Here is a 104,786-nt window from a genome sequence, read left to right as displayed (position 1 = left end):
CTGGGGCGCTGGAGCGGGCAGCACGACGTGGTGGTGGGCACGCCGATCGCGAACCGCACGCAGGCGCGCACGGAGGAGCTGATCGGGTTCTTCGTGAACACGCTGGCGCTGCGTGCGCAGCTGGATGTGAGGCAGAGCTTCCGGGCACTGCTGGGGCAGGTGCGGGAGCGCACGCTGGGGGCGTATGCGCATCAGGACCTGCCGTTCGAGCAGGTGGTGGAGCTGCTGCAGCCGGAGCGTGACCTGAGCCGTCAGCCGGTGTTCCAGACGATGTTCGTACTGCAGAACACGCCGCGTGCAGCACTGGAGTTGCCGGGGCTGCGGTTGAGCCCGGTGGGGTCGGGGGGGAGCACGGCGAAGTTCGACTTGACGCTGTTGCTGACGGAGACGGATCAGGGTCTGAGAGGGACCCTGGAGTACGCGATGGACCTGTTCGAGGCGTCGAGCATGGAGCGGTTTGCGGCGCAGTACGGGCGGCTGCTGGAGGCGGTGGTGGCCGATGCGGATCAGCCGGTGTGGGGCATCGACATTCTGTCGGCGCGGGAGCGCGAGCAGGTGCTCAGGGGCTGGAACGAGACGGCGGACGAGGTAGCGGAGCAGACGCTGGTGGAGCTGTTCGAGGCGCAGGTGGAGAGGGCGCCGGAAGCGGTGGCGGTGGTGTACGAGGGCGAGTCGCTGAGCTACGGCGAGCTTAACGAGAGATCGAACCGGCTGGCGCGGGAGCTGAGGGCGCGAGGGGTGGGCGCGGAGACGCTGGTGGGGATCTGCGTGGAGCGCTCGCTGGAGATGGTGGTGGGGCTGCTGGGGATCCTGAAGGCGGGCGGGGCGTATGTGCCGCTGGATCCGGGCTACCCGGCCGAGCGGCTGGCGTACATGCTGGAGGATGCGCAGCCGGTGTGCGTGGTGAGCGACGGGTCGGCGGCGCAGGTGCTGCCGGCGGGCACGGCGTTGCTGAGGCTGGACGAGGCGATGACGCAGGCGTTGCTGCACACGCGTGATGCGCACAACTTGACGCGAGAGGAAGTGGGCCTGAACGCGCTGCACCCGGCCTATGTGATCTACACCTCGGGTTCGACCGGACGGCCCAAGGGGGTGATCGTTCCGAACATCGGCCTCGCCAATCTGATCCGCTGGCACATTAATGCTTTCCATCTGCGCGCGGAGCACGCGACATCGAGTCTGGCCGGACTCGGCTTCGACGCAGCCACGTGGGAAATCTGGCCAACGCTTTGTGTCGGTGCTTCCCTGCACCTGTTGCCGTCGCAGCATCGAGGCAATGCAGACGCACTTGTCGAGTGGTGGGCGAAGCAAGACATCGCAATCACCTTCCTACCGACACCGATTGCGGAACTCGCGCTTGCGAGCCGGTCCGCTCCGGCCGGGTTGCAGACGTTGTTGACCGGCGGGGACACACTCAGACATATACCGTCGAACGCAACCACATTCGACCTGGTCAACAACTACGGTCTGACGGAAACATCGGTTGTCGCGACCTCAGGTCGAATCGACGCGTCGAACCACGCTGCTTCGATTGGGCGGCCGATCAGCAACATGCAGGTGTATGTGCTTGACGAGCGGCTGGAGCCGGTGCCGGTGGGTGTGGCGGGCGAGCTGTATATCGCGGGGGCGGGGCTCGCGCGCGGCTATCTGGGCCGGGCGGAGCTGACGGCCGAGCGCTTCGTGGCGAACCCGTTCGGCGCGCCGGGCAGCCGGATGTACCGCACGGGGGACGTGGCGAAGTGGCGCCCGGAAGGCGTGCTGGATTTCCTGGGCCGGGCCGACGATCAGGTCAAGCTGCGGGGGTTCCGCATCGAGCTGGGCGAGATCGAGACGGCGCTCACGCGTCAGCCCGGCATCGCGCAGGCGGTGGTGCTGGTGCGCGAGGACCAGCCGGGCGAGCGTCGCCTTGTGGGTTACGTGGTGGGTCAGGAAGGCACGTTGCTGGATCCGCAGGCGCTGCGCCACGAGCTGGGCCGGGAGTTGCCGGAGTACATGGTGCCGGCGGCGATCGTGGAGCTGGCGGCGTTGCCGCTGACGCCCAACGGCAAGCTGGACCGACAGGCGCTGCCGGCACCCGAGTGGAAGAGCCGTGCTGACGAGGCGCCGCATGGGGAGACGGAGACGCTGATCGCGCAGATCTGGGAGCAGGTGCTGGGCGTGGAGCGCGTGGGTCGCGAGGACAACTTCTTCGACCTGGGCGGGCATTCGCTCTTGGCGACGCGCGTGATCAGTCAGCTGCGGAAGCACCTGTCGATCGAGTTGCCGCTGTTGGCGCTGTTCGAGGCGCCGACGCTCGCGCAAATGGCCGCACTGCTCCAGCAGCAAAAGGCGACACACACGTTGCCCGAGCACGAGCACGAGCACGCCGCGAAGCTCGTCGCTTTGCGACAAGAGGGGCGTCAGGCTCCCCTTTTCTGCGTGCCGCCAAACGCAGGTATGACCGGGTGCTACGCGGATCTGCTGGCGCACGTTCCTTCTGGCCATCCCGTGTATGCCCTGCCGTCACTGGACTATACGAATCCGGAAGCTGCCTCGGCTTCTTTGTCCGACATGGCGGAGGTCAATTGGGCTTTGATGCGTGAAATCCAGCCGATCGGCCCCTACTTCATCCTCGGATGGTCGTTCGGAGGCATCGTCGCATTCGAGACCGCAGCGCAAGTCGAAGCGGCCGGCGAAACCGTGGGACTGGTGGCAATCCTCGACGCGTATCCCGGATCCTCGTCGGCGATCCACCGCAAGCAGCGCGGAAAGCTCGAGTACTTCCTCTCGACGATGGGTTGCGAAGACAGCGAAATCGAATCGCTTGGAGAGCATCTCGACTACCCGGCCGTGGCCCAGTTTCTCAAGAAGCGCGGCTTATTGGGCGATGACGATCAGTCTGCTGTCGAAAAGTTTCTGCCGACCTATATCGATATGAGGATCCATATGTTTGACATCGCGAAGGATTTCAAACCTTCGGCAAGCCTGCACGGCGAAATGACACTTTTCGTTGCTGGGCTCAACAACAAAAGCTCGAACGCGGGGGACCGCTGGACGCCTTATCTGGCCGGAAAATTAGATGCGCACGTGATATCGACAAGACACGCTGAAATGGTCGAGCGCGACGCCATGTTGCATATCGGCCCAGTCGTCGCCACAAAGATGCGGGCCGATCTGTCGGACGAGCGCATGCTGAATCCGAATCGTTCTGAACTCAACAAGCACCATTCCGCGAAGTGAACACATGCAAGGACGTTTAGTTTGGTCGACGCAAAACGCTGATACGCGGAATGCGCTGCGCCTGTTTTGTTTCCCGTACGCGGGCGGAAGCTCGATCATCTATCGCAACTGGTCGCAGCATGCGCCCGGTTGGCTGCACATGTGTGCGATCGAGCTGCCCGGCCGCGGCCGGCTTCGCAATGAGCCGGCGCCCAGCTCCCTGCCGGCGCTCGCCGACGAACTGGCATCGGCTTTGTACCCATATACCGATCATCCGTTCGCGCTGTTCGGACATAGCATGGGAGCCCTCATCGCGTACGAAGTCGCATGCAGGCTCGAGGCGTTTGGAAGAAAGCAACTGCAGATGCTGTTCGTATCCGGCGCCCGCGCGCCTTATCTGCCGCCGAACCGGCCGCCCATGAGCGACCTTCCGGACGACGCGTTTATCGACCGCTTGCGGGAGCTCGACGGCACGCCGGTCGAGGTGCTCGAAAACCGGGAACTGATGGATTACATGATGCCCGTGCTCAGGGCAGACTTTGCGATGTGCGAAAGATATCGCCTGCAGCGACCCAATTTGCTGCGCGTTCCTGTCTCCGTGTTGTACGGAAGTGAAGACGACCGCACTCCGAAGCAAGAGGTGGACGCGTGGCGCCTACTGACCACGGGCTCGTTTTCGAGTACGGTGTTTTCGGGAGGGCACTTTTTCATCAACTCAAACGAAAGAGCCATTGTCGATTCGGTAGTCGGCGAATTGAAGTCGCTTGCTTTTAACGAGAATCTCGAGCGGAGCCAGACGAACTGAAGCAGTTTGCATGAAGTGACACGTCAACTACCTTGACAACCGCAGGCTCCCCCTTAATTCTTCGGGATTGGGGGCAGTCCAAACGAAAATGGTGACATTTATGGCTCTTCCGAGAAAGTACCTGAGATCTAACGTCCTCTGCGAGCCGCTATTCAATAGCTGGTACGTATGGACGCACCTGATATCACCGCACACGGCTTCGCAGCATGTGGTGAGCTCCCAGATTCCTTTAATGGAGTCGTTCATCGATTCACCGGAGCTCCACGCTGATGCGGCGAGAAACCCGGCGTTACGCGGTGGCCCCTTCATGGACCTCGATCCAACCTACGTGCCGGCCATCGAACGGCTGTTGGCCGACACCAATGCCGGTCTCAGCAAGTACATCGAGCTCGGTCGGTCCATTCGAGAAGCGAATCGTCTCATCGACGCGAATGCGGTCGGCTATTCGGTCGAAAATCTCTACAAGGAATTGCCCGCCCCGTTGCGCGGGCGGGTGGAAATCGTTTACGACGATAACAATCACCCCTTCCTTCGCTTTGTCGAGTCGCTTTTGTACGGACCGTACGGGCATTACGACGAACGGCATCAGAGTCTCCTGCTGTCAACGGTGGTTTCCGATAACCGAGGGTTCATTCTCTCGACACCCCGGCTAGAAGAGGAGCAGCATGTCGGGCTTAACGTCCCGTTCAGTTCCACACTGATTGACAGGCTTTTCGGCGCTCGCACCGAACCGGTTATCGCCGAGGATCTTGCCGCCGACTTTAGTCTGCAGGGAGCGAAAAGGTCACGCTTTCTAGAACTGTTCACCGAGACGCCGCCAGTTGGAGACGCCACGGAAATGCAGGGCACCGGGGTGCGTATTCGTTACTTCGGTCACGCGTGCGTGCTGATTCAGACAGCTGACGTGTCTATCTTGATCGATCCCACGATGAGCTATCGGTACGAGGGTGTTGGGATGGGTGATCGGTTCACTATCGATGATCTGCCGCAGCACATCGACTATGTGCTGCTTACGCACGACCATCAGGACCACACCTGCCTGGAATTTCTCCTGCAGTTGCGCCAACGTATCGGAACGATCGTTGTTCCACGAGCGTCCGGCGGTACGCTGCTCAATCCGTCGACAAAGCGCCTGCTAGGTGCGGTCGGTTTCGCAAAAGTGGTTGAGCTCGATGAGTTGGAATCGATCGGCTCCGGGAGTCATTGCATCACCGGGCTGCCGTTCTTTGGTGAGCATGGCGACCTTGGAATTTCTGCCAAGCTGGGTTATCACGTGCGGGTGGCTGGGCGCTCGGCCTTGTTTCTCGCTGACTCGAAGAATTTGGACACGGAGCTTTATCGTCTGCTGCACGCTCAACTGGGTGATGTGGACATCGCTTTCATCGGCATGGAGTGTGATGGGGCGCCGGTATCGTGGCTATACGGACCGCTGCTTCGCCAGTCTTTACCCCGGAAAATGGACCAGACACGGCGTCTCAGCGGCAGCAACAGCAAGGAGGCGTTTGATATCACGACTGTTTTTCGCTGCAAGAAGGCGTACGTATATGCCATGGGACAAGAACCGTGGTTGGGTTTCCTAACTACAGTTTTGTATACCGAGGAGTCGTCGCCTATCATCGAATCGAACCGCTTCGTGGCTGCCTGCCGGGATGTCGGAATCGAATCGGAACGCCTGTACGGGAAGAAGGAAATATTCCTGTGAGCACTCTCAACACCATGCGACCGTAATATCGCTTTGGCGGGGGCGGCTTTCGCGCATATCGGCTTTGCCGTTGTGCCGAATCTTCCGTCAATGCTGGATGCCGGCCAGCGGCGCCGGAGCTAACGTCAATCTCGATCCGGGACAGGATGATGCGCGCGCAGCGGAAATGCTTGCTAACCGGGCGTTTGCGTTTGCGAAACGCTTTTTCGAACAGCGGCACGAGTTTGATCACCCGGCGATGCACACTCGAATGATCCGCCTCTACAGCAAGCCAAAGACAAACATTTCTTGGCACTGCAAACCGGTACTGCTCGATGTCCGATAGGGATCGCATCGAGTGCCGCCTTGTAGTGGCGGCGCGGTTCGCCTATCAACCATCATTCTTCGCTTTCGTTATCGCCTTTTCGCGTTTAATAATTTCCTCGCGGCCGACACTCCCACCATAGCGAGACGCTGCAATTGCACCGCGTAAAAAACGTAAAAAGCAAATGAGGGTTGTTGAATTGCAAGCTCGAGACATTTCAATTGCGGTGTCGGCAGTTCCCAACATGAGTCCGCCCCTAACACCTCGGCCTGGGCCATGTAACAGCGAAAGCTACCTAGCGTAAATTTAGGCCTCCGGACGGAGAGCGCGCGAACTGTTCTGCGCATCCTCAGCGTGATCTTGAAGCGTATAACCGATCCTCCTCAATACCGCTTTTTAAACCACGCCTCCATGAGATCAAAGCCCGACGAACCACCAAACGTGACAATACCTATAGCAGATGCTGCTTTAACGTAAATCGACACAAGCGTGACAGAAAGGTAAGGCGGTACGCATGTTCTCTATCATCTACTTTCCACTTGCTTCTGCACTAGCCTTGCCGTCGTTACCGAATGGGCTCTGGGATATTCTGAGGGAGGGACATGTTTCCTCATTTGCATATCAGATGAGCCGAATCGCCGAGAGCCTCGACGACGAACTGCACGCAGCGTCCTGGTGGCAGCTCCGGGCCGATCTCCAGGTTGCACTGGGTTGTCATGCAAACGCAGAGGAATCCTATCGTACGTCGCAAAAGATGATCCGAACCGGAAAACACGACGTGCACGTGGCGTCAACGCGAAACACCGGTTGGCAAGCCTTCTTCCGCTATCGTTTCGCGACGGCGATGGCATGCTTTTCCCGGTTGACGGACGAGCATGGCATCGACCCTCGGCGTCGTCTGGAAGCGATGTTTGGCGTCATGTGTGTGCAGTTTCAACTCGGAAACTTGCGTGCTTCCGAACATGCGCTTCAGATGATGCTCTCCACGCTAGAAACGTCGATTGCTGAGATTGAATCTACGGACGACTGGTTCGAGATCGTTCACACGCTGCAAGCGGATATTGCTGTGCAGCGGGCATTGCGCTCTAGGCCGCAGTTGTCAGACCACGTCTACTGGAGGTCTGAAATCTCGAGAGAGCTAGGACTGTCGAACGGAACCGACGTGGGTGACGGAAGGCTATTGACCGCTTTGCTGGCGACAGTCAAATCCCCCATTCTGCGTTCGCGTATCCACTACTTGACTGCACTACACAAACTTGCCGGTGGCGAGCACAAGGCGATGAACGACCTGACGGCACACCTGCGTTGGGCGACGGTCAACGGATTGGTTCCCTATCAGAAGTTTGCGCGCGAGGAAATAGCACTCGCGAGCATTGCTGGCGGAGCGCCGCACATCGCCGAAATCGTGCTGTCTGCGCTTTCGGCGGAGAATCGCCATGCACCCGACCATGGTCAGCTCGAGTATTTGTATTGCCTTGCGAAGACTCGCCAAGCGGAGGGCAGACACTACGACGCGATGCTGCTTTACAGCCGCTACGCGTTATCGGCTATGCAATGCCTTCGCGAGTCATCGAGGGCCGTCTCATATCTTTACCGTACCGGTCAGCGAGAGGAAGTGCTTGACGACGTAGCAGCGAGATTGCCTGCAAAATATCGGCGAGCATATCGCTACATACTTGAAAATCTCGAGCGAAGCGATTTGTCTGTCAAAGAAATTGCAATAGAGATCGGCGTGACTATTCGAGCGTTGCAGAACGTATTCAAGAGTTGCCTTGGTGCAACGCCAAGGGATGTGATTCGGCAGCGTCGGATGGAACGCATTCGTGCGGAACTCCAAGGCGAGGAAAAGCATTCGGAGGAAGGGGTGCAACAAGCCGCAAGCAGATGGGGAGTGCGGCACCGGTCCTCCCTGGCGATGGACTATAAAAACCAATACAACGAGGTTCCTTCGGAAACGCTCAAACGCTCAGGCCGTTGATCCTCCATGCACATGATGACGGGGTTTTTGCGAAGAATTGATGGAAAACCATTGGGCCGTATTACTGAGCTCTACGTAATTAAATGACATCAGTTCGGCAACTCAACCTGTTTCCAAAACGCAGTGATGAGCTTGGGTCTGCGCTGCATTGCGGACACTGACATCGGTGGATTGAGCGACGAATGCAACGCATTTACAAAACATGGTAAGCGGCACGAATGCCGGTGACAACCGGGTGAGGTTCTGTTAGTTTTCTGAACGGACCATATTGTCTGAGGAGTCGCGCATCACTCCCTCAGTCCCTTGAGGGCCGGGCCGGGCTCAAGGCTCAGTAGACGACGGGGCGCAGACCAAACACGCAACAAGGGGTTAATAATGACAGTCAAACAGAAGCTTCGGGCATTAATGGTCGTAACGTTTATCGCGATCTCCGGCGGGATCATCACGACGTTTCTGGGATTCAGCGTAGTCAGCCACGCAGAGCACGACGTACAAAGACGTGACGTCGAGCTGCGAGGCCTGACCGAAATTAAGGCCAGCCTCCTGGCGACGCTGGAGCTCGATCCGACCTCAGCCGACACCCAAAAGGTATTTGCGGATTCGGAGCAGAACGTCGGCAAATGGCGGAATACCATCGGCCCGATTTTCGCGAGTCAGGCACACCGTGATCACTTCAACCAGGTGGTCACCGGATGGGAGGCATACGAGCAACAATCGCAGCAAATCATCAGGCTGTCCGCAACCGATCCGAAGGCCGCCAACGACCAGGTGACGGCGCTGTATCACTCGCAATTCCAGCCGCTGCAGGCTTCACTACAGTCGCTGATCAACGATGTCAGCACGCTCAGCGAGCAGAGCAACGAACGGGCCGAAAGCGCTAGTCAGCGCTCGGTTTTCACCGTGATCGCGATTCTGGTTGCCGTGCTTGTGATTGTGCTGGGCTGGGTCATCGTGCTGTCTCGCTCGATTCAGCGGGCGCTCGGCGGTGAGCCCGACTATGCCGCGCATCTGTGCAAGCAGATCGCGCGCGGTGACCTGACCATCACAGTCGAAACGCCGGCAGGCAATGAGGAAAACCTGCTGTCCGCGATGCGCGACATGAAGCAGCATCTGACCACGATCATCCACCGCATCAAGCATTCGGCGGAAGCGATCAGCACCGGCACGCACGAGATCGCGGCGGGAAACAGTGATCTGTCACAGCGCACCGAGGAACAGGCGGCCTCGCTTGAGGAAACCGCGTCGAGCATGGAACAGCTGGCCGGAACGGTGCGCCAGAACGCGGAAAACGCGCGGCAAGCCGCGTCGCTGGCCGAGCGCGCGTCGGGCATCGCTCAGCGCGGCGGCGCGGAGGTCAGTCAGGTGGTCGAGACGATGCAGGGAATTTCTGAAAGCTCGTCCAAGGTCGCGGAAATTATCAGCGTGATCGAAGGGATTGCGTTCCAGACCAACATTCTCGCGCTCAATGCGGCGGTCGAAGCCGCGCGCGCAGGCGAACAGGGGCGAGGGTTCGCGGTGGTCGCAGCCGAGGTGCGCTCGCTCGCGCAACGCAGTGGCACCGCGGCGAAGGAAATCAAGGCGCTGATCGACGAGTCGGTGTCGCGCGTGGACATCGGCTCGCAACTGGTTGCCGACGCGGGCAGCACGATCGGCGAAGTCGTGGAAGCGGTGACGCGCGTCACGGGCATCGTGAAGGAAATCTCGGCTGCGTCGGAAGAGCAAAGCGCGGGGATCGACCAGGTCAACCGCGCGGTGAGTCAGTTGGACGACGTCACGCAACAGAACGCGGCGCTGGTCGAACAGGCATCGGCTGCGGCGCAGTCGATGAATCAGCAGGCGCAGTGGTTGCAGGAAGCGGTGTCGGTGTTCCGGGTAATCGAGGGTGCAGTGACGCACCCGGCCCATGCGCTGATGACGAAGGCATTGCCGGCGCAGCGCCGTCATGCTTCGGGCGCGTCGCACCAAGCAGCGAAGTCGACCGCGAAACACGCCGCATTCCTGCAGTAAAACGGGAATCCGGACACCCGTTTTCTCCGTAGGAGCACGCAAATGGATGCGCCTGACACCGCCCTTCACGGGCAGGATGCGTCACGTTGCTGACGCCGGGGTGCGTTTTCGAGCGCGCTCAGACAGCTGAGGCCGCGAAGTCGCAGATGATCGGCCTTTCCAAAGGTGACGTATTGGCGTGCTCACAAAGGGCGAGCAGTGCGCCTATGCTGTCGTATCAGCAAATGATTTCGCTTTATAAGTTTCTTGAGCGTAGTCAGCCGAACGATGCGCGCAATTATCTTAACGCTGGCGTCAAGTGATGTGAGCGCAAAGCTATCCTGTGCGCGAACCGTGAGGCTGTCGCGCAAGGAGGCGCCGTCCTACTCTCGCATCGGAACGGACTCCTCGATCGCGTGCATTTGAGGTTCGCCATTTAGCGTGTGCGCTTGTCTTATGTGGCTTCCGGGGGGCACGTCATGCATGAGCCATACGTTGCCTGCGATCACGGAGCCTCTTCCGACCGTTACACGCCCGAGCACGGTCGAACCCGCATAAATGACGACATCGTCCTCGACGATCGGGTGACGTGGCAGCCCTTTTTTCAGAGCGCCCGATGCATCGCGAGGAAACTGCTTTGCCCCAAGCGTCACGCCCTGATAAATGCGCACGCCGTCGCCGATCACAGTCGTCTCGCCGATGACGACGCCGGTGCCGTGGTCGATAAAGAATCCTGCGCCGATGCGCGCTCCAGGATGAATGTCGATTCCGGTCTGTGCGTGCGCTAGCTCGGCGGTGATTCGCGCAATCAGGGGCAGCTCAAGACGGTGCCACTCATGAGCCATACGATGATGAATCATCGCGCGGATGCCGGGATAGCAGAGTAATACCTCGTCCACGCTTCTTGCGGCGGGGTCGCCATGAAATGCCGCCAAGATATCCCTGTCAAGGAACTTGCGGATGTCCGGCAATCGTGCAGCAAATTCGCGTACGGCCGAGACGGCCCGCTGATCGACGTCCTCAAGTTCGAGTCCGCGGTCGCGTGCCCAATACTTGTATTCCAGTCGCACCTGATCGCGCAAGGATTGAAGTGCACATTGCAGTGCGTGCCCGACATACAAGTCCTCACGCTCGTCGCACAGGTCCGCAGGACCGAGCAGCATTGGGAAAAGCGCGCCCCGAAGCTTTTCGACGATATCCGCTACCGTTTCCCAGGCCGGTACGCCTCGGACCTCAGAGCGTATGGAGCTCCCGTGTCGGTCGCGCCACGTTTGGCGCACGGTTCTAAGAGATTCGACAATACCGTCAGTCCCGAACATTGACACCGATAACACCGTTTCAATTAAATTCAATTCGAGTAAATGCGGCGATATGAACGGGAAATCCGACTGTTGCGGAGGCCAACGCCATTTGCATCCTTTGGCAAAATGGACGTTTCCTGTTCTTGCCCTGAAGGCGACGCTTGAGGCCATGCAGTCGCACGGCCACAATACTCCAACAAGTACAACCGTGGTACGGCGTCGAAGCGAAACCCCGCTAGTGAAGGCGAAGCGTTTCCGCGCAGCACGCTGCGTCCCAAGACCCGGCGTCAGCGACGCGACTTCGAGCGCTTGGCAGACCCGTGGCATTAATCCGCTGGGCAAATGAGGTCGAAGGGCTTCGGGTTGATCTAGCCAGGCCCAGCCGAACCATCAACGTCGACGACATGGTTGGATGGGACCGTTGGTGTGGTGCATGGTCGTGCGGCCGAGGGGTCGTTCAATGGTGGACGCCCGTAGACACGCATTACTTCGTAGACGAAAAGTTGCGCAGTATCGTCGAAGAGGAAACGACCGTGGGATGGACCTGCGACATCAGCGACATAGCCGGCTTTGCAGCCTCGCAATCCGAGTTGTCCGACTTTTCCAGTACCGACGCGCTGGTGACCATCAATCGCCGCCCCCTGATCGAGCCGTGCACTGAAGAGAAGCTTGCGGAGAAATAAGGGTTCTCCACTCACAACACCAATCAAGCCGCAAAGCCTTGCGCAGCACGGCCCCTCGGATTGTTCAGGTCCGACTATTTGGGCAAAGGCAGAGTAGGGTTGACGCCCACAAACGATTCATCGGGGCGCTCACCCTGGCGCGCCTAGCTTAATGGTTTTCTATCGTTTCCGAGGGTGTCTCGTTAAATTGACGGCGATATCCGACGGAAAGCGTGGAACGCTTTTCTACTCCCCATTTTTGAGCGACATCAAGAATCTTACGCTCCGGCAGCGCATCGCTTTCCCGTAACTCCTCATTTATTCGCGTAAGGCGTTGCTGTCGAATGATTTCCGTTGGTGTGGCGCCGAGTCGGCTTTTGAAAACGATCTGCAACGCCCGGGCGGTAACTCCAATCTCCCGCGCAATTTCATGGACGGACAAATCGCTGCGCCCTAAATGGTGTATAAGGTATCGATAGGCTCGTCGATATTTGGCAGGGAGTCTTGCGGCGACGTCATCGAGTGTCCCGCTCGGCTTGCATTTGCGATTTCGATAAGCCAATTTGGAAATTCTCGACATATCACGCAGGCAATGCATCGCCGATAGTGCATAGCGTCTGTAGCATTGCAGCGAGTTGTCGCTGCGGCCCGTCGACTCATATATTTTCGCCATGCAATATAAATATTCAATTTGGCAAGTGTCCGGTGCGGCGCGGAATGTCGCCGGCAGTTGTCCAAGTGCAGCCTCTGCCAATTGTGGGGCTCCCCCTGCCAGGCTCGCGAGCGCGATTTCATGGTATGTCGCACGCTCATACAGCATGGATCCACTGCCGGAAGCCCACTTCGAGTGAGTCAGCAGATTCTGAACGACGTTCCGCTGGCCATCAGCAAGGCTCACCAACCCCGTAAGAAACGCGCATCGCTTGCGAAAGATTCCCGGGGACAAGCTCGAGACGGCAGTCTGAAGACGACCGGCAACAGGAGCAACCTCTGAAGCAATCGGGCCGCGCCAGGCCGAAAGACCCGAGCGCCAATATACATGATCGGAAAAGCTCGAGGCCGAGCGCAACTCACGCTGGACCATCAAGTCGACGGCCAGGGTTTGAAGCAGGTTTCTCCAATCGTCCGGCTCATCCGCCTCTAGTTCCGAAAAATCAAGCGCGGCCTCGAATTCCTCTAATAGATTAATTGCTTCGTTAAAATGAGCCAGTTCAAAAAGCGTACATACCGTACCGAGAGAGGCTTCGGCTCGACGTAACGGAGAAACGGTCGGCTCGTCGAAGAGTCGGCGAAAGCAATCCATTGCCACATTGAGTCGCCGTTGAAATAAGGCTTGCCACCCAGTATTCCTCAGTGACATCTGCAGTATCGCGTCCTTACTCTCGAACATCATTTTCTGGGATCGACGATATGACTTCTCCGCTTCCATTTCCAGTCCGGCCAGCAATTGAAAGTCGGCCTGCAATTTAATCCAATGTGCCGAACTTATTTCTTCTTCCAGGCAATCCACCTGTCGATCGACAAACGAGGCCGCAGACATATGCTCAGCGTCACTCAGCAATCGCCATACCGTTCGCGTCGACGGATGGGAAGTAAGCGAAGAAATCAAGGGGAAATAAAATGCTGATAACATAAGTACTCCAATGATGACGTACCTCGAGATCGATCGGAAAAGCGATAATTGACACGCTTCACGATGACCGCGCCGCGCGATATTCGTCGGCAATCACATCGACGGAAAAAACTCCCCTAATTACCGTTTGAGCGTCTGCGAGGGGACTTCGTTATACTGAGTTTTGTAGCCTGTCGCTAAGGAAGACCGGTGACGCACCCCCCATTTACTTGCGACTTGCTGCACCCCCTGCTCTGAATGTCTTTCCTCCGCTTGAAGTTCTGCGCGAATGCGTTCCATCCGACGTTGCCGAATGACATCCCTTGGCGTTGCGCCAAGGCAACTCTTGAATACGTTCTGCAATGTCCGAATCGTCACACCGATCTCTATCGCAATTTCCTTGACAGATAAATCGCTTCGATCGAGATTTTCGAGGATGTAGCGATACGCTCGCCGATACTTGGCAGGTAACCTCGCTGCTACATCATCGAATACTTCGCTGCGCCGATTGGTACGAGAAGGATGTGTGAGGGCCCTCGATGATTCGCGAAGGCATTGCATAGCCGATAACGCGTAGCGGCTGTAAAGCAGCATCGCGTCGTAGTTTCTGCCCTCCGCTTGGCGAGTCTTCGCAAGGCAATACAAATAATCAAGTTGACTATGATCGGGAGCGTGGCGGTTCTCCGCCGAAAGCGCAGATAGCACCATTTTGGCAATGTGCGGTGCCCCGCCGGCGATGCTCGCGAGCGCTATTTCCTCGCGTGCAAACTTTTGATAGGGAACGAGCCCTCTGTCCGCCGCCCAGTGCAAGTGCGCTGTGAGATCGTCCGTCGCCTCGAGTCTGCCCTTGGAAAGTTCATGTTGCGCAGCCAGGTAGCGGAGGCGCGAACTCAGGATTGGGGATTCGACTGACGTCAGCAAAGAGGCAAGTCGCGCTCCAACGCCCGTGCCAATTTGATTCGACGGCCCCAGCTCCTTGGAGATTTCAGATCTCCAAAAAACATGGTCTGACAGCTGAGGCATGGAGCGCAATGCCCGATTTGCGGCGATATCGGCGTTTAGTGTGTGAACGATCTCGAACCAGTCAGCCGTGGAGTCAATCTCTGTAGTCGAATTTTCGAACGCGCCGAGTAGTGTCTGAAGGGAGTCTTCGCACGCGCGCAAATTGCCGAGTTGGAATTGCACACATACGACACCAAACATCCCTTCGAGACGGCGCCGCGGGTCGATGCCGTGTTCGTCCGTCAAACGCGTAAAGCATGCCATCGCCGTCGCGAAGCGGTAGCGGAAGAAAGCTTGCCAACCGGCGTTTCTGGCTGACGCCACATGCACGTCGCGGTTTCCGGTCCGGATCATCTTTTGTGACTTCCGGTAAGAGTCCTCCGCGTCCGCGTGACGGCCCAGTGCGATCTGGAGATCCGCCTGGAGCTGCCACCAGGACGCTGCGTGCAGTCCGTCTTCCTCGCTCTCGGCGATTCGGCTTACGTGAGACGCCGCTGAGGACACGTGTCCTTTCCTTAGAATTTCCCAGAGCTCACTCGATAACGATGAGGAGGCTAGTGAAGCAACGAGTGGAAAGTAGAAAATGGAGAACATGAATACCGCCCTACGTTTAAGTAATTCTGATGTCCATCGACTTTCAAATCGAGGTCCGTCAAGTGCACTGTCACGTCCGGTGGCTCGCGATGCAGCAGCCGAATTGAAAGGTGTGGCTTAGAGGAAAGTAAAATTCAGAGGAAGCTCCATCAAGGCGTGCCGAGATCAGACGATCTGTGCGTGTGCACAGATCGCGTAGGGTGCTCAGTTCCAAAGGCAAGCACGCTCACAAGATTTGCCATGGGAGACGCGCCTGTCTAACTTTCGCGTCTTCCGAGCGGATCCTTATACGCTTGGTGGCTTTGGCGAGTGGATCGTCCTGGGTCGCGTGTGCGCCCGAGGGGATGCGGAACGTCGATTGCAGGTTGCGAGAGTGTTTCCGGGTCGACTTTTTTCGTGCGATCACTTCAACTTTCCCCTCCGTCATTTCGCGCCGCGCGTCGCAGCACGTCGCCATGATGGGGTTGTCGTTCGCGTATGACGTAGTGAATGCGAAAAGGCGATAACGAATGCGAAAGTGTGGGCGGTGGTTGGGAGCGCTGGTCATCTACATCTCCAGTGCAGTGAAACACGATTTGCCCTGTACGCACGAGGGCGCTGACGATACTGAAAGGTGAGGCAAGGCAGTCGGCCCGGTTCGTGTCATGTCGCTGCTTCCAATTCTGCTCAAAACCCATTGCCACGAAATGCTTTATCGGAAGGTCAATGAAGGTTCTCACCTATGCAGCAACGAACCTTTCGATTCGCGTAAACCACATTGATGGTTGGCCGAGGCAAGTCCCGTGCGTCCGGTACAGCCACAAGACGTGCGCTGACGTTCGCGTCGTAGACGACGTGCTTTCGTTGCGCCGGATGCCTGATCGTTACGTTGGGGTCGTCCTCGTATTCGCGTATCCGGACGGCGACATCTCGCGGATTTGTGTTTTGAACGTACACATCGGCTTCGACGCGCGCATTCGGAAAGCTCGCCAACATTCAAGTAACGGCGGGCCGATATGCTTCATCACGAAGGAGGCGGGCGAGGGGATCAGATAACGGCTGGCCGAGGATAGGGCCAGGTCGCGTTTTTCAGCGGCCTTGGTCGCGCGTCCCAGCTCCGCTGCGGGCACGGAAAGTCCGATGGGAGTCAGGCGGTCCATGGCCTCATAAACTTTAGCGCAACTCGTTTGGCGAATGCGCCGCCCGATATGCAAGCAGACGGGATCACAGGTGTGCGGGCGCTTGGGCACAACGCCGAACGTTGGATCAAGTCGAATATTGCAGTATTAGGCACGAGCGCCTCCGACCAGAAGACGCTGCGCAGGAATATGTCTTATTCCAGACAGGCATACCGCCCCCGTGTCAGATTTGGCTATGTCCCTTGCTATCACGTGAGCCGCCGATGACGATCATGAAGGTAATGTAAAATATTCTTCGTAGTCCGAAAGTAATGCATCGAGGGTTGTTTCTATGTACCTGTCGCTTCGCGCAAATCTTATTGTCGGGCGAGTATCGATGGGTGATGGCTAAGGATTCACTGATCAATTGACTGCTGCTACACGATGCATGCATGCATGCTGAAGGCAACGCGGCCATGACTCTACGGACATGAACCAACGCAGCTTCGCGAGCGTCGAGTATATGAAGAAGAAGCAAACGTGGCGCGAGAAGTTTCTCGGCGAGATGCAGCGCATCGTGTCGTGGCCATGCCTGATTGCGGTGATCGAGCCGCTGTACCCAAAGAGTGGGCGAGTGGGCCGACAGTCCGTCGGGGTGCCGAGGATGCTGCGCATGTACTGTCTGCAGCAGTGATACGGCTTGGCCGACGAGGCGCTGGAGGACGCGCTGTATGACAGCCAGGCGTTGCGCGACTTCGTGAGCATCGACCTTTCGCACGAGTCGGTGCCCGATGCCACGGCGCTGCGAAATTTCCGCCGTCTGCTGCAGGACAACGACCTGACGCGGGATATTGTTTTAAGGCCTCCAATACTACGCCCGAAGAAGCTGTCGATCAGCCTTCACCCAAGCCGTCGCCGGCGAACCTGCCATTTGCCAATCTCAGCAGCGATAGCGATCAGGATTTCTTCGCGGACGGGCTGGCGGACGAGATCACGACTCTCAAAGCGAGCCCGTTGCCATCCGTAAGCGGGTAGGGGCGCTCGCGCGCCTTGGAACGGACTCGACATCAACGCCGGACTATTCACGGGGAGCAGGTCACAGTTCACGAATCGGGCATTTTGCCGGACAAGCGCGACCGGTAATTTACAAAGGCTTCGTCATAAAGGCTTCGACGCAGCCCTCGTTTCGTCGTATACTCCTCGTTTGCTCGAGCGGGTGCCCTGAATCAAAAAAGCTAGGCGCGAATCGCCCACGTTGCACCGCGGCGCGCAGGTTCAAGGAGTGGTAGTTCAGTCGGTTAGAATACCGGCCTGTCACGCCGGGGGTCGCGGGTTCGAGTCCCGTCCACTCCGCCAAACAGTTCAAAAGGCGAACTTCGGTTCGCCTTTTTTTCTGCCCGCTGTTGTAATATCGGGCGTTTTGTCAATCGCGTTCCTTCCCGTATGCTCGATTTCTTCCGCAATCACAAGCGCCTGATGATGTTCATGCTCATCCTCGTCATCGTGCCGGGGCTGGGTTTCGTGGGCATCCAAGGTTTCCATGGGTTCTTCGACGAAAGCGCGAATGTCGCGAGTGTCAACGGACGCGCGATCACGCGGGTCGAGTACGACAACACGTTCCACCAGCAGATCGATCAGGCGCGGCAGATTCTCGGCGCGCAGTTCGACATGAAGATGATCGATACGCCCGAGCGCCGGCAGGAGATTCTGGATAGCCTGATTCAGCAGCGCGCGCTCGCCGACGAGGCGCAGCGCGAGCATCTGACTGCGTCCGACGATGCCGTGCGCCGCGCGCTGCTCGCCGATCCGGTTGTTTCGTCGCTGCGTAAGCCGGACGGTTCGATCGACGTCGACCGTTACAAGCAATTGCTCGCGACGCAAGGCATGACGCCGGAGCAATACGACGAGCAGGTGCGCTACGGTCTGTCGATGGAGCAGATTCCGGACAGCATTCAAGCGAGCGCATTCACGCCGAAGCGCCTCGCTCAGCATCTGGCGGATATCGCTTCGCAGCAGCGCGCCGTACAGGGCCTGATGCTGCGCGCGAGCGATTATGCGTCGAAGGTGCAGCCGACCGACGCTCAACTCGCGTCGTACTACGACAGCCACCGCAACGACTTCGCGACGCCGGAAGCGGCGACGATTCAGTATCTCGTGCTGTCGCCGTCGACCCTCGCTGCGTCCGTTCAGCCGACCGATGCCGACTTGAAGAAGTATTACGACGACAACATTGCCCATTACCAGACTCAGCCGCAGATGCGCGCGAGCCTGATCCTGATCTCGGCGCCGCAAAGCGCGAGCGCGGATGAAAAGGCAAAGGCCAAGCAAAAGGCCGATGCGTTGCTCGCGGAAGTCAAGGCGCATCCCGACCAGTTCGCGAACATCGCCGAACAGAATTCGCAAGATCCGCTGTCGGCCGCGAAGGGCGGCGATCTCGGTTATTTCGGGCCGAAGATGATGGCGGGCGGCGCCGCGTTCGACGATGCCGCATTCAAGCTGAAGAAGGATGAAGTCAGCGATGTGGTGACGACCGACGTCGGTTACCTCATCTTGAAGGCGACGGACGTCAAGCCGTCCGTAACGAAGCCGTTCGACGCCGTGAAGGACGACATCGCGAAGGATTTGAAGACGCAGCTCGCTACCAAGGCGTTCGCGGACAACTCGGACGGTTTCACGTCGACCGTCTACGAGCAGGCAAAAAGCCTGCAGCCCGCCGCGGACAAGTACAAGCTGACGATCCAGACGGCGACCGTCACGCCGAAGCCGAACGCCACGTTGCCGCCGGATAGCCCGCTGAACAACGCGAAGTTCCTCGCCGCCGTGTTCGCGAGCGATTCGGTCAAGGAAAAGAACAACACGCAAGCGATCGACGTCGGCAACGGCACGTTGATCGCCGCGCGCGTGATCGATTACAAGCCGGCCGCGGTGCCCGCGCTCGATACGATCAAGGACGCGGTGCGGCAGAAGTACGTCGCGGAACAGTCGGCGGAAATGGCGCGCAAGGACGGCGCGGCGAAGCTCGCCGACTTGCAGAAGTCGAAATCGACCGGCGGTTTCTCGCCCGAGTTGAAGGTGTCGCGCACTGACGCGCAAGGCGTGCCGCCTGCTGTGCTGGGCGCCGTGTTCAAGGCCGACGCGCAGAAGCTGCCGACCTATGTCGGCGTCGATCTCGGCGCTGATGGCTATGCGATCTATCGCGTGAACGCGGTGCTGCCGGGTCCTGCGACCGATGCGCAAAAGCTCGCGGCTGCCCAGCAGCAGATTGCGCAGTCAAACGCGCAATGGGAGATGCAGGCGTATGTCGATTCGCTGCGCGCGCGCTCGAAGGTCAAGTTATACGGCAATCTCGGCTCTTCGCAGAACACCGGCGAATAATGTCCCGCTCCGAGCGCTTCGCTAGAGGCGCTTGCGAATGCGACACGATATGAAAAAAAGGTTCTTCACGTTAGATCGTGAAGAACCTTTTTTATTGCCGGTTAAAGAATCGGATCAGGCTTTACAGGCACGCGCTGATGGCATTTGTTGCGTCGCCGCCAGCGGCGCCGCCGGAGCGAAAGCCAACCCACGTGCCCTTGCCGCTATTTGAAGGACGAACCACGGCCGCTGCGCCCGACGGCGGTTGCTGACCCGGAACGTACACGTCCATTGCCATGTTGTTGGCGAGCATGGCTTGCGAAGTCACTTGTTGCTGCGAATTGTCGGCCCATTTCTTCGCGATGCATTGCGCGACGGCCTGCGGGGCTTGCTGACTTTGTCCGACAGATTGAATGCCGGACGGCGACTGAGCATAGGCGGACGCTGCGGCGACTAGTGCGATGAGGGGGAGGTATTTCTTCACGCTTTCTCCTTTCTAAAACATGCTCGTTCGAGCAGGAAACAAGTCACACGAAAGTGTGAGAGCGTCGAATGAAAAACGATGTTCCCTCCGATTTGGAAACAAAGTGTTAGCGTCTCGTAATTTTTTTCAATGAGACGCCGGGCGCAACAGTGGCTTGAGTGTCGGCCATACGTTATTCAGCAACGCGGTTTGGGCTTGTTGCGCCGGGTGAATCTGGTCGGCTTGGAACATTTCGGGTTTGTTCTCGATGCCGGCGAGCAGAAACGGTACAAGCGGTACGTGCATTTCTTTCGATAGCGTGCCGTAGAGGCCGTGGAACTTCTGCGTATAGTCCGGTCCGTAATTCGGTGGGACGTACATCCCGATCAACACGACTTTCGCATGCCCTTGCCGTGCCTGTTCGATGATCGTGCGCAAATTGTCTTCGGTCGTCGAAAGCGGAACACCGCGCAGTGCGTCATTGGCGCCGAGCTCGACGATCACGATCGAAGGCTTCAGGCGCTCCATCAATTCGGGCATGCGGGCGCGTCCGCCGCTCGTGGTGTCGCCGCTGATGCTCGCGTTCGCAACGCTATAATCGATTCGCTCATCCGCAAGACGCTGGCGCATCAGCGCCACCCAGCCGGTGTCGCGCGGCAGCCCGTATTCGGCCGAGATGCTGTCGCCGAGCACGACGATCACAGGCCTTGCGGGCGCGGCATGGGCGGCGAGCGCGGCATGCACCGCTGCCGGGCCGAATGCGATGCCGGCGAAAACGGCGCTCAACGCGCGGCACGCGGAACGCCGCTTGCTCGATGAGCGGGGATGCAAATTCAATCGACGCTTCTTCATGCTAAAAAATACCGATCCGATCATTGAAGTGCGGGGTCTGTCCAAGAGGGTCAAGGAGGCCACCGGCGAGCTGACGATTCTCGATGATATCGACTTGTCGATCATGCCGGGTAGCAGCGTGGCGATCGTCGGCGCGTCGGGCTCGGGGAAGTCGACGTTGCTCGGCTTGCTCGCGGGGTTGGACAGTGCAACGTCGGGCTCGGTTCGGCTGCTCGGCCATGAACTGGCGACACTGTCGGAAGACGAGCGGGCGGCCTTGAGAAACGGCTCGGTCGGCTTCGTGTTTCAGTCGTTCCAGCTGATGCCGCATCTCACGGCGCTCGAGAATGTGATGTTGCCGCTCGAATTGCAAAGCGGGATGTCGGCGCGCGATGCGTCGTTGCAGGCGCGCGCGTTGCTCGAGCAAGTCGGCCTTGGGAAGCGGACGACGCACTATCCGAAGCTGTTGTCGGGGGGAGAGCAGCAACGCGTGGCGCTCGCGCGCGCGTTCGTCACGCATCCGGCGATTCTCTTTGCCGACGAGCCGACGGGCAGTCTCGATGCCGCGACCGGCCACGCCGTCATCGACTTGATGTTCAAGATGAACCGGGCGAACGGTGCGACGCTCGTGCTGGTGACGCACGATGTCGAACTGGCGCGTCGCTGCGATACGACGGTGACGATCGACGCCGGGCGCATTGTTTGATCGTTCGACTCAAGACGATGCGCTCGGCGAGCGCGGACGCGAAACGGGCGACGCGCTGTCGACCCGAGTCAGCGCTTGAGCGCCGCGCGAGCGCGCGCGATCAGCGCCGAAGTCGACGAATCGTGTTTCTTCTCGTCGACCGATGCGGCAGTCAGATCCGCTTCGACGACCTTGCCGAGAATCTTCCCGAGCTCCACGCCCCATTGATCGAACGGGTTGATGTTCCAGACCGACGCCTGCACGAGCACCTTGTGCTCGTAGAGCGCGATCAGCGCGCCGAGCGAGCGGGCGGTAAGGGCTTCGAGAAGCAGCGTCGTCGTCGGACGGTTGCCGGGGAAGACGAGGTGGGGCACGAGTTCGGGCTTGTCCGCGTCTGCAACCTGCTGCGCTTCCTCGATCGTGCGCCCGAGCATCAGCGCTTCGCTTTGCGCAAAGCAGTTCGCGAGCAGCTTCGGATGATGGCTTGCGAGCGGATGTTCGGGCGTGAGCACGGCGATGAAGTCGATCGGCACGATCGTCGGGCCCTGGTGCAGCATCTGGAAGAACGCATGCTGGCCGTTCGTGCCGGGCTCGCCCCACGTGACGGCTGACGTCGGATAGTCGACGAACGCACCGTCGAGCCGTGCGGACTTGCCGTTGCTCTCCATCTCGAGCTGCTGCAAATACGACGGCAGGAAGTGCAGCGCTTCCGAGTACGGCGCGACCAGATAGCTCTGCGAACCGAAGAAGTTTCGATACCAGATGCCGACCAGGCCCATCAGCACCGGCAGGTTGCGCTCGAGCGGCGCGCTCTTGAAGTGCTCGTCCATGGCGTTGGCGCCGGCCAGCAGCGCGTCGAACTGATCGGGGCCGATCGCGATCATGATCGACAGGCCAACCGCCGACCACAGCGAATAGCGTCCGCCGACCCAGTCCCACATTTCGAACACGTTTTCTCTCGCGATGCCGAACTTGACGACCTCGGCGGGGTTCGCCGATACGCCGACGAAGTGCTTCGCGAGCGCGCTTTCCGGGCAGCCTTTGGCGATGAACCAGTCGCGCAGCGAGCGCGCGTTGGTCATCGTTTCGAGCGTCGTGAAGGTCTTCGAGACGATGATCGCGAGCGTCTCTTCCGGATCGACCTGTTCGAGCACGCGTGCGAGATCGGCGCCGTCGACGTTCGAGACGAAGTGCGTGGTGATCTCGGGCGTCGCGAGGTGATGCAGTGCGTGCACGACCATCTTCGGCCCGAGGTCCGAGCCGCCGATGCCGATGTTGACGACGTGCCGAATGCGCTTGCCGGTGTAGCCGGTCCAGCGGCCGTCGCGCACCGGGTTCGCGAACGCGGCCATCTTCGCGCGCTCGGCGGCGACTTCCGCGTGGAACGGCGCGCTCGCGCTCGTCGCGCGCAGCGCGGTGTGGAGCGCCGCGCGGCCTTCGGTCGGGTTGACGATTTCGCCGGCGAACATCGCGTCCCGGCGCGCCTCGACGCCTGCTTCGCGCGCGAGCGCCACGAGCAGGCGGAGGGTTTCGTCGGTGATGCGGTTCTTCGAAAAGTCGGCGGCAAGGCCCGCGCCTTCGAACGTGAACCGTTCGGAGCGCGTCGGGGAGACATCCTGGCCGGTCGCGAACCAGTCGCGCAGGCGCGCGTCGCGGATCTGTTCGTAGTGTGCTTGCAGCGAGGACCAGGAGGGAAGCGTATTCAGCGTCATAAACTGTCCGTCTTACGAAGGGGCTCGAAGGGAGGGCCGCGCATCAGGCTCGGCACGCGGTCCGTCGTCGTGAAGCAGCGCTGCGCCGCGCACGGTCGCGCCACGCACGTGCCCGTGCTTGGATTGATCGTGCGGCCGAAGCTCGGGCTCGGGACGCGGTCGATGTACGGCGCAGGCGGTCAGTATAGCGGCGTCGCATGTCAGCGCGTATGCCTGGATCGTGAACGGCGCGGGCTTCGCGTGTGCGGCATGCGCTGTGCCGCTGCATGCAAGGCGATCGTCACGCGCGCGGCGGGTAGATCAGTCGATTGAGCAATGCGCGCACGACCGGCGCCAGTTCGCCCGCGGTCAGGCCCGCCGGGCCGTGGCCGCGTTCGGTCAGGGTCTCGGCGGCAAGGCCGTGCAGATAGACGCCGGCGAGCGCCGCCTCGTAGCGCGGCAGCCGTTGCGCGAGCAGCGCGCCGATGATGCCGCCGAGCACGTCGCCCGTCCCCCCCGTGGCCAGCGCCGCGCTGCCGGTCGGATTGATCGCCACGCGGCCGTCCGGCGCGGCGATCACCGTGCCCGCGCCTTTGAGCACGATCACGCTCGAAAGGCGCGCGGCGAGCGTGCGCGCGGCAGCGAGCCGGTCTTTTTGGATCGTCGCGGCATCGCAGCCGAGCAAGCGCGCCGCTTCGAGCGGATGCGGCGTCAGCACGCAGATGTCGCCGGCAATGCCGCGCGCGGCGACTTCAGCCGCCAGCGCCGGGTCGCAGGCGATGAGGTTCAATGCGTCGGCATCGATGAGCTTCGGTACGCCGACCCGCAGCGCACGGCGCAGCGTGCCGGCCGCGAGCGGCGTGCCGCCCATGCCGCAGCCGATCGCGAGGGCGTCCATGGCGTCGAGCGGCAGGTCGTCGGCCGCGTGCAGCATCAGCTCCGGATGCGGCGGATCGTATGCCGGGCCGCCGGCGCCGATGAACGCGACATGCACCTTGCCCGCGCCGGCATGGAGCGCGGCGCGCGCGGCGAGGATCGGCGCGCCGCACATGCCGGTGTCGCCGCCGACAACCGCCAGGCTGCCGAACGTGCCCTTGTGGGTGGCGTGCGAGCGGGCGGGGAAGCAGGGGGCGAAGAGCGCTGGCGCATTCAGGCGAATCGGGCCGCGCGCGGCCGTGTTCATGTCGACAGCGATGCCGATCGGCGCCACCGTCACGGCGCCCGCGAGATCACGGCCTGACGCCGTGTAGAGCCCGGGCTTCGCGCCGATGAAGGTGATGGTTTCGGTGGCCGTTACGACCGCGCCTGGGCCGACTGCGTTGCCGGTGTCGCTGTCGAGGCCGCTCGGCACGTCGAGTGCGAGCACGCGTCCGGAATTGCGCGAACGTTCGCTCAGCCGGGCGGCGACTTCCGCGAACACGCCTTCGAGCGGCCGCGCCAGGCCGATGCCGAACATCCCGTCGACGAGCCAGCCATAAGCGTCGAAAGACGCCGGCGGCACCGCCGAAATCGTCACGCCTGCCGCGCGCGCAACGCCGAGCGCCCAGCGCGCGTCGTCCGGTTTGACTTCGACGGGCATGCACACTTCGACGGCGATGCCCGCGCGATGCAGTTCGGCCGCGGCGACGAGCGCGTCGCCGCCGTTGTTGCCCGGCCCGGCGACGATCCAGATGGGGCGGTTTTCTGCCGACGAACCGTCGTGCGTGGCGCGATCGGCGAGAAAGCGCGCCGCGGCCGCGCCGGCGCGCGCCATCAGCGTGTGCGCGGGAAGCGCCGCTTCGGCTTCATTTTCGAGCGCGCGCAGTTCGGCGACGGTATGGAGCGGCAGCGGCCGGTCGTGAGGGGAGAGGAGGAGCGGCGGTGAAGCCGATTCAAGCGGAGCGGTAGCGGTCATGTCGGGCGGCGCCAAGCGGGTGCACATGCGAAGAATGCCGCCGGCTCTGCGCAGATGGCGCAAGGCCCCCAGACCCGGTTGATGCTTGAGGTCCGCGAGCCGTGCCGCCGCCGAAACCGCGCTGTCAGCTCGCGAAGCGATCGGGGCGGAGCGCCGCGAGCGTATCGGGCGGCACGCTCGGCGCGTTGCCGGAGACAAGATCTGCCACCACTTTAGCAGACCCGCACGCGAGCCCCCAGCCGGCCGGCCCGTGGCCGAAATTGACGAAAAGCCGCGGATGCAGGGCCTGTCCGACCACCGGCAGGCCGTCCGGCGAGAGCAGCTTCACGCCTTCCCAGGCCAGCGCCGCCGAGATTTTCGCGGCGCCGGGAATCCAGTCGTGGGTAGCCTGGCCGAGCAGCGTCAATGCCGCTTTCTTCAGCGGTTCGGCAAGCGGTTTGGCGCTCTCGCGCACGCCTTGCAGCACGGCGCCGCCCGCGATGCGCATGCGCTGATTCATGCGCGACATCGTGATGCGCTTGATCGCGTCGACAACCGCCAGATGCGGCGCGCGTTCTTCGTAGGCGATCGGCGCGGTCAGCGCGTGCAGCCGCAACGGATGGAGCGGCAGATCGAGGCCGAGCCGCTCGACGAGCGGCAGGCTGCCCGCGCCGGCGGCGACGACGATCGCGTCCGCCGCGATCACGTCGACTTCGCGGGAGCGCGGCGAGTCGCCTTCGCGCGGCGCGAGCTCGACGGCCGCGCGCTGATTGTCGACGCGGATCGCCGCGACGCCGCGGCCGAACTTGAATTCGACGCCGCCGTTCTCGTCGAGGACCTGCTTGACGAGCTTCGCGAAGAGCGGGCAGTTCGCTGTGCGCTCGGTCTCGAACAGCACGCCGCCCGCGAATTCGGGCTCGGTCGGCACCGAGTGCTCGACGGCCGCGCACTCGGCGGGCGTCAGCACGTGGTGCTGCATTTCGAATTCGCGCAGGAGGTCGAGCGCGCTTTGCAACTGCTCCCATTCGCGCTGATGGCGGACCACGTGCAGCACGCCGCTTTGCTGTTCGAATTCGAGCTTGAAACGGCTTTCGATGTCGGCGATCGCCTCGCGCGACGCGTCGATGAGCGGCTTCAAGCGCAGGCAGTGCTCGCGAAACGCGTCGGGCGCTTGCAGTCGATCGAGCCGGCGCACGAAGCGGCGCGCGCCCGAGTTGAGACCAGGCTTGAACACGATGCCGCTTTTCGGTGCACGCCGGCTTTGCATGAAGGTCGGACCGAACCAGACGTCAAGCGGCGTCGGCAGCATCGCGCCGCCGTGACCGTAAGTCGCGCCTTGCGCAACGGTCGCGTGGCGCTCGACGACGCACACGCGGTGGCCGGCCGCGCGCAGCTGATATGCGGTGGCGACCCCGACGATCCCGCCGCCTATGACAATGACATCCATGATTGATTCGATGCGAAGAAGCGCGAGGAGCGCTTCCTGATTCCCGTGTTCGCGTGACGTGCGGCGCAGTGCGAGGTTGCGCGCCGACGGATGAAGCCGTGCATGATACCGCCAAACGCGGCCGGCCGGTCGCGCGGACGGCGCCGGGCGTGGCGCGCAAGCGTCGCCCGGCCTGGGGCGATTGCGTTGAAATTTTGGGGCCGGCATGCGGTGCCGGCGTGCCGCCAGCATGCTCGAAACCACCCGGGGAAACCGCGCCGCGGCGCGCTCGCCAGGCCATTCGGCCGGCTTTTCGGGGGCCGCTTCCAGGTATAATCTCGGTCTTCCTTTCGCCTCACGTCGCCCCACGCGCGACTCATCGACGTCACGTCTTGTCCATGGCCCACTTCTCGTGTTTCCCCGGCGCTTCGGCCCTTTCCGATTTCCGTCAAACCCGTCTTCTCGACACGCTTGCGAAAATCGACAGCAACATCGTCGGCATTCGCGGCCAGTATCTGCACTTCGTCAATTCGTCCGAGACGCTCACGAGCGAAGACAGCGCGAAGATCGAAGCGCTGATGCACTACAGCGCGCCGTTCGAGGCGGGCAGCGAGCGCGGCACAGGTGAAACCTTCCTGGTGGTGCCGCGCTTCGGCACGGTGTCGCCGTGGGCGAGCAAGGCGACCGATATCGCCCGTCACTGCGGTCTTCTCCACGTGCGCCGCATCGAGCGCGGCGTCGAGTACACGGTCACGCTGAAAAGCGGGCTGCTCGGCGGCAAGAAGGCCCTCACCGACGAAGCGCGCGCGGCAGTGTCGGCAGCGCTGCACGACCGCATGACCGAAAGCGTGGCGCGTTCGCGCGACGATGCCCAGCACTTGTTCGACGAACTGCCCGCCAAGCCGCTTTCGACCGTCGATATCCTCGCGCACGGCCGCGGCGCGCTCGAAGCGGCGAATACCGGCCTCGGCCTCGCGCTTGCGGACGACGAGATCGACTACCTGGTCGACGCGTTCGGCAAGCTCGGCCGCAATCCGACCGACGTCGAACTGATGATGTTCGCGCAGGCCAACAGCGAGCATTGCCGCCACAAGATCTTCAACGCGCAATGGACGATCGATGGCGAGCCGCAGGGCATCTCACTGTTCCAAATGATCAAGAACACCGAGAAGCTGAACCCGCATGGCACGATCGTCGCCTATTCGGACAACTCGGCGATCATGGCGGGCGGCATGGCGGAGCGGTGGTTCCCGCGCCGTGAGGGGGCGGCGGGCGAGCCCGGCGAGCGCTATGGCCGTCACGTCGAGCTCACCCACACGTTGATGAAGGTCGAGACGCACAATCACCCGACCGCGATTTCGCCGTTCCCGGGCGCTGCAACGGGCGCGGGCGGCGAGATCCGCGACGAGGGCGCGACGGGCCGCGGTGCGCGTCCCAAGGCGGGTCTGACGGGCTTCTCCGTGTCAAACCTCGAACTGCCCGACGCGCGCGAAGCGTGGGAAAACGCGCGCGACGCGGCGGTCCCGCCGGCGCAGCGCAATCCTTCGGACCAGCACGACGCGTATGGCCGCCCGGATCGCATCGCATCGCCGCTGCAAATCATGATCGACGGCCCGCTCGGCGGCGCCGCGTTCAACAACGAATTCGGCCGGCCGAATCTCGGCGGCTATTTCCGCGTCTACGAACAGAACGTCGGCGGCCAGGTGCGCGGCTATCACAAGCCGATCATGATCGCGGGCGGCATCGGCAATATCTCCGACCAGCACACGCACAAGCACGACCTGCCGGCCGGCTCGCTCTTGATCCAGATCGGCGGCCCCGGAATGCGCATCGGCATGGGCGGCGGCGCCGCGAGCTCGATGGCGACCGGCGCGAACACCGCCGAACTCGACTTCGATTCGGTCCAGCGCGGCAACCCGGAAATCGAGCGGCGCGCGCAGGAGGTGATCAACTCGTGCTGGCAACTCGGCGACAAGAATCCGATTCTGAGCATCCACGACGTCGGCGCGGGCGGCCTGTCGAACGCGTTCCCGGAACTCGTCGACGGGGCCAACAAGGGCGCGCGCTTCGAGTTGCGCAAGGTTCAGTTGGAAGAGAGCGGTTTGTCGCCGCGCGAGATCTGGTCGAACGAAGCGCAAGAGCGCTACGTGCTCGCGATTGCGCCCGCCGATCTGCCGATGTTCGAAGCGATTTGCGAGCGCGAGCGCTGCCCGCTGGCGGTCGTGGGCGTCGCGACCGACGCGCAGCGGTTGCAATTGATCGATGCCGGCGCCGAGGGCAAGCAGGAACCCGTCGACATGCCGATGGACGTGCTGCTCGGCAAGCCGCCGCGTATGCATCGCGATGTGACGCGCGTCGTGGCCGAGCGTGAGCCGGTTGACGTGACGGGCCTCGCGCTGGCGGAACTCGCGGTTTCTGTGTTGAAGCACCCGACCGTCGCGAGCAAGTCGTTCCTGATCACGATCGGCGACCGTTCGGTCGGCGGCACGACCGCACGCGACCAGATGGTCGGCCCGTGGCAGGTGCCGGTTGCGGATTGCGCGATCACGGCCGCCGACTATGCCGGTTTCCGCGGCGAAGCGATGACGATGGCCGAGCGCACGCCGCTCGCGGTCATCGACGCGCCGGCGTCGGGCCGCATGGCGATCGGCGAGGCGGTGACGAACATCGCGTCGGCGCCGATCGCTTCGCTCGACAAGCTGAAGCTGTCGGCGAACTGGATGGCCGCGTGCGGCAGCGCCGGCGAAGACGCCGCGCTCTTCGACACAGTCAAGGCGATCGGCATGGAGCTGTGCCCGGCGCTCGGCATCAGCATTCCGGTCGGCAAGGATTCGCTGTCGATGAAGACGAAGTGGGACGATCGCGGCGTCGCGAAAGAGGTCGTCGCGCCCGTGTCGCTGATCATCTCCGCGTTCGCGCCGGTGGAGGACGTCCGCCGTCATTTGACGCCGCAATTGCAGCGCGCGAGCGAAGCAGGCGATACGACGCTGATCGCGATCGACCTCGGCCGCGGCAAGCATCGCTTGGGCGGCAGCATTCTCGCGCAGGTGACGCAGCAGGTCGGCGACAGCGTGCCGGATGTCGACGATCCCGAGGACCTCAAGCGCTTCTTTGCCGCGATCCAGGCGCTCAACGCGGATGGCAAGCTGCTCGCCTATCACGACCGTTCGGACGGCGGCCTGTGGGCGACGGTCTGCGAGATGGCGTTTGCGGGGCACGTCGGCGTGTCGCTCAACGTCGACATGCTCACGCTCGATTCGCAGCACGAGTTCGACTACGGCGACGCGAAAGACTGGGCTAAGCAGACGAGCGGCCGCCGTGAAGACCTGACGATCCGCGCGCTCTTCTGCGAGGAGCTGGGGGCAGTCGTCCAGGTGCGCGCAGCGGACCGCGACGCGGTGCTCGGTGTGCTGCGCAAGCACGGCTTGGGCGCCTGCTCGCACGTGATCGGCAAGCTGAACGAGCGTGATGCGATCGAAATCTACCGCGACGCAAAGAAGATCTACGAAGCGCCGCGCACGGAACTACATCGCGCGTGGAGCGAGGTGAGCTGGCGCATTGCACGCCTGCGCGACAACCCCGCATGCGCCGACTCGGAATACGACGCGTTGCTCGAAGCGGACGACCCCGGCATTTCGCCGCATCTCACGTTCGACGTGAGCGACGACGTCGCGGCGCCGTATGTCCCCCAAGGGGACTTCCTTCGGGGCGTCAGCAAGGGCGCACGCCCCCGCGTGGCGATCCTGCGTGAGCAAGGCGTGAACTCGCACCTGGAGGCGGCGTACGCGTTCGACCGCGCCGGCTTCGACGCGCACGACGTGCACATGAGCGACCTGCTGTCGGGCCGCGCGACGCTCGCCGACTTCGCTGGCGCGGTTGCGTGCGGCGGCTTCTCGTACGGCGACGTGCTGGGTGCGGGCGAGGGCTGGGCGAAGACGATCCGCTTCAACCCGATGCTCGCGGACATGTTCGCCGCCTTCTTCGACCGCAAGGACACGTTCGCGCTCGGCATCTGCAACGGCTGCCAGATGATGAGCAGCCTCGCGTCGATCATCCCGGGCGCAGAAGCGTGGCCGAAGTTCACGCGCAACAAATCCGAGCAGTTCGAGGCGCGCTTCTCGTTCGTCGAAGTCCAGAAATCGCCGTCGATTTTCTTTGCCGGAATGGAAGGCTCGCGCATACCGGTCGCGATCGCGCACGGCGAAGGCTTCGCCGACTTCTCGCAGCAGGGCGATGCGGCGCGCGTCGACGTCGCGATGCGCTTTATCGACCATCGCGGCCAAGCGACCGAACGCTATCCGTTCAATCCGAATGGGTCGCCGGCAGGCATTACGTCGGTAACGACGCCGGACGGCCGCTTCAGCGTGCTGATGCCGCATATGGAGCGCGTGCATCGCACGCTGCAGATGAGCTGGCATCCGGAAGGCTGGGGCGATGCGAGCCCGTGGATGCGAGCGTTCCAGAACGCGCGCCGCTGGATCGGATGAGGGGTGTAGGGCCCGAGTAAGTGCTGAAGCACTTACGCCGGCCGACATAAAAAATGCCACCCTCGGGTGGCATTTTTTTAATCCAAGCAACGTGCGCTACTGAATCTTCGCCTGCTTGCGCAGGCCTTCTTCGAACGCTTGCAGCTTTTCCTGCTGAATCTGCTGGACGATTTGTGTCTTGACCGAATCGAGCGGCGGCGGAGCGATGTCGCGAATGTCGTCGACTCGGATGATGTGCCAGCCGAACTGCGTGTGCACCGGCTGGTCGGTCATCTGGCCTTTTTGCAGCTTTTCCGCCGCGGCCGCGAATTCCGGCACGTAGGAATTCGGGTTCGCCCAGTCGAGGTCGCCGCCGTTCTTGCCCGAGCCCGGGTCCTTCGAATATTGCTTCGCGAGGTCCTCGAAGCTCGCGCCGGCCTTGATCTTCGCGATCAGGTCCTGCGCTTGCTGCTCGTTGTCGACGAGGATGTGGTGCAGATGATATTCGCGGCCCCCGGCTTGCTTCACGAGATCGTCATAGCGTGTTTTGACTTCCGCGTCGCTTGGCTGGTTGTCCTTCACGAATTTCTCGATCAGCGCGCGCAGCACGACCGTCTGCTGGGCAACCGCCACTTGCGCCTTGACGTCCGGTTGTGCCGGAACGCCTTCGCGGATCGCTTCCTGCATCAGGATTTCGCGGTTGACCAGTTCCTCGCGCACGGCCTGCTGCAGCTGCGGCGAGTCTTGCTGGCCCTGCTTCACGAGCTGGCTGACGAGCGCATCGGCGCGCGATTTGGGGATCGGCGTGCCGTTTACGACGGCGATATTCTGTGCGAAAGCTGGTGCAGCCGCGAAGGCGGCAAGCAGTACCCAGAGCTGGGATTTCTTCAAGGTCATCGGAAGTTCCTAACGTTCCTAATGGGGCGACTGAGCGAGCAATATCGGGGACGGCATCTACGGCGTCGAGGACCGCGTTGCAAATTCCTCGGGCGTGTAAGCCATGATGGCAAGCGCATGGATGCCGCGCTGCATGGCATCGGCCAGCGCATCATACACCATGCGGTGCCGCGCCACGCGGGCTTTGCCGGCAAACGCCGCCGCGACGATCGTCACCGTGTAGTGGCCGCCGGCCGAGGCTCCCGCGTGGCCGGCGTGCTGCGCGCTGTCATCGCGCACGCTGATGGAATCCGGCGCGAGGGCGGCCGTCAATGTCGTTTCGATTAGCGCGATGCGCTCGGCGGGCGTCGCGTTCAGAAAGTCGCTCATCGGTCACTCTTCCTTCAAATACTTCGCGAGCCACAGGCTCTGCGCGACGATGAACACGACCATCGCGCCCGTCGTGCCGAACAGCTTGAAGTTGACCCACTGCGATTCGGTGAAATTGGCGACGACATACAGGTTCGCCACGCCGAGCGCGACGAAGAAGAGCGCCCACGCAACGTTAAGCTTGTCCCAGACCTCGCCGGGCAGCTTGAGCTGCTTGCCCATCATCTTCTCGATCAGGTTCTTCTGGAACGCGAAGCGCGCGACGATCAAGCCGGCCGCGAAGAGCCAATAGAGCGCGGTCGGCTTCCATTGGATGAATTTCTGGTTGTGAAGCACGAGCGTCGCGCCGCCGAACACGACGATCACGCCCAGGCTCACCCAAAGCATCGTGTCCACCTTGCGGTGCCGGAACGCGACCCACGCCACCTGGAGCAACGTGGCGACGATCGCCACGGCGGTGGCGGTGAAGATCCCCCACAGCTTGAACGCGACGAAAAACAGGATGATCGGGAACAGATCGAACAGAAATTTCATTGATAGTCGGAACGTCGATGAGCGGCGCTTGCTTCCAAGCAAGCACCGCGGAGGACCTTGGGGCGTAGCCTCGGCAAAGGCGGCAGCGTTCGTGCCGGCATCCGCTGCCGCGTGTCTTTCGAACGGCGGGATCGAGCGGCGCGGGGCCCTCTGTCCGCCGGCCGCCGAACCGGGCGCGCTACGTTACTTGGGGTCGAATTGTAGCGCAGCCGAGTTGATGCAGTACCGAAGGCCGGTCGGGGCGGGACCGTCCTCGAAAACATGGCCGAGATGCGCGCCGCAGTGCTTGCAGCGGACTTCGATGCGCAGCATGCCGTGCGAGCGGTCGGTGAGTTCTTCGATCACTTCGCCGTTGATCGGCTTGAAGTAGCTTGGCCAGCCGCAGCCGGCGTCGAACTTGGTGTCCGATTCGAAGAGCGGCGTGCCGCAGCAGACGCAGTCGTAGATGCCGCGGTCCCAGTGGTCCCAGTAGCGGCCGGTAAACGGATGTTCGGTGTGGGCGTGGCGGGTCACCTGGTATTCGATGTCGGAGAGCTGGCTGCGGTATTCGGCGTCGGTTTTTTGCGCCTGATGCGGTTGCTTGGCCTGATCGTCGTCGAGGGGGCGGTTCATGGTCGGGTTGTCTCCGTGGGATGAGGCGTCGCGGTGGGGCGTCAGGAAACGGCCCTGCGATGCGGCGCCAAGTCAAGTTCGTATGTACGTGTCAGCTGGAAATTCGGTTTCGATTCCGGTTGCGGGGGCGCGTCGCTTGGGGCTGTCCGGCGCCCCGAAGGAAGTCCCCCGTCCCGCGGCCCAAGGCCACTTCCTTCGGGGCGCAGGAAGTCCCCCGCCCCGCAGGAAGTCCCCTTGGGGGATTGGGGACAAGAGGCATCATGACGAGCAACTGACCTCGAGCGAGCCGGCCCAGTCGGGTGGCAACGCGGCGTAGGCCTCGTTGTCCGGTTGTTCGTCGAACGGATGGCGCAGCACGGCCGCGAGCCGCTCGACCTCCGAAAAGTCCTTTTCCTTCGCGCGTCGGATCGCCGTCTCGGCAAGGTGATTGCGCAGCACGTACTTCGGATTCACGCGGTTCATTGCTTCGCGCCGCGCGGCGTCGCCGCGTGTTTCGCCGGACAGCCGCGCGCGATAGTCGTTCGCCCAGAGATCGAATGCGGCGCGGTCGAGGAACAGGTCGCGCGCCGCCGCGTCGCCGCTCGCATCGTGTTTCGACATGCGCGACAGATGGCGGAACGTCAGTGTGAAGTCCGCGCGGTTCGCGTGCATGATTTCGAGCAGCTTGTTGGCGAGCGCATCGTCACCGGGCCGCTCGGTCTCGAGGCCGAGCTTGGCGCGCAAGCGCTGCTCGAGCGCCGGGGCGAAGCGATCCTTGTACCCTTCGAGCACGCGCTGCGCGTCTTCGACCGAGCGCTCGCCGCGCGCCGCTTCGTCGTAGCGCGCGCCGAAGAGCGGCAGCAGCGCCTGCGCGAGGCAGAAGCAGTTCCAATACGCGATCTGCGGCTGCATCCGGTACGCGTAACGGCCGGAGGTGTCGGAGTGATTGCAGATGTGGTTCGCGTCGAACCCGTCGATGAAGCCGAACGGACCGTAGTCGATCGTGACGCCGAGAATCGACATGTTGTCCGTGTTCATCACGCCGTGACAAAAGCCGACCGCCTGCCATTGCGCGATCAGATCTGCGGTACGCAAAACGCTTTCGCTCAGGAGCGCGAGGTAGGGGTCGTCCGCCTCGCGGCATTGCGGAAAGAAGCGGTCGATCACGTGATCGGCGAGCGCCTGCAGCGCATCGGCGCGATCGTTCGAATAGAAGTGCTCGAAATGGCCGAAGCGAACGAAGCTCGGCGCGACGCGCGTGACGACCGCCGCCGTCTCGATCTCCTCGCGGCGCACCGGCTGGTCGGAGCCGATCACGCAGAGTGCGCGCGTCGTCGGTATGCCGAGATGGTGCATCGCCTCCGAGCAGAGGAATTCGCGAATCGACGAGCGCAATACCGCGCGCCCGTCGCCCATGCGCGAATAGGGCGTGCGTCCGCTGCCTTTCAACTGCAGTTCGTAGCGCTCGCCGCCGCGCTCGACTTCGCCGAGCCCGAGCGCGCGTCCGTCGCCGAGCTGGCCGGCCCAGACGCCGAACTGGTGCCCTGAATAGACGGAGGCGTAAGGCAGCGCCTGCGACGGCCACTCGCGCGTGGTGTTGCCGCAGAAGAAATCGGCGAACGCGGGGTCGTTGGCGACCGACGGATCGAAGCCGAGCATGCGCGCGGCGTCGGCCGAGAAGCCGACCACATAGGGCGCGGTGAGCGGTGCCGCCGGCAGGCGGGTCAGGAAGGCGGTGCCGAGCTGGGCGAACGAGCCGTCGCGCGTGTTGCCGATCGCGTCCGCGACCGACGACATCCGCTCCGACAGCTCGGTACTGCTTGGGGAAAACGACATGTTGAGCGCCTCGGAATTAGCCGATATTGTAAGTCCGCGCCCGCCGGCGCGCTGGAGGCGGCCGCCAGCACGCCGGCGGGCGATCTGCAGGCGGCGGGCTTCCAGCGCCGCCGCCTTCGGCGCATGTGCCGTGCCCGGTGTCCGCAGCAGGGCCTCTCATTGCATCGAGCGGCCGTGGCCCGATCAATAACGAGGAGACGAACGGATATGACAACGCCGTTGCTGGGTCAGATGATGGACGTGCCGCTCAACGTGTCGTCGCTAGTGAGGCATGCTGCAAGATACGCGGGCGATACGGAGATCGTGTCGCGGCGCGTCGAGGGCGACATCCATCGCTACACGTACCGCGATTGCGAAAAGCGCGCGAAGCAGCTTGCGCAAGCGCTGATCCGGCTCGGCGTGAGCCCGGGCGAGCGCATCGGCACGCTGGCCTGGAACGGCTACCGCCATCTCGAGGCGTACTACGGCGTGACCGGCTTCGGTGCGGTGTGCCACACGATCAATCCACGTCTTTTTCCCGAGCAGATCGCCTTCATCATCAATCACGCCGACGACAGCTATGTCCTGTTCGACACGACGTTCGCGGCGCTCGTCGACGTCGTCGCGCCGCAATGCCCGAAGGTGAAGGGCTGGATCGCGCTGGCCGACGAGGCGCACATCCCGGCGCTTGCCACACCCGTTCTCAGCTACGAAACGCTGCTCGCGGCCGAAGACGGCGATTTCGAATGGCCCGTGCTCGACGAACGCTGCGCATCGAATCTTTGCTACACGTCGGGCACTACCGGCAATCCGAAGGGCGCGCTGTATTCGCATCGCTCGTCGGTGCTGCACGCGTACGGCGCGTCGCTGCCCGATGCGCTGGGGCTGTCCGCGCGCGATGCCGTGCTGCCCGTCGTGCCGATGTTCCATGTGAACGCGTGGGGCATCCCGCACGCGGTGGCGCTGACCGGCGCGAAGCTCGTCTTGCCGGGCAAGGATCTCGACGGCAAATCGCTCCACGACCTGATGGAAACCGAGCGCGTCACGTTTTCGGCGGGCGTGCCGACCGTCTGGATGTGCCTGCTGCAGTACGTGCGCGAGACCGGTAAGCGTTTTTCGACGCTCGAGCGCACGGTGATCGGCGGCTCCGCCTGTCCGCCCGCGATGCTGCGCGAGTTCGAGGACGTCTACGGCGTGCGCGTGATACACGCATGGGGCATGACCGAGATGTCGCCGCTCGGCACGCTCGTGCGGTTGAATTGGGAGCAGTCGCAGCGGCCGCTCGAGGAGCGGCGGCAACTGATGGAAAAGCAGGGCGCGGTGATTTGCGGCGTCGATATGAAAATCGTCGGCGCTGACGGGCAGGAACTGCCGCGTGACGGGGTCGCCTTCGGCGACCTCCACGTGCGCGGCCCGTGGGTGATCGATCGTTATTTCCGCAGCGAAGCGTCGCCGCTCGTCGACGGCTGGTTCCCGACCGGCGATGTCGCGACCATCGACCGCGACGGCTTTCTCCACATCACCGACCGCAGCAAGGACGTCATCAAATCCGGCGGCGAGTGGATCAGCTCGATCGACGTGGAGAACGTTGCGATCGCGCATCCGGCCGTGGCCGAGGCGGCCTGCATTGCGTGCGCGCATCCGAAGTGGACCGAGCGGCCGCTGCTCGTCGTGGTGAAGCGCGAGGGCGAGAACGTGACGCGGGAGGCACTGCTCGCCTTCTACGAAGGCAAGGTCGCGAAATGGTGGATTCCGGACGACGTCGTGTTCGTCGAGCAACTGCCGCACACGGCGACGGGCAAGCTGCAGAAGCTCAAGCTGCGTGAGATGTTCCGCGATCACGTGCTGCCGGCTGAGATTGCTGGCGCGGCCTAGGCGCGCTTGCGACAGGTGTTCGCCGCGCCCGCAAACACCATGCGCTCGATGCAAGGACCGCATGCAATCTCTGCAACGAGCCGATGTTGACACAAATTGAACGATCGTTCGTTTTTGTGTATTCTAGCTTCCACTCGCCGGTACGCGGACAATGATCCGCGCGCCCGGTCCCATGCAACGCTGGAGGCAGACAGATGGCAGTGGACTACACGACACGCGACGGCGTTGCCGTCATCACGCTGAACAATCCCCCTGTAAACGCACTCGGCCTCGCCACGCGCACCGGCATCATGGATGGCCTCGCGCGCGCCGAGCGCGATCCCGCCGTCGTCGCAATCGTGCTGACGGGCGCCGGCAAGGCGTTTTCGGGCGGCGCGGACATCACCGAATTCAACACCCCGAAAGCGATTCAGGAGCCGACCCTCGCGACGGTGATCCGCGCCCTCGAAGCGAGCGCCAAACCGGTGGTCGCGGCGATTCACAGCGTGGCGATGGGCGGCGGGCTCGAGCTGGCGCTCGGTGCGCATTACCGCGTGGCCGTGCCGGGCGCGCAAATCGCGCTGCCCGAAGTGAAGCTGGGTCTCTTGCCCGGCGCGGGCGGCACGCAGCGCCTGCCGCGCGCGATCGGGCTCGAGGCCGCGCTGAACATGATCGTGTCGGGCACGCCGGTGATGTCGGAGAAGCTCGCGCAAAGCGGTCTGTTCGACGAAATGGCCGACGGCGGCGTGCTCGAAGCCGCGCTCGCGTTTGCGCGCCGCGCGGCGGAAAAGGGCATGGGCGCCGGCGGCACGCATCCGCGTCTCTCCGATCGCAAGATTGCCCATGAGAATGCCGCAGGCTTCATCCAGTACGCGCGCAACAGCGTCGCGGCGCTCACCGAGCATTTCCCCGCGCCGGGCAAATGCATCGACGCCATCGAGGCGGGCGTGCTCAAGGGCTTCGATCACGGCCTCGCATTCGAGCGCGAATGCTTCCTTGCGCTCGTGCAGACGCCTGAAAGCCGCGCCTTGCGTCACGCGTTCTTCGGCGAGCGGGCCGCGAGCAAGATTCCCGACGTTCCTGCGGACACCGCCGTGCGCGCGATCAGGCAGGTCGCCGTGATCGGTGCGGGCACGATGGGCGGCGGCATCGCGATGAACTTCGTGAACGCGGGGCTGCCGGTCACGCTGTTGGAGACGAAGCAGGAAGCGCTCGAGCGCGGCCTCGCGACGATTCGCAAGAACTACGAAACGACCGTCAAGAAGGGCAAGCTGACCCAGGAAGCGCTCGAGACGCGCATGTCGCTGATCAAGCCGACGCTCGCCTACGACGATCTCGCCAGTGCCGATCTGATCGTCGAAGCGGTGTTCGAGGAGCTTGGCGTGAAAGAGCAGGTGTTCCGGCGTCTCGACGGCGTCGCGAAGCCCGGCGCGATCCTCGCGTCGAACACGTCTACGCTCGATTTGAACAGGATCGCGGCGTTCACTCGGCGTCCCGGCGATGTCGTCGGCATGCACTTCTTCAGCCCGGCCAATGTCATGAAGCTGCTCGAAGTCGTGCGCGGCAAAGAGACTGCGAAGGACGTCCTCGCCACCGTCATGCAGGTCGCCAAGCAGATCAAGAAGACGGCGGTCGTGTCGGGCGTTTGCGACGGCTTCATCGGCAACCGGATGATCGAGCAGTACTTGCGTCAGGCGCTCTTCATGCTCGAAGAAGGCGCGCTGCCCGCGCAGATCGACGGCGCGATCGAGCGCTTCGGCTTCGCGATGGGACCGTTCCGGATGAGCGACCTCGCGGGCAACGACATCGGCTGGGCGATCCGCAAGCGCCGCTATCAGGAACAGCCGGACCTGCACTATTCGAAGATCGCCGACCGTCTCTGCGAAACCGGCCGCTTCGGGCAGAAGACGGGCGGCGGCTGGTACGACTATGTGACGGGCGAGCGCAAGGCGCGCCCGTCGGCGCTCGTCGACGAGATGGTCGTCGCGTATTCGAACGAGATCGGCAGTGCGCGGCGCAAGATCGGCGACGACGAGATCGTCGAGCGGCTCGTGTTCGCGCTCGTCAACGAAGGCGCGAAGATTCTGGCAGAAGGGATCGCGTCGAAAGCGTCCGACATCGACATGGTCTATCTGACCGGCTATGGCTTTCCGCTTTGGCGCGGCGGCCCGATGCTGTATGCGGACACGGTCGGCCTCTATAACGTCGAGCGCGCGATGGCCCGCTACGCGTCGCAACAGAACGGCGACGCGTGGCAGATCGCGCCGCTTGTCGCCGAGCTGGCGAAAGCGGGCCGGGGCTTCAACGGTTGAACGGCCGCTCGGTGGCCGGCGCGACCCGATGCGGGATTCGACGCACAACCCGATCGGCAATGTTTAGCGAGGTGACACGATGAAAAGCGCAGACGAGGTGCTGCTCGTGGTCGACGTGCAGAACGATTTCATGCCGGGCGGCGCCTTGGCCGTCGCCGATGGCGAGCAGGTCGTGCCGGTCATCAACCGGCTGGCGAAGGGCTTCGAACACGTGGTGCTGACGCAGGATTGGCACCCGGCCGAGCATATCTCGTTCGCCGTGCATCACCCGCCGCATCAGCCGTTCGAGACGATCGCGCTGCCGTACGGGCAGCAAGTGCTGTGGCCCGTTCATTGCGTGCAGGGCACGCCGGGCGCCGCGCTGCATCGCGACCTCGACGTTGCGCACGCGCGTCTCGTGATCCGCAAGGGCCATCACCGCGACATCGACAGCTATTCGGCGTTTCTCGAAGCCGACGGCACGACGCGCACCGGCCTTGCCGGCTATCTGCGCGATCTCGGCGTGACGCGCGTCGTTTGCTGCGGGCTTGCCACCGACTACTGCGTCGCGTGGACCGCGCTCGATGCGCGTCTGGCCGGATTCGAAGTCGCCGTGATCGACGACGCGTGCCGCGCGATCGATCTCGACGGCTCGCTCGACAAGGCATGGCAAGAGATGCGCGCGGCAGGCATCGCAAGGGTGAGCGCCGCCGACGTGCTCTCGTGAGCGGCACGCGCAGGCTTCAATCAGATACAGATCAATTTTCGACAGTTGTGCATGGGACATGGGACCCGAGTAGGCGCTAAAGCGCCAACTCTGGTCGACCGCTTTGCATGGGACCAGAGTAAGCGCTAAAGCGCCAACTCTGGTCGACCGCTTTGCATGGGACCAGAGTAAGCGCTAAAGCGCCAACTCTGGTCGACAGAGGAGAGACAGATGACAGACGCCGTAATCGTATCGACCGCACGCACCGGTCTTGCAAAATCGTGGCGCGGTGCCTTCAACATGACACATGGCGCGACGATGGGCGGCCATGTCACGCAGGCCGCGATCGCGCGCGCCGGGATCGATCCGGCGCGCGTCGAGGACGTCGTGATGGGCTGTGCGAATCCCGAAGGCGCGACGGGCGCCAACATCGCACGGCAGATCGCGTTGCGCGCCGGGCTGCCGGTCAGCGTGCCGGGCATGACGGTCAACCGCTTCTGCTCGTCGGGCTTGCAGACGATCGCGCTGGCCGCGCAGCGCGTGATCGCGGGGGAAGGGGACGTGTATGTGGCGGGCGGCGTCGAGTCGATTTCGTGCGTCCAGAACGAGATGAACCGCCACATGATCGCCGAAGGCTGGCTGCAGAAGAACAAGCCCGAGATCTATTGGTCGATGTTGCAGACGGCGGAGAACGTCGCGCAGCGCTACGGCATCTCGAAGGAACGGCAGGACGAGTACGGCGTGCAATCCCAACAGCGCGCCGCTGCTGGGCAAGCGGCAGGCAAGTTCGACGACGAGATCGTGCCGATGACGGTCCTGGCGGGCGTCGCGGACAACGCGACGGGGCGCCTCTATACGAAGGAAGTGACGCTCGCCGCCGACGAAGGCATCCGCGCCGGTACGACGCTCGAAGGCGTCTCGAAGATCCGCACTGCGCTGCCGGGCGGTGTGATCACCGCAGGTAACGCGAGCCAGTTTTCTGACGGCGCGTCGGCATGCGTCGTGATGAACGCGAAGGTCGCCGAACGCGAGGGCTTGCAGCCGCTCGGCGTGTTCCGCGGCTTTGCCGTGGCAGGCTGCGAGCCGGACGAAATGGGCATCGGGCCGGTGTTCGCGGTGCCGAAGCTGCTGAAGCAGGCAGGCTTGAAAGTCGAGGACATCGACTTGTGGGAGCTCAACGAAGCCTTTGCTGTGCAGGTGCTTTACTGCCGCGACACGCTCGGGATTCCGAACGAGCGCCTGAACGTGAACGGCGGTGCGATCGCGGTCGGGCATCCGTACGGCGTGTCGGGCGCGCGGCTTACCGGTCATGCGCTGATCGAAGGACGCCGGCGCGGCGCGAAGCATGTGGTCGTGACGATGTGCATCGGCGGCGGGCAGGGCGCGGCGGGGCTGTTCGAGATCGTGTAGGGGGCGGGCTTCGCGGCGCTTTACCCGACATTCATCGGCAACAACACCATCTGCTTGCCCTGCAGATGCAGGCGCGTCTGAATCTCGACCGGCGTTTGGTTATGCAGCCACGCAGTGAGGAAGTTGACGCGCTTGAAGATCAGCTTGCTCGCGAAGCAGACGCTGTTCGGAAACTCGTCCATCGTGGTCTCGGCGAGCTTCATGAATTCGCCGATCGGATGCGTGCCGAACGCGATTCGATAATCCGACGCCATGCCGTTGCGGCGGCAGTGCGCCACGTAGTATTCGAGCGCGGTCGAAATGGTCCTTTGCAGGCGGTCCAGATGCTCCGCGCCTTCGTAGGCCTTCGCATCGACTTCGCCGACCGCAAGAAAGATCACGTTCTTGAAGTGCCCCGGAAAGAGCCGGTTCACCCATAGGAGCGCGTGCATGCTTGCGCCCCGATGCTTGCCGACGAGCAAGATCGCAGTGGGCAGCGACGGGTCCGGCTTGCCTGGGCGCGGTTCGCCGACCGTGGGCGCGGCGCCGGCAAAGAGGGCGTCTTCCTTCGCGAGTTGCGCGCGCGTATCCGTGTAATGGCGCTTGATGAGAAAGCACAGCGCGATCACCGCGCTCGTGACCAGCACCGTCAGCCAGCCGCCCGCCGTGAATTTCTCGATCAGCGTGATGACGAGCACCGTGGCCGTGACCGAAAGTCCGAGCGCCGACAGCACGAAGCGGGTGAGCCAGTGATGGCTCTCGCGGCGGTGCTGCCACCAATAAGTGCACAAGCCGAGGAGGGACAGGCTGAACGTGAGGAACACGTTGATGCTGTAGAGCACGACGAGCACATCGACGTTGCCGTGAGTCCAGCCGAGAATCAGGAGGCTCGCGACGCCCATCACGACGATGCCGTTCTGCCGCACGAGCCGCGTCGACAGATCGCGGAAATGGCGCGGCACCCAGGAATCCGATGCCATGTTCGACAGCACCGCGGGCCCGTCGAGGAACCCCGTCTGCGCACCGACGAGCAGCAAGCCCGCCTCGAACGCGAGGACCGCGGCGAGCAGCCCATGCCGCACGAACGAGGAACCGAGCCCCATATGGTCGATCACGCTGCCGAAGACGACCGCATTGAGCGTCTGGCCTTCGACCGGCTGCGCATTCCACAGCATGTAAAGCAGGATGATGCCGCCCGCGGTGAACGCGAGCGACGTCGCCATGTAGAACATCGTCCACTTGCCGTTCGGCACGCGCGGCTCGGCGAGCATGTTGACGTTGTTCGACACGGCTTCGAGACCGGTGTACGTCCCGCCGCCGAGCGAGAACGCGCGCATCAGGAGCGCCAAGACCACGACCGGCCCGAACGCATGCGACATCGTGTGCGCTTCGCTGAACGCGCCCGGCACGACGCCCGCCAGACGATTGCCGTGGACCGCCACGCCATAGACGATCAGCCCGAGATGCAGCACCACGAAGCCCATGAAGATCGGCAGCAAGACGAGGATCGATTCCTTCATGCCGCGGAAGTTGAGCCCCGTCATGAGCACGATGAGGATCAATTCGGTGGCGAGCTTGAACTCCTGAGCGCTGACCGGCAAAAGGCTGAAGAATGCGTCGACGCCGCTCGCGAGGGACGTCGCCACGGTGAGCACATAGTCGACGAGGAGCGCCGCGCCCGACACCAGCCCGGGGCGCGGGCCCAGCAACGCCGTGGCGACGCGATAGCCGCCGCCTCCGGTCGGGAACAGCTCGATGACCTGGTTGTAGCCGAGCGCGATGATGAAGACGGTCGCGGCCGTGGCGACCGCGAGAAAGACCGCGAGCGGCGTGTGATGGCCGAGCGCGAGGAACGCCTCCTCGGGGCCGTAGCACGACGACGAGAGACCGTCGGCGCCGAGCCCGACCCAGGCGAGGATCGGCGTCACGGCGATGGCATGGCGTGTGCGGGGATCGAGCGGATCGAGTGGTTCGCCGACGATCAACTTCCACATCTTGCTGAAGGTGGCCATGGAGTCTCCCGGTCGATTCAGACTGCAGACTGCGGCGACAAGCGTATCGTGAGGGTCGGCGTGAGGACGGCAAGCATCCGCAAAGCGGCGGCTTCGCAGCATTGATAGACTGGCCGTCGGCATAATTCGCCTCGAATGTAGGGCAGTTCGGTAACGCATGCCAGTCGGCGATACCCAGGCCTTGCGAGGCTGACGGTTTGAAAGCCGCGAGCCGTCGTCACGCACGCGTCGAGGCACGTCGTATGTGCGGCAGGCAGCGCATCGCCGTCACGAGCGGCGGCACGCGTCGACATGAAGCGTCACAATACGGATACAAGGATGAGTTTGAGCCTGCCATGCGTTTCTTTTCCCGACTTGGGGCTGATGAGCAGACGGGGGGGCGCGGCATGAAACGTCTGACCCGCGAGCCCCGCATCGGACTCGTCTTGGGCGGCGGCGCCGCGCGAGGCTGGGCCCATATCGGCGCGATACGCGCGCTTCTCGAAGCCGGCATCCGCCCGAACGTCGTGTGCGGCACGTCGATCGGCGCGCTCGTCGGCGCGGTGTACGCGAACGGCGACCTCGACTGGCTCGAGCAATGGGTGTCGCGCCTCACCTGGCAGACTGTCGTGCGGCTTCTGGATCTGCAGATCTCGGGGGGGCTGCTCGGCGGCAAGAAGGTGATCCAGATCTTCGCGAATCAATTCAACGGATGCGAGATCGGCGAACTGAAGCTGCCGTTTGCGGCGGTCGCGACCGAGCTCGATACCGGGCGCGAGATCTGGCTGCAGGATGGCAGCGTCGTGGAAGCCGTGCGCGCGTCGATCGCGATTCCGGGGCTCTTTACGCCGGTGTGGCACGAGGGCGCGTGGCTCGTGGACGGCGGCTTGTCCAATCCGGTGCCGGTTTCCGCCGCGCGCGCGATGCGCGCCGATTTCGTCATCGCGATCGACCTGAACAACGATCTCTTGAACGGACGCGATCTGGGCGGCTCCGTGGCCGAGCTGCCAGTGCATGATCCCGGCGCGCCGCCGCCCGGCAGCGTGCGGCGCAACGGCAAGCCGTGGCCGAAGTGGCTGCAGCCCAATCCGGACTTCGCCGACGGCGACGCGGGGATATCGGCCGAGCCGAGTGCGCGGGCGCCGTCGATGCTGAGCTCGATGGCGCAGAGCATCGACATCATGCAAGTGCGCATCACGCGCAGCCGCCTCGCGGGCGAGCCTGCCGACATCCTGATTCAACCGCGCCTGGGCGGGATGAGCATCTTCGATTTTCATCGCGCGGCGCCGGCCATCGCCGAGGGCCGGGCCGCCGTCGAGCGGATGATGCCGGCGATTCGGGCGCATCTGGGCATGGACTGAACGCGCCTTCGCTCGCCGCTTGGGGGATGCGGTTATCATTCCGGCCTTAGCGCCTGATCAGCGGGGCTTCCGTATCGGCCGTTGAAATCGTACGAAAGAAGGTGAACAGAGTGATCCGACACATCGTGATGTGGAAGCTGAAAGAACACGCCGAGGGCGCCACGCGCGCCGAGAACGCGCACAAGCTCAAAACCAAGCTCGAAGCATGCCGCGGCATCGTGCCGGGCATCCTGCGTCTCGAAGCCGGCGTCGCCACGCCCGGCCTCGAATCGACCTACGACGTCGTGCTCGATTCCGATTTCGCCGACAAGGCCGCGCTCGACGCCTATCAGGTCCACCCGGCTCACATGGCATTGAAGACGTTCGTCGCCGCCGTGCGCGAGTCGCGCGAATGCGTCGACTTCGAGGTCTGACGTACCCGCGATGAGCGATCCGCAAAATCCCGCCGAGCCCAAGGCGCCGCCCCCGCATCATGCACCGCCCGCAATCGAGAGTCCGTTCGTCGATCATCTCGGCGTGCGTCTCGTGTCCGCGGCAAATGGCGCGAGCGAGCTGCTGCTGCCGCTTGCCGACACACACCTGAACGCTTGGGATGTCGCGCACGGCGGGATCACGATGACGCTCGCCGACGTCGCGCTCGCCACCGCCGCGCGCAGTCTCGCGGACGAGGGCGTCGGCGTCGTCACCGTGGAAATGAAAGTGAACTTCATGCAGCCGGGCCGCGGCGAGTTGCGCGCGTTCGGCCGCGTGCTGCACCGTTCGACCACGATGGCCTATTGCGAGGGCGAAGTCCGCGATAGCGAAGGCCATTTCGTCGCCAAGGCGCTCGGCACGTTCAAGTACATGCGCCGGCTCGCCGTGGGCCGCGACGTCGTCGAGCAGCGCCGGCGCCGCGCGCCGCCCGTCAAGCCCGGTCCGAGCGACGGCTGACACCAAACTGGATGACTGCCATGACCCAATCCAATCGCCAGATTCTGCTCGTATCGCGCCCGCACGGCGCGGTGACGCCCGACAACTTCAAGCTCGTCGAAACGCCGCTTGGCGCGCTCGGCCCCGGCCAGGTCCGCGTGCGCAACCACTTTCTGTCGCTCGACCCGTACATGCGCGGCCGCATGAGCGATGCGAAGTCGTATGCGGAGCCGCAGCCGCTCAACGAAGTGATGATCGGCGGCACGGTGGGCGTCGTCGTCGAATCGAACCATCCGGCGTTCGCGGCCGGCGACAGGGTCGTCGGGACGCTTGGCTGGCAGGAGTACGGCACGTCGGACGGCGCCGGCCTGCGCAAGGTCGACGACACGCACGTGCCGCTGCCGGCCTACCTCGGTGCGGTCGGCATGCCGGGCGTCACGGCCTGGTATGGCCTGAACAAGATCATCGCGCCGCGCGCCGGGCAGACGATCGTCGTGAGCGCGGCGAGCGGCGCGGTCGGCAGCGTCGTGGGACAACTCGCGAAGCTGGCGGGCTGCCGCGCGGTCGGGATCGCGGGCGGCCCCGACAAGTGCCGCTACGTGGTCGAGACGCTCGGCTTCGACGCATGCGTCGATTACAAGGCCGGCAATCTGTACAAGGACCTGAACGCGGCAACGCCCGACGGAGTCGACGGCTGCTTCGAAAACGTCGGCGGCGAAGGGCTCGATGCGACGCTTGCCCGCATGAATCCGTTCGGCCGCGTCGCGGTCTGCGGCATGATCGCAGGTTACGACGGAAAGCCGGTGCCGATCATGCAGCCGTCGCTCATCCTGCGTTCGCGATTGCTGGTGCAGGGCTTCATCGTCACCGAGCACCTGGACGTCTGGCCCGAAGCGCTGCGTGAACTCGGCGGGCTCGTCGCGCAGAAGAGGCTGCAGTATCGAGAGACGATCTCGCAAGGGCTCGAGAGCGCGCCGGAGGCGTTCATCGGGCTTCTGAAGGGAAAGAACTTGGGCAAGCAGCTCGTCAAGCTGATTTGATCAAAGCGTCAGGAGTCCGATGCTAGGAGACAAAATGGAGCACTTCGCAGGCAAGGTCGCGGTCATTACCGGCGCGGCGAGCGGATTCGGCCGTGCCTTCGCGGCGAAGGGCGCTGCGCTCGGCATGAAGCTCGTGCTGGCGGATGTCGACGCAAAGGCGCTCGCCGAGGTCGTCGATGCCCTCGGCGCGCAGGGCGCCGAAGCGATCGGCGTGCCGACCGACGTCTCGAACGGCGGCGCCGTCGAAGCGCTCGCGCGCCGCACGCTCGACGCCTTCGGCCAGGCGCATCTGCTCTTCAACAACGCGGGCGTCGGCGCCGGCGGCTTCCTGTGGGAGAGCAGCGCGAACGACTGGGCTTGGGTGTTCGGCGTCAACGTGATGGGCGTCGCGCACGGCGTGCGCGTCTTTGCGCCGATCATGCTGCGGCAGAACGAGCCGGCGCATATCGTCAACACGGCGTCGGTGGCGGGCTTGCTGTCGCCGCCGTCGATGGGCATCTACAACGCGTCGAAGCACGCCGTCGTCGCGTTGACCGAGACCCTCTTTCACGATTTGCGCAATGCGGGCGGCCTGGTGGGATGTTCGCTGCTGTGTCCGGCCTTCGTGCCGACCGGCATCGCCGATGCGGAGCGCGCGCGTCCGGCCGGGCTGCGCAACGATGCGCCGGCGACGCCGTCGCAGGTCCTCGCCGGCAGGCAGCTTCATAAGGCGGTGCGCGCCGGCAAGCTCTCGGCCGAGGAGGTTGCCGAGTTGACGTTCGACGCGATTCGCGAGCGCCGCTTCTACATCGTCACGCACCCGAGCATCATGGAGAGCGTGCGGCTGCGCCATGAGGACATCGAGCAGCTTCGCGCGCCAACCGACCCGTATTCGCTGAAGCCGGAAGTGAAGGGCGGCGCGTGACGGAGCGGCGCTTGCCGGCAACGCGCCGACTTTTGATCGTGGCGTCATCCGGCGCTCGATTTCCCGCTGCTTTCACCCATGGGCGGCGCACGGCGTCCCGCAACGCCGTATTTCACGATGCCGCTTAACCCCAAAGTCGAGCAGGTGCTCGACATGATTGCTCGCGCCAAGCGTCCCGCGTATCACGACCTGGCACCGCAGGCCGCCCGCGCCTCGTATGAAAAGAGCGCGCCGATTCTCGAGATCGCTGCGGCGCGGATGTTCTCCGTCGAGGATCTCGACGTGCCGACGCGCGACGGCGCGCACATCCGCGCGCGTCTTTATCAGCCAACCGAGCCGAGCTGGGCGGAACCCGCGCCCGCGCTCGTCTACTTCCACGGCGGCGGCTTCACGGTCGGCAGCGTCAACACGCACGACGCGCTGTGCCGCATGTTCGCGCGCGATGCGCGCTGCGGCGTGTTGTCGGTCGACTATCGCCTCGCGCCCGAGCACAAGTTTCCGACCGCCGTCGACGATGCGTTCGACGCGCTCGCCTGGCTCGCCGAAAACGCGGCGACGTACGGCGTGGACGCCACGCGGCTCGCCGTCGGCGGCGACAGCGCGGGCGGCACGCTGGCGACGGTCTGCGCGGTGCTCGCCCGCGACGCCGGACTCGAGCTCGCGTTGCAGCTCCTGATCTATCCCGGCACGACCGGGCATCAGGCGACAGATTCACATTTGCGCCTCGGCGACGGTTTTTTATTGTCCGGCGAGACGATCCAGTGGTTTTTCGGGCAGTATCTGCGCGATGCGTCCGATCGCGACGACTGGCGCTTCGCGCCGCTCGACGGCACGCGCAATGCGCCGTCGTTTCGCGGCGTGGCGCCTGCGTGGATCGCGACGGCCGAATACGATCCGCTTTCCGACGAAGGCGCGGCGTACGCCGAAAAACTGGCGGGAGAGGGCAACGTCGTGACGCTCAAGCGCTACGCGGGCATGATTCACGAGTTCTTCAAGATGGGCGGCTTCGTGCCGGAGGTGGCGTGCGCGCATGCCGAAGCGGCGGCCGCGCTGCGCGCTGCATTCGAGGCGGATTGAAGTCAGGCAAAGACGGCGCTTGCCGCGCAATGCGCGCATGCGCCGGGGAGACGTCGATGAGCAAGATCATCCTGCACGTAGGCGACTGGGCGACGCTCGGTCCCGACGCCGCGCGCGTGCGCGACGCAGTCTTCGTGCGAGAGCAGCAAATTCCGGCGGACCTCGAATGGGACGCGGCCGACACCGATGCGCTGCATGCCGTCGCGTACAGCGAGCGGCTCGGCGAGCGTCATCCGGTCGGTACGGGGCGCTTGCTTGCGACGGGCGCGATCGGCCGCATGGCGGTGCTGCGCGAAGCGCGGCGCGGCGGCGTCGGTTCGTGCGTGCTCGAAACGTTGATCGGCCATGCCCAGCAGCGCGGAGACGCGCATGTCGAGCTCTACGCGCAGCGTTCCGCAGTGCCGTTTTATCTGCGGCACGGCTTTGCGGTCATCGGAGAGGAATTCGAGGAGGCCGGCATACCGCATGTGCAGATGGTGCGCGTGCTGCGCGGGCCGGAAGCCGAGGCTTGAGCTTTTCGCTCCGTTCGGGCGTCTGTGTCCAGTGCTCAAACGCCAGCGCACAGTGTTAAGGCGGTTGCTGCGCGACTCCGAGCGCAAGCTGCGGGAGGCCGCGCAGCAGCGGCTGGCGCAACTGCGCGCGTGACTCGCGAGGGCATGGCCACGCAGGCAATGAACTCTTTGATCAGCGTTTCCCCTAGGCGAACAATGAAATCATTGAAATCGGCTCGCTCTGTCTCGGGTTTTATAAGGCAATGGTCAGGAGAAGGGTTTTTTGCCTATCCAGCATCTTATGGCGGCCCCGCTATTTCAAGATGTGAAAGTCGCAAAATTAGCTCTGTTCTGTTCATACAGCCGAGCTTCGATTTCATATTGTCAACGTGCGTCTCAATGGTTCGACGCGACAGACCGAGTCGTTGAGATATTTCACTCGCCGTTCGGCCAGCAATGATATGCCGCGCTATTTCTAGCTGTCTCGGCGTAAGTGATCCGCTGACGAGTGATTGGGTTGGGGGGGATTGCTTCATGTGGCAAGACGCTCTTATGGCACAAATGAGGCGGTCATCTGATGCTTGTTGGGTCAATTTCTTTGCTGAATTACGAAAAAAGCACGCCAACAATAAATCTTCAATAGCAAATGCATTGGAATATTCTTGTGCATTCATGCTGGAGCGAACCAAGGCGCGGATTTGCGCTCGGATCGAGCATCGGTTTCATAACATCAAGATCCTGCTTCGTCATCGCAAGGTGCGCTATAAGCTGGCCAGGAACACGGCGCGGCTGTTCAGCCTGTTTGCGGGGATGAAATCCCGCAAGCCTTACCCGAGTGATGTGAGCGACGAGGAGTGGTCGTTCGTGGTGCCGTATTTGACACTGGTGCGAGAAGACGGTGCGCAACGCCGACATGATCTGCAAGAAATATTCAATGGGTTGCGCTGGTTGATCCGTCGCGTGCGCGTATCCGCCGGCGAGGCGGCGCAGACGTTCGCCTTCGCGAGGCGGGCATGCTGGCGCTGATGCTGCGGGCGCAGGAGTTGGGCGCACTGGCAGACTGGCTGATTCGCGCGGCCCATGACCGGGCTTTGCCTGAGGGTGCGAAGCTGAGATCTTGTTCCGCGTTTTGAAGAATGAGGTTGCCGCGTGGAGGCATTGCAACTGGGCACGATTGAGCGGCTCGAGCGGGCCTTGGAGCGGTTTCTGGTGGCAGCTTGGCGCTTCTCGCACACTTGATGCGTATGGGACGCACTTGCCAAGATCTGGATGCCGAACTGTTCTTCGATCCCGACGAGATTCGCGGCGCGTATCGGCTTACCCACGTCAAGCAGTCGGCTAAGCCCAAGCTTAACGAGTGTTACGCTCGATCGCGCGCTTGGGTGGCTTCCTCGGCCACAAGGGCATTGGCGAACCCGGCGCCAAGGCGATCCGGCTCGGACTCAAGGAAGTCCATGTCGCCGCCAATACCTTGCCGGCGTTACTTCAGCCGCGCGCGATCCGCTCGATCTCGAACGCGAACGATCGCTCGAAGTTGCCGGGCCGCGCGAGCTGATGCGTGCCGTCGTCGTCGCTGCGCTCGGCGATATCGACATGCCAGCCCGCGCCGCGCACATTCACCCGCAGCGCCGTCGTGCCGCGCGTGCCGTATTCCGCGGTCTCGATGAAGGCCGCCGACAGCGCGCGCTCCCGCTCCAGCGTGAGGCCCGTCGACGGCAATTCGTCGTCGTGTGCGGTGCGCGGGTCGCGCATCAATTCCATCAGCGAAGCAAGCGGCGGCGCCGGATCGCGCTCCAGCAGCTTGCGCAATTCGTCGCGCTTTCTCACGAGCTTCGGCCACGGCGTATCGAGCACGGCGTTCGAAATTGCGTGCACGCCCGCATCGAGCAGGATCGGCGCGGCCGACGAGCGATTGCAATACCAGCCGAGTTCGCGCCGCGTGAAATCGCCGATGAGCAGATTGAACCCGTTGTAGGCGGCGCCGTTTTCGGCGACTCGATGAAGGTAGTCGAGCGGCGCGAGCGGGGCGCCCTGCAGATACGCCGACACAAGCGTGCCGCGCGTCGGCGCGTCCGGGCGCATGTCGTTCGGCGCGCGGTAGTTCGTGAGCGCCGCGAAGCGTCCGTCGCGCGACACCCCCAACCAGGTGCCGCCCGCCGTCAGATCGCGTCCGGCGAGGAGGTCGGGCGCATCGGCCCACCAGGCGAGCGGATCGGCCGTGCGTCGAAAGTATTCGTCGCGATTGGCGGTCAGCGTAAGGAGCGGGCCGTGTCCGGCGGCGGGCCGCCAGTGGAAGACGATCAGGCACATCGCGCGGGTATCAAACGTCGGCCGGCAACGAATACGGCAGGGGCAGGAAACGCAGCACGGGGCCATCCGCCGCGCCCAGATGCACCGAGCCGCTCTCTAGCGCCGCGAGCTTGATCTCGACGAGCGCGTCGACGCCGCCTTCCGGGGCCGACGCCGCATTGACGATCTGTCCGCACGGCTGGCCGGGATCGTCCGAATGAAAGAGTTCGCCGCCGGCGCCGACCTCCGCCAACTCCCCGGCGACGTTCGCAAGCGCCATGCGCCGCTTGATCGTGCCCCGGTACTGACTGCGCGCGACGATCTCCTGGCCCGGATAGCAACCCTTGCGGAAGTTCACGCCGCCGAGCACGTCGAAGTTGACCATCTGCGGGACGAACTGCTCGACGACCGGCCGCGTGATGCGCGGCTCGCCCGCGCGGATATCGAGCCAGTCCCACACGGCAGGCGTGACCTGCGTGAGCGTGCCGTCGAGCAACGGCCGGCGCGCGGCGACTTCCGCCTGCGGCCCGATCCACAGATAGCGCGCACGGCCTTCGGCATCGGGCACGCGGATCAGCGAACCGGCGGGGCCGTCGACCTGGACGTGCACGGCGTCGGGCAGCGCATCGAAGACCTGCGACAGCGCTTTCCTGACGTCGCCGGCGAGACCGACCACCGTCAGTTGCGCGCTCGCATCCGCGAGCTTGGCTTTCGCGCGCAGCACGAACATCGACAGGCGCTTTTGCACTGCCGCTTGCAGATCCTTCGAAATCAGCAGGCGGATCGTGTCGCCCGTACGCCAGCTCAGAAACGACGCGAGCAGGCGCCCCTTCGGCGAGCAATAGCCGGCGAGGCGTGCGGTGGCGGCATCGAGATGCTGGACATCGTTGGTGAGCTGGCTGTGCAGGAAGCTGGCGGCATCGTCGCCGTGCACGTCGATTACGCCGAACTGCGTAAGCGTCGTGTAGGCGCCGCGTTCGAGGACGGCCTCGAATTCGACGGCGGCGGGCCGGGGCAGGAGCGGCAACGGAGCGGCGGTTGCGTGGGTTGGCGCGTGGCTTGCCGCGTTAGGTGCCGTTACGGCCGGCGCGGGAGTCGCTGAAGTGTTGGGGACATTCATGGAATCGGTATGCAGTCAATCCTGACTTTGGCGTAGGCGAGCAGTTATTATATGAGGTCCCTCTGAGCCATGTTCCGCATGTCCCTTCTGAAGAAATGCCTCGTCCTCGGGGCAGCTGTTGTCGTGCTCGCTGCCGCCGTCGGCGCCGGCGGCTATCACTGGGCGATCAGCCCGCTCACGCTAGCGCAGCCGGAGCTGGATGTCACGATCAAGCCGCACAGCACCGTGCGCAGCGTCACGCTGCAACTCAATCGCGGCGGCGTGCCGGTCGAGCCGGAGCTCTTCATCGCGATGACGCGCATCTTGAACCTGCAAAGCGAGGTGAAATCCGGCAACTATGAATTCAAGACCGGCATCACGCCCTACGATCTGCTGCAAAAGATGGTGCGCGGCGATGTGAACGAGTACGTGGCAACGATCATCGAAGGCTGGTCGTTCAAGCGCATGCGCGCAGAAATCGACGCGAACCCGGCTGTCAAGCACGACACCGCCGGCATGAGCGACGCCGATCTTCTGACGGCGATCGGCGCGACCGAAACGGGCCTGGCCAACGCCGAGGGTCTGTTCTTTCCGGATACGTATCTGTTCGACAAGGACACGAGCGACCTCGACCTCTACCGCCGCGCCTACAAGCTCATGAAGCTGCGCTTGAACGAAGCGTGGTCGGCGCGTGCGCCGGGTCTGCCTTACAAGACGCCTTATGAGGCGCTGATCATGGCGTCGCTGATCGAAAAGGAAACGGGCAAGGCGAGCGACCGGCCGCTCGTCGCGGCCGTGTTCGACAACCGCCTGCGCGTGGGCATGCCGCTGCAGACCGATCCGACGGTCATCTACGGCATGGGCGACGCCTATGCCGGCCACCTGAAGAAGCGCGATCTCCAGACCGACACTCCCTACAATACGTACACGCGTACCGGCCTGCCGCCCACGCCGATCGCCCTGCCGGGCGCCGCCTCGTTGCAAGCGGCGATGAACCCGGCGCCAAGCAGCGCGCTCTACTTCGTTTCGCGCGGCGACGGCACGAGCGAGTTCTCAGACACGCTCGACGACCACAACAAGGCCGTCGACAAATACATTCGAGGTCAATAAACGATGGCGCGCGGGAAATTCATTACGTTCGAAGGCATCGACGGTGCGGGCAAGACCACGCACCTGACTTGGTTTCGCGAGCGCCTCGCAGCGTCGCTGGCGCCTTCGGGGCGCGCGGTGGTCGTCACGCGCGAGCCGGGCGGCACGCCGCTTGGCGAAGCGCTGCGCGAGATGCTGCTGCATCAGCCGATGAATCTGGAGACCGAGGCGCTCCTGATGTTCGCGGCACGCAGCGAGCACCTGGCGCTTGTGATCGAGCCGGCGCTCGCGCGCGGCGACTGGGTGCTCTCGGACCGCTTCACTGACGCGACGTTCGCGTATCAGGGCGGCGGCCGCGGCTTGCCGCGAGACAAGCTCGAAGCGCTCGAGCGCTGGGTGCAGGGCGGCTTCGGGCCGGATTTGACCGTGCTGTTCGACGTGCCGACCGATACCGCAAGCGAGCGGCGAGGCGCCGCGCGCGCGCCCGACAAGTTCGAGCGCGAATCGGAAGCGTTTTTCACGCGCACACGCGCCGAATACCTGCGGCGCGCGGAAGAGGCGCCGCACCGGTTTGCGATCGTCGACGCGACGCAAAGCATCCCGCGCATCCAGGAAACGCTCGAAGGCCTCATCGCGAGCCTCACCGCGTGATCCGCCGCATTCCCCTTTACAACCGTCTAGCGAACGAAAGCCGAACATGATTTACCCGTGGCAAACCGACGACTGGAACCGTCTGCAACAGTTGCGCGCACAGTGGCCGCATGCGCTTTTGCTGTACGGCCAAGCCGGCATCGGCAAGCTGCGCTTCGCGCAACATCTCGCGCAAGGGCTCTTGTGCGAATCGCCCGCCGCGAACGGCGAACCTTGCGGCACGTGCGCCGCGTGCAATTGGTTCGTGCAAGGCAATCACCCCGACTACCGGATCTTGCTGCCCGAGGCGCTGGCCGCCGAGGCGGGCCCGGCGGCGGCCGCCGACGACGATAAAGCGGATGCCGACGACGGCAAGAAGACGAAGACGCCGAGCAAGGAAATCAAGATCGAGCAAGTGCGTGCGCTGCTCGATTTCGTCGGCGTCGGTTCGCATCGGGGCGGGGCGCGCGTCGTCGTGGCATACCCGGCCGAGGCGCTGAACGTCGCCGCGTCCAACGCGCTTTTGAAGACGCTGGAGGAACCGCCCGCCGGGGTGGTGTTCTTGATGGTGTCGGCGCGCGTCGACCGGCTGCTGCCGACGATCGTGAGCCGCTGCCGTCAATGGCCGATGTCGACGCCGGCTCCCGAGACGGCGGCGCAATGGCTCGCGGCGCAAGGCGTCGAAGACGCCGCGGCGCTCCTTGCCGAGGCGGGCGGCGCGCCGCTTGCGGCGCTCGCGCTCGCCGTCGACGAAAACCGCGTGCTGCGCGACTGGACCTTGACGCAGCTCGCCGCCGGCGCCGACTGCGATGCCTTCGCGTGCGGCGAGACGCTGCAGAAACTGCCCGTGCCGGTCGTGCTCGGCTGGATGCAGCGCTGGCTCTACGATTTGCTCGCCGAGCGCACGGCGGGGGCGCCGCGCTATTTCCCGTCGGCATCGGCTGCGCTCGCGCGTTGTGCGGCGCAGGTCGACGCGAACGCGTTCGCGCGCTTCATGCGGACGGTCACGCGCCAGCGCGCCGTCGAAAACCATCCGCTGAACGCGCGCCTCGTATTCGAAGCGCTGTTTATCGGCTATCGCGAGCTGTTTGCATAACGAGCTGCCCATGAGCCTTTCCTACCGCGACGCCACGCTCGACGACTTGCCCGCGATCGTCGCCATCTACAATTCGACCGTGGCCTCGCGTCAGGTGACGGCCGATCTCGAACCGGTCACGGTCGAAAGCCGCATCGCGTGGTTTCACGCGCACGGGCCGAACGCGCGGCCGCTGTGGGTCGTCGAGGAGGCGGGGCGCGTGATCGCGTGGCTCAGCTTCTCCGATTTCTACGGGCGCCCCGCGTACTCGCGCACGGCCGAAGTGAGCATCTATCTGGACGACAGCGCGCGCGGCAAGGGGCTCGGCAAGACGCTGCTCGCCGCCGCGCTCGACGTGGCCCCGAGCCTGGGCATCGACACCGTGCTCGGCTTCATCTTCGGCCACAATGCGCCGAGCCTCGCGCTCTTTCGCCGTTTCGGGTTCGACGACTGGGGGCGCCTGCCCCGCGTTGCGGTGCTCGACGGCGTCGAGCGCGATCTCGTGATCGTGGGCCGACGGCTGACGGACGCCAAGCCGGCGGCGGTCTGACCGTCGCGTCCGGCGCGCACGCTTTTCCGCTTCACTCTTGTCGCACAGGAACTCACGATGTTTGTCGACTCGCACTGCCATATCAACTTCGAAGGTCTCGGCGACCGGCTGCCTCAGGTGCTTGAAAACATGCGCGCGCACGATGTCACGCATGCGCTGTGCGTGTCGGTCGATCTCGAGACGCTGCCGTCGGTGCTCGAGATCGCGCGCGCGTATGACAACGTGTACGCGTCGGTCGGCGTGCATCCCGATCACGAGGATGCGAAAGAGCCGAGCGTCGCCGAGCTGGTCGAGCTGGCCGGGCATCCGAAAGTCGTCGCGATCGGCGAGACCGGGCTCGACTACTACCGCCTCGAAGGCCGCACGATCGACGACATGGAGTGGCAGCGCGAGCGCTTTCGCACCCACATCCGCGCAGCGCACGCGACGATGAAGCCGCTCATCGTCCACACGCGCGCCTCGTCCGACGACACGCTGCGCATCATGGAAGAGGAGCGGGCAGGCGTGCCGGGCGGCGTGATGCATTGCTTCACCGAGCCGTGGGCAATTGCCGAACGCGCGCTCGCACAGAATTTTTACATTTCGCTGTCGGGCATCGTCACGTTCAAGAACGCGACCGACGTGCAGGACGTCGCGCGGCGCGTGCCGCTCGAGCGTCTCCTGATCGAAACGGACTCGCCATACCTTGCGCCCGTGCCGTATCGCGGCAAACCCAATGAACCTGCGTACGTAAGTTATGTCGGACGCTTCATCGCCCAGCAGCGCGAGATGCCGGAAGCGGAGCTGGCCGCTGCCACGACGCAGAACTTCTTCCACCTGTTCAAGAGCGCGGCGCCCGTTGTAGCGTGATCACAAAGTTCATTATTATCAAAGCACTAGGGATGGAAATTAAAGTTGAATATGAACAATATCATGACTGAGTCGCAAGCCATCGCGACGGCTTCGAACCATTCGGGCGCGCTGCGTCATGGGATCGTCCGGCGCGCCGGACGCGTTTCGCTGGCGCTCGCGGGCGGACTGATGTGCGCGGCGTTCGTTTCGCAGGCCGCGTACGCGTCGCCTGCCGACACGATGATCAAGGCGGTCAAGTTCGACGACGTGAAGGAAGTCGACAAGCAGCTCGCGAACGGCATGGACCCGAACCTCACCGATCAGAACGGCATGCCGATCCTCGTGATCGCGGCGCGCGAAAAGTCCGACCAGGTGGCGGCCGCGCTGATCGCGAACCCGAAAACGGACCTCGAAAAGCTCGACCCGGCCGGCGAGAACGCGATGATGCTCGCCGCGCTGAACGGCGACGTGGACCTCGTCAAGCTTCTGATCAGCAAGGACGCCGAGGTCAACAAGAAGGGCTGGGCGCCGCTGCACTACGCGGCGGCGAACGGCCATGACGACGTCGTGCAGCTCCTGATCGACCACTCGGCCTACATCGACGCCGGCTCGCCCAACGGCACGACGCCGCTGATGATGGCCGCGCGCGGCAATCACATCACGACCGTCAAGGTGCTGCTCGACGCGGGCGCCGATCCGACCATCAAGAATCAGCTAGGCCTGACCGCGCTCGATTTCGCGAAGCAATATCACGCGAAAGACGTGACCGAAGGCCTGACGGCGCGGCTGCAGAGCGTGCAGACGACTCCGTCCGCGGCGCCTGCCGCGTCACAAAACAGTGCAAAATAACCAAGTTGCAGCGCGGCGCTCGCCGCGCTCATTCAATCGGCCTCTGAACGCCGATCCCCACACCGCGATACACCGCTCAAATGAAAGGAAAACCATGCTGCGGGCTTTGATATGCGCCGGCGCGCTGGCCGTGCCGCTTACGGCCGCCGCGTTCACGGGAGGCGACCTCAACAAGCTGTGCACGAGGACCGACGTTGCATCGCGCAGCGCATGTGCGGCCTATATCGAGGGCGCGGCTGACGGCGTGTACAACACGATCGACGCCATCGGCGGCACCACCGGCCCGCGGGTCGGCCAATATTTCTGCCTGCCGCCGGACACGCGCACGCAACAGATGACCGATGCCGTGCGCAAATACGTCGCCGAAAATCCGAACTCCGCGAACTACAACGCGAGCACGGTGATCGCGCTTGGACTCGGCAAGGCGTTCCCGTGCAAGCCGAACTAATGAAATGAAACAGCCCCCACGCTCACTGCGTTCGCTGCCCCCCGAGGGGGCAGTCAGTGCGCTTGGGGCGGCCCGGCGCGTACTGAGTGAGCTGAGCTGACGCCATGGGCCGCTTAGTGGTGGTCTCAAACCGCGTCGCGACGCCGACGGAAACCAAAGGCTCGGCGGGCGGCCTCGCGGTCGCCGTGTTCGGTGCGTTGAAGGATATGGGCGGCGTGTGGTTCGGCTGGAGCGGGGACGTCGTCAGCGAGACGGTCGCGAACGCCGGGCCGACGCTCGAAGTGGACGGCGCCGTCACCTTCGCTACCGTCGGCCTGCCGCGGCGCGACTACGACCAGTACTACCGCGGCTTTTCGAACGCGATGCTGTGGCCCGTGTTCCACTATCGCAACGATCTCGCCGTCTACGAGCGCGACGACTATGCGGGCTACCGGCGCGTCAACGCGTGGCTCGCGCACAAGCTCATCAAGCTGCTCGCCCCGGACGACATCGTCTGGGTCCACGATTACCACCTGATTCCGTTTGCCGAGGCGCTGCGCCAGGAAGGCATCGGCAACCGGCTTGGTTTTTTTCTGCATATTCCATTTCCGTCACCGCAGATCCTGCTCAACGTGCCGCCGCACGAGGATCTCGTGAAGTCGCTGTGCTGCTACGACCTGCTGGGCTTCCAGACGGAAACGGACCAGACCGCCTTTCACGACTACATCGTCCGCCACGCGCGCGGCACCGTGGGGCCGGGCGGGCAGGTCGAGGCGTTCGGCCGGACGCTTCGCACCGGCGTCTACCGGATCGGCGTGTTTCCGGACGAGATCGCCGCGCAGGCCGAGCGCTGCGAAAGCCGCCAGGACGTGCTGGAACTCAAGGAAAGCCTCGAAGGGCGCAAGCTCATCATGAGCGTCGACCGGCTCGACTATTCGAAAGGCCTTGTCGAACGCTTTCGCGCGTTCGAGCAGCTGCTCGAGAAGGCGCCCGAGTGGCGCGGCAACGTCACGCTCGTGCAGATCGCGCCGCCGACGCGCTCCGACGTCGATACTTATCAGCAAATCCGCCAGAACCTCGAGTACGAAGCCGGACGGATCAACGGCCGCTATTCGGGGCTCGATTACACGGCGATTCGCTACCTGAACCAGCGCTACGACCGCTTGAAGCTGATGTCGCTCTTTCGCGAGTCGCAGGTCGGCTTCGTCACGCCGCTGCGCGACGGCATGAACCTCGTCGCGAAGGAGTACGTCGCCGCGCAGAATCCGGACGATCCCGGCGTGCTCGTGCTGTCGTGCTTTGCGGGCGCCGCCGACGAGCTTACGTCCGCGCTGCTCGTCAATCCGCACGACATCACCGGCATGTCGGAGGCGTTGCAGCGTGCGCTGTCGATGCCGCTCGCCGAGCGCAAGCGCCGCCATCAGGCCAACATGGCGGTGTTGCGCCAGAACAATCTCGGCGTCTGGCGCGACGCGTTCCTGGCCGATCTGCGCGGCGTGCCCGTGCGCCGGCCCTGAGCAACCCCAAGCTCGGATGTTTCGCGACTGTAACAGGACCGAGGAAGTGCAATACTTCCCGTCGGTTTGCGCACGATCCGCGATAATCGAGGCGAGATGAACCGAAGAAGCGGGCGGGGCAGCGGCCGGAACGGCGAGTTGCCGCCCCCCGGGGAACCCAGCGGCCGCGAGAGCCGCTACCTGCGACGGCCTGCCCGTCCAGACATGGAGAGCCAGAAACATGAAGATTGCGCAGATCGCCCCTCTGACCGAGTCGGTGCCCCCGAAGCTCTACGGCGGCACGGAGCGCGTCGTGTCGTACATCACGGAGGCGCTGGTCGATCTCGGCCACGATGTGACACTTTTTGCCAGCGGCGACTCTCAGACGAGCGCGAAACTCGAAGCGGTGTGGCCGCGCGCATTGCGCCTGGACCCGGCGATCCGCGACCGAATCGCGCCGCACATGCTGCTCATGGAAATGGTGCGGCGTCAGGCCGAAGAGTTCGACGTCCTGCACTTCCACATGGACTACTACTCGTTCTCGCTGTTCAAGCGGCAGGACACGGCGTTCGTCACGACGCTGCACGGCCGCCTCGACCTGCCCGAGCAGCAGCCGGTGTTCGACACGTTCAACACGGCGCCCGTGATCTCGATCTCCGATTCGCAGCGCGCGCCGCTGCCGCAGGCCAAATGGCTGACGACGGTCTACCACGGTCTGCCGGAAATGCTCTACACGCCGCAGCCGGTCGAGCAGCGGTACCTCGCGTTCCTCGGCCGGATCTCGCCGGAAAAACGCGTCGACACGGCCATCCGCATCGCGTCGCGCTGCGGGCTGCCGATCCGGATCGCCGCCAAGATCGACGCCGCCGACCGCGAATACTTCGAACGCGACATCAAACCGCTCTTCGATCTGCCGCACGTCGAGTTCATCGGCGAGATCGCCGATCATCAGAAAGCCGAATTTCTGTCGGGCGCGCATGCGCTGTTGTTCCCGATCGACTGGCCGGAGCCGTTCGGCCTAGTGATGATCGAAGCGATGGCCTGCGGCACGCCGGTCATCGCGTTCAATCGAGGCGCGGTGCAGGAAGTGATCGACGAGGGCATCTCGGGCTTCATCGTCGAAGACGAGATCAGCGCCGTGGCGGCCGTCAACCGCCTGCATACGGTGCCGCGCAAGCGTGTCCGGCAGCGCTTCGAAGAGCGCTTCACGTCGCACCGGATGGCCAAGCAGTATCTCGAGGCGTACCAGGCCGTGATTCGCGCGCAGAAGCGCTCGCGCTTCAAGGTGGTCGACACGACGTCGAACTGAACGCGTTAGCAGTGAGCCAATGAAAACGGCGATGCGCAATGCATCGCCGTTTCTGCTTGTGCCGACCCGAGTGAGTGCAGAGCGCTTACTCGGCGCGCCGCTTAGATATTGAGGCGCGAGACCTTCGTGCCTTGCAGCGACAGATCGCCCATCAGGCCCGCGTTCGTCAGCACGAACACCTCGACCGGCGAGGTGGCCGTTGTCGTGTCGACCGCACCGTTGGCGCCCATCTTCACGAGCGCGACCGAGGCGTCGCCGCCGGCCGACCAGCCGTCCGAGCTGCGGAATTTGTCGAGCGAGTCCTGCGTCATGAACAGGAACACGATCGCCTTCGATTGTGCGCCGGCCTGCAGGCCTAACGAGCCGGTGGCCGTGCTGTAGTAGCCGACCGTGCTGCCGCCTACGCGCAGCGCACCTTCGCCATATTGGCCGCCGACGATCAAGCCGGCCTGGATGACCGACGGGAACACCAGCACGCCGCGGGCTTTGCCGACGAGCTCACGCGAGCCGGGCACCGTGGCAAAGAGACGCGACATCGTGGCGTCCACGCTGGCGTTGATCGACTGGCGCTTGGACGCATTGGTGGCGCTGGTATCGGGCTGATTCGGCGTGGTCGTGCAGCCAGCCAGCGCGAGGCTGCCGACTACGATCGCCGCTGCTGCCTTGAGCATCAGTTTGCGTTTTTGCATCTTTTTCTCCGTCGTGGATCTTCAAGGAAAACCTCACAAAATGAGAGGTTTGTACGAAGCGTTATAACACAGAGACAAGTTTCTAAACCCTGACTTCATCTCGGAAAGCCTTGCTGGACGGTCATTAATGCCAACCGACGGTTCGTTTCGGTGATTCTGAGCGGTTCGATAAACATTGCTTTTTGCGCAATGTTAGGGCGTCTGGAACACTTTGAAAGCGGCCTTTCACTTGCTTGACAGGCAGAAACCGTGCCCGGCCCGCAACGGTCAATGATTCGCCGGGCTTTTCACGGCGGGCGGCCGGCGCAAGGCGCGGCGGATGCCCGCGATCACCAGGCCGACCGCAAAAATGAACGCCGCAGGAACCACCCAATAGCCGACGAACGCGTGCCAGAGATAGCTCGCGAGCGTGCTTTTTCTGAGCGCGTATTCGTCGATGGCTTCTTGTTGGCGTGCCGCATTGGCGGCAAGGACATCGGCCGGGCAGCCGGCCGAGCGCGCCTCGTCCGGCTTGCCGTGGCAGCGGGCAGGGGCGCCCGCGGCGCGCTGGGCGTCGGTGAAGGTCCAGGTCGTGAGCGCGTTGTTGAGGTCGACCGTGTTATAGGCCATCTCGTCCCGGATCTCGTGTACCGCGACAATCATCACCGGCACCAACCAGAAGATGATGACGATCAGCCACCGCCTGAACCAGCGGTTTTGTCTCCATGCCATTCCAGCCTCCGCAATGCTTTACGCATCAACGACGAGACGGCGGCCCGATGGCGCATTGTCGTATTGGGGAGCGGACCGTCTTCGCAGCCATCATAGAAGAAAATGCGACATATCGCCGCATTGCGATCGCACGCGCGGCGATCACCGAACAAGGCAGGACAAGAGCGGCCGCAAGCGCACGGCGGTGCGGCGCTCAGCCCGGGCCGAGCGAAGCCCGGGACGACAGGAGGCGGCCCGCGCTTAGCTCTTGTTGCTCAGGCAGTCCTTCATGAATGCCTTGCGGTCGTCGCCTTTCTTGTCGCCGGCTTGCTTGTTGCACAGGGTCATCTTTTCTTGCTGCGTCATCGGCTTCGCGCTGGCGGCCGAGTTCTTCGACAAGCAGTCCTTCATGAATGCCTTGCGGTCATCGCCTTTCTTGTCGCCGGCCTGCTGGTTGCACATCGTCATCTTCGATTGCTGGCTGTTTTGCGCGAAAGCCGGAGAGGCGAGCGTGGCGCCGGCGAGAACGGCGGCATACGCAGACAGGGCGATAGCGGATCGGATCTTCATTCGACACTCCAAACGGGGGATTAGCGTTATTGGCGATGCGACCGCGCGCAGGTTGCCGCTCGGACCTCGATCGACTCGAGCGGGCTGGGCGCCGTCGCATTATGGCAAAGCCATCCCAATAAAAGCTAGAAATGCCAAGCCGAAAAAGCCGCCGGTAATTTCTTCAAATTTGCCGGTAATTCAAGCGTCGAGCGATCCGGAGATCGAATTCCGGCGCGCATGCGGGTTGCGCGAGCGGCAACGCTACGGCAATCGGGCGGCAGATTGGCCACGATCCGAGCGGAACGGGTCTTGCGTACGCGGACCAGTATCCCGGGCGCGCGCCGTCGGGGCGCCGCGTATCGGCTGACAGCAAGCCGTGACGGGATCATTCCATCCAAACGGAGTTTGCGATGTCGGTTCCTCTATCGGAGCAATACAAAGGCTTTGCGATCGCGGTCCAAGCCCTGCGCCGCGCAAAGGAAGGCAACGAGGTGCCCGATGGGCCGCGGCGCTTCGATATCGTCGTCACCATTTCGCGGCAGTTGAGCGGCGAGCACGGCAAGTCCGAAATGTTCGGCGTGCCGGAGCATGATCCCTTCGAAAGTCAAATCGAAGCGCACAAGACCGGCGTGCAGTACGCGCGCGACATCATCGACGGCAAGGTGGACGGACAGTCCGTCGAGGGGCTCTAGCCGCATTGCGGCGCCCGCGTCCAATCCGCTTCCTTCCCGCTCCCTTCCGCTCCCTGCCTTGTCTTGGCGCCGCATGGCCTGCGGCGCCGGCCCTTTGCTTCCTTGCTTGTCTTAGCAGAAACCCCAGCCTTCGAGGCCCATCCTTGCGCGCTTCGCAATAACGGTCCAGCATAGGCGCTCCCGCTCACATCAAAAAACGGCTCGTCCCGAGCCCATAAGCAAAAGGAGACTTGCATGAATCACCGCATTCGTCGCCGCGTGCTGACCGCCGCCGTCGTCCTTGCCGCCGCCGCGGCGATGCCGTTTTCCGCCTTTGCTCAGGCGCCGAAGAAGCCGAAGGTCGCCCTCGTGATGAAGTCGCTCGCCAACGAGTTCTTCCTGACCATGGAAACCGGCGCGAAGGACTATCAGAAGCACAACGCCAGCCAGTTCGACCTGATCACGAACGGCATCAAGGACGAGACCGATACCGCCAGCCAGATCCGCATCGTCGAGCAGATGATCGTGTCGAAGGTCGATGCGATCGTGCTCGCGCCCGCCGATTCGAAGGCGCTCGTGCCGGTCGTGAAGAAGGCGGTCGATGCCGGCATCATCGTGGTCAACATCGACAACCGGCTCGATCCGGACGTGCTGAAGTCGAAGGACCTGAACGTGCCGTTCGTCGGGCCGGACAACCGCAAGGGCGCGGAGAAGGTCGGCGACTACCTCGCGCAGAAGCTCAAGGCGGGCGACGAGGTCGGCATTCTCGAGGGCGTTTCGACGACCACCAACGCGCAGCAGCGCACCGCGGGCTTCAAGGATGCGATGCAAAAGGTCGGCGCGAAGATCGATTCGGTGCAGTCCGGCGAGTGGGAAATCGACAAGGGCAATGCCGTGGCCTCCGCGATGTTGAACGAGTACCCGAATCTGAAGGCGCTCCTGTGCGGCAACGACAACATGGCGATCGGCGCCGTGTCGGCCGTGCGCGCGGCGGGCAAGCAGGGCAAGGTGTACGTGGTCGGCTACGACGACATCGACGCAATCAAGCCGATGCTCAAGGACGGGCGCGTGCTCGCAACGGCCAATCAGTACGCGGCGAAGCAGGCCGTGTTCGGCATCGACACCGCGTTGAAGGCGATCGCCGGGCACAATAAGCAATCGGAGCTGTCGGGTGTCGTCGAGACGCCGGTCGATCTGGTCACCAAGTGACGCCGGCCGCCGGCGGGTGTCGCGACGCGGAGCGCCTGACGGTTTGGCGGAACGGCTTAAGGCGGTCCATGCCCGGCCGGCCCGCTAATTCAACGAACGCTCAAGAAAGACGCGGCATTGCCGTTATCTTCAAGATAGCCCTCATGGCGATCGCCGATTCGCGATGGATTCGACCCACGACGAAATGACCGCAGTGCTGTCCGTGACCGGCATCGGCAAGACCTACGCGGAGCCGGTACTGACCGACGTCGCGCTCGAACTCTTCGCGGGCGAGGTGCTGGCGCTGACCGGCGAGAACGGTGCGGGCAAAAGCACGTTGTCGAAGATCATCGGCGGTCTGATCGAGCCGACCACGGGCGGTATGCGGCTGGCGGGCGAGCCGTATGCGCCGGCGAGCCGCACCGTCGCCGAAACGCTCGGCGTGCGGATGGTGATGCAGGAGCTGAATCTGCTGCCGACGCTCTCGGTCGCCGAGAACCTGTTCCTGAACCATCTGCCGCGCCTCGGCCCGAAGACGCTCGGCTGGATCGACAGGCGGCGCCTGCGCGCGGACGCGCGCGTCGCGATGGCGCAGGTCGGGCTCGATGCGATCGATCCGGATACGCTCGTCGGCGAGCTCGGCATCGGCCACCAGCAGATGGTGGAGATCGCGCGCAACCTGATCGGCGACACGCGCGTGCTGATCCTCGACGAGCCCACCGCGATGCTGACCGCGCGCGAAGTCGACCTGCTGTTCGAGCAGATCGGGCGGCTCAAGGATCGCGGCGTCGCGCTCGTCTACATCTCGCATCGGCTGGAGGAGCTCGCACGGATCGCGGATCGCGCCGCCGTGCTGCGCGACGGACGGCTCGTCCATGCGGACCGGATGGCGAATGTGACGAGCGATCGCATCGTCACGCTGATGGTGGGACGCGAAATCGGCGAGCGGATCGATCTCGGCGAACGCAAGATCGGCGCGCCGCTCCTGAAAGTCGATAAGCTCGGTCGCGGCCAGGCGGTGCGCGACGTCTCGTTCGAGGTGCGCGAGGGCGAGATCTTCGGCGTGAGCGGGTTGATCGGCGCGGGGCGCACGGAACTGATGCGCTTGATTTACGGCGCCGACCTCGCCGATCGCGGGACGGTGTCGGTCGGCCGGCCGCTCGCGGCCGTGCACATCGGCTCGCCGTCGGATGCGGTGAAGCACGGCATCGCGCTCATCACGGAGGATCGCAAGGGCGAAGGGTTGCTGCTGCCGCAGCCGATCGCGGCGAACGTCTCGCTCGGCAATCTGCGGGGCGTCGCCAGGCGCGGCATCGTCGATGCACGCCGCGAAACCGCGCTCGCGCAAACCCAGATCGATACACTCCGCGTGCGCGCGGCGGGGCCGGCGCAGCCGGTCGGCGAGCTGTCGGGCGGCAACCAGCAGAAAGTCGTGATCGGCCGCTGGCTCGCGCGCGCCACCACGGTCCTTCTCTTTGACGAGCCGACGCGCGGCATCGACGTCGGCGCGAAGTTCGACATCTACGGCCTCATGGGCACGCTCGCCCGCGAGGGCCGCGCGCTCGTCGTCGTCTCGAGCGACTTGCGCGAACTGATGCTGATCTGCGACCGGATCGGCGTGATGTCGGCAGGAAGGATGACGGGCATTTTCACGCGGGACAACTGGACGCAAGACGAGCTGCTGGCCGCCGCATTCGCGGGCTACAGCGGGCGCGACGCGCTGTTGCGCCCCCACGACACGCATCAGGCAGGGAGTCTGTCATGACCGACCAACCGGCGCCGAAGCCTGGCGCAAGCGGTGGTGCAAGCGCAGCGAGCGCGGCTGCCGAAAGCGGCGGCGCCGAGCGCACCGCGCCGGCCGGTACGCGGCTCGGCTTCTCGAACTATCTCGGGCTCGCGGGCGCACTCGCGGCGATGATCGCGCTCTTCTCGGTGCTGAGCTCGCACTTCCTGACCTACGACACCTTCAGCACGATCGCCAACCAGATTCCCGACCTCGTCGTGATGTCGGTCGGCATGACCTTCGTGCTGATCATCGCGGGGATCGATCTGTCGGTGGGCTCGGTGCTCGCGCTCGGCGCCTCGGTGGTCAGCGTCGCCGCGCTGCAATGGAGCTGGGGGCCGTTTCCGTCGGCGCTGCTCGGTCTCGCGGCTGCCGCGCTCACGGGCACGGTGACGGGCGCGGTGACGGTGGGCTGGCGGATTCCGTCGTTCATCGTGTCGCTCGGCGTGCTGGAAGCGGCACGCGGGCTCGCCTATCAGATGACCAACTCGCGCACCGCGTATATCGGCGACGCGTTCGACTTCCTCTCCAACCCGATCGCGCTCGGCATCTCGCCGGCGTTCCTGATCGCGGTGGCCGTGATGATCGCGGCGCAACTCGTTTTGACGCGCACGGTGTTCGGCCGCTATCTGGTCGGCATCGGCACCAACGAGGAGGCGGTGCGCCTCGCGGGCGTCAATCCGCGTCCCTACAAGGTCGTGGTGTTCGCGCTGATGGGTGCGCTGTCGGGCTTGGCCGCCTTGTTCCAGATCTCGCGGCTCGAAGCCGCCGATCCGAACGCCGGTGCCGGCGCCGAGCTGCAGGTGATCGCGGCCGTGGTGATCGGCGGCACGAGCCTGATGGGCGGGCGCGGCTCCGTCATCAGCACGTTCTTTGGCGTGCTGATCATCTCGGTGCTGGCTGCGGGGCTCGCGCAGATCGGCGCGAACGAGCCGACCAAGCGGATCATCACCGGCGCGGTGATCGTGGTGGCCGTCGTGCTCGACACGTACCGAAGCCGCCGCAAGCGCGCGTGACGTAACCCACATTGGACAGGATCGGCATCGGGCATCATCGGACGGTTCAGCCTTTCAAAAAAATTGCCGTTATAGCGGAATGGCAATACGGGGCGTTCCGTCGCGGCCGCGAAAGAAGCAGTCATCAGGCGGCGCCGCGGCGCAAGCTGAGCGTAATGAGGCAGGTGTAGAAGGTGAATGGCGGCCGGTAAGGGCCAGGGCTCGCCTGCCGGCAATAAAAACAAGCGAGAGAGAAACGGGTTATGGCGACGATCAAGGATGTAGCGGCCGTGGCTGGCGTATCGTTCACCACGGTGTCGCATGTGGTGAACAATTCGCGTCCGGTGTCGGCCGACCTGCGCGCGAAAGTCGAGCGGGCGATCGACCAGCTCAACTACGTGCCGTCGGCGGTCGCGCGGTCGCTGAAGGCGCGCGCGACGGCCACGATCGGCCTCGTCGTGCCGAACAGCACGAATCCTTACTTCGCCGAGCTTGCGCGGGGCATCGAGGATGGTTGCGCGCGCAAGGGTTATTGCGTGTTCTTCTGCAATTCCGACGACGACCCCGCCAAGCAGCGCAACTACTTGCGCGTGCTGCAGGAAAAGCGCATCGACGGGCTGATCGTCGCGTCTGCGGGCGACGACGCCGTGCTCGCGGAGAGCCTCGCCGATGGGCACGAACCGCTCGTGATCGTCGATCGCAACATCGAAGGGCTCGCCGCCGATCTCGTGCAGATCGACCACGAAAAGGGCGCTTATCTCGCCACGAGGCACCTGCTCGAACTCGGACACGCGAAAATCGGCTGCATCACGGGACCGGTTTCAACCGCCGTGAGCGCGATGCGCGTGCACGGCTTCATTCGCGCGATGGCCGAGCGCGGCATCGAGATCGCGCCGAGCGCGATCGTCGAAAGCGATTTTTCCGGCGCGGGCGGCCATCTCGCGGCGAGTCAACTGTTCGATACCATGCGCCCGAGCGCAATCTTCGCGTGCAACGACATGATGGGCATCGGCGCGCTGCGTGCGGCCGCCGAACGCGGCATACGCGTGCCGCGGGACTGCTCGATCATCGGTTTCGACGACATCGAGTTCAGCGCTTACACGTATCCGGCGCTGTCGACCGTCGGGCAGTCGGTGCGCGCGCTCGGCGAAACGGCGGCGCAGACGCTGATCGAGCGCATCACGGGCGCCGCCGCCGGACCGACGCGCCGTCGCGTCGTGTCGCCGCGCCTTGTCCTGCGCGAATCGACTGCTGTCTATGCGGAGCCTGGACACATCGCGCTTTGCGCTTAGCCCGGTTCGCAAAGCGGAGTTTGTAAAAATTACAGACCCCTGCCGAGCGCATTTCCCATACGGTAAAAAGTGCTTCAAGTCCTCAGCGTCGGCGCCGTTAACGACGCTAGAGCGCTGCGTCTGATCGCGCCTATTCAAGCTATTCGGTGCGCGCGGGCCGCAGCGACGACGGCCGGCGGCTCCGACGACTCGGAGACGTTTTAAGCGCTCCGGGCGGCAGCCAGGGCGCTGGGTCAGGGGCGTAGCCGTCTCACGTCCCCGTTAGAATGCGCGCAGCGCCATCGTGCCGATGCGCCAACCGATCTGCCCCGGGATGCCTGCCTATGATGCTGTTGCGCACCGAAGCCCGCCGCACCCCCTCCCGCATGGCTGCGATCGCGCGGATCGCCGGCATTGGCGCGGCGGCGATTCTTCTGATCGTTATCCTCTGCGCGGCGGGAGTCTGGTTTTTCCTGCGCGCGAGTCTCCCCGAACTTGACGGCACCCGCATCGAAGCGGGCCTTTCCGCCCCCGTCACGATCTCGCGCGACGCGCAGGGCACCGTGACGATCCGCGGCGCGACACGCGCCGACGTCGCGTTCGCCACCGGTTTCGCGCAGGCGCAGGACCGCTTCTTCCAGATGGACGTGCTGCGCCGCGTCGCAGCAGGGGAACTCGCTGCGCTGGTCGGCGCCGACGCGCTCGCGATCGACGAGCAAAATCGCCTGAATCGCTTTCGCGCGCGAGCCGAAAGAGCGGTCGCGGCGCTGCCCGCGGACGAGCGCGCGGTGCTCGGCCGCTATACGGACGGCGTCAACGCCGGCCTCGCGGCATTGCGCGCGCGGCCGTTCGAATACGCGGTGCTGCGCGTCGAGCCGCAACCGTGGCGGCCTGCCGACACGCTGCTCGTGGTCTACGCGATGTACCTCGACCTCCAGGCGGGCGAAGTGCCGCGCATCCTCGCGCGCGCCGCGCTCCGCGATGCGGTGCCGCCCGAGTTGTTCGCGTTTCTGACGCCTTCCGGCAGCCGTTGGGACGCGCCGCTCGACGGCCGGCCGACCGTCGCAGGACCGCCCGTCATTCCAACGACCCGTCCGGACTGGCTCGACGATCCGTTGCCTGCGGCAACGACCGCGCACGCCGACGCCTTCGTGCCCCCTGCGGCAGCGATAGGCAGCAACAACTGGGCCGTCGATGCCGCGCACGGCGTGGGCGGACGCGCGCTCGTCGCGAACGACATGCATCTCGGTCTGCGCCTGCCGAACATCTGGTACCGGCTGACGCTGTATTTCCCCGACGATTCGGGCCACGCCCGGCGCCTTTCCGGCGTGAACCTGCCCGGCACGCCGCTCGTCGTGGCGGGCAGCAACGGCGACGTGGCGTGGGGTTTCACGAACAGCTACGGACATTTCATCGACTTGGTGGGACTCGAGCGCGATCCAGCCGATCCGTTGCGCTATCGCGGGCCAAGCGGCGCTTGGGAACGGGCAGAAGAGCATGTCGAGACGATTGCCGTCAAAGGCTCGGCCGCCGTGCAACTGCCGGTGCGCGAGACGCGCTGGGGGCCGATGCTGGAAGCGGACGGAGGCAAGGGGGGCGAGGGTGGCGGAGGCTATGGCCCCAGCGCGCGCACCTACGCCGTGCACTGGGCCGCGTATCTGCCCGGCGCGGTCAACGTGAATCTGATCCGCATGGAGCAGGCGCGCGACGTCACGCAGGCGCTTGCAGCCGGACAGATGAGCGGCATCCCGACGCAGAATCTCGTCGTCGCCGATCGCAGCGGCCATATCGCCTGGACGCTCGCGGGCCCCTTGCCCGATGCGAGGCTCGACTCGCAAGGGTTGCCGGTTCCGGCCAGCGCCGCTTCGGCGGCGTTGAAGTTCGAGCGCTTGCCTGCCGCGAGCTATCCGCGCGTGATCGATCCGCCGCAAGGCCGTCTGTGGACCGCAAACAATATGCAACTCGGCAACGCGGAGGAACAGCGCAAGATCGGCGACAGCGGCGCCGACATGGGCGCGCGCGCCACGCAGATCCGCGATGACCTGTTCGCCCGCGAACGCTTCGACGAGCGCGATCTGCTCGCCATTCAGCTCGACGACCGCGCGCTGTGGGTGCGGTACTGGCGCGACCTTGCGCTCGATACGCTCGATGAAGAGGCGCTGCGCGATCATCCGCAGCGTGCCGCGTTCAAGCGCATCGTGAGCGCCTGGAACGGGCGCGCGGATAGCGATGCGGCCGGCTACACGCTCGTCCGCGATTTCTATCAATCGTTCTACGACGCGTGGTTCGGCCCGCTCGATGCGCGCATGCAGCAGCGCTGGCCGCAACCATCGTCGGCGAAGGGCGCCATGCCATGGCTTTCGGCGCCGACGACCAGCCGCGCATCGTCGCGTCTCGAGCCGCTGATGGAAGCGCTCGCGCAGCAGCATGCGTGGGTGCCTTCGCGCGATGCGAACTGGCGCGCGTTCGTGCTCGATCGCATCGACGCGGCGATCGCCCGCAACCTGCGCCGTCGCGCCACGCTCGACGACGCCCGCTGGGGCGAGCGCAATCGCCTCGCGCTCTATCACCCGTTCGCGCGGCTGTTGCCGCCGCCGCTGCGCGGATGGCTGGGCGCGCCGGCCGACCCGATGCCGGGCGACATCGACATGCCACGCGTCCAGCACCCGTCGTTCGGCGCATCCGAGCGCTTCGCGGTGTCGCCCGGTCATGAAGAAGACGGCATTCTGGAGATGCCGGGCGGCGCATCGGGACATCCGCTGTCGCCGTTTTTTTTGGCGGGTCACATTGCGTGGGTACGCGGCCACCCGAGCGCGTTCTTGCCCGGACCGGATATCCATCGGCTTACGCTGACGCCGCTTCGATGAGCGCGCAATCAAACTGAAGGTTTGCTCGAAGGTGACTTAGGGCAACCGGAACGGATCGAGAAAAAGAGGTGTCGATCGACGCGGCAGCGCCGGAAAACGACGCTCGCGCATGCACCATCTCAGCATCGCGACGATACTCACGAAAAAACTGTAACCAATCGACACACCGTGTAATCGGAAACCGGGTGTCGTGCGTATAAGGTAGGAACGGGAAGGCGAGGAGACCCGCTGCGCTGCAAGTCGGACGATAGCCGCGCTGGACGAGCACTGCGAAGACGCGCAGAAAGCGCCGCAAAAAGCGCACATCGGCAGCGTGGGAGATATGTGGGATGACAGACGAGCAGTACGCGAGAGGCGCAATGAAGGTACGCTGGCGTACAGGCGAATTTCTTGCGCTGCGTCACCGTCTAACGCACGAGAAGTTTTGTCGCCGGCAACAGCGGGAGCCGCTGCGGGATTGAGGATTCGGGAACAAGATTGTAGGTGACCGATTCTGCGTTTCCAAGATGGGAATGACGCGAAGCGCTTTTCACCACGTTGTCCGTGAAAAAAAATTTAAAAGGGTTTAGGATGAATTCGAGCGATGTCGTTTCCGATTTTGCGCGCCGCGCGCGGCATCGATCGCAGACTTCGGCATGGAGGTAGCATGGATATCTACAGCAGCTTCGCGAACCGCTTCGAGAAAACACGAGAAGAGGAGTTCTCGCTCGAAGAGTATCTCGCGCTCTGCAAAGACAATCCCGCCGCGTACGCTACAGCTGGCGAACGCATGCTGACGGCAATCGGCGAACCCGAACAGATCGACACTCGCAACGACCCGCGCTTATCGAGGATCTTCGCGAACAAAGTCATCAAGGTATACCCCGCGTTCCGTGAGTTCTACGGAATGGAAGAGGTGATCGAGCAGGTCGTCGCCTACTTCCGGCATGCGGCTCAAGGGCTTGAAGAAAAGAAGCAGATTCTCTATCTGCTGGGGCCTGTCGGGGGCGGGAAGTCGTCAATCGCGGAGCGTCTCAAGCAATTGATGGAGCGCGTACCGTTCTACTCGATCAAGGGTTCGCCCGTGAACGAGTCGCCACTCGGGCTCTTCGACTATGACGAAGACGGCCCGATCCTGGAAGAGCAATACGGTATACCGCGCCGCTATTTGAAGAACATCCTGAGCCCGTGGGCCGTGAAGCGTCTTCACGAATACAACGGCGACATCCGCAAGTTTCGCGTCGTGCGCCGCTATCCTTCGATCCTCCGGCAGATCGGCATCGCGAAGACGGAGCCGGGCGACGAGAACAATCAAGACATCTCGTCGCTTGTCGGCAAGGTCGATATCCGCAAGCTCGAACAGTACGCCCAGGACGACGCCGACGCCTACAGCTATTCCGGCGGCCTGTGCCTCGCGAACCAGGGCTTGCTCGAGTTCGTCGAGATGTTCAAGGCGCCGATCAAGGTGCTGCACCCGTTGCTGACGGCAACCCAGGAAGGCAACTTCAAGGGCACGGAAGGCTTCGGCGCGATCCCGTTTGAAGGCATCATCCTCGCGCACTCGAACGAATCCGAATGGAAGGCGTTCAGGAACAACCGCAACAACGAAGCGCTGCTCGACCGGATCTTCGTCGTGAAGGTGCCGTATTGCCTGCGCTCGTCGGAAGAGATCAAGATCTACGAGAAGCTCATTCGCAACTCGTCGCTCGGGCAATCGGTCTGCGCGCCAGGCACGCTGAAGATGATCGCGCAGTTCTCGGTGCTCACGCGCTTGCAGGAGCCGGAGAACTCGAGCCTCTTCTCGAAGATGCAGGTGTACGACGGCGAAAACCTCAAGGACACCGATCCGAAAGCAAAGTCGTATCAGGAGTACCGCGATTTCGCGGGCGTCGACGAAGGCATGACGGGCGTGTCGACACGCTTTGCGTTCAAGATCCTGTCGCGCGTGTTCAACTTCGATTCGACAGAAGTCGCGGCGAACCCGGTGCACCTGATGTACGTGCTCGAACAGCAGATCGAACGTGAGCAGTTCCCACCGGAGACGGAACAGAAGTTCCTGTCCTTTGTGAAGGACGTCCTCGCCTCGCGCTATGCGGAGTTCATCGGCAAGGAGATTCAGACCGCGTATCTGGAGTCGTATTCCGAGTATGGGCAGAACATCTTCGATCGCTACGTGACGTATGCGGACTTCTGGATACAGGATCAGGAATTCCGCGATCACGACACGGGCGAGAGCTTCGATCGCGCTGCGTTGAACGCGGAGCTCGAAAAGATCGAGAAGCCTGCCGGCATCAGCAACCCGAAGGACTTCCGCAACGAGATCGTCAATTTCGTGTTGCGGGCGCGGGCGGCCAATGGCGGCAAGAATCCGGCCTGGATCAGCTACGAGAAGCTGCGTGTCGTGATCGAAAAGAAGATGTTCTCGAATACGGAGGAACTGTTGCCTGTCATTTCGTTCAATGCGAAAGGATCGGCGGAGGAACAGCGCAAGCACGAAGACTTCGTCAACCGAATGGTCACCAAGGGCTATACGCCGAAGCAGGTCCGGCTCTTGTGCGACTGGTATCTGCGCGTTCGGAAGTCGTCATGAGCCGAAGCGTGCCTGGCTCGCGCGGGGCGTCCGCGCGAGCCCCTTGCGAGGCGTGAGCCGCGCGGGCCTATGACCTAGTCCCGCGCCGTCACTCGCGCCTCGCGCTCGAGAACTCCAAGCGGGAGACCGGCTGTGCTTCACCAAATCATCGACCGCAGGCTGGCAGGCAAGAACAAGAGCATTGCAAACCGCGAGCGCTTCTTGCGCCGCGTGAAAAACTATATTCGCCGCGCCGTTTCCGACGCGGTGCGTGATCGCAGCATCAAAGATATCCAGAACACCCAGAGCATCACGATTCCGCGTAAGGACATCGCGGAGCCGTCGTTCCGGCATGGCCCCGGCGGCAAGCGCGAAATGGTGCATCCGGGCAACTCCGACTATATCCGCGGCGACAAGATTCCCAGGCCGCAGGGCGGCAGCGGAGGCGGCGGCAGTCAGGCGAGCAACGAGGGCGAGGGGCAGGACGATTTCGTGTTCGAGCTCTCGCGCGAAGAGTTCATGCAGTACTTCTTCGACGACCTGGAGTTGCCGCGTCTCGTCAAAACCCATTTGCTTGCCGTGCCGACGTGGAAGAGCATCCGCGCCGGCTGGGCTGCCGAAGGCACGCCGAACAACATCGATGTCGTCCGGTCGCTGCGCAGCGCATTGGGCCGGCGCATCGCGCTCGGTGCGCCGCTCGTCAACGATCTTCGCGAACTCGAGCAGCAGCTCGAAGAACTGACGAACGACCCGGGCGATCGCCGGGAAGAAATCAAACTGCTCGAAGAAGAGATCCATCATTTGCGCGGGCGCATCTGGCGCATCCCGTTCATCGATCCCTTCGACCTGCGTTATGTCAACCGCGTGAAGCAGCCGCAGCCGTCGAGTCAAGCGGTGATGTTCTGCCTGATGGACGTGTCCGGCTCGATGGACGAGCAGCGCAAGGACCTCTCCAAGCGCTTCTTCATCCTGCTGTACTTATTCCTGAAACGTAACTACGAAAAGATCGAAGTGGTGTTCATCCGTCACCACACGCGCGCGGAGGAAGTCGACGAAGACACCTTCTTCCATTCGACCGAAAGCGGCGGCACGGTGGTATCGAGCGCGCTCGAACTGATGCGCAAGGTGATGGAGGAGCGCTATTCGCCGACTGAATGGAATATTTACGGAGCCCAGGCGTCCGACGGCGACAACTGGACCGACGACTCGCCCAAGTGCCGTAAGATCCTGCAAGATGACATCCTGACGAAGACGCGGTATTTTGCGTATATTCAAGTGGCGCCGGAGGAGCAGAACCTGTGGCTTGAATATGCGCAGCTTGCGGTGAGTCAGCAGCACCTCGCGATGAAGAAAGTCGAGACGGCGGCTGACATTTACCCTGTGTTCAGAGAGTTGTTCGAAAAGCAGGTGGCCGCATGAGCACGAAGCACCTGCATAACGAGGCGCGCGGCTATCAGCCGGAGCGCCGACGAAAAGGGACGCATGCGCATCATCCACAAGCGCAGCGCGAGCCCGGCACCCGCACCGACACGCGAGGGCACACCGAAGCGCCCGAACTGGGGCAAAGGGAAGTCCGTATGAACGTTGCCGACCGACGGCCTCTGCCGTGCCCGTCCGACTGGACCTTTGAGCTGATCGAGGAGTACGACACGCACATCGCTCATGTTGCAGAGCAATATGAGCTCGATGTGTATCCGATCCAGCTCGAAGTCATCAGCGCCGAACAAATGATGGATGCGTACGCGTCCGTCGGCATGCCGGTCAACTACCGGCACTGGTCGTTCGGCAAGCATTTTCTTGCCACCGAGAAGAGCTATCGGCGGGGCCAGATGGGGCTTGCGTACGAAATCGTCATCAACTCGAACCCCTGCATCGCGTATCTGATGGAAGAGAATACGATGACGATGCAGGCCCTCGTGATCGCGCACGCGGCCTACGGGCACAACTCGTTCTTCAAGGGCAACTATTTGTTCCGCTTGTGGACGGATGCGCACGCGATCATCGACTATCTGGTCTACGGCAAGAACTACATCGCCGAATGCGAGGAGCGCTACGGCCTCGATCGCGTCGAAGAGCTGCTCGATTCCTGCCACGCGCTGATGAACTACGGCGTGGACCGCTACAAGCGGCCGCAGAAGCTGTCGCTTGCGAAGGAGTCGGCACTTCGCCGCGAACGCGAGGCTTATCTGCAGTCGCAGGTCAACGAATTGTGGCGCACGCTGCCGATCAAGAAGCAACTGGAAGCCGAAGAAGAGGAGGGGCGATACCCGCCCGAGCCGCAGGAAAACCTGCTGTATTTCGCCGAAAAGAACGCGCCGCTGCTCGAGCCGTGGGAGCGCGAAGTGATCCGCATCGTTCGCAAGATCGGCCAGTACTTCTATCCGCAGCGGCAGACGCAGGTGATGAACGAAGGCTGGGCGACGTTCTGGCATTACACGCTGCTCAACACGCTCTACCAGCAAGGCTTGCTCGAAGACGGCTTCATGATGGAATTCCTCCATTCGCATAGCAACGTCATCTATCAGCCGCCCGTCACGAAGCCGTATTACAGCGGGATCAATCCGTACGCGCTCGGCTTTTCGATGATGAGCGACATCCGCCGGATTTGCGAATCGCCGACCGAAGAAGACCGCAAATGGTTTCCGGAAATGGCCGGCACGCCGTGGCTCGAAGCGCTGCACTACGCGATGCGCAACTTCAAGGACGAGAGCTTCATCGCGCAGTACTTGTCGCCGCACTTGATACGCGACATGCGCCTCTTCTCGGTGCTCGACGACGACATGCGCGATGCGCTCGAAGTCTCCGCAATTCACGACGAGAGCGGCTATCAGTACGTGCGGCAGGCGCTGTCCCGCCAGTACGACATGCATCATCGCGAGCCGAACATTCAGGTATGGTCCGTGAATACGCGCGGCGATCGCAGCCTGACGCTGCGGCATTTCATGAGCGACAACCGTCATTTGGCAAGCGATAGCGAGGAAGTCCTCAAGCACATGGCGCGCCTGTGGCAGTTCGACGTGTATCTGGAAAGCGTCGACGAGAACGGCACCGTGAGGAAGCGCTACGACTGCCGCTATGCGGCGCCTGCGCTTCGGCTCTGACGTCGCGCTGAAGCCCTCAAAAATCCGATGTTCGATCTAGCCAGCCTTCGGGCTGGCTTTTTTTCGCTCGCACTTTCGCGCGCGGCTTCCGGCGCTTGCTATCGCATGCTCCTTCTGACGATTTGCAAACACAAAAGCTTTCGTTTGTTTAAAATTTTCAGCCTTTCAGAAATCAGCCTTTTTTCCGAGCGGGAACCCGACCACGCAACTGCTCAACACGGCAGTTTAGATGAGCAAGCGCCTTGCTTGACCGTCATGACTTGCGTGCCCGGGCACGGGCGAGAAGTTCACGGACTTCGTCGTCGCTCGTCTCGCCGAAGTCTTCGTAGTATTGGCCGACGCTGTAGAAATTCGGCGGATTGGCGACGCAGACAAACGCATCGACGATGCCGCTGAAATCCGCTTGCGCGCCGAGCGGCGCCACCGGCAGGCCGATGATCACGCGCGCGGGCTGCTGTTTGCGCAATGCGCGCACGGCGGCTTGCATCGAGGAGCCGGTCGCCATGCCGTCGTCGACGACGATCGCGACGCGTCCCTCGACGATGGCCGGTGCGTTCTCGCCGCGATAGAGCGTCGCGCGGCGCGCCAGTTCGATTTGCTCCTCCGCGTGCACCGCCTCGAACTGTGCCTGCGTGACGCGTGCGATGTGCATCGTGCCGTGGTCGACGTACAAGGCGCCTCCCGCCGCGATCGCGCCCATTGCGAGTTCGCGCTCGCCGGGCACGCCGAGCTTGCGCACGGGGAGCACGTCGAGTTCGGCATCGAGCGCCGTTGCGACCTCGAAGCCGACCGGCACTCCCCCGCGCGGCAGCGCGAGAACGACCGCATCTTGGCTGACCCCCTCGTTTCGCAATTGGGCCGCAAGAATACGGCCCGCTTCGGATCGATCCCTGAACAATGCGTACATGATGCGCCCCGCGGTCTAAGGCTCGTGTCTCTATGGTAGACGCCGTGCGCGAAAGCGTCCGGCGTCGCGCGCGGCCACCCAAGGGGCGTGTCCGGACACGCGACGCGCGCTATGCCTCTGGACGATCTCGCGCGATCACGAACACGAGCGCCCCCATGAAAAACGACGCGAGCACGCCGAGTGCCAGCACGAGTGCGGCGCTGAGCGCGTCGCCGGAGCCCAGGTAGCGGTCGTCCGTCGTATAGATGAGCGTGAGCGGCTCGCCGCCGAAGCGCAGCGTCTCCGTCCGGCTGAAGAGCGTATGGGTGGGGGCGTTGTCTACGGCATCGGATGTCGCGTACAGAAGGTTCGCGGGCGAACCCGCGTACATCTGCAGATCGATGTTCCTTTCGTGGACCTCCAGGCTGCCGAGCAGCCACCCGGCGTCGAGATGCGCGACGACAAAGCCGGCGACATCGGCCCGCCGCGCTTCCTTCGTCGCGGCAAGGTGGGCGCTTCGGTACACCGGCAGATACAGTTCGAAGCGCGGGCGATTCGAATCAGTGCGGGTGTCGAACGCGACCGGACGTGCGATGAGCGCGGGCTGGCCGGTATCGGCCGCGCGCAGCAATGCGCCGCGGCGTGACGGGTCGCGGCCGAGATCGTAGGCGAGCGGCGCGGCGTCGGAGCGCTGCGGATACATGAGCGTGACGGGCACCAGCGCGCTGGCCGATGCGCTGCTGTCGGCGGCAACTTTTGCGTCCGGCGCGCTGTCTGCCTTGATGTCGCCCGCAAGGCCCACCACGCCGTCCGTTGCGGCCGTCGCATAGCCCAGCGCGCGCAGGGCGGGCTGCTTTTCGTCGAGATCGAGGCGTGATACATACCGGCGCCAGGCGTCGGGGGAAACAGGAGCCGCAGACGAAGCGGAAAGTGCCGGCAAGGCCGGCTGCGTCACGGCGATGAGACCGCTCGCACCGCGCAGGATCTCCTCGCATGCGCCCAGCTTGTTGCGCAACTCGACAGTGGTCTGCGCGGCACGCCATTCGAAGCGCGCGAGCGCGGCGCGCTGCAGTTGGTCGTGCACGATCCGCCACGCGCCGATCACGGCGGCGAGCGCGACGATAAAGGTGATAACGGCTGCGAACGCGGGACGCCGAACGAGCGTGGCTGATCGCTCGGGCGGCGGATTCGGCATGTCGTGACCCGAGGTTTTTTCGTAGACGGTCATGCGGTGTGGTGGCAAGTGAGGTCCTAAGCGCCTCGGCGGCTCTGACAGCGGCACGGCGGCAAAGACGGATTTATTCTGTTCCTGTGCTTCGGCAGCGAGCTCGTCCGAGGGGAAATTGTGCGCGTTTTGCGGCTTGGCTGCCAGGGAGCCTCCGGCCGGCGCGCCGGCGTCCATCGCCGGCCGATCCGCTTGTCAGAGCGCGTCGTGAAAGATCACACCGATGGTGTGCCGCCGGCCCGAACGCAGACGGCTCACGCCGTGCCGCAACGCGACGCGGTAGACGCCGCGCGAGCCCTGAACCGGACGATGGTTGACCGCGAAAATCACCGCATCGCCACGGGCAAGCGGCACGACCTCGACGCGCGACTGCATGCGCGGACGCTGTTCGGTCAGCACGAATTCGCCGCCGGTGAAGTCGCTGCCCGGCTGCGACAACAGAATCGCGACTTGCAGCGGGAACACGGACTCGCCGTACAGGTCTTGATGGAGACAGTTGTAGTCCCCCTCGCCGTATTGGAGGATCAGCGGAGTGGGGCGCTGCTGCCCCGCTGCATGACAGAGCCGGATGAACGCTTCGTGCGTGGCCGGATAGCGCGTCGCAACGCGCATAGCTTCGTTCCAGCGGTTCGCTACCGGCGCGAGATGCGGGTAGATCGTCGAGCGCAGCGCAGCGACGAGTTCCGGCAACGGATAAGCGAAATATTTGTACTCGCCGCGGCCGAAGCCGTGGCGTTCCATGACGACGCGGCTGCGATAGATATCGTCGCGCGGGTAGAGCGCCGTCAGCGCGTCGCATTCCGCGGCCGTCAGCAAGGCGGGCAGCGTCGCGCAACCATACTGGCCCAGATCGTCTTCGACGCGGGGCCAATCTAGCGAGTCCACGCGCTGGGCGATCGCGATCGACGACGCGGCGGGAAGGAGGGCGAAAGCGGAAGGCGCGTCGACGCGCCCGCTCGCGCGCAGGCGCGAACTTGAGCTGAGTGGCGTGTTCATGCGAGGGGCCGGTGCGTTGTCCAGGAGCACAGTCTACGGACGCAGCGACGGCCTCGCACTCCGACTCTTGCGGTCAAATTCCCGGCGCCCGAATGTCGCGCACTCTCGCTTCAAGCGGGTGTCACGCCTTGTAGCCGATTTTGCGCAGCAGTTCCTTGCGCCATTGAACGTCTTCGTCGTTTTCGATCCCAAGCGGCGGGAACCCATCGACCACGCCGAGGATGGCTCGGCCCTGTCCCGTCTCGGCGATGACGACTTCGGTCGGGTTGGCCGTCGCACAGAAGATGCGGCAGACCTCGGGCACGGACTTGATCGCGTTGAGAATGTTGACCGGGAAATAGCCGTCGCCGAGCACGACGATGAAGCTGTGGCCGGCGCCTATCGACATCGCGTTCTTGCACGCCAGTTCGGTCAAGCCGGCGTCGGTGCCGGAGCGGCGCACGAGGCGCTTGCCGGATGCTTCGCAAAACGCCAGGCCGAATTTGATGCCGGGCACTGTGCCGACTACGGCCTCGTGAATGTCTTCGACCGACTTGATGAAGTGCGATTGTCCCAGGATGAAGTTGGTGGTTTCCGGCTTCGAGATGGATACGGTGAGCAGTTGATGCATGTTGGACCTCGCTCCTTAACGTACACATACGGACACATGTCCACGCGGGAGGGCGCAAAACGTCGGACACATCAAGCGTAGTACGAAGCGGAGGCGAGCGAAAGCGACCGGCACAGAAATATGCGGGCGGGGGCGGGTCGGCACACCGGGAAACCGATGTTTTCCCGGAATGGAAGCCAGCGTCTTGAAGAACATGGACACCCGATATTCAAGTGTGCGTCCAGGCTTCGAAAGCCGAGACGGGCTGCCATTCGCATGGGTTGTTTTGCATCTTGTCAGCCGTTTCAGCTACCGAAGTAAATCGTGCAGTAGCTCGCCGGTCCCACGCAGCTCGAACCGCCCCTCTGCGTCGCTGTCTTGCCTGCGACGCCCGCCGCGCTCGAGCCGGACATTTCCGGGCCGACGCTGCTTTCGCGCTGCTGCGCGCGGGCCGCTTGTTGCGCGAAGATCGGATTGATGTCGGGATACGACGTGTCGGTAACCAAACGCGAGCCGTTGTTTTCCGCTTGAATCAATTCCTGACGGACTTCGGCGCGGGTCTTTTCCTGAGCGGACGCGCTGGTGGCGACGCCGGCCGAGGCAAGGAAGACCATTGAAAAGGCGACAACGAGGCGCTTGTTCATTTCGAACTCCTAAGTTGATATCAGTTAAATCTCACTTGCTACATCTGGGTGAACACAGCGTGAGTCGGCTTTATTCCCGGTTGCTGATTTTTTGTTCTCGTCGCGGACTGGGCTGATCAGCCGTAGCGGTCACGTGAGGTCCCTAAAGTGGCGGACCTGCTTGGGTAAACCACGGAACCCCGCGTTTTCTTCCCGTAATCGATTCAAAATCACCGCGCGAAGGCGCGCGAGGCTTGCCGCAAACGCGCTTCGCGCCGGCAAATAGGGTCAGCGATTATTTCGTCTCGGGTGAGATGGCGGATCAGCTCGCGGAACGGGCGGACGCCGCGAGCGGTTTGCCCCGAGTAAGCGTGCCGGGCTCAGTCGGCGGGGCGTTTATCTGTCAGAGCGCGCCGGCAATCCTCGAGTACCTGCTGGACCAACCGTGCCTCGAAATTCAGGTCGTCGGTATCCAGGATTTCTTCGACCGCTTCGCGAGCCCAGTCGGCATCGACGAACCTGGCGTGCGACCGGGCGATATCGATCGCAAGGGCGGACAGCTTGGCGATGCTGAGCCAGTCCGCGTCGCGCATATGGCGGTCCAGCCACTTGTGCGCTGCCTGCACGTGAAAAGAGGCCTGCGGCCATTCCTCGTTCAGGTAATACGCCCCGAGGCTGCCGCACGTCAGCCAGCAAAGCAGTTCGACACGGTCGTTTGGACTTAGGTGTTGGCGTACATCACTCATGGCGACGCTCGCGAATGTAACTTGCGTTCGGGGTGCCGTTAGGCGAACCCGTGGTCCTTCGCTTTGACAATAACACGCCTTTAGCAAGCACAGGAGGGTCTCCCGCACAGACTCGGGTTCGCACGGGTGGACCCTCTAAAACGCGGGCTGGCGTCATTTGCCGGGGAATGCGGTCGCGTCGCGAGCGGCGGACATCGTTTGCGTGTGGTCGCCGGGCACCGGGGCGGTTGTCTGGACCTCGTGTTCGAGGTATTTTAAATTTAACATAAGATAAATTATCGACATTTTTTGTGTTACAGCTTTTTAGTAATGTCTGGTTTTGGCTCATTAGAAATGTCCGATTCCCGAGCTGGCGGTTCGCTGCGCGATTGCAAGAGCCGCTCATGCGCCCAGCCCCGGACCTCAGTGACCGAGACCGCTCCTGGCGATCTGCTGTTCCACGAACTGCGCGAACAGCGTGTGCAAACGGGTCGTCGGATGAAGGTCGTCGGCGAACATGTACGTCTGATCGGCATTGGCCGTCACGTAGGTAGTCGGCGAGCAAAACAATGACGTGTCATCAGGTGTTTTCGCGGGGTCGCAGGCTTGGCCGGTGTTGGACACGGCGAAACCATTGGCCTGAAAATTCGCGATGATCTGATTCACCCAAGTGTAAGAATCGATCTGGATGACCTTGCCTTGCAGGCCATTGGCCTGCAAGGAAGCGTTCAAGCTGTCGTTGAACATTTGCGATACCTGGGTCAGCGTTGCCCCGCCGTCGGGCGAGGCGATACCTTTGGGCGATAACCCGATATTCGGAACATTGACCACGACGACATGCGTGGCGCCGCTCTGGACGATTTGTCCGATAACTTGAGCCAGAGTCGTTGCCGCCGTCTGCACGGTCTGCGCCGCGGCCGGCAGCGCCCCCGCGCGAAGCACGTCGTTCGAGCCAGCCCAGACCAGCACCAGTTGATTTGAATTGAAGCTCCCGTGAGCGGCCAAATAGCTCGAAACTTGCTGATTGACGGGCATTTCGACGTTGCCGATCACGTCGGTTAGAAAGTCGTACAGATTTGCCGGCGTCGCGACCGTGGAGCCGCCCTCCGCATAGCCAAGACCGCTTTGCGCACTCAATTTATGGGTGATGTCGATCGTAAACGCCGCGCTTAGCGTATCGCCGTAGTATTGCGCGACATTCTGAGTCCACACTTGTCCTGGATTGGTCGTGAAACGCCCCCCGCCTACCGCGCTCGCGATCGGCGCATAGGTCCCCACGTCCGACAAGCTGTCACCGAACGAGACGATTTGCAGATTGACGCCGCCCGCCGGGGTGGCCGCGCCGCTGCCGCTGCCACTGCTTGTCCCGCTCCCATGCCCGCCGCATGCGGTAAGCAGTGCAACCAGCACGGCAGAAATTGCAGCACGTACCTTATCATTCAATGCGCGCATCTCGCCTCCCCCGCTGGTCGACCGGACAGCCACGCTCAAGTGGCCGGCCTATCTCCCGCTTGCATAACGTTCTTTGCAGCAAACACCTACGTTAAGCAAAAAGGATGCGCTATCGTCCTGATTCACCATTTCAGCGAGCATTGAAGCGGCAAGTGGCCCCCGTGATCGAAGACGCGGCCCGTCATTCGCAAAGCTGATGCGATAGCCGCTCCTCCGGATTCAGATGACGCTGCGTGGCCGCATCGGGCGATCCGAAGAGATCGCATCCGCCGCGCTATCGCGCCGCGGGTACCCCGTATCGCGGGGCCGGCTCGCTACGCGACAGGTTCGGTCCGAGCGCCGCGCGAGCCGACTCGAACGCGTTCCAATCGGCCGCATCGGGCAGCGACGGAACCGTCGCGAGCTCGCCCTGATCGAGCCCGGCGAGCGCCGCATCGACGAGATCTTCGGCGCTCATCACGATGCTTTCGGGCAGATTCTCGACCGGCTGACCCGCGATGCCCCAAAACTCCGTGCGCGTCGCGCCCGGCAGCACAGCCTGGATGCGCACGCCTTTGTCCGCGAGTTCATGGCGCAGGGACTGGCTGAAGGCGAGCACGAACGCCTTGGTGCCGCCATAGACGCCATTCAGGAGCTCCGGCGCCACCGCGACAATCGACGCAATATTGACGATCGTCCCGCTGCCGCGCTCGACGAACTTCGGTGCGATCGCATACGTGAGCCGCGTGAGCGCCGTGACGTTCAACTCGATCATCGCTTCCATCTTGTCCGGATCGGACACCAAGAGCGGGCCCGCTCCGCCGAAGCCCGCGTTGTTCACCAGCATCGTAATGCTCGAATCGGTGCGCAGGATGTCTTCGACGCGACGCACGTCCGCCTTGTGGCCGAGATCGGCTGCGACGACTTCGATGGAACGGCCGCTCGCCGTCGTCAGACGATTTGCCAGTTGATCGAGCCGCTCGCGGTTGCGCGCGACGAGGATCAAGTCATAGCCGCGCCGGGCGAGCCGGTCCGCGTAGACGGCGCCGATGCCGGAAGACGCGCCCGTAATCAGCGCGGTACCTTTGTGTTGGGGGTTGCTCATGATGATTCTCCGTTTTCCTGTTGAGGCGCCGACCCGATGTCGGTCTGCACAGGACGGAGAATAGGAGGATGCGCGGCTGTCTCCAATGTCCAATATCCAACTTTTTCAGACAACCCTGCCCTCCGCGCTCCATATTTCCGGCAATACGCGCGTCTGCGTTCGCACGGTGTGTTTGAGCAATTCGCCCTTTTCCGCGTCGATTTGCTGCCAGCCGTGCAAGGTTAGCGTCGAGCGGGGCGCTAGGTGGGAGTGAGATCGGCGAAAAGGCACGCGCTCTGGCCCGCGATTCGAACGCTCACCTCACAAGAAACCCATACGTGAGCGGGTCGCGCTCGTCGACGATCCAGTTCGCGAAACCGCACACGTAGGCGCTGCCCTCCACTTCCGGAATCACCGCCTTGATGCCGCCCACGGTCGTTTCGCGCAGCACGCGTCCCTTGAAGATCGTCCCGACGATCGATTCGTTGACGAGCGTGTCGTCCTTCGACATCCGGCCTCGCAAATAAAGCTGCGCGACGCGGCCGCCGGTCCCCGAGCCGGTCGGCGACCGATCGACTTCGCGATCGGCGAACACGCAGCAGTTCGCCTGCGTCGATCCCGCGTGACGCGGTTCGTTCGCGATGATCGTGCCGTAGATATGGTTGATCTCGGGGATCTCCGGATGCACGACCGGGAACGCGTGGTTGGCCGCGTCCTTGACCTCCGCGCCGAACCGGATGAGGCGCTCGACGTCGGACTCGCGCACTTCGAGCCCATGCGGGGCGCCATCGGCATAGAAGTAAAACGCGCCGCCGTAGGCAATGTCGCCCGTGACCTTGCCGAACGACGGCGTGTCGACCGACACGTCCTGCTTCCAGATAAACGACGGCACGTTGACGAAGCGCACCGGCCCCGCATGGTCGCCGTCCCACCTGACGAACGCTTCGATAAAGCCGCACGGCGCGTCGATGCCGACCCGCGTCTCGGGGCTCGTGCGCGTCACCCAACCCAATTCGACGGCGGCAGTGGCAAGTGCAATGACGCCATGCCCGCAATGGTCGCTATAGCCTTCGTTGTGAACGAAGATCACGCCGAAGTCGGCGGTTTCGCTGACCGGCTCGGTCAGGTAGCCGCCATACATATCGGCGTGGCCGCGCGGTTCGAACATCAGCGCGCGGCGGATCTCGTCGGCGTTTTGCTTGAGCCACGCGCGGCGTTTGACGATCGTGTCGCCTTGCATGCGCGGCAGGCCGCTCGTCACGATCCGGAACGCTTCGCCGCCTGTGTGGACTTCTACCGTCGAAATGGATCGGGTGATTTTCATGAGTGAATTTCGGTAGTTTGGCGCTTGAACGCTGTTGCTGATCCGCCGTTACTGACCATACGGCACGGGCAAGCCATTCTTGATGACGTAGACGGTCGTAGGCGCGCCCTTCAGGTCGCCATACTCGTCGAACGAGTACGTGCCCGCGACGCCCGTGTAGTCCTCCTTCGCGAGCTGGGCGGTCAGCTTGGCCTTGTCGGTCGTCGTGCCCGCCTTGACCATCGCGTCGGCGAGCATCTTCACGCCGTCGTAGTAGTTGACGGCATAGACCTGCGTGTCGGTGTGGTACGTGTCCTTGTAGCGCTTGAGGAAGTCGCGGCCTGCCGCGGTCTTGTCGAGCGACACGCCGCCTTGCGCGCAGTAGACGATCGACGCCGCCGCGCCTGCCACATGGCCCATGTCGGCCGAGCAGATGCCGTCGCCGCCGAGCAGCTTGGCGCGCAAGCCGCGCTCGACCATCTGCTTGGCCATCGGCGCGCCCTGCGCCGCATAGCCGCCGAAGAAAATCACGTCCGGGTTCTTCGACTTGATGTTGGTCAGGATGCCGAGGAAATCGGTGGCCTGCGAGTTCGTGTACTCGCGATCGACGATCCGGATGCCGTGCGCCTTCGCGACCGACTCAAACTCGTCGGCCACGCCCTGCCCGTACGCGGTGCGATCGTCGACGATCGCGGCGGTCTTCGCTTTCAGGGTGCTCGCGGCGAACGTCGCCATGGTTCCGCCTAATTGCACGTCACTTGCGCCGATCCGGAAAATGTTCTTGAAGCCTTGCTTGGTCAAGGTCGGGTTCGACGCGACCGGCAGCATCGGCACGCCGGCCCCGCTGTAGACGCGCGACGCGGGAATCGCCACGCCGGAGTTGTACGGGCCCATCACGGCGACCACGCCGCTGTCCACGAGCTTTTGCGCAACCTGCACGCCGGCTTTCGGGTCCGCTTGATCGTCTTCGGAATCGAGTTTGAACGTCACCTTCTTGCCCGCGACCGTTACGCCTGCTTTGTTGAGGTCTTCGATCGCGAGGCGTGCGCCGTTCTCGTTGTCCTTGCCGTTCACGGCCTGAGGGCCGGTGAGCGGCGCCGAATGGCCGATCGTCACGACCTCTTGTGCGTGGGCGGTTTCGATCATGCCGGCGGCCGACACGGCGGCCAAAGCAGTGGCAAGGTAGCGGCGCATACTGTCTCCCGATTGTGTTTGGAAGAAGCAATGTAGTGGCAGACCGGCCGTAACGCAACGGAAGGAAAGTGCCGCTCCCGGACGCGCGACATGGCGCGGTGCGCAACCGTATGACGATCGGCAGCGGGCCAATTCGTCAAAATGCGGTAATACGTAGGCAAAAGCTGCGTTCGAGCGCCCTATTCGTCGAACAAATGCGCGTGGCGAAGCGCCAATGCATCGAATCGAACGGAAAACCCGGCTCTTTTCAACGCACCAGGGTTTTCCCGACAGGCCCACACTCGATAACTAGACAAGTCATTACGAGGAGCTCATGCGCGCGGCCTTGCAAGGGTTTGAGCGGGACGAACCGAAGCCCCGGGCGCTGTTTCTGATCCCGGTGCTGACATGGCTCGTCCTGTGCGTCATGTGGGGCACCATCCTCTTGCGCCTCGAAATCGAAAAGGCCGCGGTGTTGCGCGACACGCGCCTCGCCGCGCGCACGCTCGCCGATTCGTTGCGCACGCACACGTTGAAAACGATTCACGACGTCGATGAGATCGCGTTGCTCGTCAAGTACGGCTACGAGAAAGCGCACGACGCGTCGCGGACCTTCGACTTGCATAGCTACGAGACGCATGGCCTCATCAGCTCGGACACCGCATTGCAGGTCACGCTCGTCGGTCCCAATGGGCACGTCACGATGTCGACGAGCCGCGTGACCGGCGATGTCGATTTGAGCGACCGCGAGCACTTTCGCGTGCACCGGTTCAATCCGGATGTCGGGCTCTTCATCAGCCGGCCGGTGATCGGGCGCATCTCGAAGCACTGGTCGGTGCAGGCGACGCGGCGCTTGAACCACCCGGACGGCAGCTTCGACGGCGTCGTCGTCGTATCCGAAGACCCGGCCTATCTCACCGACGGTTTCTATAACCGCACCGCGCTGGGCGAGCACGGCATGATCGCGGTGCTGTCGCGTCATGGCTTCATGCTCTCGCGCCGCGCGGCAGACGCACACAGCACGGCGGGGCAATCGCTGCCTGCGGGCTACGACGCCTTGCTGCACGAGCGCGATGCGACGCTCGCCGACCCGCTCGATCATGTCGAGCGGATCGTCGCCGGCAGTGCGATCGACCGGTATGGGCTCTTGGCTGTCGCGGGTCTCTCGGTCGACGATGCGCTCGACGACTACTACCGCATGCGGCGCGTCTACGTGACGATGGCGATCGTCATCTCGGTGATGCTGGTCGGCTTTGCTGCGTGGATCATGTCGCTGATCCGCAAGCTGCTCGCGGGCCGCGAAGCATTGCAGCGGCTCTCGCGCGTCGACCGGCTCACGGGCCTCCTCAATCGCGGCAGGATCTCGGATTTGCTGGAGCAAGCGGTTGCCGCACCTGACGCAGCGGGACATGTCGCGGTGATCTTCGTCGACCTCGACAACTTGAAGCAACTCAACGATACGCACGGGCATCAGGCGGGGGATGCCGTGCTCGCCGCGCTCGCCGAGTGTCTGCGCTTCGCGGCCGGCGAGTGCGGACGGATCGGGCGCGTCGGCGGCGACGAGTTCCTGGTGCTGGTGCAAACGACCGAGCCGAATGCGGGCGACGCGGCGGCGCTGATCGTCCGCCAACTCGACAGCGCGTTGGGCGAGCCCGTCCTGCTGCACGAAGAGCCGTATCGGATGACGGCAAGTTGCGGCGTCGCGGTGCTCGAACCGAACGAGACGGCCGACGATCTGGTCCGCAAGGCCGACGCTGCGATGTATGAGGCCAAGGAATGCGGCCGCATCAAGGCGAGCCCGGTGTGGCGCGCGCGCGCACGCGCCGGCAACGGCCAAGCGTCGGACCGGGACGCATTCGACTTACGCGCCTAGCGAAGCTTGCGCAGCTTCGCGGCGTCGGCCGCGGCGACGGCCGGCGCCTGGTTGTTCCGGCCCGCGCGAATGAACGTCAGCACGTCGGCGATCTGGTGGCCGTTCAACATGCCCGCTCGACGCGACTTACAGGCTCGCTTCGAGCACGCGCCGGCTGACGTCGAGCGTGATGTCCTCGCGCTCGCCGAGCTGCGTCATGCCGTGCACCTCCAGTTGCGCGACGAGGGCGTCGATCGCGTCCGCGCCGACGTTGTAGTCGGGCAGGCGCGTCTTCACGCCGAGGCTCTCGAAGAAGGCGCGCGTGCGGCCAATCGCTTCGTCGATGCGTGCATCGTCGTTGCCCGACGTGATCTGCCAAACGCGCTCGGCGTATTGCAAGAGCTTCGCGCGCTTGCTGTCGCGCCGGACCTGGAGCATCGACGGCAGCACGATCGCGAGCGTGCGCGCGTGATCGATGTCGTAGCGCGCGGTCAGCTCGTGACCGATCATGTGCGTCGCCCAGTCTTGCGGCACACCGGCGCCGATCAGTCCGTTCAGCGCAAGCGTCGCAACCCACATCAAATTCGCGCGAACGGCATAGTCGTCTGGATGCGCGAGCGCCTTCGGGCCGATGTCGATCAGCGTCTGCAGCAGCCCTTCGGCAAAGCGGTCCTGCGCGAGGCCGTTCGCCGGATAGGTCAGGTATTGCTCGACGATGTGCGTGAAGGCGTCGACCACGCCGTTGGCGATCTGCCGCGGGGGCAGCGTGTAGGTCTTGGTCGGATCGAGGACCGAAAACTGCGGGAACACCGATTCGTGGCGGAACGCGAGCTTCGCTTGCGTCGCCCGTCTCGTGACCACCGCGCCATTGTTCATTTCGGAGCCCGTGGCGGGCAGCGTCAGCACGGCGCCGAGCGGCAACGCGCCGGTGACGTTCGCACCGTGCGTTTCGAGGATCGTCCAAGGGTCGCCTTCGAAATGCACCGCGGCGGCGATGAACTTCGTGCCGTCGATCACCGAGCCGCCGCCCACCGCCAGCAGGAAGTCGAGCTTCTCGCGGCGCACGACGGCGACGGCCTCCATCAGCGTCTCGAATGTCGGGTTCGGCTCGATGCCGCCGAACTCGCGGATCTCGCGCGCGCCGAGCGCCGCCTTGACCTCGTCGAGCGTGCCGTTCTTCTTCGCGCTCGTGCCGCCGTACAGCACGAGCACGCGCGCCGCAGCTGGCACGAGGTCGTTCAGCTGGCCGATCGCTCCTTGGCCGAAAACGATGCGGGTGGGGTTGTAGTAGTCGAAATTCTGCATCAGGTATTTCTCCATCAATTAGACTGGTCGTCTACGATTAGACCGGTCGTCTCGCCTTTGCGGCAAAAAAAACTTCATAGGCGGGCGCGCCCGCCTAGTCTTTCAAGAAACCGCCGGGCCGCCCCAAGTTTTCCGCCCCGCAGGAAGTCCCCTTGGGGGATTGCCCCCTCGGGGGCCTGACGCGCAGCGGCAGGTCTGGGGGCGCTATTAAAGCGGTCCGGGAAGGTTGAGGATGATGCGCGTGGTCGCCATGGCGGCGTCCAGCGGCTGGCGGCGGTAGCCGATCTTGTCCAGGAGCGTCGCGCCGAGCCATAGCTCATAGAGCGTCGCGGCGGTGCGATGCGCATCGTCGATACCTTTCAGCGAGCCGTCCGCCGCGCCCGCCTCGATGCATTCGGCAATCCGGGCGACGATCCGTTCGGTGCCGTCCTGCAGCACGGCGCACATCGGTTCCGACAGATCGCACACTTCCGCGCCGAGCTTGACGACCAGACACTTGCAGGCAGCATCGTCGCTTTCCTGGTCGTTGCGCCAATCGTCCCAGTAGCTCATCAGCCGCTCGGCGGCGGTGCCGTCCTGACGCACCAGCAGTTCGTCCATGCGTTCGAGATAGCCGGTGAAATAGCCTTCGAGCAACGCCTCGCCGAACGCTTCCTTCGATCCGAAGTAGTGATAGAAGGAGCCCTTCGGGATGCCGGCGGCGCTCAGGATCTCGTTCAAGCCGACCGCCGAAAAGCCCTTGCCGAGCATGATCGGACGCGCGGTGTCGAGGATGTGCTGCCGCATTTCGGCGGCGTTCGCGGATTTCATGGGAACGGATGATAACCGAAAATTAGACCGGTCGTCTAGAAATGAGATTGCGCTGCACCCCCTCACCTTGCACCACCCCAGTTACGCAGCCCAGCCCGCTTCGACAAAGACTTGGCACAGCGCCTCCATCCCCTTCGCGTCGTCGTCGTCGAAACGCGCTAGCAGCGGGCTGTCGACGTCCCAGACGCCGATCAGCTTGCCGTCGGCGTCGACGAGCGGCACGACGATCTCCGATTGCGAGGCAGAATCGCAGGCGATGTGCCCCGCGAACTGATGCACGTCGCGCACGACCTGCGTGCGGCGCGCCTCCGCAGCCGTTCCGCAGACGCCCTTGCCGAGCGCGATGCGTACGCAAGCGGGCTTGCCCTGGAACGGACCGACGACGAGCTCGTTCCCGTCGAAGAAGTAAAAGCCCGCCCAGTTGAGATCGGGCAGCGCGTTGAACACGAGCGCGGCAAAGTTGGCGGCGTTCGCGATCCGGCTGGTTTCGCCGCCGATCAGCGCGCGAGCCTGGGCGGCGAGTTCCTGGTACAGCTCGGCTTTGGGCAACTGGGCGTCGACAGATGCGGAGAACATGGGGCTTGGCCTGAAAGGAGACGGGAAAACGGCGGCAATCGAAGAGCCGCAGTTTAAGACAGCCTGAGGCGGCGTGCATCGCCGCACCTCTTCTTCTCATCAGTACGGGCATTCCGGGCTACCGCTATGTCGCCGCATATATTACGCTCGACGCATAAGCCGGCATCGCGCTCGCCACACCCTATGCAACATATTGATCCTGATATTTCAAAGGCCTGCCTGACGCATGCGAAAAGCTGCCTGGCGAGCGTAATATTGCGTCCTTTATAACGCCAAGGAGAAAAACAATGATTCGCAAGTTGGCGGCCGCCGCCGCGCTCATTGCCGGTGCCGTCTCGGCAGCGCCGGCCTACGCGCAAGGGGAGACAGTCAACGTGCTGTACGCCGGGTCGCTCGTCAATCTGATGGAGCGCAGCGTCGGTCCCGCCTTCGAAAAGGAAACGGGGCTGCAATTCCGCGGCTACGCGGCAGGGTCGAACAAGATCGCCAATGAGATCAAAGGCAAGCTGCGCCGCGGCGACGTGTTCATCAGCGCCAGCCCGAAGGTCAACACGAGCCTGATGGGCGCGGCCAACGGCGACCATGTGAGCTGGTACGTCAACTTCGCCGAGTCGCCGCTCATGATCGGCTACGACCCGAAGAGCAAGTTCGCCGCGGACTTCAAGACCAAGCGCTGGGACCAGGTGCTGCAGGAGCCGGGCATCCGCATCGGCCGCACCGATCCGAAGCTCGATCCGAAAGGCGCGTTCACCGTCGAGATGGTGACCAAGGCCGCCGATCTCTATCGCCAGCCCGACCTCGTCCGGAAGACGCTCGGCGATACCGAGAACCCGTCGCAGGTCCTGCCCGAGGAGACCCTCGTCGGACGCCTGCAGTCCGGGCAGCTCGATGCGGGCTTCTTCTACTCGACCGAGACCTCCGACCTGAAGATTCCCGCGATCCGTCCCGCGCCTGAACTGCAAGCGAAGGCGAGCTACACGCTGACGATACTCAACGACGCGCAAAACGCGACGGGCGCCTCACGCTTCATCGATTTCCTGTTGAGCGCGAAGGGCCGCGCGCTGCTTGCGGAGCATGGCGTCGAGGTCGTCAAGCCGGTCGTCACCGGCAGCACCGAGGCGATTCCGTCGCCGGTGCAAGCCGTGATCGATGCGGCGCCGTAAGCTCACGGCGCCCGCCTTGCCGGCATCGATCGGGAAGTCATGAAGTCACTCGCCGCCCGCCCCCTCTTCTGGCTTGCCGCGCTGCTCGCCGCGTACCTGTGTGCGCCGTTTGTCGCGAGCGTGCCGCAGCTGGGGAACGCCGACTGGGCGAACGTCGACTGGCGGGCAACCTGGTCCGCGGTCGGCGTGTCGGCGGCGAGCGCGAGCGTCGCGTCCCTCGTCATTCTGGTGGGCGGCGTGCCGCTTGGGTATTTCCTCGCGCGCTCCAGTTCGCGCAAGACGGCGCTGCTCGGCTTCGTCGTGCAGTTGCCGCTCGCGCTGCCGCCGCTCACGAGCGGCGTGCTGCTGCTGTTCCTGCTCGGGCCGTATAGCCCGGTCGGCCGCATGACCGGCGGCATCCTCACCGATTCGTTCGCGGGCATTGTCCTCGCGGAAACGTTCGTTGCGGCGCCGTTCCTGATCATCGCCGCGAAATCGGCGTTCGCCGCCGTCGATCCGGTGCTGGACGACGTCGCCGCGACGCTCGGCCATCACGCGGGCAGCCGCTTTTTCCGGGTCACGCTGCCGGTCGCGTGGCCCGCGATCCGGGCCGGCCTCGCGCTCGCGTGGCTGCGCGCGTTCGGCGAGTTCGGCGCGACCGTGATGGTCGCGTATCACCCGTATTCGCTGCCGGTTTATACGTATGTCGTGTTCGGCGGCCAGGGCTTGCCGGCGATGATGCCGCTCCTGTTGCCGACGCTCGCGATCGCGATCGTCTGCGCGGCGCTGTCGATCTATACCCGACGTCAGCGCATCGGCGTGCTGCCCGCCGACAATGGCGATGACCCGGAGTCGCCGCTAGGACGCGCGCCGCGCGCCGCCGCCGACGATCTGCAGCTCACGTTCCGTTTGACCCGCCGCCTCGGTTCGTTCGATCTCGACGTCGCCTACACGGCCGCGACGCGCCGGCTCGCGATCATCGGACCCTCGGGTTCCGGCAAGTCGCTCGCGCTGCGCGTGATCGCGGGGCTCGAGCGCAACGAGGGCGGCACGCTGCGGCTCGGCGCGACCGATCTCGGCGCGCTGCCGCCCGAGCGCCGCCGGATCGGCTACATGCCGCAGGATTACGGCCTGTTCCCGCATATGACCGTCGCGCAGCAACTCGCCTTTCCTGTCGATGCCGACACGGCCGGCGCGCGCTACTGGGTCGAGCACCTCGGGCTCGCGACGCTGGTCGCGCGTCTGCCGCACGAACTGTCGTTCGGCCAGCGGCAGCGCGTGGCGCTCGCGCGCGCGCTCACGCAGCACAGTCAGTTGCTGCTTTTCGACGAGCCGTTCGCTGCGCTCGATACGCCGCGCCGCCGTCGCCTGCAGCAGTCGCTGCGGGCACTGCAGCGCGAGATCGCCGCCGTGACGATCACCGTCACGCACGATCCGGACGAGGCCGCGCTGCTTGCCGACGAAGTGCTCGTCATCGAACATGGCCGCCTGCTGCAAGCGGGTCCGATCGAAACCGTGTTCGAGAAGCCCGCCACGATGCGCGTGGCCGACCTGCTCGGCTTGAGCAATATCGGCGAAGGGATCGTGCGCGCACCGGGACAAGTGCAGATCGGCCGCGATCTGGTGGTGCCGATGGCGGACGAAGCGCTCGCTGCCGGTCAGCGCGTGATGTGGCGCGTGTCGTCGCATGCGATCTGCGCGTCGCACGATGGCGCGCACACGGGAACGGTCGAGGCCGTCGAATTGCGCCGCGGCGAGCGCTATGTGCGGCTCGAAACCGGCGGCGTGCGCTTCGACGTGGCGAGCGACGACCCTCGCTGGCTAGTCGATACGCACCAGCGTTTCGATATCGACGCGGCCGGCGTCTCGGTCTGGGCGATCGGCGCTGCGCACGAGGCAGCGCCTGCGACAGCCGTCAGCGCGACCTAGCGAATTCCGCTGCCTGCGCTGCGATCCATTAAAAGAACCGGCGGGATTCGCGGATAAGCCGCGACATCGCCGCCAGCATGGTCAGGCAGAGGTTCGAATCACAACAACCGCGCGGCCTCGTCCATCAACGCCGCTTCGAGTACACGCGCCACGTGAACGGCCTGCCGCTTCGCCCCGTCGTGAATCTGATGCCGGCAGCTCGTACCGTCGGCGACGATGAGCACGTCGGCGCCGGCCTTGCGCACCGCCGGGAGCAGCGACAGCTCGCCCATCGCCATCGACGTCGCGTAGTGTTCGGCCTCGTAGCCGAAGCTGCCGGCCATTCCGCAGCAGGAAGACTCGACGGTCGAGACGTCGAGTTCGGGAATCCACTTCAGCACGGCCTGAACGGGGCTGAACGCGTCGAACGCCTTTTGATGGCAGTGGCCGTGCACCAGCGCCTGACGCGCACTCAGCGCCTTCAGATCGAGTTCGAGCCGCCCTGCCTTTTGCTCGCGAACCAGGAACTCCTCGAAGAGGAACGCTTGTTCAGCGAGGCGCATGGCCTCGTCGCCGTAGCCATAGCCGAGAAACTCGTCGCGCAGCGACAGCAGGCACGACGGCTCCAGACCGACGATCGGCACGCCGCGTTCCACGAAAGGCTTGAGCGCATCCAGCGTGCGGCGTGCTTCGGCCTTCGCCTCGTCGACCAGTCCCGCCGCGAGGAACGTGCGCCCGCAGCAGAGCGGCCTGCCGTCGGCGCGCGCGCTCAAATGCACCGTATAGCCCGCGGCTGCGAGCACGCGTTGCGCGGCACGCGCATTGCCGGGCTCCAGGTAGTTATTGAACGTATCGACGAAGAGCAGCACTTCGTTGCCGTCTTCGCGCAACGGCAGCGATGTTTGCGCGCTTTCGAGGAACGGCTTTGCAAAACGCGGCAGCGATCGTTGCGGCGCGAACCCCAACGCACGCTTCACGAGATTCGACAGACCCGGCACCGATTCGGCGAGCCCGATTGCCGAGCCGAAACGGCTCGCAAGCGGCGCATAGCGCGGCATGAAGGCCACCATCGTGTCGCGCAGCGGGATGCCGTGCCGGTTCGCCCAAGCGGCACGCGCTTCGATCTTGACGCGCGCCATATCGACGCCGGTCGGACAATCGCGCTTGCAGCCCTTGCACGACACGCACAGACCGAGCACGTCCTTGACCTCGGAACTCGCGAGCCCTTCCTGCCCGAGCTGACCGGAGATCGCGAGCCGCAGCGTATTCGCGCGGCCGCGCGTGACGTGCTGCTCGTCCTTCGTCACGCGATAGCTCGGACACATCGTGCCCGCATCGAACTTGCGGCAATGGCCGTTGTTGTTGCACATCTCGACCGCTTTCGCGAGCCCGGCCGACAGGTCGCCGCCCGTACCCGGCGCGGTCTCCTCCCCCGTCAGCGGATCGCGCGCCACGTTCCATGCCGACCAGTCGAGCGCGGGCGTGAGCGCCGCTTCGCGATAGCCTGGCGCGAAACGGAAGTTCGCTGCGTCGTCCATCTTCGGCGGGTTCACGATCTTGTCCGGATTGAAGCGGTTCTCCGGATCGAAGAGCCGCTTGATCTCGCGAAATGCTTCGTTGATGCGCGGACCGTACTGCCACGCGACCCACTCGCCGCGGCACAGTCCGTCGCCGTGCTCGCCAGAAAACGCGCCCTTGTATTCGCGCACGAGCGCGGCGGCCTCTTCGGCGATCGCGCGCATTTTCTGTGCGCCGTCGCGGCGCATGTCGAGAATCGGCCGCACGTGCAACGTCCCCACGCTTGCGTGCGCGTACCAGGTGCCTTCGGTGCCGTGCTTGTGGAAGACATCGGTGAGGCGGCTCGTGTACTGCGCGAGATGCTCGAGCGGCACCGCACAATCCTCGATGAACGACACCGGCTTGCCGTCGCCGCGCATGCTCATCATGATGTTCAGGCCGGCCTTGCGGACTTCCCACAGCGCTTTCTGCGCGCCGGCGTCGGGCATCTTCACGACCGAATCCGGCAGGCCGAGGTCGCCCATCAATTCGGCGAGCCGGTCGAGTTGCGCAAACGGCAGGTTGCGATCCTCCCCTGCGAACTCCACGAGAAGGATCACCTGCGGATTGCCGGTCAGCGCACTTTGGATCACGGGGCGAAACGCCGGATTGCCGATCGCGAGATCGATCATCGTACGGTCGACCAATTCGACTGCCGTCGGCCCGAGCTTGACGATGTGCTGCGTCAGGTCCATCGCCTGATGGAACGTCGGGAAGTTCACGACGCCGAGCACTTTGTGCGCCGGCAGCGGCGCGAGCTTGAGCGTCAGTTGACGGCTGTAGGCGAGCGTGCCCTCCGAGCCGACCAGCAGGTGCGCGAGATTTGCCGAGCCGTCGTCGGTGTAGGCGCGCGGATTCTGGCAATCGAACAGGTCGAGGTTGTAGCCCGCGACGCGCCGCAGCACCTTCGGCATCTTCTCGACGATTTCCTGCCGCTCGCGTGTCGCGATGCGCGTGAGCGCCGCGACGATCTCCTGCATGCGCGGCGCGCCGCTCGCTTCGGCCAACGGTCCGAAGCGGTGCTGCGAGCCGTCCGCGAGCACTGCATCGATCGACCGCACGTTGTGCACCATGTTGCCGTACTCGATCGAGCGCGAGCCGCAGGAGTTGTTGCCCGCCATCCCGCCGATCGTGCATTGCGCGGCTGTCGAAACATCGACGGGAAACCACAGCCCGTGCGGCTTGAGCCATGCGTTCAGGTGATCGAGCACGATCCCCGGCTCGACCGTCACCGTGCGCGCGGCGGCATCGAAATCGACGACCGCGTTGAGCCATTTGCTGGTGTCGACGACGAGCGCCTCGGCGACCGTCTGCCCGCATTGGCTCGTGCCGGCGCCGCGCGCGAGGACCGGCACTTTCAAGTCGCGCGCGATGTCGAGCGCGATGAGCGCATCGGCCTGATCGCGCGGCACCGCCACGCCGATCGGCATGATTTGATAGATCGACGCATCGGTCGCATAGCGTCCGCGGCTCGCGGCGTCGAAGAAGACATCGCCGCGCAGTTCTTTCGCGAGCTTCGCGGCAAGCGACCCGGCGTGCCGGGCGGCGGGCGGGACCAGCTTGATCGGTTGGGCCACGAGCGAAGCAACAGGCTGTTTCATGACACTCCTACTAGCGCTGAATGTTCGGGAGTCGCGCGCAGCCGGCTACGCGCGCAATTCGCCGACAGGCCCCGCGGGATCGACGGCAAACTTGCTCTCCGGCTGCATCCGGAACGCGAGCACGACGCCGACGCCCATCAGCAGCATGCTGCCGAAGAACGGCAGATCCCAACTGCCGAATCTGTCAATCAGGAATCCGGACAATACCGGCGACAGAATTGCCGCGAGCGCCGAGCCCGTGTTCATCATGCCGCTTGCGGTGCCCGAATGTTCCGGCGCGATGTCCATCGGAATCGCCCACATCGGCCCGATCGTCATCTCCGAGAAGAAAAAGCCCGCTGACAGCGAAGCCAGCGACACGTAGATGTCGTGCGACAGAAAGAGCGGTATCAACGACAGCAGCGTCAGCATCATGCAGATCGCGACCATCCAGCTGCGCGCGCGCTTCAGGCTGCCGGTGCGCGTGAGGATCTTGTCGGTCACGATGCCGCCGAGCGTGTCGCCGAGCACGCCGGCGAAGAACACGCTCGACGCAAACAGCGCCGACTTTTGCAGGTTTAGGTGGTAGCTGTGCAGGAAGTACTGCGGAATCCAGCTCAGAAAAAGCCAGAGCGTCCAGCCATAGCAGAAATAGACGATCGTGACGGGCGCCATGCGCTTGAAGAGCTTGGCCCACGGCACCTTCGCCGCCTTCGGTTTCGGCGCCGGCAGCGCGGCGAGTTCCTGCGGCGTGATGCGCGGATGGTCCTTCGGATATTCCGTGAAGGTCATCGCCCAGACGACCACCCAGACAAAGCTCAACGCCGCGCACGCATAGAACGACTCGCGCCAGCCGTAGGTGGTCATCACCAGGACCACGGCCGCAGGCGCCGCCGCATTGCCCACGCGCGACGCCGCGTGCGTGATGCCTTGCGCAAAGCCGCGCTTTTCCTTCGCGACCCAGCGCGACATCGCCGCGGTCGACGCGGGGAAGGTCGCGCCCTCGCCGAGCCCGAGCAGCACGCGCGCGGCCAGCAGCGAGAAGAGGCCGCCCGCGAAGCCGGTCAGCACCGTCGCGGACGCCCACAGCGCGCCGCAGAAGATCAGCGTCTTGCGCGCGCCGAAGCGGTCGCTGACCCAGCCGCCGATGATCTGGAACACGAGATACGGATACGCGAACGCGGAAAAGACGAGCCCGATCTCCGTCTTCGAGAGACCGAACTCCTTGCCGAACCCCGCTGCGGCAGTGCTGACGTTCACGCGGTCCAGATACGTTATGAAATACATCACACACAACATCAACAACACGATACTGCTCGCACGAATGCGTTTCATCGTCTGTCTCCGTGTCGAACGGGCTTAGCGCTTTAGCTGTCGTTCGGAGTCAGTGCTTTAGCACTGACTCCGAACTCGTGCAGAGCACTTAGCCCGATCCCATGCAAAGCTATCGCGTGGCCGACAGCTCGATCGGCCACGGCCGGCCTCTGCGGGCGGTGATAAAGAATCGGGGCGCGGGCGTTGCTGCACGCGCCGCTTGCGGTCGCGGGCGCACCCGGCGCTCGCGCGGCTTACGCGGCCGCTTTCAAGTTCGGCTTCGCGGCGTTCGATCCGAGGTAATCCATCGCCGCAATCGCGCCGCTCGCCGCCAACGGCACCCCCGCAATCTTCAGGCCCATCTCGCAGCCGGACAGCGTCGCCATCAGCGTGAGGTCGTTGCAGTCGCCGAGATGGCCGATGCGGAACATGCGCCCTTTCAGCTTGCCGAGCCCGGTGCCGAGCGACATGTCGAAGCGCTCGTAGATCGTCTTGCGCACCGCGTCGGCATCGATGCCTTCCGGCGTCATCACGCCGGTGAGCACCGGGCTGTAGACAGCGGGATCGACGCACTGGATCTCGAGCCCCCACGCGCGCACCGCACGGCGGCACGCCTCGGCGAGGCGCTGATGGCGCGCGAATACGTTGTCGAGCCCTTCGCCGAGAATCATCTCGATCGATTCGGCCAGGCCATAGAGGAGATTGGTGTTCGGCGTGTACGGCCAGTAGCCGGTCTTGTTCATTTCGACGATCTCGCTCCAATCCCAGAAGCTGCGCGGCAACTTTGCCGTCTTGCTCGCTTCGATCGCCTTGGGCGAGATCGCGTTGAAGCTGATGCCGGGCGGCAGCATCAGTCCCTTCTGCGAGCCGGATACCGTCACGTCGACACCCCACTCGTCATGCCGATAGTCGGCCGACGCAAGACCGGAGATCGTGTCGACCAACAGCAGCGCCGGATGCCCCGCCGCGTCGATCGCCTGCCGCACCGCCGCGATGTTCGACGTGACGCCGGTCGACGTCTCGTTGTGCACGACGCACACCGCCTTGATCGTGCGCGCCGTGTCCGCACGCAGACGCGCTTCGATCCGCTCGGCGTCGACCCCGCGGCGCCACCCTTCGATGCCCGGCAGGCCGAGGAACTCGGGCTTGAGATCGAGCTTCTCCGCCATCTTCTTCCAGAGCGTCGCAAAGTGCCCTGTCTCGTACATGAGGACGGTGTCACCTGGGCTCAGCGTGTTCGAGAGCGCCGCTTCCCAAGCGCCCGTGCCCGACGCCGGATAGATCACCACCGGGTGTTGCGTCTTGAAGATTTTCTTGATGCCCGCCAGCACTTGCAGCCCGAGCGCCCCGAACTCGGGACCGCGATGGTCGATCGTCGGGTAGCTCATCGCCCGCAGGATGCGATCGGGCACCGGGCTCGGACCCGGGATTTGCAAAAAATGACGTCCGGCAGGATGGAAATCGAGTGTCAGCACCTTGTTCTCCTCACATGAAGCTCAATTGAATTTTGCATTCAAAATACTTTAGCAGTGACATCGGCGCGAGGAAAGCAGAATTTCGGATATTGACTAAGGGTATTCCCGACACGGGTTCTCGCGCGAAAAATGAGGCCTGCGGTAAAATATACGGAACCTTTGCTAGAGGATTTTGCATGCAATCGTCCAACTCCGAAGCCAGTGCTCCGCTGCGGCTCCTGCCGAAGCTCGAGCGGCAGCGCCTGCACGACACCGTGGTCGACCATCTGCGCGAATTCATCGTCGAAGGCGTGCTCGCGCCGGGCACGAAGCTCAATGAGCGCGAACTGTGCGAGCGGCTCGGCATTTCGCGCACGCCGCTGCGCGAAGCGCTGAAGGTGCTCGCGGCGGAAGGGTTGATCGAGATCTCGCAGAACCGCGGCGCGACGGTTTCGAAGATGAGCGATGCGGAAATCTGGGAGACCTTCGAGGTGATGAGCGGCCTGGAGGCGTTCTCAGGCGAGCTGGCGTGCCAGCGCATCACGCCGGCCGAACTCGCGGAGATCAAGGCGCTGCATTACGCGATGCTGGCATGCCGCACGCAGAACGACCTGCCCGGCTACTACAGCCGCAACCACGAGATTCACAACCGGATCAACGAAGCCGCGCGCAATTCGGTACTGCGTCAGATGTATGTGTCGATCAACCGGCGGCTGCAGGCACTGCGCTTTCGTTCGAACTTCCATGCGCAGAAGTGGGACAGCGCGGTGCACGACCACGAGGAAATGCTGAAGGCGCTCGAAGCGCGCGACGGCAAGCGGCTCGCGGAAATTCTGCGGCAGCACTTGCTCGATAAGCGGGATGCGGTGATGCAGGTGGGATCGGAGTCGTGAGTCCGCCCGCCCGGCCAGCGAAGGCCAAGGCGGGCGGGTTGGCTGCTGCACGGCATCGATAGGTCGAGTCTGCTGGGCGCCCTGCCTCGTCGGTTCGGCGCTTCAACATCGGAGGCGCTGCCTGTCGCGCGCCTCGGTGACGAACGGCTTAACCGAAATAACAGTTGATGGTGCCGAGCGGGCCGTAGTCCACATTGAACGTGTCGCCCTTTCTCGCCGCGCATGGCCGCGTAAACGAGCCGCCGAGAATCACCTGCCCCGGCTCCAGCGCGACGTCGAACGGCGCGAGCTTGTTCGCGAGCCACGCCACGCCGTTCGCCGGATGATTGAGCACCCCCGCCGCGACGCCCGTTTCCTCGACGACGCCATTGCGCGACATGATCGCCGCGACCCAGCGCAAGTCGACGTCGTGCGGCCGCACGGGCCGGCCGCCGAGCACGACGCCTGCGTTCGCGGCGTTGTCGGCGATCGTGTCGAACACCTTGCGCGGACGCTTCGTTTCCGGGTCGATAGAATGGCTGCGCGCGTCGATGATCTCGAGCGCGGGCGTGACGTAATCGACGGCGTCGTAGACATCGAAGATCGTGCAGTTCGGGCCTTTCAAGCGCTTGCCGAGCACGAACGCGAGTTCGACTTCGACGCGCGGCACGATGAAGCGATCGACGCGCACCGTGCCGCCTTCGGCAAAAAACATGTCGTCGAGCAGTGCGCCGAAATCCGGCTCGTCGATCTGCGACGTGTACTGCATCGCCTTCGACGTCAGCCCGATCTTGTGCCCCTTCAAGACACGCCCTTCGGCGATTTTCAAGGCGACCCACTCGCGTTGGATCGCGTACGCGTCGTCGATCGTGATGTCCGGATGGTCGAGCGAGATCTGCCGAATCTGCTCGCGATTCTGCTCGGCTTGGTGGAGCTTTCGCGCCAGCAGTTCGATCGTGCCTTGGCTCAGCATGATGTGCGATTCCCCAATGGATGATTTAAGCCCGAACCTGGCGTTCAGGGCGGCTCAGGAGGCGCGCTGGTAGCGCGCGTGAATGTTGTTGTGCTTGTATGTGCCGCTTTCGCCGAACTCGATCAGCTCCATCGACAGCGCCAGATAACGCTTCGCAAAAACATCGGCAAAGTGCGCCTTGACGGCTTCGAACAGCGCGTCGCAGGTTTTCTTCTTCACCGCGTCGCTGCGGCCGGCGCCGATTTTCAGCGTGATGTGCACGAACGCGTCATCTTCTGCGCCATCGGCCACGCGGAGTCGTGCAACTCGAATGCGCGCGAGCGGATGCCGCCGATCGGAAACGCGCCGTCCTGCGCGATCAGCGTGTCGTTGATCGTCTTCAAGAGCGCCGGGATGCGCGCGCCGGGGCCCAGGTTGTCGGTGTATTCGACGATGATGTGAGGCATGGCGAGGCTCCTGTTATTCAATGGCGCTTAAGGGACCGAGCGTGTTCAAGGCAGTGGAAAGATCGCGTTGATCTGCCCGGTGCCCGAACTCGCGAAGTAGCCGGTGACGATCTCGACCGGCTTGTCGTACGCATCCCAACCGAGCAGGCCGAGCAGCATCGCCGTATCGTGCATGCCGCCTTCGCCGAAGCAATGCAGGTTGTACTCCGGCAACATCTTGCAGAACGTCGCGAAGTCGCCCTTCTTCCACAGCTCCACGACGCGCTCGTCCACTTGCCGGAAAAACTCGCGGCTGATCATGTGGATCGCTTCTTCCGGGCTGTTGTTGTCGTTGAAGCGGTGCGACAGCGACCCGCTCGCGAAAAACGCCACGTTCGAATCGCTCGCCTCGATCGCCTCCTTCAGCGCCGCGCCGAAGCGCCGGCTCTCGTCGAGCGGGTGCCACGCGCACCAGCCCGCGATCGAGACCACCTTGAAGTGCTGATCGCCGTTCATGTAGCGCATCGGCACGAGTGTGCCGTATTCGAGCTCGAGGCTGTCGATCTCGTGAGCGCGCGTGAACACGCCGTGCCCGGTCGCCGTCGCCGCGATCAGGCGCCCGAGCTCCGGGTTGCCCGGATACGCGTACGTCATGTTCTTGATGAAGTGCGGCAGCTCGTTGCTCGTGTACGTGCCCGCGAAACGCGAGTTGCAGTTCACGTGGTAGCCGGCATTGACGAGCCAGTGCGTGTCGGACACGACGATCGTATCGACGCCCAGCTCGCGGCATCGCTCGCCGATGAACTTGTGCCCGTCGATCGCGGCCTGCCGGCAGCCGTGGTGCCGGCCTGGCAACTCGGACAGATACATCGAAGGCACGTGCGTGATCTTGGCGGCTATGGAAAGCTTACCCATCGTTCTGTCTCCGGTGAAACCGTCAAACGCCCCACTTCGGAATGTGATGGCTGCCCATCGAGATGCAGACGTTCTTCACTTCCGCGAACACTTCGAAGCTGTATTCGCCGCCTTCGCGCCCGGTGCCTGACGCCTTCACGCCGCCGAACGGCTGGCGCAGGTCGCGCACGTTCTGGCTGTTGACGAACACCATGCCCGCTTCGATGCCGCGCGCCAAGCGGTGGACCTTGCCGACATCCTGCGTCCAGATGTACGACGAGAGCCCGTACTGCGTCTCGTTCGCGAGGCGCAGGCCATCGTCTTCGTTATCGAACGGGATCAGGCACGCGACCGGCCCGAAGATCTCTTCCTGCGCGATGCGCATCCGGTTGTCGACGCCGGCGAGCACGGTCGGCTGCACGAAGTTGCCGTTCTTGAGATGGGCGGGCAGGCCGGCTGGCTTGTCGGCGCCGCCCGCGAGGATCTTCGCGCCTTCCTGTTCGCCGAGGCGGATGTAGCCGGTGACCTTCTCCCAGTGCGCGCGCGTGATCATCGCGCCGAGGTTCGTTCTCTCGTCGGCCGGATCGCCGACGATCAGGCGGTTCGCACGCTCCGCGAACTTGAGCACGAATTCGTCGTAGATCGAGCGTTGGATGAAGATGCGCGAACCCGCCGTGCAGCGCTCGCCGTTGATCGAGAAGATCGTGAAGAGCGACGCATCGAGCGCGCGGTCGAGATCCGCATCGTCGAAGATCAGCACCGGCGACTTGCCGCCGAGCTCCATCGAATACTTCTTGAGGCCCGCGCTTTCCATGATCTTCTTGCCGGTGGCCGTGCCGCC

General features: G+C 63.7%; 83 protein-coding genes, 1 tRNA gene and 6 pseudogenes (1 of these 90 cut by a window edge). 47 read left to right on the top strand and 43 right to left on the bottom strand.

Annotation, left to right across the window (positions count from 1 at the left end):
- The 3 genes from J3489_RS12915 to J3489_RS12905 all read left to right on the top strand — a co-directional run bounded on the left by J3489_RS12915 (nucleotide 1) and on the right by J3489_RS12905 (nucleotide 5,705).
- A complete protein-coding gene (locus J3489_RS12915) occupies nucleotides 1-3,219 on the top strand; it encodes a non-ribosomal peptide synthetase (protein ID WP_242539973.1) in 3,219 nt (1,072 codons plus the stop codon).
- A gap of 4 nt (nucleotides 3,220-3,223) precedes the next feature.
- The gene (locus tag J3489_RS12910) at nucleotides 3,224-4,003 is read left to right on the top strand and encodes a thioesterase II family protein (protein WP_206998497.1); all 780 of its coding nucleotides are present in this window, start codon (nucleotides 3,224-3,226) and stop codon (nucleotides 4,001-4,003) included.
- An 88-nt stretch (nucleotides 4,004-4,091) separates the two neighbouring features.
- Nucleotides 4,092-5,705, top strand: coding sequence for an MBL fold metallo-hydrolase (locus J3489_RS12905; protein WP_309491368.1), 1,614 nt, complete (start codon nucleotides 4,092-4,094; stop codon nucleotides 5,703-5,705).
- 160 nt (nucleotides 5,706-5,865) lie between these two features.
- On the opposite strand, the pseudogene J3489_RS12900 reads toward J3489_RS12905, so the two are convergent.
- Nucleotides 5,866-5,967 (bottom strand): annotated as a pseudogene (locus J3489_RS12900) (IS6 family transposase); the annotation flags it as partial.
- A 108-nt stretch (nucleotides 5,968-6,075) separates the two neighbouring features.
- Nucleotides 6,076-6,255: a hypothetical protein gene (locus J3489_RS12895; protein WP_206998493.1), complete on the bottom strand. Its 180-nt coding sequence runs from the start codon at nucleotides 6,253-6,255 to the stop codon at nucleotides 6,076-6,078.
- A gap of 268 nt (nucleotides 6,256-6,523) precedes the next feature.
- On the opposite strand from J3489_RS12895, the gene J3489_RS12890 reads away from it, so the two are divergent.
- Together J3489_RS12890 and J3489_RS38480 are read left to right on the top strand one after the other, a co-directional pair.
- Nucleotides 6,524-7,987 carry a helix-turn-helix transcriptional regulator gene (locus J3489_RS12890; RefSeq protein ID WP_206998492.1) on the top strand — a complete coding sequence of 488 codons (1,464 nt, stop codon included), beginning with the start codon at nucleotides 6,524-6,526 and terminating at the stop codon, nucleotides 7,985-7,987.
- A 375-nt stretch (nucleotides 7,988-8,362) separates the two neighbouring features.
- Entirely contained in the window at nucleotides 8,363-9,994 is a 1,632-nt protein-coding gene (locus J3489_RS38480) for a methyl-accepting chemotaxis protein (protein ID WP_206998490.1), read from the top strand.
- A gap of 362 nt (nucleotides 9,995-10,356) precedes the next feature.
- Here J3489_RS38480 and epsC read toward each other — a convergent pair whose 3' ends face one another.
- Nucleotides 10,357-11,298, bottom strand: coding sequence for a serine O-acetyltransferase EpsC (gene epsC, locus J3489_RS12880; protein WP_206998527.1), 942 nt, complete (start codon nucleotides 11,296-11,298; stop codon nucleotides 10,357-10,359).
- Nucleotides 11,299-11,594: 296 nt separating this feature from the next.
- Between epsC and J3489_RS12875 the strand changes: the two genes are divergently transcribed.
- The gene (locus J3489_RS12875) at nucleotides 11,595-11,957 is read left to right on the top strand and encodes a DUF6685 family protein (RefSeq protein ID WP_206998488.1); all 363 of its coding nucleotides are present in this window, start codon (nucleotides 11,595-11,597) and stop codon (nucleotides 11,955-11,957) included.
- Nucleotides 11,958-12,105: 148 nt separating this feature from the next.
- On the opposite strand, the gene J3489_RS12870 is transcribed toward J3489_RS12875, so the two are convergent.
- The 3 genes from J3489_RS12870 to J3489_RS12860 all read right to left on the bottom strand — a co-directional run bounded on the left by J3489_RS12870 (nucleotide 12,106) and on the right by J3489_RS12860 (nucleotide 16,283).
- A complete protein-coding gene (locus J3489_RS12870) occupies nucleotides 12,106-13,569 on the bottom strand; it encodes a helix-turn-helix transcriptional regulator (RefSeq protein WP_206998486.1) in 1,464 nt (487 codons plus the stop codon).
- Nucleotides 13,570-13,689: 120 nt separating this feature from the next.
- On the bottom strand, nucleotides 13,690-15,054 hold the full coding sequence (locus tag J3489_RS38565) for a helix-turn-helix transcriptional regulator (RefSeq protein ID WP_206998484.1): 1,365 nt from the start codon (nucleotides 15,052-15,054) through the stop codon (nucleotides 13,690-13,692).
- Between the two features lie 953 nt (nucleotides 15,055-16,007).
- Nucleotides 16,008-16,283, bottom strand: a complete 276-nt coding sequence (locus tag J3489_RS12860) for a hypothetical protein (protein ID WP_206998482.1) — start codon at nucleotides 16,281-16,283, stop codon at nucleotides 16,008-16,010.
- A gap of 448 nt (nucleotides 16,284-16,731) precedes the next feature.
- Between J3489_RS12860 and J3489_RS12855 the strand changes: the two are divergent.
- From J3489_RS12855 to J3489_RS12845, 3 genes and pseudogenes are all read left to right on the top strand, one after another.
- Nucleotides 16,732-17,088: pseudogene (locus tag J3489_RS12855) on the top strand (transposase); the annotation flags it as partial.
- Between the two features lie 432 nt (nucleotides 17,089-17,520).
- A tRNA-Asp gene (locus tag J3489_RS12850) sits at nucleotides 17,521-17,597 on the top strand.
- An 87-nt stretch (nucleotides 17,598-17,684) separates the two neighbouring features.
- Nucleotides 17,685-19,616 (top strand): SurA N-terminal domain-containing protein, encoded by a 1,932-nt coding sequence (locus tag J3489_RS12845; protein WP_206998480.1) that lies wholly within the window; start codon nucleotides 17,685-17,687, stop codon nucleotides 19,614-19,616.
- A gap of 121 nt (nucleotides 19,617-19,737) precedes the next feature.
- Here the strand turns inward: J3489_RS12845 and J3489_RS12840 are convergent, their stop codons facing one another.
- Together J3489_RS12840 and J3489_RS12835 are read right to left on the bottom strand one after the other, a co-directional pair.
- Nucleotides 19,738-20,079: a hypothetical protein gene (locus J3489_RS12840; protein ID WP_206998478.1), complete on the bottom strand. Its 342-nt coding sequence runs from the start codon at nucleotides 20,077-20,079 to the stop codon at nucleotides 19,738-19,740.
- A gap of 126 nt (nucleotides 20,080-20,205) precedes the next feature.
- On the bottom strand, nucleotides 20,206-20,910 hold the full coding sequence (locus J3489_RS12835; RefSeq protein ID WP_206998476.1) for an arylesterase: 705 nt from the start codon (nucleotides 20,908-20,910) through the stop codon (nucleotides 20,206-20,208).
- Between J3489_RS12835 and J3489_RS12830 the strand changes: the two genes are divergently transcribed.
- The gene (locus J3489_RS12830) at nucleotides 20,909-21,595 is read left to right on the top strand and encodes an ABC transporter ATP-binding protein (RefSeq protein ID WP_206998474.1); all 687 of its coding nucleotides are present in this window, start codon (nucleotides 20,909-20,911) and stop codon (nucleotides 21,593-21,595) included. The two genes, J3489_RS12835 and J3489_RS12830, sit on opposite strands and share 2 nt — an antisense overlap.
- A 68-nt stretch (nucleotides 21,596-21,663) precedes the next feature.
- Here the strand turns inward: J3489_RS12830 and pgi are convergent, their stop codons facing one another.
- The 3 genes from pgi to J3489_RS12815 form a co-directional block, all read right to left on the bottom strand.
- Nucleotides 21,664-23,286: a glucose-6-phosphate isomerase gene (gene pgi / locus J3489_RS12825; RefSeq protein ID WP_206998472.1), complete on the bottom strand. Its 1,623-nt coding sequence runs from the start codon at nucleotides 23,284-23,286 to the stop codon at nucleotides 21,664-21,666.
- 280 nt (nucleotides 23,287-23,566) lie between these two features.
- On the bottom strand, nucleotides 23,567-25,159 hold the full coding sequence (locus J3489_RS12820; RefSeq protein WP_242539972.1) for an NAD(P)H-hydrate dehydratase: 1,593 nt from the start codon (nucleotides 25,157-25,159) through the stop codon (nucleotides 23,567-23,569).
- Nucleotides 25,160-25,283: 124 nt separating this feature from the next.
- Nucleotides 25,284-26,585, bottom strand: a complete 1,302-nt coding sequence (locus J3489_RS12815) for an FAD-dependent oxidoreductase (protein WP_206998468.1) — start codon at nucleotides 26,583-26,585, stop codon at nucleotides 25,284-25,286.
- Nucleotides 26,586-26,962: 377 nt separating this feature from the next.
- On the opposite strand from J3489_RS12815, the gene purL reads away from it, so the two are divergent.
- On the top strand, nucleotides 26,963-31,051 hold the full coding sequence (gene purL, locus J3489_RS12810; protein ID WP_206998466.1) for a phosphoribosylformylglycinamidine synthase: 4,089 nt from the start codon (nucleotides 26,963-26,965) through the stop codon (nucleotides 31,049-31,051).
- Nucleotides 31,052-31,147: 96 nt separating this feature from the next.
- Here purL and J3489_RS12805 read toward each other — a convergent pair whose 3' ends face one another.
- The 5 genes from J3489_RS12805 to J3489_RS12785 all read right to left on the bottom strand — a co-directional run bounded on the left by J3489_RS12805 (nucleotide 31,148) and on the right by J3489_RS12785 (nucleotide 35,257).
- Complete coding sequence (locus J3489_RS12805) at nucleotides 31,148-31,927, bottom strand: peptidylprolyl isomerase (protein ID WP_206998464.1); 780 nt, start codon at nucleotides 31,925-31,927, stop codon at nucleotides 31,148-31,150.
- 57 nt (nucleotides 31,928-31,984) lie between these two features.
- Nucleotides 31,985-32,296, bottom strand: coding sequence for a BolA family protein (locus tag J3489_RS12800; protein WP_206998462.1), 312 nt, complete (start codon nucleotides 32,294-32,296; stop codon nucleotides 31,985-31,987).
- Between the two features lie 3 nt (nucleotides 32,297-32,299).
- Nucleotides 32,300-32,830 carry a septation protein A gene (locus J3489_RS12795; RefSeq protein ID WP_206998460.1) on the bottom strand — a complete coding sequence of 177 codons (531 nt, stop codon included), beginning with the start codon at nucleotides 32,828-32,830 and terminating at the stop codon, nucleotides 32,300-32,302.
- Between the two features lie 183 nt (nucleotides 32,831-33,013).
- The gene (gene msrB, locus J3489_RS12790) at nucleotides 33,014-33,442 is read right to left on the bottom strand and encodes a peptide-methionine (R)-S-oxide reductase MsrB (RefSeq protein ID WP_206998458.1); all 429 of its coding nucleotides are present in this window, start codon (nucleotides 33,440-33,442) and stop codon (nucleotides 33,014-33,016) included.
- Nucleotides 33,443-33,700: 258 nt separating this feature from the next.
- Nucleotides 33,701-35,257, bottom strand: a complete 1,557-nt coding sequence (locus J3489_RS12785; protein WP_206998456.1) for a protein adenylyltransferase SelO — start codon at nucleotides 35,255-35,257, stop codon at nucleotides 33,701-33,703.
- 207 nt (nucleotides 35,258-35,464) lie between these two features.
- Between J3489_RS12785 and J3489_RS12780 the strand changes: the two genes are divergently transcribed.
- The 4 genes from J3489_RS12780 to J3489_RS12765 all read left to right on the top strand — a co-directional run bounded on the left by J3489_RS12780 (nucleotide 35,465) and on the right by J3489_RS12765 (nucleotide 41,497).
- On the top strand, nucleotides 35,465-37,111 hold the full coding sequence (locus J3489_RS12780; protein ID WP_206998454.1) for a 3-(methylthio)propionyl-CoA ligase: 1,647 nt from the start codon (nucleotides 35,465-35,467) through the stop codon (nucleotides 37,109-37,111).
- A gap of 194 nt (nucleotides 37,112-37,305) precedes the next feature.
- Complete coding sequence (locus J3489_RS12775) at nucleotides 37,306-39,402, top strand: 3-hydroxyacyl-CoA dehydrogenase NAD-binding domain-containing protein (RefSeq protein ID WP_206998452.1); 2,097 nt, start codon at nucleotides 37,306-37,308, stop codon at nucleotides 39,400-39,402.
- 79 nt (nucleotides 39,403-39,481) lie between these two features.
- Nucleotides 39,482-40,108 (top strand): bifunctional nicotinamidase/pyrazinamidase, encoded by a 627-nt coding sequence (gene pncA, locus J3489_RS12770; RefSeq protein WP_206998450.1) that lies wholly within the window; start codon nucleotides 39,482-39,484, stop codon nucleotides 40,106-40,108.
- A gap of 210 nt (nucleotides 40,109-40,318) precedes the next feature.
- A complete protein-coding gene (locus tag J3489_RS12765) occupies nucleotides 40,319-41,497 on the top strand; it encodes an acetyl-CoA C-acyltransferase (protein WP_206998448.1) in 1,179 nt (392 codons plus the stop codon).
- Nucleotides 41,498-41,517: 20 nt separating this feature from the next.
- Here J3489_RS12765 and J3489_RS12760 read toward each other — a convergent pair whose 3' ends face one another.
- Entirely contained in the window at nucleotides 41,518-43,488 is a 1,971-nt protein-coding gene (locus J3489_RS12760) for an APC family permease (protein ID WP_206998446.1), read from the bottom strand.
- A gap of 386 nt (nucleotides 43,489-43,874) precedes the next feature.
- Between J3489_RS12760 and J3489_RS12755 the strand changes: the two genes are divergently transcribed.
- The 7 genes from J3489_RS12755 to J3489_RS12725 all read left to right on the top strand — a co-directional run bounded on the left by J3489_RS12755 (nucleotide 43,875) and on the right by J3489_RS12725 (nucleotide 49,270).
- Entirely contained in the window at nucleotides 43,875-44,828 is a 954-nt protein-coding gene (locus tag J3489_RS12755) for a patatin-like phospholipase family protein (RefSeq protein ID WP_206998444.1), read from the top strand.
- A gap of 110 nt (nucleotides 44,829-44,938) precedes the next feature.
- Nucleotides 44,939-45,241, top strand: a complete 303-nt coding sequence (locus J3489_RS12750; RefSeq protein WP_206998441.1) for a Dabb family protein — start codon at nucleotides 44,939-44,941, stop codon at nucleotides 45,239-45,241.
- A 10-nt stretch (nucleotides 45,242-45,251) separates the two neighbouring features.
- Nucleotides 45,252-45,758 (top strand): PaaI family thioesterase, encoded by a 507-nt coding sequence (locus J3489_RS12745; protein ID WP_206998438.1) that lies wholly within the window; start codon nucleotides 45,252-45,254, stop codon nucleotides 45,756-45,758.
- Between the two features lie 20 nt (nucleotides 45,759-45,778).
- A complete protein-coding gene (locus J3489_RS12740) occupies nucleotides 45,779-46,777 on the top strand; it encodes an NADP-dependent oxidoreductase (RefSeq protein ID WP_206998436.1) in 999 nt (332 codons plus the stop codon).
- Between the two features lie 34 nt (nucleotides 46,778-46,811).
- Nucleotides 46,812-47,681, top strand: a complete 870-nt coding sequence (locus J3489_RS12735; RefSeq protein WP_206998433.1) for an SDR family oxidoreductase — start codon at nucleotides 46,812-46,814, stop codon at nucleotides 47,679-47,681.
- A 117-nt stretch (nucleotides 47,682-47,798) separates the two neighbouring features.
- Complete coding sequence (locus J3489_RS12730) at nucleotides 47,799-48,758, top strand: alpha/beta hydrolase (protein ID WP_206998526.1); 960 nt, start codon at nucleotides 47,799-47,801, stop codon at nucleotides 48,756-48,758.
- Between the two features lie 56 nt (nucleotides 48,759-48,814).
- The gene (locus J3489_RS12725) at nucleotides 48,815-49,270 is read left to right on the top strand and encodes a GNAT family N-acetyltransferase (RefSeq protein ID WP_206998431.1); all 456 of its coding nucleotides are present in this window, start codon (nucleotides 48,815-48,817) and stop codon (nucleotides 49,268-49,270) included.
- Nucleotides 49,271-49,548: 278 nt separating this feature from the next.
- On the opposite strand, the gene J3489_RS38795 is transcribed toward J3489_RS12725, so the two are convergent.
- The gene (locus J3489_RS38795; RefSeq protein ID WP_374193450.1) at nucleotides 49,549-49,785 is read right to left on the bottom strand and encodes a response regulator transcription factor; all 237 of its coding nucleotides are present in this window, start codon (nucleotides 49,783-49,785) and stop codon (nucleotides 49,549-49,551) included.
- A gap of 139 nt (nucleotides 49,786-49,924) precedes the next feature.
- Here J3489_RS38795 and J3489_RS12715 point away from each other — a divergent pair.
- The 3 pseudogenes from J3489_RS12715 to J3489_RS37600 all read left to right on the top strand — a co-directional run.
- Nucleotides 49,925-50,056, top strand: a pseudogene (locus J3489_RS12715) (IS5/IS1182 family transposase); the annotation flags it as partial.
- 3 nt (nucleotides 50,057-50,059) lie between these two features.
- Nucleotides 50,060-50,206, top strand: a pseudogene (locus J3489_RS12710) (transposase); the annotation flags it as partial.
- A gap of 148 nt (nucleotides 50,207-50,354) precedes the next feature.
- Nucleotides 50,355-50,804, top strand: a pseudogene (locus tag J3489_RS37600) (IS4 family transposase); the annotation flags it as partial.
- Here J3489_RS37600 and J3489_RS12700 read toward each other — a convergent pair.
- A complete protein-coding gene (locus J3489_RS12700) occupies nucleotides 50,735-51,559 on the bottom strand; it encodes an NRDE family protein (RefSeq protein ID WP_206998427.1) in 825 nt (274 codons plus the stop codon). The pseudogene J3489_RS37600 and the gene J3489_RS12700 sit on opposite strands and share 70 nt — an antisense overlap.
- Before the next feature lie 10 nt (nucleotides 51,560-51,569).
- Entirely contained in the window at nucleotides 51,570-52,658 is a 1,089-nt protein-coding gene (gene ygfZ, locus J3489_RS12695; protein WP_206998426.1) for a CAF17-like 4Fe-4S cluster assembly/insertion protein YgfZ, read from the bottom strand.
- 78 nt (nucleotides 52,659-52,736) lie between these two features.
- On the opposite strand from ygfZ, the gene mltG reads away from it, so the two are divergent.
- The 9 genes from mltG (at nucleotide 52,737) to J3489_RS12650 (ending at nucleotide 60,893) form a co-directional block, all read left to right on the top strand.
- The gene (gene mltG, locus J3489_RS12690; RefSeq protein WP_206998424.1) at nucleotides 52,737-53,747 is read left to right on the top strand and encodes an endolytic transglycosylase MltG; all 1,011 of its coding nucleotides are present in this window, start codon (nucleotides 52,737-52,739) and stop codon (nucleotides 53,745-53,747) included.
- Nucleotides 53,748-53,750: 3 nt separating this feature from the next.
- Entirely contained in the window at nucleotides 53,751-54,377 is a 627-nt protein-coding gene (gene tmk / locus J3489_RS12685) for a dTMP kinase (RefSeq protein WP_206998422.1), read from the top strand.
- A gap of 46 nt (nucleotides 54,378-54,423) precedes the next feature.
- Nucleotides 54,424-55,452, top strand: a complete 1,029-nt coding sequence (locus tag J3489_RS12680) for a DNA polymerase III subunit delta' (protein WP_206998420.1) — start codon at nucleotides 54,424-54,426, stop codon at nucleotides 55,450-55,452.
- Nucleotides 55,453-55,462: 10 nt separating this feature from the next.
- The gene (locus J3489_RS12675; protein ID WP_206998417.1) at nucleotides 55,463-55,981 is read left to right on the top strand and encodes a GNAT family N-acetyltransferase; all 519 of its coding nucleotides are present in this window, start codon (nucleotides 55,463-55,465) and stop codon (nucleotides 55,979-55,981) included.
- 57 nt (nucleotides 55,982-56,038) lie between these two features.
- Nucleotides 56,039-56,830: a TatD family hydrolase gene (locus J3489_RS12670; protein ID WP_206998416.1), complete on the top strand. Its 792-nt coding sequence runs from the start codon at nucleotides 56,039-56,041 to the stop codon at nucleotides 56,828-56,830.
- A 51-nt stretch (nucleotides 56,831-56,881) separates the two neighbouring features.
- A complete protein-coding gene (locus J3489_RS12665; RefSeq protein WP_206998525.1) occupies nucleotides 56,882-57,661 on the top strand; it encodes an ankyrin repeat domain-containing protein in 780 nt (259 codons plus the stop codon).
- Between the two features lie 94 nt (nucleotides 57,662-57,755).
- On the top strand, nucleotides 57,756-58,109 hold the full coding sequence (locus J3489_RS12660) for a Rap1a/Tai family immunity protein (protein WP_206998414.1): 354 nt from the start codon (nucleotides 57,756-57,758) through the stop codon (nucleotides 58,107-58,109).
- Between the two features lie 104 nt (nucleotides 58,110-58,213).
- A complete protein-coding gene (otsA, locus tag J3489_RS12655) occupies nucleotides 58,214-59,605 on the top strand; it encodes an alpha,alpha-trehalose-phosphate synthase (UDP-forming) (protein WP_206998412.1) in 1,392 nt (463 codons plus the stop codon).
- Nucleotides 59,606-59,825: 220 nt separating this feature from the next.
- Nucleotides 59,826-60,893 carry a glycosyltransferase family 4 protein gene (locus J3489_RS12650; RefSeq protein WP_206998410.1) on the top strand — a complete coding sequence of 356 codons (1,068 nt, stop codon included), beginning with the start codon at nucleotides 59,826-59,828 and terminating at the stop codon, nucleotides 60,891-60,893.
- Between the two features lie 101 nt (nucleotides 60,894-60,994).
- On the opposite strand, the gene J3489_RS12645 is transcribed toward J3489_RS12650, so the two are convergent.
- The 3 genes from J3489_RS12645 to J3489_RS12635 form a co-directional block, all read right to left on the bottom strand.
- On the bottom strand, nucleotides 60,995-61,582 hold the full coding sequence (locus J3489_RS12645) for a BPSL1445 family SYLF domain-containing lipoprotein (RefSeq protein WP_206998409.1): 588 nt from the start codon (nucleotides 61,580-61,582) through the stop codon (nucleotides 60,995-60,997).
- Between the two features lie 267 nt (nucleotides 61,583-61,849).
- Nucleotides 61,850-62,293, bottom strand: coding sequence for a hypothetical protein (locus J3489_RS12640; protein WP_206998407.1), 444 nt, complete (start codon nucleotides 62,291-62,293; stop codon nucleotides 61,850-61,852).
- Between the two features lie 240 nt (nucleotides 62,294-62,533).
- Nucleotides 62,534-62,842: a PsiF family protein gene (locus J3489_RS12635; protein ID WP_206998405.1), complete on the bottom strand. Its 309-nt coding sequence runs from the start codon at nucleotides 62,840-62,842 to the stop codon at nucleotides 62,534-62,536.
- Nucleotides 62,843-63,234: 392 nt separating this feature from the next.
- On the opposite strand from J3489_RS12635, the gene J3489_RS12630 reads away from it, so the two are divergent.
- The 9 genes from J3489_RS12630 (at nucleotide 63,235) to J3489_RS12590 (ending at nucleotide 77,248) form a co-directional block, all read left to right on the top strand.
- Entirely contained in the window at nucleotides 63,235-63,516 is a 282-nt protein-coding gene (locus tag J3489_RS12630; RefSeq protein ID WP_206998403.1) for a hypothetical protein, read from the top strand.
- A 234-nt stretch (nucleotides 63,517-63,750) separates the two neighbouring features.
- Entirely contained in the window at nucleotides 63,751-64,704 is a 954-nt protein-coding gene (locus J3489_RS12625; protein ID WP_206998401.1) for a sugar ABC transporter substrate-binding protein, read from the top strand.
- A gap of 163 nt (nucleotides 64,705-64,867) precedes the next feature.
- A complete protein-coding gene (locus tag J3489_RS12620) occupies nucleotides 64,868-66,448 on the top strand; it encodes a sugar ABC transporter ATP-binding protein (RefSeq protein WP_206998399.1) in 1,581 nt (526 codons plus the stop codon).
- Nucleotides 66,445-67,482, top strand: coding sequence for an ABC transporter permease (locus J3489_RS12615; protein ID WP_206998397.1), 1,038 nt, complete (start codon nucleotides 66,445-66,447; stop codon nucleotides 67,480-67,482). The genes J3489_RS12620 and J3489_RS12615 overlap by 4 nt, the downstream gene beginning before the upstream one ends.
- 242 nt (nucleotides 67,483-67,724) lie before the next feature.
- Entirely contained in the window at nucleotides 67,725-68,753 is a 1,029-nt protein-coding gene (locus J3489_RS12610) for a LacI family DNA-binding transcriptional regulator (protein ID WP_206998395.1), read from the top strand.
- 323 nt (nucleotides 68,754-69,076) lie between these two features.
- A complete protein-coding gene (locus J3489_RS12605; protein ID WP_242539971.1) occupies nucleotides 69,077-71,599 on the top strand; it encodes a penicillin acylase family protein in 2,523 nt (840 codons plus the stop codon).
- Between the two features lie 646 nt (nucleotides 71,600-72,245).
- The gene (locus J3489_RS12600) at nucleotides 72,246-74,168 is read left to right on the top strand and encodes a PrkA family serine protein kinase (protein WP_206998393.1); all 1,923 of its coding nucleotides are present in this window, start codon (nucleotides 72,246-72,248) and stop codon (nucleotides 74,166-74,168) included.
- Between the two features lie 132 nt (nucleotides 74,169-74,300).
- The gene (locus J3489_RS12595) at nucleotides 74,301-75,566 is read left to right on the top strand and encodes a YeaH/YhbH family protein (protein WP_206998391.1); all 1,266 of its coding nucleotides are present in this window, start codon (nucleotides 74,301-74,303) and stop codon (nucleotides 75,564-75,566) included.
- Nucleotides 75,563-77,248 (top strand): SpoVR family protein, encoded by a 1,686-nt coding sequence (locus J3489_RS12590; protein WP_206998389.1) that lies wholly within the window; start codon nucleotides 75,563-75,565, stop codon nucleotides 77,246-77,248. Before J3489_RS12595 ends, J3489_RS12590 begins: the two co-directional genes overlap by 4 nt.
- 253 nt (nucleotides 77,249-77,501) lie before the next feature.
- Here the strand turns inward: J3489_RS12590 and J3489_RS12585 are convergent, their stop codons facing one another.
- From J3489_RS12585 to J3489_RS12540, 10 genes are all read right to left on the bottom strand, one after another.
- On the bottom strand, nucleotides 77,502-78,155 hold the full coding sequence (locus J3489_RS12585; protein WP_206998387.1) for a phosphoribosyltransferase: 654 nt from the start codon (nucleotides 78,153-78,155) through the stop codon (nucleotides 77,502-77,504).
- Nucleotides 78,156-78,264: 109 nt separating this feature from the next.
- Nucleotides 78,265-79,362 carry a CHASE domain-containing protein gene (locus J3489_RS12580; RefSeq protein ID WP_206998385.1) on the bottom strand — a complete coding sequence of 366 codons (1,098 nt, stop codon included), beginning with the start codon at nucleotides 79,360-79,362 and terminating at the stop codon, nucleotides 78,265-78,267.
- A gap of 192 nt (nucleotides 79,363-79,554) precedes the next feature.
- Entirely contained in the window at nucleotides 79,555-80,355 is an 801-nt protein-coding gene (locus J3489_RS12575) for a 2OG-Fe(II) oxygenase (RefSeq protein WP_206998383.1), read from the bottom strand.
- 121 nt (nucleotides 80,356-80,476) lie between these two features.
- The gene (locus J3489_RS12570) at nucleotides 80,477-80,965 is read right to left on the bottom strand and encodes an adenosine-specific kinase (RefSeq protein WP_206998381.1); all 489 of its coding nucleotides are present in this window, start codon (nucleotides 80,963-80,965) and stop codon (nucleotides 80,477-80,479) included.
- A 284-nt stretch (nucleotides 80,966-81,249) separates the two neighbouring features.
- On the bottom strand, nucleotides 81,250-81,588 hold the full coding sequence (locus tag J3489_RS12565) for a DUF4148 domain-containing protein (protein WP_206998379.1): 339 nt from the start codon (nucleotides 81,586-81,588) through the stop codon (nucleotides 81,250-81,252).
- 359 nt (nucleotides 81,589-81,947) lie between these two features.
- On the bottom strand, nucleotides 81,948-82,313 hold the full coding sequence (locus J3489_RS12560; RefSeq protein WP_206998377.1) for a hypothetical protein: 366 nt from the start codon (nucleotides 82,311-82,313) through the stop codon (nucleotides 81,948-81,950).
- A gap of 402 nt (nucleotides 82,314-82,715) precedes the next feature.
- Nucleotides 82,716-83,744, bottom strand: a complete 1,029-nt coding sequence (locus J3489_RS12555; protein WP_206998522.1) for an SGNH/GDSL hydrolase family protein — start codon at nucleotides 83,742-83,744, stop codon at nucleotides 82,716-82,718.
- Between the two features lie 274 nt (nucleotides 83,745-84,018).
- Entirely contained in the window at nucleotides 84,019-84,828 is an 810-nt protein-coding gene (locus tag J3489_RS12550; protein WP_206998375.1) for an SDR family NAD(P)-dependent oxidoreductase, read from the bottom strand.
- 295 nt (nucleotides 84,829-85,123) lie between these two features.
- Nucleotides 85,124-86,131, bottom strand: coding sequence for a trans-3-hydroxy-L-proline dehydratase (gene lhpH, locus J3489_RS12545; RefSeq protein WP_206998373.1), 1,008 nt, complete (start codon nucleotides 86,129-86,131; stop codon nucleotides 85,124-85,126).
- Between the two features lie 48 nt (nucleotides 86,132-86,179).
- Entirely contained in the window at nucleotides 86,180-87,304 is a 1,125-nt protein-coding gene (locus J3489_RS12540; protein ID WP_206998371.1) for a branched-chain amino acid ABC transporter substrate-binding protein, read from the bottom strand.
- A gap of 313 nt (nucleotides 87,305-87,617) precedes the next feature.
- Between J3489_RS12540 and J3489_RS12535 the strand changes: the two genes are divergently transcribed.
- Complete coding sequence (locus J3489_RS12535; protein ID WP_206998369.1) at nucleotides 87,618-89,156, top strand: sensor domain-containing diguanylate cyclase; 1,539 nt, start codon at nucleotides 87,618-87,620, stop codon at nucleotides 89,154-89,156.
- A gap of 126 nt (nucleotides 89,157-89,282) precedes the next feature.
- Here the strand turns inward: J3489_RS12535 and J3489_RS12530 are convergent, their stop codons facing one another.
- The 3 genes from J3489_RS12530 to msrC all read right to left on the bottom strand — a co-directional run bounded on the left by J3489_RS12530 (nucleotide 89,283) and on the right by msrC (nucleotide 91,826).
- Nucleotides 89,283-90,440, bottom strand: a complete 1,158-nt coding sequence (locus J3489_RS12530; protein ID WP_206998367.1) for an iron-containing alcohol dehydrogenase — start codon at nucleotides 90,438-90,440, stop codon at nucleotides 89,283-89,285.
- Nucleotides 90,441-90,647: 207 nt separating this feature from the next.
- On the bottom strand, nucleotides 90,648-91,250 hold the full coding sequence (locus J3489_RS12525; protein ID WP_206998365.1) for a TetR/AcrR family transcriptional regulator: 603 nt from the start codon (nucleotides 91,248-91,250) through the stop codon (nucleotides 90,648-90,650).
- An 81-nt stretch (nucleotides 91,251-91,331) separates the two neighbouring features.
- Nucleotides 91,332-91,826: a free L-methionine (R)-S-oxide reductase MsrC gene (msrC, locus tag J3489_RS12520; protein ID WP_206998363.1), complete on the bottom strand. Its 495-nt coding sequence runs from the start codon at nucleotides 91,824-91,826 to the stop codon at nucleotides 91,332-91,334.
- A 287-nt stretch (nucleotides 91,827-92,113) separates the two neighbouring features.
- Between msrC and J3489_RS12515 the strand changes: the two genes are divergently transcribed.
- Nucleotides 92,114-92,989: an extracellular solute-binding protein gene (locus tag J3489_RS12515; RefSeq protein ID WP_206998361.1), complete on the top strand. Its 876-nt coding sequence runs from the start codon at nucleotides 92,114-92,116 to the stop codon at nucleotides 92,987-92,989.
- Between the two features lie 39 nt (nucleotides 92,990-93,028).
- A complete protein-coding gene (locus J3489_RS12510) occupies nucleotides 93,029-94,897 on the top strand; it encodes an ABC transporter ATP-binding protein/permease (RefSeq protein WP_206998359.1) in 1,869 nt (622 codons plus the stop codon).
- A gap of 98 nt (nucleotides 94,898-94,995) precedes the next feature.
- Here J3489_RS12510 and J3489_RS12505 read toward each other — a convergent pair whose 3' ends face one another.
- The 3 genes from J3489_RS12505 to J3489_RS12495 all read right to left on the bottom strand — a co-directional run bounded on the left by J3489_RS12505 (nucleotide 94,996) and on the right by J3489_RS12495 (nucleotide 100,802).
- A complete protein-coding gene (locus tag J3489_RS12505; protein ID WP_206998357.1) occupies nucleotides 94,996-98,034 on the bottom strand; it encodes an FAD-binding and (Fe-S)-binding domain-containing protein in 3,039 nt (1,012 codons plus the stop codon).
- Nucleotides 98,035-98,079: 45 nt separating this feature from the next.
- Entirely contained in the window at nucleotides 98,080-99,348 is a 1,269-nt protein-coding gene (locus J3489_RS12500) for an MFS transporter (protein WP_206998355.1), read from the bottom strand.
- A 233-nt stretch (nucleotides 99,349-99,581) separates the two neighbouring features.
- On the bottom strand, nucleotides 99,582-100,802 hold the full coding sequence (locus J3489_RS12495) for a pyridoxal-phosphate-dependent aminotransferase family protein (protein WP_206998354.1): 1,221 nt from the start codon (nucleotides 100,800-100,802) through the stop codon (nucleotides 99,582-99,584).
- Nucleotides 100,803-100,978: 176 nt separating this feature from the next.
- Between J3489_RS12495 and J3489_RS12490 the strand changes: the two genes are divergently transcribed.
- Nucleotides 100,979-101,674, top strand: coding sequence for a GntR family transcriptional regulator (locus tag J3489_RS12490; protein ID WP_206998352.1), 696 nt, complete (start codon nucleotides 100,979-100,981; stop codon nucleotides 101,672-101,674).
- Nucleotides 101,675-101,822: 148 nt separating this feature from the next.
- Here J3489_RS12490 and hpaH read toward each other — a convergent pair whose 3' ends face one another.
- The 4 genes and pseudogenes from hpaH to hpaE form a co-directional block, all read right to left on the bottom strand.
- Nucleotides 101,823-102,626 carry a 2-oxo-hept-4-ene-1,7-dioate hydratase gene (hpaH, locus tag J3489_RS12485; RefSeq protein ID WP_206998350.1) on the bottom strand — a complete coding sequence of 268 codons (804 nt, stop codon included), beginning with the start codon at nucleotides 102,624-102,626 and terminating at the stop codon, nucleotides 101,823-101,825.
- 54 nt (nucleotides 102,627-102,680) lie between these two features.
- Nucleotides 102,681-103,072 (bottom strand): annotated as a pseudogene (locus tag J3489_RS12480) (5-carboxymethyl-2-hydroxymuconate Delta-isomerase).
- Between the two features lie 45 nt (nucleotides 103,073-103,117).
- Nucleotides 103,118-103,966: a 3,4-dihydroxyphenylacetate 2,3-dioxygenase gene (gene hpaD, locus J3489_RS12475; RefSeq protein ID WP_206998348.1), complete on the bottom strand. Its 849-nt coding sequence runs from the start codon at nucleotides 103,964-103,966 to the stop codon at nucleotides 103,118-103,120.
- Nucleotides 103,967-103,988: 22 nt separating this feature from the next.
- Nucleotides 103,989-104,786, bottom strand: partial view of a 5-carboxymethyl-2-hydroxymuconate semialdehyde dehydrogenase gene (gene hpaE, locus J3489_RS12470; RefSeq protein WP_206998346.1) — the 3' portion only. Its footprint extends 666 nt past the window's final position; 798 of the gene's 1,464 nt are visible here — the last part of the coding sequence; its start codon lies beyond the right edge, outside the window; it ends in the stop codon at nucleotides 103,989-103,991.

Origin of the sequence: Trinickia mobilis (genome assembly GCF_017315705.1) — a bacterium.
Lineage (GTDB): Bacteria > Pseudomonadota > Gammaproteobacteria > Burkholderiales > Burkholderiaceae > Trinickia_A > Trinickia_A mobilis.
Note: the sequence above shows the minus strand (reverse complement) of the source record. Positions and strands in the feature narration are given on the sequence as shown.

Excerpts from the sequence above, each read along its gene's own strand:
- J3489_RS12910 (WP_206998497.1), top strand. The coding sequence starts at position 3,224 with ATGCAAGGACGTTTAGTTTGGTCGACGCAAAACGCTGATACGCGGAAT.
- J3489_RS12905 (WP_309491368.1), top strand. The coding sequence starts at position 4,092 with ATGGTGACATTTATGGCTCTTCCGAGAAAGTACCTGAGATCTAACGTC.
- J3489_RS12895 (WP_206998493.1), bottom strand. The coding sequence starts at position 6,255 with ATGTTGGGAACTGCCGACACCGCAATTGAAATGTCTCGAGCTTGCAAT.
- J3489_RS12890 (WP_206998492.1), top strand. The coding sequence starts at position 6,524 with ATGTTCTCTATCATCTACTTTCCACTTGCTTCTGCACTAGCCTTGCCG.
- J3489_RS38480 (WP_206998490.1), top strand. The coding sequence starts at position 8,363 with ATGACAGTCAAACAGAAGCTTCGGGCATTAATGGTCGTAACGTTTATC.
- J3489_RS12870 (WP_206998486.1), bottom strand. The coding sequence starts at position 13,569 with ATGTTATCAGCATTTTATTTCCCCTTGATTTCTTCGCTTACTTCCCAT.
- J3489_RS12860 (WP_206998482.1), bottom strand. The coding sequence starts at position 16,283 with ATGGACCGCCTGACTCCCATCGGACTTTCCGTGCCCGCAGCGGAGCTG.
- J3489_RS12845 (WP_206998480.1), top strand. The coding sequence starts at position 17,685 with ATGCTCGATTTCTTCCGCAATCACAAGCGCCTGATGATGTTCATGCTC.
- J3489_RS12830 (WP_206998474.1), top strand. The coding sequence starts at position 20,909 with ATGCTAAAAAATACCGATCCGATCATTGAAGTGCGGGGTCTGTCCAAG.
- J3489_RS12835 (WP_206998476.1), bottom strand. The coding sequence starts at position 20,910 with ATGAAGAAGCGTCGATTGAATTTGCATCCCCGCTCATCGAGCAAGCGG.
- pgi (WP_206998472.1), bottom strand. The coding sequence starts at position 23,286 with ATGACGCTGAATACGCTTCCCTCCTGGTCCTCGCTGCAAGCACACTAC.
- J3489_RS12820 (WP_242539972.1), bottom strand. The coding sequence starts at position 25,159 with ATGACCGCTACCGCTCCGCTTGAATCGGCTTCACCGCCGCTCCTCCTC.
- J3489_RS12815 (WP_206998468.1), bottom strand. The coding sequence starts at position 26,585 with ATGGATGTCATTGTCATAGGCGGCGGGATCGTCGGGGTCGCCACCGCA.
- purL (WP_206998466.1), top strand. The coding sequence starts at position 26,963 with ATGGCCCACTTCTCGTGTTTCCCCGGCGCTTCGGCCCTTTCCGATTTC.
- J3489_RS12805 (WP_206998464.1), bottom strand. The coding sequence starts at position 31,927 with ATGACCTTGAAGAAATCCCAGCTCTGGGTACTGCTTGCCGCCTTCGCG.
- J3489_RS12800 (WP_206998462.1), bottom strand. The coding sequence starts at position 32,296 with ATGAGCGACTTTCTGAACGCGACGCCCGCCGAGCGCATCGCGCTAATC.
- J3489_RS12795 (WP_206998460.1), bottom strand. The coding sequence starts at position 32,830 with ATGAAATTTCTGTTCGATCTGTTCCCGATCATCCTGTTTTTCGTCGCG.
- msrB (WP_206998458.1), bottom strand. The coding sequence starts at position 33,442 with ATGAACCGCCCCCTCGACGACGATCAGGCCAAGCAACCGCATCAGGCG.
- J3489_RS12785 (WP_206998456.1), bottom strand. The coding sequence starts at position 35,257 with ATGTCGTTTTCCCCAAGCAGTACCGAGCTGTCGGAGCGGATGTCGTCG.
- J3489_RS12780 (WP_206998454.1), top strand. The coding sequence starts at position 35,465 with ATGACAACGCCGTTGCTGGGTCAGATGATGGACGTGCCGCTCAACGTG.
- J3489_RS12775 (WP_206998452.1), top strand. The coding sequence starts at position 37,306 with ATGGCAGTGGACTACACGACACGCGACGGCGTTGCCGTCATCACGCTG.
- pncA (WP_206998450.1), top strand. The coding sequence starts at position 39,482 with ATGAAAAGCGCAGACGAGGTGCTGCTCGTGGTCGACGTGCAGAACGAT.
- J3489_RS12765 (WP_206998448.1), top strand. The coding sequence starts at position 40,319 with ATGACAGACGCCGTAATCGTATCGACCGCACGCACCGGTCTTGCAAAA.
- J3489_RS12760 (WP_206998446.1), bottom strand. The coding sequence starts at position 43,488 with ATGGCCACCTTCAGCAAGATGTGGAAGTTGATCGTCGGCGAACCACTC.
- J3489_RS12755 (WP_206998444.1), top strand. The coding sequence starts at position 43,875 with ATGAAACGTCTGACCCGCGAGCCCCGCATCGGACTCGTCTTGGGCGGC.
- J3489_RS12745 (WP_206998438.1), top strand. The coding sequence starts at position 45,252 with ATGAGCGATCCGCAAAATCCCGCCGAGCCCAAGGCGCCGCCCCCGCAT.
- J3489_RS12740 (WP_206998436.1), top strand. The coding sequence starts at position 45,779 with ATGACCCAATCCAATCGCCAGATTCTGCTCGTATCGCGCCCGCACGGC.
- J3489_RS12735 (WP_206998433.1), top strand. The coding sequence starts at position 46,812 with ATGGAGCACTTCGCAGGCAAGGTCGCGGTCATTACCGGCGCGGCGAGC.
- J3489_RS12730 (WP_206998526.1), top strand. The coding sequence starts at position 47,799 with ATGCCGCTTAACCCCAAAGTCGAGCAGGTGCTCGACATGATTGCTCGC.
- J3489_RS12725 (WP_206998431.1), top strand. The coding sequence starts at position 48,815 with ATGAGCAAGATCATCCTGCACGTAGGCGACTGGGCGACGCTCGGTCCC.
- J3489_RS38795 (WP_374193450.1), bottom strand. The coding sequence starts at position 49,785 with ATGAAGCAATCCCCCCCAACCCAATCACTCGTCAGCGGATCACTTACG.
- J3489_RS12700 (WP_206998427.1), bottom strand. The coding sequence starts at position 51,559 with ATGTGCCTGATCGTCTTCCACTGGCGGCCCGCCGCCGGACACGGCCCG.
- ygfZ (WP_206998426.1), bottom strand. The coding sequence starts at position 52,658 with ATGAATGTCCCCAACACTTCAGCGACTCCCGCGCCGGCCGTAACGGCA.
- mltG (WP_206998424.1), top strand. The coding sequence starts at position 52,737 with ATGTCCCTTCTGAAGAAATGCCTCGTCCTCGGGGCAGCTGTTGTCGTG.
- tmk (WP_206998422.1), top strand. The coding sequence starts at position 53,751 with ATGGCGCGCGGGAAATTCATTACGTTCGAAGGCATCGACGGTGCGGGC.
- J3489_RS12680 (WP_206998420.1), top strand. The coding sequence starts at position 54,424 with ATGATTTACCCGTGGCAAACCGACGACTGGAACCGTCTGCAACAGTTG.
- J3489_RS12675 (WP_206998417.1), top strand. The coding sequence starts at position 55,463 with ATGAGCCTTTCCTACCGCGACGCCACGCTCGACGACTTGCCCGCGATC.
- J3489_RS12670 (WP_206998416.1), top strand. The coding sequence starts at position 56,039 with ATGTTTGTCGACTCGCACTGCCATATCAACTTCGAAGGTCTCGGCGAC.
- J3489_RS12665 (WP_206998525.1), top strand. The coding sequence starts at position 56,882 with ATGAACAATATCATGACTGAGTCGCAAGCCATCGCGACGGCTTCGAAC.
- J3489_RS12660 (WP_206998414.1), top strand. The coding sequence starts at position 57,756 with ATGCTGCGGGCTTTGATATGCGCCGGCGCGCTGGCCGTGCCGCTTACG.
- otsA (WP_206998412.1), top strand. The coding sequence starts at position 58,214 with ATGGGCCGCTTAGTGGTGGTCTCAAACCGCGTCGCGACGCCGACGGAA.
- J3489_RS12650 (WP_206998410.1), top strand. The coding sequence starts at position 59,826 with ATGAAGATTGCGCAGATCGCCCCTCTGACCGAGTCGGTGCCCCCGAAG.
- J3489_RS12645 (WP_206998409.1), bottom strand. The coding sequence starts at position 61,582 with ATGCAAAAACGCAAACTGATGCTCAAGGCAGCAGCGGCGATCGTAGTC.
- J3489_RS12640 (WP_206998407.1), bottom strand. The coding sequence starts at position 62,293 with ATGGCATGGAGACAAAACCGCTGGTTCAGGCGGTGGCTGATCGTCATC.
- J3489_RS12635 (WP_206998405.1), bottom strand. The coding sequence starts at position 62,842 with ATGAAGATCCGATCCGCTATCGCCCTGTCTGCGTATGCCGCCGTTCTC.
- J3489_RS12630 (WP_206998403.1), top strand. The coding sequence starts at position 63,235 with ATGTCGGTTCCTCTATCGGAGCAATACAAAGGCTTTGCGATCGCGGTC.
- J3489_RS12625 (WP_206998401.1), top strand. The coding sequence starts at position 63,751 with ATGAATCACCGCATTCGTCGCCGCGTGCTGACCGCCGCCGTCGTCCTT.
- J3489_RS12620 (WP_206998399.1), top strand. The coding sequence starts at position 64,868 with ATGGATTCGACCCACGACGAAATGACCGCAGTGCTGTCCGTGACCGGC.
- J3489_RS12615 (WP_206998397.1), top strand. The coding sequence starts at position 66,445 with ATGACCGACCAACCGGCGCCGAAGCCTGGCGCAAGCGGTGGTGCAAGC.
- J3489_RS12610 (WP_206998395.1), top strand. The coding sequence starts at position 67,725 with ATGGCGACGATCAAGGATGTAGCGGCCGTGGCTGGCGTATCGTTCACC.
- J3489_RS12605 (WP_242539971.1), top strand. The coding sequence starts at position 69,077 with ATGATGCTGTTGCGCACCGAAGCCCGCCGCACCCCCTCCCGCATGGCT.
- J3489_RS12600 (WP_206998393.1), top strand. The coding sequence starts at position 72,246 with ATGGATATCTACAGCAGCTTCGCGAACCGCTTCGAGAAAACACGAGAA.
- J3489_RS12590 (WP_206998389.1), top strand. The coding sequence starts at position 75,563 with ATGAGCACGAAGCACCTGCATAACGAGGCGCGCGGCTATCAGCCGGAG.
- J3489_RS12585 (WP_206998387.1), bottom strand. The coding sequence starts at position 78,155 with ATGTACGCATTGTTCAGGGATCGATCCGAAGCGGGCCGTATTCTTGCG.
- J3489_RS12580 (WP_206998385.1), bottom strand. The coding sequence starts at position 79,362 with ATGACCGTCTACGAAAAAACCTCGGGTCACGACATGCCGAATCCGCCG.
- J3489_RS12575 (WP_206998383.1), bottom strand. The coding sequence starts at position 80,355 with ATGAACACGCCACTCAGCTCAAGTTCGCGCCTGCGCGCGAGCGGGCGC.
- J3489_RS12570 (WP_206998381.1), bottom strand. The coding sequence starts at position 80,965 with ATGCATCAACTGCTCACCGTATCCATCTCGAAGCCGGAAACCACCAAC.
- J3489_RS12565 (WP_206998379.1), bottom strand. The coding sequence starts at position 81,588 with ATGAACAAGCGCCTCGTTGTCGCCTTTTCAATGGTCTTCCTTGCCTCG.
- J3489_RS12560 (WP_206998377.1), bottom strand. The coding sequence starts at position 82,313 with ATGAGTGATGTACGCCAACACCTAAGTCCAAACGACCGTGTCGAACTG.
- J3489_RS12555 (WP_206998522.1), bottom strand. The coding sequence starts at position 83,744 with ATGCGCGCATTGAATGATAAGGTACGTGCTGCAATTTCTGCCGTGCTG.
- J3489_RS12550 (WP_206998375.1), bottom strand. The coding sequence starts at position 84,828 with ATGAGCAACCCCCAACACAAAGGTACCGCGCTGATTACGGGCGCGTCT.
- lhpH (WP_206998373.1), bottom strand. The coding sequence starts at position 86,131 with ATGAAAATCACCCGATCCATTTCGACGGTAGAAGTCCACACAGGCGGC.
- J3489_RS12540 (WP_206998371.1), bottom strand. The coding sequence starts at position 87,304 with ATGCGCCGCTACCTTGCCACTGCTTTGGCCGCCGTGTCGGCCGCCGGC.
- J3489_RS12535 (WP_206998369.1), top strand. The coding sequence starts at position 87,618 with ATGCGCGCGGCCTTGCAAGGGTTTGAGCGGGACGAACCGAAGCCCCGG.
- J3489_RS12530 (WP_206998367.1), bottom strand. The coding sequence starts at position 90,440 with ATGCAGAATTTCGACTACTACAACCCCACCCGCATCGTTTTCGGCCAA.
- J3489_RS12525 (WP_206998365.1), bottom strand. The coding sequence starts at position 91,250 with ATGAAATCCGCGAACGCCGCCGAAATGCGGCAGCACATCCTCGACACC.
- msrC (WP_206998363.1), bottom strand. The coding sequence starts at position 91,826 with ATGTTCTCCGCATCTGTCGACGCCCAGTTGCCCAAAGCCGAGCTGTAC.
- J3489_RS12515 (WP_206998361.1), top strand. The coding sequence starts at position 92,114 with ATGATTCGCAAGTTGGCGGCCGCCGCCGCGCTCATTGCCGGTGCCGTC.
- J3489_RS12510 (WP_206998359.1), top strand. The coding sequence starts at position 93,029 with ATGAAGTCACTCGCCGCCCGCCCCCTCTTCTGGCTTGCCGCGCTGCTC.
- J3489_RS12505 (WP_206998357.1), bottom strand. The coding sequence starts at position 98,034 with ATGAAACAGCCTGTTGCTTCGCTCGTGGCCCAACCGATCAAGCTGGTC.
- J3489_RS12500 (WP_206998355.1), bottom strand. The coding sequence starts at position 99,348 with ATGAAACGCATTCGTGCGAGCAGTATCGTGTTGTTGATGTTGTGTGTG.
- J3489_RS12490 (WP_206998352.1), top strand. The coding sequence starts at position 100,979 with ATGCAATCGTCCAACTCCGAAGCCAGTGCTCCGCTGCGGCTCCTGCCG.
- hpaH (WP_206998350.1), bottom strand. The coding sequence starts at position 102,626 with ATGCTGAGCCAAGGCACGATCGAACTGCTGGCGCGAAAGCTCCACCAA.
- hpaD (WP_206998348.1), bottom strand. The coding sequence starts at position 103,966 with ATGGGTAAGCTTTCCATAGCCGCCAAGATCACGCACGTGCCTTCGATG.